Genomic DNA, 108979 nt, shown 5'->3' on the forward strand with positions numbered 1-108979 from the left:
ACGCCCGGTTACATTCCGAACCCGGAAGCTAAGCCTCACAGCGCCGATGGTACTGCAGGGGGGACCCTGTGGGAGAGTAGGACACCGCCGAACAAATTTTGAGAAGGAGCCCCAACTCCGGTTGAAAAACCGTGAGTTGGGGCTTTTTCGCGTTCACGCCACGGTCATGGCCACGTCACCTCGGTTCCACGGGGTTGTCAACGCTCCGTGTCACCGTCGTGACCCATGGTCCTCAGACGCAGAAACAGACGTCGAGTTGTCACTGTGCTGGCAGGTACCGCTGTGCTCGTCACCGGAGCCGCCGTCGCCCTCGCGGCCGGCGGCGGGCAGGGCACCGCAGGACCGAAGGGCGACGAGACCGCCGTGACTCCCGTCGGCTACAAGGTCACTCCGGCCGGGCGCCAGGCCCAGCTGGGCAATCTCCCCCTCAACGCCGTACTGTCCCCCGACAAGAGCATGCTCCTGGTGAGCAACGCCGGTCAGGGCACCCAGTCCCTGCAGGTGGTCGACCCCGAGGACTCGGAGGTCGTGCAGACCATCTCGTATCCGAGCCCTCAGGCGATCTTCACGGGCCTGGCCTTCAGCCCTGACGGCAAGCGCGCGTACGCCAGTGGAGGCGGGCGCGAGATCATCCACACGTATGACGTGAGTGGCGGACGGCTGACCGAGACCACTCCCATCAAACTGCCCACCAAGAACCCCGGCGGCCAGGCCGTGAACATGTATCCGGCCGGGATCGCCGTGACGCCCGACGGAAAGCGGCTCGTCGTCGCCGACCGGCTCGCGGATGCCGCCACCGTGGTGAATCTCGGGGACGGATCCATGTCCACCGTCGCCGTGGGGCACGCGCCGTACGCGGTCGCCCTCGCGGAGGACGGGAAGACCGCCTTCGTCACCAACCAGGGTGGCGACACCGTGAGCGTCCTCGACATCAGCGGGCCGGCTCCCATGGCCGGGACGGCCATCAAGGTCGGGACCCATCCCAATGCCGTCATCACCGATGAGGGCCAGGACCGGCTCTACGTCGCCAACGGGGACAGCGACCAGGTCAGTGTCGTCGACGTCGCCACCCGGAAGGTGACGAGGACGATCGGGCTCGCGCCGTACAGGGACGCGCCCGTGGGGAGCAATCCCGATGCGCTCGCGTTGTCGGAGGACGGCCGGCGGCTGTACGTCGCCAACTCCGGGAACAACGACATCGCTGTCATCGACCTGAAGAGCGGAAGGTCCGCCGGGCTCATTCCCACCGCCTGGTATCCGACCGCGGTCGTCGCGCACGACGACAAGCTGTACGTCACCAACGCCAAGGGGCTCGGGGCAGGGCCGAACAACGGGCCCGGGTATCCGAACCCGACGTCCACCGCTCCCACCTCGCCCGACCAGTACTCGGGCTCGATGATGAAGGGCACCCTGTCGACCGTCCCGCTGGACGGAGGGGCCAAGCAGCTGAGGCGGTGGACGCGGACCGTCATCGCCAACAACGGGTTCGGGGATGGGAACAGCCCGCGGGCCGTCGGGGCCGTCGTACCGCGGCGGGTCGGGGAGAGGACCCCGATCAAGCACGTCATTTACGTGGTCAAGGAGAACCGGACCTACGACCAGGAGTTCGGTTCGCTGGAGAAGGGCAACGGCGACGCGTCCCTCAATCTCTTCGGGGACGAGTCCGCGCCCAACGCCCGAGCGCTGCAGCGGCAGTTCGTGACCCTCGACAACTTCTACGCCGACGCCGAGGTCAGCGCCCAGGGCTGGAACTGGACGGTGGCCGCCAACTCCAACCCGTACAGCGAACAGGGCTGGCCGGGCAACTACTCCGGCCGCAATCACACCTATCCGTCGGAGAACGGCGACCCGGCGATCGCGCCCAACAAGGACCCCGAGCACGCCTATATCTGGCAGCGGCTGCACGACAAGGGCGTCGGCTTCCGGAACTACGGGTTCTATGTCGGCGCCGACGCGAGCGGGAAGGCCGTCGCCGAGGACCCCGTCCTCAACGCCGGTACCGACCACGACTTCGGGCCGTACAACCTCAGCTGCCCGGACTCGGCCGGCACCTTCCCCGCCCGCGGCTCGACCTGTGGCAGCCCGCGGATCGAGGAGTGGAAGAAGGAGTTCGCCCAGTACGAGGAGAGCGGGCAGCTGCCCGCCTTCGAGATGGTGCGGCTGCCCAACGACCACACCTCCGGGACCAAGGCCGGCATGCCGACCCCGAAGGTCTATGTCGCCGACAACGACTGGGCGCTCGGGCAGCTCGTCGACACCGTCTCGCACTCGAAGTTCTGGAAGTCGACCGCGATCTTCGTGACCGAGGACGACGCCCAGAACGGGCCCGACCATGTGGATGCGCACCGGACGATATCGCAGGTCATCAGCCCGTACACGCGGACCGGACGGGTCGACTCGACCTTCTACAGCACCGCCTCCATGGTGCGGACGATGGAGCTGCTGCTGGGGCTGTCCCCCATGACGCAGTTCGACGCGTACGCCACCCCGATGGTGAACTCCTTCACGGCCGAGCCGGACGCGGCGCCGTACGACGCCGTGAAGCCGACGACCGACCTCACGGCGGTGAACACGGTCAACTCGCCGATGGCCGGTGTGTCGGCGAAGCAGGATCTCACCAAGGAGGACCAGATCGACGAGCGGACCTTCAACGAGGCGATCTGGAAGAGCGTGCGCGGGGCGAAGTCGCAGATGCCGGAGCCCCGGCACGACCTCTACGGGGCTGTGCCCAATGATCAGGCCAAGGAGCTCGATGACGACGACTGACGGTGTCAGTCGGCCGCGGTGAAGGTCACCTCCGCGGTGTCGACGCTCCCGCCCCGGCGGCCGGGTGCGCTCTGCCACTTCCAGTAGAGGTTGGTGTGGGCGATCACCTGCTCCGGGGCGGGGGCGCCGTACGCGGAGAGGTCCTCCGTGGTGTGGGCGTCGGCGACCAGCGTCGCGTCGTACCCGCGGACCATGGCGCCGTGCAGGGTGGAGCGGATGCACACGTCCGTCTGGGCGCCGGTGACGACGAGCCGGCCGACGCCGCGCTCGGCCAGGACGGACTCCAGCTCGGTGTCCTCGAAGGAGTCCGGGTAGTTCTTGTGGACCAGGGGCTCGGTGTCGTGGCGCTTCAGCTCCGGGACGTACTTCCAGGGCTCGCTGCCGGACTTCAGCTGTTCGTCGGAGTGCTGGACCCAGATCACGGGGACGTTCTCGGCGCGGGCCTTGTCGACCAGGACGTTGATGTTCGCGATGACGTCGGCACGGTTGTGGGAGCTCTCCACCACCCCGTTCTGGACGTCCACGATGAGCAGTGCGGTGTTCGGCCGGTTCTGCAGAGTCGTCATGGCGACCACGGTAGACCGCGGCACTGACAACGAGCCCGGACTATTTCGGGTGAGCGGTCCGGTGGGCGGGTACTAGCGTGGCCGTATGAGCAGCTTGATCAGCGACGAATACGTGATCCGGGCGATACGGGCCGAGGAGTGGCAGGCCGTCAAGCGTCTGCGGCTCGACGCGCTGCGGGATCCCGTGGCACACCTCGCGTTCCTGGAGACGTACGAGAAGGCCGCGGCCGAGCCGGACGCCTTCTGGCAGGGGCGGGCCGAACGGTCCGGTGAGGGGGCGGCCGGCGCCCGGCAGTTCATCGCCGAGGGGCCGGACGGGGCGTGGGTCGGCACATTGACCGTGCTCGTGGAGGAGGCGGGGTCCACCGACTGGGCCGGCTTCGCGGTCGACCGGAAGCAGGGGCATGTCGTCGGGGTGTTCGTGCGGCCCGGGTACCGGGGGATCGGGCTGACGGAGGCGTTGTTCTCGGCTGGGCTGGAATGGGCCTGGGGGATCGGGGCCGAGCGGGTGCGGCTGATCGTCCATGAGGACAACGGGCGGGCCCAGGGCTTCTACCGCAAGGTGGGGTTCGTGCCGAGCGGGATCACCGTGCCGTTGGAGCAGGCGTCCGGGGAGTCCGAGTTGGAGTTCGTGCTCGAAAAGTCGTAACGACACATAGCAAGTCGTAACGAGTCGTAACGAGGCTTCTCAGACCGGCAGTTCGTGGTACGGCCAGCGGGCGCGGCCCTGTTCCCGGGAGCGGAGCAGGGCCAGGGTCGGCAGGCCGCGGTCCGCTCCGTTGGTCAGCAGCTCGGGGAGCTGGGGGAGCGGGGCGACGGCCGCGATGTCGTCGAGGACGAGGGCCAGTGGTGGGTCGAGCCGACCGGAGGATGACCGTTCGGCCATGCGCCGGCCGCGCTCGACCACGCTTGAGACAAGTGCCGTCAGAAGAGGCATCGCACCTGGGTTGGTCCTGGGGTCCTCGATGGATTCACCCACCAGATAAAGCGTGCCCCCTTCATTGACGAAGGAATCCAAGGCAAGCGCATCAGTTCGGTTCGGAGTGCATGCCTCGCGGATATTGACCGTGGAGAGGGCGGCCAGCGCACGGCTCGTCAACTCCTGGGCGATGTCGCGGCGTTCGGGGTGTGCGGTGAGCGCGGCTTCCAGTTCGCCCGCGGCTCCGGGGGCCGCCTTGGGGTTGGTACGGAGGGTTCGTACGGCGTCCTGGATCTGGGCGCCCTGGGTCCAGCGGTGGACGTGGCGGATGGTGCGGCCGTCTATGGCGGCGGCGTGCAGATAGCTGCGGAGCAGGGTTTCGGCGGTGTCCACGAGGGCCTGGTCGATCTTGGCCGTGGGTCTGACCGGGGCCAGCAGGGCAGTGGCGCGTTGCACTGCCGTCTGCTTGTCCTCGCAGCCCGCCGTGGGCGACCAGTGGAGGCGGGCCGGGGTGTCGCAGAGGTGGGTCGGGTCGTAGAGGAGGACGGGGCCGAGTTTGGCGCGCGCGTCCTTGGTCTCCGACCAGAGCACGGGGTTCGACGTGACGACCAGCGCGGGGCCTTCCGCGTCCCGGATCGCCTGGGTCGCGGTGCTGTGGCGGGTCTCGGGCGGGGCGTAGAGCACCGCGCCTTCGGTGCGGCCGGCTTCCCACGCGCCCACGCGTTCACCGTTGGCAGGGAAGCCGGGGAGGGCTTCCGTCGGCTCGGGCTCCGCTTCCCTGCGTGGTTCGGGCACCTCGAACTGCTGGGGCTGGGGTGCCTGCGGCTGAGCCGGCTGTGACTGAGCCGCCTGAGCAGGCTGAGCAGCCTGCGCGCGCCCCTTCGCCACCCCCTTCTCGAAGCTCCGTCTGACCTTCCCCGCCCGCCACCGCGCCAGCGTGCCCATCACGAACACGGTCAGTACGAACAGCACCATCAACTGGCCGATGAACAGACCCCAGAACAGCCCGTACCCGGAGAGCTGCCCGGCCGGTGTGCTGGGCCAGGCGCCGGTGATGTCGTGCGGTTCGCCGATGAGGTGCCGCATGGCCAGCGGGGTCCGGGTGAAGGTGACGCCGGACGGCCACGAGCCCCGGGCGAACCAGCCGGCCAGTCCCGTCGCCGTCCACACCAGCAGGGTCATGCCGAGGAGGAACGCGAGCAGGCCGATCAGCAGTCCGTCGGGAATGCCGCCCTGGTTCTCCCGCCGGGGGTCGCGGTGGTCGTCGGGTCTCACGGGGTTCCTCCCTACGCCACCGTCGATTCGGAGTCGCCCAGGTGCTGTTCCACGAAGGCCGCCGTGCGCTCCTCCGCCTCCAGCTCGGCCGCGCGCAACGCGTCGTCGGACTCCATCTCCCGGGACGACTCGGTCATCGCGCGGTCGGTGAAGACCAGCGGGCGTTCCGTCTCCGTCACCAGGTGCTTGACCACCTGGACATTGCCGTTGACGTCCCACACCGCGATGCCCGGGGTGAGGGTCGGGATGATCTCCACGGCCCACCTGGGCAGGCCCAGCACCCGTCCCGTCGCCCGCGCCTCGTCCGCCTTCTGGGCGTAGACGGTCCGTGTGGAGGCCATCTTCAGGATCGCTGCCGCCTCCTTCGCCGCCGCGCCGTCCACGACGTCGGACAGATGGTGGACGACCGCCACGAAGGACAGACCCAGCCGGCGCCCGAACTTCAGCAGCCGCTGGAACAGCTGCGCGACGAACGGGCTGGCGATGATGTGCCAGGCCTCCTCGACCAGGAAGATGCGCTTCTTCCGGTCGGGGCGGATCCAGGTGTGCTCCAGCCACACGCCGACGATCGCCATCAGGATCGGCATGGCGATGGAGTTCCGGTCGATGTGGGACAGGTCGAAGACGATCAGCGGGGCGTCGAGGTCGATGCCGACCGTGGTGGGGCCGTCGAACATGCCGCGCAGGTCACCGTCGACCAGTCGGTCGAGGACCAGCGCCACGTCCAGGCCCCAGGCCCGTACGTCGTCTATGGCGACGTTCATCGCCTCGGCCGACTCCGGCTCCGGGTGCCGTAGCTGCTCGACGATGTCGGACAGCACCGGCTGGCGCTCGACGATCGTCTCGTTGACGTACGCGTGCGCCACCTTCAGCGCGAAGCCGGACCGCTCGTCCAGGCCGTGCCCCATCGCGACCTCGATGATCGTGCGCAGCAGCGCCAGCTGGCCGGTCGTCGTGATCGAGGGATCGAGCGGGTTGAGCCGGATGCCGTGGTCCAGGGCCGCCATCGGGTCCAGCCGGATGGGAGTTATCCCCAGCTCCTCCGCGATGAGGTTCCATTCGCCGACCCCGTCCTCGCCCTGTGCGTCCAGGACGACGACCTGGCGGTCGCGGAAGCGCAGCTGGCGCAGGACGTACGTCTTCTCCAGGGCCGACTTGCCGTTGCCGGACTCGCCGAGGACCAGCCAGTGCGGGGCCGGGAGCTGCTGGCCGTAGAGCTGGAACGGGTCGTAGATGTAGCCCTTGCCGGAGTAGACCTCGCGGCCGATGATCACGCCGGAGTCGCCGAGGCCGGGGGCGGCGGTCGGGAGGTAGACCGCCTGGGCCTGGCCCGTGGACGTGCGCACCGGCAGCCGGGTCGTCTCGACCTTCCCGAAGAGGAAGGACGTGAAGGAGTCGGTGAGGACGGACAGCGGATCCCGCATGTATGGCCCCTACCTTCGAATACCGGTGGCGAACGGGAGTGTGTTCACGAAGGCCCGGTGGTGCTCGCGGTCGCACCACTCCAGTTTCAGATACGACTTTCCGGCCGAGGCCCTTATGGTCCGCTTGTCGCGGCCCAGTGCCTCCGGTGAGCGGGAGGACACGGTGATGTAGCCGACGAGGTTGACCCCGGCCGCGCCACTGGCCAGGTCCTCGCCGCGCTGGTCGAGACGGTTGTGGGCGGCGATGTCGCGCGGGTCGACGGTGCGGTTCATCTTGGCGGCGCGGCTGGCCTCGGCCTCGTCGTTCGTCTTCTCGGTCAGCATGCGCTCGATGGCGATCTCGGTGGGTTCGAGGTCCATCGTCACGGCGACCGTGCGGATGACGTCCGGGGTGTGGACCAGCAGAGGGGCGAGGAAGTTGACGCCGACCGGTGTCATCGGCCACTCCTTCACCCAGGCGGTGGCGTGGCACCAGGGCGCGCGGGTCGAGGACTCCCGGGTCTTGGCCTGGAGGTAGGTGGGCTCCATGGCGTCGAGCTCGGCCGGCCAGGCATTGCGTTTCGTCATCGCCTGGATGTGGTCGATCGGGTGGTCCGGGTCGTACATGGAGTGGATGAGGGAGGCGAGCCGGCCCTGGCCGAGCGGCTGGCGCACCCGGATGTCCGCCTCCTGGAGCCGCGAGCAGATGTCGGTCAGCTCGCGCGCCATGACGACGGCGAGCCCGGCGTCCCGGTCCAGTTTCCGCCCGGCCTGCGGTCGTGCCGCCCGGGCCATGGCCTGCGCCTCGGAGGCCAGCTCGCGCGTGTAGTGCATACAGGCGACGAGGTAGGCGCGGTGCTGCTCGCTGCTGGTGGACACCATCGACTGGAGCTGGTCGTACGAGCGGGCCAGCCAGTCGGGTGCCTTCTCGTCCCCGCGCTGCGCGACGTCCTTGGCGTGGGCGTCCGGGTCGGCGGGGAGGGTGCGGGCGAGCATCTGGAGCCGGGTGACGAAGCCGTCGCCGTTGGCCACGTGCTTGAGCAGCGTGCCGAAGCGGTCGACGAGGGCCTCCTGGTCCTCGGAGTCGCGCAGACCGACGCCGGGGCCCTCGATCTCGATGGCCGCGGTGACGGTACGGCGGTCGGCGTGCAGCAGGACGGCGATCTCGTCCGGCCCGAAGGGCGCGGCCAGCCAGCTGATGCGGCCGATCCCGGGCGGCGGCCCGATCTCCACCTCGCGCCCGTCGAACCGGGTGCCGGCTTCCATCACCCCGCTGCGGTAGACGGTGCCCTGCCGCAGGGTGCGCTTGTAGCTGCGGTTGATCTCGAACCACTTGTAGAACGTACGGCGCTTGTACGGCACGTACACCGCCATCAGCGCCAGCAGCGGGAAGCCCATCAGCAGCACGATGCGCAGCGAGAGGACGGGAACCAGGAGCCCGCACATCATGCCGAGGAACGCGCCCGCGATGATCAGCGCGATCTCGCCGGACTCACGGTTCCGTCCGACGATCGCGTTCGGCCGGGCGCGGCCGATGAGATACGTACGGCGGGGCGTGACCGGATGGGACATGTGGGACTCGGTCGTCAACGCCCTTCACCTCCCGAGCGATTGCTGCTGTTGCGTGTGTTGCTTGCGTGCGGGGTGTTCGCCGGGCTGGGGGCGCGCGGCGCGGGGGTGGCGGAGGGGGAGCCGCCGCCGCCTCCGTTCGAGCCGCGTGAGCTGTGCGCGGCGACGCCGCCTTGGGCCGGGTTGGCCGGGCGGGGGGTGTTGGAGCCGCCGGACTGGCCGCCGCCTCCGTTGTTGTCGGCGCGGGCGCTGTGGGTCTTGATGCCCTGCGCGACCAGGGTGGCCGGGGAGCTGATGACCGCGGCGGCCTTGCCCTCGGCGCCCTGCATGATGCGGTTGTTGCGGCCGTTGGCGATCTCGTCGCCGAAGCCCGGGACGAAGCGGTAGATCATCGCGCTGGCGAAGATGGCGAGCAGGATGATGGCGAGGCCGGAGACCACGGCGGAGAAGGCGTTGGGTCCGTTGTCGCTGGACAGGGCCCCCGCGAGGCCGAGCACGATGACGATCACCGGCTTGACCAGTATGACGGCGATCATGATGCCGGCCCAGCGGCGTACGTGGCCCCAGAGGTTCTTGTCGACGAGGCCCGCGTAGACGACGGTGCCGAGGAGGGCGCCGACGTAGAGGAGGGCGGCCCTGATGACCAGCTCCAGCCAGAGGATGCCGGCGGCGAGGATGCTGACCAGGGAGACGACGATCAGCATGATCGGGCCGCCGCCGATGTCGTTGCCCTTGCTGAGGGCGCCGGAGAAGGTACCGAAGAAGGTGTCTGTCTGGTTGCCGGTCGTCTTCGCGAGTATGTCGGTGACGCCGTCGGTCGCCGATACGACGGTGTAGAGGATCAGCGGGGTGAACGCCGACGCGAGCACCGTCAGCCAGAGGAAGCCGATCGCCTCGGAGAGGGCGGTGGTGAGCGGGACGCCGCGCACCGCGCGCTTGGCCACGGCCAGCAGCCACAGGAGGAGGGTCAGGATCGTCGACGCCGCGAAGACCACCGCGTACTGCTGGAGGAACTTGGCGTTGGTGAAGTCGACGTTCGCGGTCTCCTTGACGGCGTCACTGAGCTTGTTGATGGTCCAGGAGGCGGCGTCGGCACAGCCCTTGGCCAGGGAGGAGAGGGGGTCGAGGGTGGAGAGGGGGTCGTTGGGGGTGCTGGTGGATCCCTTGGAGCCGCTGTCGCGTTCGCAGTAGTCCTTGGCAGGGCCGTGGATCAGGTCGCAGGGGTCGTTGCTCTTCGACGGCGAGGGCGTGGGTGCCGCGAATGCCCGGGTGGCGGTGAGAACCGCTGCGGTCTGCACGGCCGTGAGAACGGCGGTCAGCTTGAGTACGCGGTGATTAGCGGGCATAGGTGAACCCTCCGTACTCCTCGACGGCCTTCGACATTTCGTCGGCGCTGGAGGCCTTGTCGTCGCCGGGAACGGGCGCCGGGCCTTCCTTCTGAGAGTGCGTGATGATCTTCCAGTCACCGGCAGCCCACTCAAGTTTCATGGTGATGGTGAACCAGCTGTTGGTGACTGGGTTCGTGGAGTTCTCGCCCGCCAAGCCGAGCAGACCGCTGCACCAGACCTCGACGGTTGCGGTGTCGCTGGAGGACTCGATGACCTTGGTGCCGATCGGGCTCGTACGGGAGACGAACGTGTAGCCCTTGGGAGTCGAGCCGTCCTGGTTCAGGCCGACACTTCTGTTGAACTCGGGCGTGTATGCCTGGTCGAGCGAAGCCTCGAAACTGGAGACCCGGGGGGACGTGATCACGGTCTGCAGGATCGCGTCGCGCTTGGTCTTGTCGAACATCTCGGCCGAGCCCAGCGCAACGGCGTAGTTGGCCGCCGCACTCTCCGCCCCCTGCCGGCTGTGTGCGAACCCCGTCGGAATCCCCCCCGCCTTCGACTCCACCGGCTTCGTCCCGCTTGCCGCTGTGGACGACGTGGCCGGCTTGTCGGTGGTGCCGTCGGAGGACGTCGCGTCGTCACCTCCACGGTTCGCAAAGGCGATCGCGGCGATCAGGAGGACCACCACCCCGACGACCGTGACCAGGCTCCGTGAGGACGAGCGGCCGCCGCGCCGGGCGCCGCCGTAGGGGTCGCCCTCGGGGAGTCGCGTGCGTGTCTGACCCGTGTCGGCGTACCCGCCGGAACCGTGCTCGTCTCCGAGACTCATGCCGCGTTAGCCCCCTCGTACCGGACCGCGTAGGAATACGACGGTAGCCGTGCTGGTTCCCGCGCGGGCGCGGTGTGGTGACTCGACATCAGGGAAACGCAACCTCAGCCGGTGGGCACGAAGGGCGGGTGGGGTGGAGGGAGACGACAGGGCCAGGCCGGGCGCGCCCGGGGCGCGGTTACACGGCCATTCCGTACACGATGGTGAACAGCGTGCCCAGCGAACCGATGATGAAGACACCCGTCAGACCGGCGATGATGAGGCCCTTGCCCTGTTCGGCGCTGAAGGTGTCCCGGAGGGCCGTCGCGCCGATGCGCTGCTTGGCCGCGCCCCAGACCGCGATGCCGAGGCAGAGCAGGATGGCTACGGCCATCACCACCTCGATCATCACCTTCGCCTCGTTGCCCAGGCTGCCGAAGGGCCCCCAGTCCGGAGCGATCCCGCCGATGATGGTGTTGATGTCTCCCTTGTCGGCCGCAAAGAGCATGTAAGTCACCGCCCCTGGTGGGTAGTTCCGAGATGCCCCTGCGGTGTGCAGAGGTCACGCCTCATTCTCGCCGAGATTGTCGCTGTCGTATGTCGACTTGACGTCATTGCTTGGCGGGTTTCGTACGAATGGCACGTACGGTGACTCTGTGTATCACGGCAGGTCACGCCGGGCAACGAGGCCTGAGCGGAACCTGTCGTGTGGTTCCGTCGTTGACCCCTCTTACGACCTGGCACGGTTTCTGACGGCCGGTCGGGTGAGTCGTCGAGACGATGTTCTCACGGTACGCATCACGAACGGGCCCCGGCTGCCGCCGAGGCCCGCGCCATCTGCCGTGTGCTGCCGGTCCGTTCACTCGCGCACGAAGAACGGGCCGCGGCCGGCTGCCGTGGCCCGTTCCCTTTCCGTGCCGCCGAGGGGACCCCACGTCCCCCTCATTGCGGCGGCTCCCCGTGACCCGACGGGGACGTCATGGCGTGGGGCTCACCCGGTGAAGGGAAGTCCGTAGGGGGAGCGGGTGCCTGGCGCAGGGGGGGTGGCCGTCCAAGTCGCCTCGGGAGAGGCGGACTTGGCGTCGGCGCTCACGCAACGACCCTCGCTTGTTGAGTGCGCGACAACAAGACAGGTGGCGGAATTCTGACTCCCGCGTTACCGAAACGGCCGCCGGGCTTACCGGTCATTGGGGGCCGGATGGTGCCGGGGTGGGGGCGGCTTGACCCGGCTGTGTTTCGCCGCGTCTCAGCGGGGTTTGAGGCCGTGCAGCAGGTGGTGCACGTGTTCGTCCAGGCCGGCCAGGGCCTGGTCCGCCGGGATCGAGCCGTTGGCGGCGAAGGAGGCGAGTCCGTGCATGCTCGCGGCCGCGACGAGGGTGATGCGCTCCGGGTCGCCCGCGACGATCTCGCCCCGTGCCTGCGCGTCCGCGACGAGCCGCATGAAGGAACCGACGGAGCGGTCCACCTCGGCGGCGAGTTGCGCGGAGGCCTCGGGGTCGTGCTTGCGCGTGAACATCAGCTCCAGCAGCGCGGCGTTCTCGGCGGCGAACCCGACGTACGCCTTGGCCAGCGCGCACAGCCGCGGCTCCAGCGCGAGCGCGGGATCGTCCGCGGACTCCAGGGCCTGGGCCAGCCGCTCGTACCCGGCCAGGGCCAGGGCGTCGAGCAGTGCCTGTTTGTCCTTGAAGTGGCGGCCGGGGGCGGCGTGGCTCACCCCGATCTCGCGCGCCAGCTCGCGCAGGGACAGCGCGGCGGCGCCCCGGTCGCGCAGGGTGCGCTCGGCGGCCTCGAGGAGGGCGGCGCGCAGGTCTCCGTGGTGATAGGGGCGGCTCTCGGACATGCGGACCATCGTATCGGCATGTAGACGGCGGCAGCATTGTTGGCGGCGTCACCATTGTTGTCATTGACAGCATTGTAGGCGACGCCTACATTGAAGTCATGGCTGACAAGAACGACGCGCTCAAGGCGCGCACATGGAACGCGACCCACCTCCCCGACCTCCGTGGCCGTACGGCCGTCATCACCGGCGCCAACAGCGGCATCGGTTTCGCCGCCGCCGACGCGCTGGCCCGTGCGGGAGCACGCGTGGTGTTCGCCGTACGGGATCTCGAGCGCGGCCGGGCCGCCGCCGCGAAGGTGACCGGCAGCACGGAGGTGCGCCGCCTGGACCTGGCGGATCTCTCCTCCGTACGGGAGTTCGCCGGGGCGTGGCAGGGCCCGATCGATCTGCTGATCAACAACGCGGGCGTGATGATGCTCCCGGAGCAGCGGACCAAGGACGGCTTCGAGACGCAGTTCGGCACGAACCACCTCGGCCACTTCGCCCTGACGAACCTGCTGCTGCCCCACGTCACGGGCAAGGTGGTGACGGTCTCCTCCGGTGCCCACCGCATGGGCGACCGCGCCATCTCCTTCGACGACCCCAACCTCACCGGCCGCTACACCCCCCAGCGCGCCTACTCCCAGTCCAAGCTGGCGAACCTCCTGTTCACCCTGGAACTGCAGCGCCGCCTGACGGAGTCCGGCTCGCCCGTCCGCGCCCTCGCCGCCCACCCCGGCTGGGCGGCCACCAATCTGCAGAGCCACACCGCGAACCCGGTCGCCCGCGGCCTCATGCTCGTCGGCAACCGGTTCCTGGCCCAGGACGACAGGGCGGGCGCGCTGCCTACCCTGTATGCCGCGACCCAGGACCTGCCCGGCGCCAGTTTCGTCGGCCCGGACGGCCTGGGCGAGATGCGCGGCGCGCCGACCCTGGTGGGCCGTATCGCGGCGGCGAGCGACCCGGCGGCCGCGCGGCGGCTGTGGACGCTGTCCGAGGACATGACCGGTATCAAGTGGGGCCTCAAGATCGCCGAGGCGGTGTGACAGGGGCTGTCGGAACGGCGTGAACGGGCGGCGGCTACGGTAAGCGGAATCAACCGCTCCAAGGAGGTGGCCGGATGGACGCAGACGCCGTGGACTTCACGCTCGGCGGCCGTACGGCCCTGGTCACCGGCTCGGTACGCGGGCTGGGCCTTGAGATGGCCCGAGGGCTGGCCGGGGCCGGCGCCCGGGTGATCCTCAACGGGCGCGACCCCGCCGCCCTCGACGCCGTGGCCGCGCGGCTCCGTGAGGACGGGCTGGACGTGCTGGCCGCCGCCTTCGACGTCACCGACCGGCGGGCCGCCGACGAGGCGGTGGCCGCCCTGGGCCACATCGACGTCCTGGTGAACAACGTGGGCCACCGCGAGCGGCGGAGCATCGAGGATCTCACCCCCGACGAACTGGCCCACACCCTCGACGTCCATCTGACCTCGGCGTACGCCCTGAGCCAGACCGTCGCCCGGGGCCTCGCCGAGCGCGGCACTCCCGGCCGCGTCATCAACGTCTGCTCGGCCGTCGGCCGGCTCGGCCGGACCGGGCACGTCTCCTACGCCACCGCCAAGGCGGGCCTGGACGGCCTCACCCGCGCCCTCGCCGCGGACCTCGGCCCCAGCGGTACGACCGTCAACTCGGTGGCACCGGGCACCTTCGCGACCGACGGGAACGCGAACCCGGCCGTGAACCCGGCCGTGAACCCGGCCGTGAACCCGGCCGAGGACCCGGACTCGGACCCGGACTCGGACCCGGACCGGGACCGCTGGCTGCGCACCCGTACGGCCCTCGGCCGCTGGGGCCGTCCGGCCGAGATAGCGGGCATCGTCGTCTTCCTGGCGAGCGATGCGGCGTCCTTCATCACCGGGCAGACGATCGCGGTGGACGGCGGGATGACGACGACGTTCTGACCGGGGCGGGCGGTCGTCGGCAAGCTGTCAGCACATTGGCCCAACGGGACGGTACGCACGAGGCGGGGGAGGAACCCGCACAGTACGGTGGTCTCGAACCGGACTTGAGCCGGCCGGGGTGCGGTGGTCCGGCGGCCGACAGGGCGGTTCACAGGAAAATCTCAGTGAAGTCGGGAACTGTTTCTCACCTTCGTGGGACAAAGTGGGGCCTGATGAAGCGCATCTCACGCATCTCAGGTACCTCGCGTCCCGTCCTGCTCGGTGGTGCGATGGTGTTGCTGGCCGTCACCTCGGCTTCCGTCGCGGCGGCCGACGACGGGCCGGGACCGTTCGGGGTCACCGCCGTGGCCGCCGTCACCGCGCGCGGCGCGCGGGTCGGGGCGCTGTTCGGCGCGGACAAGGCCGACGACCTTTCCGGGAACCACTTCTGCACCGCCTCCGTCGTGCACAGCGCCCAGCGGAACCTCATCGTCACCGCGGCGCACTGCGTGTACGGCGACGACTCCGACCTCGTGTTCGTGCCGGGGTACCGGGACGGCCAGGCGCCGTACGGGGTGTGGAAGGTCGGGAAGCGGTTCCTGCCCGACGGGTGGTCCCAAGGGCAGGACGAGGACAGCGACATCGCGTTCGCGTTCGTGGACGAGCTGGACGGGAAGCGGATCGAGGACGTCGTGGGCGGCAACCGCTTCGCGACGGGGATGGCGACCGGAGCGACGGCGGTGACCGTCACCGGTTACCCCGACTCCCACGAGGTGCCCATCAGCTGCACCAACAAGCCCTCCGCGCACAGCAGTACGCAGCAGCGCATCGACTGCCCCGGCTTCAGCGGAGGAACCAGCGGCAGTCCGTGGGTGAACGGGGACCACGAGGTCGTGGGCGTGCTCGGCGGGCACGAGCAGGGCGGGTCCACGGACGACACCTCCTACAGTGTGGTGCTGGGCGCGGAGGCGGCGGAGCTGTACCGGGACGCGGTGACCGATCCCTGAGCGTCGCGAACAGGCCGAAATGCCGGGTGGGCGGGCGGACGCGACGCAAAAGAGGTCTTGAACGGGCCTTGGATGGGGGAGGGTTGAGCCGTGCGGAAAGTATGGGTGGCCGGTGGCGTCGCGGTCGGGCTCGGCCTGAGCTTCGTGATGCTGCTCGTCGTCGGGGTGTACATCGTCGCCGGGAACCTCGTCAACGGCGTCGGCGGGGGCCGGGTCGGGCTGGCCAAGGGAGCGGTACCGGCCGCCTACCAGGCGCTGGTGCAGAAGTGGGGCAACCTGTGCCCCGCCCTCAACCCCGCCCTGCTGGCCGCCCAGTTGTACCAGGAGAGCGGCTTCAACCCGAACGCCAAGAGCCCGGCGGAGGCGCAGGGGATAGCACAGTTCATCCCGGGGACGTGGGCCACGCACGGTGTCGACGGCGACGGCGACGGCGACCGCGACGTCTGGGACCCGAATGACGCGATTCCGTCGGCCGCTTCGTACGACTGCGAACTCGCGAAGTACGTCAAGGACGTGCCCGGCGACACGTCTGCCAACATGCTCGCCGCCTACAACGCGGGGGCGTACGCGGTCATCAAGTACGGGGGTGTGCCGCCGTACAAGGAGACCCAGGGCTACGTGAAGACGATCACGACGCTGCAGGAGAGCTTCGCCGCCCCCGCCACCCGGGTCGATCCCTCCGAGCAGGCCGCCGGGGCCATCTACTACGCGCAGAAGAAGCTCGGCACCCCTTATCTCTGGGGTGGGAACGGCACCGCTGACCAGGGTGGGCGGTTCGACTGTTCGGGGTTGACCAAGGCCGCCTACGAGAGTGTGGGGGTCACGCTGCCGCGGGTCGCCAACGATCAGTACAACGCCGGGCCGCACCCGTCCCGGGACCAACTGCTCCCCGGTGATCTGGTGTTCTTCTCGGACGACCCCACCGACTCCCGGGCCATCCGGCACGTGGGAATGTACGTGGGGGGCGGTTACATGATCGACGCTCCGCGGCCGGGGGCCGTGATCAGGTTCGATCCGGTCGACACCCCGGATTATTTCGGCGCCACCCGCGTCACCGAAGATGGCGCGAAAGCGCTCCCGACAACTGTGTGAACCGACTGTGAACCCACCCCCTGAGCTGCGGCGATGAGTCTCTCTTCGATAACGTCTGCGTGATCATTCGGTGGAGGGTGGAACGTATCAACGGGGATCGTGCGTTCCTGTTGACGTAGTCGAGCGGACGCTCAGCGGAAGCGGACCTACAAGCCACGGGGGTGGGCAGGAGCGGCGCACGTGAGGTGCGTCCGGAACAACGACGAAGGGGCCGCAGCACCATGGCTGTACTCGCCGAATCCGGATCGAACCCCGACGTCGACCTGCTCTACGACATCAACGGCCTGGCCAAGAGCGCCCCGAACTGGTTCGACCGGGTCATGGAGTTCGTGGGCGAGTACGGGCTGCTGCTCGCCATGGTGCTGCTGGTGGTGTGCTGCTGGTGGTCCGTCCGCCGGCGGGCCGGCAGCGCGGACGAGGCGGCGTCCTCCGTGGCCGCGCTCGTGTGGGCGCCGCTCGCGGCCGCCATCGCCGTGCTCGTCAACGTGCCCATCCGCGGGTTCGTCGAGCGGCCCCGGCCCTTCCGTGATCACCAGGGTCTCGCGGTCCTCGTCTCCGGCAAGACCGACTATTCCTTCGTGAGCGACCACGCGACGATCACCATGGCCCTGGGCGTGGGGCTGTTCGTCGCCAACCGGCGGTTCGGGATCGCCGGGATCGGGCTCGCGCTGTTCGAGGGCTTCTGCCGGGTGTACATGGGCGTGCACTATCCGACGGACGTCGTCGGCGGCTTCGCCCTCGGCACGGCTGTCGTCCTGCTGCTGTCCCCGCCGGCCATGGCCCTGCTCACGCCGGTGACGAAGGCGGTCGCGCGGTCGCCCAGGGCGGGGCTGCTGATCCGGCGCCGCCCGTCGTCCGGCGACAGCGGCGAGACCGGCGAGGCGCTGGTCCCGGGGGCCCGGACGCAGGCTGCGTCCGAGGAGCGGGACCTGGCGGCCTAGCGGCGGCAAGCAGCTCAGAGGCTCTGCGGGTAGGTGAAGAAGCGGGTCGGGTCGTACTTCGTCTTGACCTGCTTCAGGCGTGCCGCCGCGTCCCCGTAGTACGCCTTGCGCCAGTCCCTCAGCGTCGGGTCCGTGTAGTTCTGGTACGCCGCTCCCGACGCGTACGGCTTCATCGCGTCGTGCGCCGTCGTCAGCCAGGACTGGGCCGTGCTGCCCGAGGTGCCGGTCCGCCAGGAGGCGATGTACTGGGCCAGCATGCGCGAGCGGCGGTGGACGAAGGCCGTCGCCGTGGGAGAGACGCGGTTGACCGCGCCGCCGAGGGCCGTCAGGGCGATGCTGCCCGAGCCGCCCCGCACCGTCTGCATCTGCTTGAGGAGCGTCTGGATGCCGGCCGCGGACAGGGAGCGGTCGAAGAAGTCCGAGCGGGCGGCGTACGTCTCCCTGCCCAGCGCGCCCTGCGGGGAGCGGCCGGGGGCGGAGCCGGGCAGATGGCACTGGGCCTGCGCGGAGAAGGAGGAGCAGCCCGCGTAGATCTCCATCGCTTCCTCGTAGCCGCGGCGGCGCAGCGACACGCTCCGCGCGTTCGCGCCGACCAGGTGTGCCAGGCGGTCCACCGCGTTCTGGAGCTCGCCGTAGGTGCCGAGGGAGAACGCGGCGACCGAGACGGTCGGGGTGCCGCCCGCCGAGTTCGCCAGGTGCAGGGAGGACCAGATCTCGTCCGGCTGGCTCGGGCCCCACTCCTGCCAGGCCTTGATCACCGCCGCGGCCTTCGCCCACGGCCAGGTCAGATAGCCGGTGACGGCCTGCGGCGCGGGGTGGGTCCTGAACTGAAGTTCCGTGACGACACCGAAGTTTCCGTTGCCGGCGCCGCGCAGGGCCCAGAACAGGTCCTTGTTCGTGGTGGCGTTCGCGACGAGCTGCTTGCCGTCCGCCGTGATCAGGGTGGCCTGGGTCAGGCTGTCGCAGGTCAGGCCGTAGGCACGGGAGACGACACCGTGGCCGCCGCCGAGGACCAGGCCGGAGACGCCGACCGTGGGGCAGGAGCCCGCCGGGATGGTCACGCCCTTCGCGGTGAGCGCGCGGTAGACGTCGATCAGCTTGGAGCCGGCGCCGACCACCGCCTGGCCGCCGCTCACGCGTATTCGGTTCAGCTTTGAGACGTCGACGATCAGGCGGCCGTTGCCGGAGGACCAGCCGGCATAGGAGTGGCCGCCGTTGCGTATCGCCACCTGGATGCCGTGGGCCTTGGCGTAGGCCAGCGTCGTGCGGATGTCGTCCGCGTGCGTGACATAGGCGACCGCCGCGGGCTTCAGACCGTCGAAGCGGGTGTTGTACAGCTGGTGGGCGGTCGTCCAGGAGGCGTCCCCGGGGCGGACCAGAGGGCCGTCGAGGTCACGGGCGAGGCCGGCCCAGTTGGCGGCGGCCGCCGCACGGGCGGTCTTGGCTTGCGTACCGGAGGATATGGACGTAGCGGACGAATCGGCTACATTGGCTGTGCCAGTCGAGGGGCCGGCAGACGACTTGCCCCCGCTGCACCCCGCTGTCGCGGCCGCAGTCAGTGCGGCCGCGCCGCCTGAGATGAACGTGCGCCGTTCCATACCCGTGCCTTTCGTCGGCTTTCGTGGAACGAGACGAAGCCGGGGGACCGAGGGTTCCACCGACTTCGAATACACGTGCGCGCCGCTCGGGCGGGGCGCCGCGCGGACAACTGTATGCAACCCGGCCGTCGGGACCTTGGCGTGCCCTCCCCGTGAGCATTCCGTGACCTTACCGGGCCGACGGCAGGGGTTCACCCGCCGTTCACTTATGGCCATCGGTGGCTTCACCTGATCTGCCTAATTTCGGCCGTACACGGTGCGGAGAGCGGCCCTGACAGGAACTCGCGCACTGACGACGACCTCGCACGCCGCCGACGGTGGCGGCTCCAGGAAGGAACTCCTGAAAGTGAAGCTTCAGCGCAAGAACCGGCTGCGCGCCATCTCCCTCGGTGCTGTCGCCGTCTCCGGAGCCCTGGCCCTGACGGCGTGCGGCTCCGACGACACCGGTAAGAAGACGACGGACAACTCCTCGTCCTCGACGAGCGCCAGCTCGATCAAGTGCGACAACGCCAAGGGTCAGCTGCTCGCCGACGGCTCCTCCGCGCAGAAGAACGCGATCGACGCCTGGGTGAAGGAGTTCTCCCAGGCCTGTGGCGTCCAGATCAACTACAAGGGTGGCGGCTCCGGCGCCGGTGTCACGGCGTTCACCCAGGGCCAGGTCGCCTTCGCCGGTTCCGACTCGGCGCTCAAGCCCGAAGAGGTCACCGCCTCCAAGAAGGTCTGCTCCGGCGGCCAGGGCATCGACCTCCCGATGGTCGGCGGCCCGATCGCCCTCGGTTACAACGTCCCGGGTGTCGACAACCTCGTTCTGGACGCGCCGACCCTCGCCAAGATCTTCGACAGCAAGATCAAGACCTGGAACGACCCGGCGATCAAGAAGCTGAACCCCGACGCGAAGCTTCCCAACCTGAAGATCCAGGCGTTCCACCGCTCGGACGAGTCCGGCACCACGGACAACTTCACCAAGTACCTGATCGCCACCACCCCGGACAACTGGAAGTACTCCGGCGGCAAGGCCTGGCAGGCCAAGGGCGGCCAGGCTGCCCCGCAGTCCGCGGGTGTGGCCCAGCAGGTGAAGCAGACCGCCGGTGCCATCGGTTACTTCGAGCTGTCCTACGTCACGGACGGCATGAAGGCCGTGTCCATCAGCACGGGTGCCAGCAAGCCGGTCGCCCCCAGCACCGAGAGCGCCACCGCCGACATCGCCGCCGCGAAGGTCATCGGCACCGGCAAGGACCTCTCGCTCCAGCTGGACTACAAGACCAAGGCCGAAGGCGCCTACCCGATCACCCTGGTCACCTACGAGATCATCTGTGACAAGGGCAACAAGGCCGACACCCTGCCGGCGACCAAGGCGTTCCTGCGCTACATCGCGAGCGAGGACGGCCAGAAGGTCCTCTCGGGCATCGACTACGCGCCGGTTCCCGACGAGATCATCGCGAAGGTCCGCACCACCATCGAGGGCCTGAGCTGACCTAGGAGTGCGGTCCGGCCCCGGACTACCGGGACCGGACCGCACCGTCCGGTGCACCGCCGCCAGGAGCCGTACAACCCATATGGCTCCGCAGACCGGAGAACCCGATGGACATAACTACACGGAACACTGAAGACGCACCTCCCCCCACCCCACAGCCGACCGCGGGCGCGCAGAAGCGTGTCTCCCGTGGCGCCACCCGACCCGGCGACCGGATCTTCCTCGGTCTCTCCCGTGGGTCGGGCATCTTCCTGTTGGTGATCATGGCCGCCATCGCGGTCTTCCTCACCTACCGTGCCTCCCTCGCCATCAGCAAGGACCACGGGAACTTCCTCACCACCTCCGAGTGGAACACCAACCTCCAGCCGCCGGTCTTCGGTATCGCCGTGCTGGCCTTCGGCACGATCGTCTCCTCGATCATCGCCATGCTCATCGCGGTGCCGGTCGCGGTCGCGATCGCGCTGTTCATCACGCACTACGCGCCGCGCAAGCTGGCCGGACCCGTCGCGTACGTGGTCGACCTGCTCGCCGCGGTGCCGTCCATCGTGTACGGCCTGTGGGGCGCGCTGATCCTCGTACCGCACATGACCGGCCTGTTCGGCTGGCTCAACGACTACTTCAGCTGGACCGGGCTCTTCACCTGGGACGAGGGCGCCCCGCGCTCGATGCTCACGGTCGGCATCCTGCTCGCGATCATGATCCTGCCGATCATCACCAACGTGAGCCGTGAGGTCTTCCGCCAGGTCCCGCAGATACACGAGGAAGCGGCCCTGGCCCTCGGCGCCACGCGCTGGGAGGTCATCCGTATGTCGGTGCTGCCCTTCGGCCGCTCCGGCGTGATCTCCGCCTCGATGCTCGGCCTCGGCCGCGCGCTCGGCGAGACGATGGCCGTCGCCACCGTGCTCTCCCCGGACTTCATCATCCACGCCAGCCTGCTCAACCCGGGCGGTGGCACCTTCGCCCAGAACATCGCCAGCAAGTTCAGCGAGGCGACACAGTTCGGCCGTGACGCGCTCATCGCCTCCGGTCTGGTCCTGTTCGTCATCACCCTGCTGGTCAACGGCGCGGCCCGCATCATCATCGCCCGCCGCGCGGAGTACTCGGGGGCCAACGCATGAGCCACGCAGCCGTCGTCAGCGACAAGCGCCCCAGCACGCTGCGTGGCGCCAGCCTCCCCAAGTGGTCGCCGTGGGCGATCGCGGGCGGCTCGATCGCCCTCGGGATCGGCATCGCCCTGGCCGCCGGCCTGGACAGCAAGATCCAGTGGGGCCTGATCGCCGCGCTCCTCTTCGTCTTCGGCACGTACGGCATCGCCGCCCGCGTGGAGGGCCGCCGCCAGGCCAAGGACCGCATCGCGACCAGCCTCGTCTGGGTCGCCTTCATCCTCGCCGTCGTCCCGCTGGTCTCCCTGATCTGGGTCACCATCGCGCGCGGCGTCAAGGTCCTGGACGTCTACTTCCTGACCCACTCCATGGGTGTGGTCGCCGACACCGAGCCGGGCGGTGGCATCTACCACGCCATCATCGGCAGCCTCGAACAGGTCGGCCTGGCCACCCTGATCGGTGCCCCGATCGGTGTGATGACCGCGATCTACCTCGTCGAGTACGGACGCGGGGGCCTCGCCAAGGCCGTCACCTTCTTCGTCGACGTGATGACCGGTATCCCGTCGATCGTCGCCGGTCTGTTCATCCTCAGCCTGATGCTGATGTGGGACATGCAGCCCTTCGGCTTCGCCGGCTCCCTCGCCCTGGCCATCCTGATGATGCCGGTCGTGGTCCGCTCCACCGAGGAGATGCTCAAGCTCGTCCCGAACGAGCTGCGCGAGGCCTCCCTGGCGCTCGGCGTCCCGAAGTGGCGCACCATCCTGAAGGTGGTCCTGCCGACCTCCATCGGCGGCATCACCACCGGCATCATGCTGGCGGTCGCCCGTATCGCCGGTGAGACCGCGCCCGTGCTGCTGCTGGTGTTCGGCAACCCGTTCATCAACACGAACCCCTTCGAGGGTGCGCAGGCGTCGCTGCCGCTGTACATCTATCAGCAGTTCGCGAACAGCGCGGGTTCCGGTGCGGCGTACGACCGGGCCTGGGCGGCCTCGCTGACGCTGATCGCCTTCGTGATGATCCTCAACCTGGCGGCCCGCGCGATCGCGCGCTGGAAGGCCCCGAAGACCGGTCGCTAAGGCGACGATTTCCGGCTCCGCCGGGCGGGGCCCCTCAGCGACTGATTTCTGGAAGTGAAGTAGACATGGCCAAGCGAATCGACGTAAGCGGACTCACCGCCTACTACGGCTCCCACAAGGCGATCGAAGACATCTCGATGACCGTCGAGCCTCGCTCGGTGACGGCCTTCATCGGCCCCTCCGGCTGCGGCAAGTCGACGTTCCTGCGCACGCTGAACCGTATGCACGAGGTCACCCCCGGTGGCCGGGTCGAGGGCAAGGTCCTGCTCGACGACGAGGACCTGTACGGCGTCGGCATCGACCCGGTGTCGGTCCGCCGCGAGGTGGGCATGGTGTTCCAGCGCCCGAACCCCTTCCCGACGATGTCGATCTTCGACAACGTGGCGGCGGGGCTGCGGCTGAACGGCAACTACAAGAAGAGCGCGCTCAGCGACATCGTCGAGAAGTCGCTCAGGGGCGCGAACCTCTGGAACGAGGTCAAGGACCGCCTGAACAAGCCCGGCTCGGGTCTGTCCGGCGGCCAGCAGCAGCGGCTGTGCATCGCGCGGGCGATCGCGGTGGAGCCGAAGGTTCTGCTCATGGACGAGCCCTGCTCGGCCCTGGACCCGATCTCCACGCTCGCCATCGAGGACCTCATCGGTGAGCTGAAGGAGCGCTTCACGATCGTCATCGTGACGCACAACATGCAGCAGGCGGCGCGTGTCTCCGACCGGACGGCGTTCTTCAACCTCGCCGCCGTTGGCCAGCCCGGCCGGCTGATCGAGATCGACGACACGGAGCGGATCTTCTCCAACCCGTCCGTCCAGGCCACGGAGGACTACATCTCCGGCCGCTTCGGCTAGGCCGATGCCGGTATAAATCCCCTCGCGGTGCTGCATGGCGGTGCCACCGCGAGGACGGAAAAGGGCCCGCCCCTGGCTCCCGGGGGCGGGCCCGTTCCTTACGTACGCACCCGGAGGGTCCTCACTGGGACTCCCCCCAGCCCCCACCAGGGGGCTCCGCCCCCTGGACCCCCGACCTATGCCCGCCCACCACCCGACTCGGTCGGCTGAAAAGGCAAGCGCTGCGGGCACTCGGTGCGCTGGACAGCGAGCCCTCCGGACCTCGCCCCCCGGGGGACTTTCCAGCCAACCGATACGGGTGGGCGGGTGGGAAACGGGGGTCGGGGGGCGGAGCCCCCGGGCATGGCGGACGAGGTGGGAAACGGGCGGCAGAGCCTCAGGCATGGCGGCGCGCTCGGCTGGTAAGCGGGCCCTGCGACCGCGCCCTGGGGGGGCGACTTTTCGGCCGACCGAGACGGGTCGGCGGGTGGGAAAGCGGGGGTCTGGGGGCGGAGCCCCCAGGTGCGGCGGCTCGGGACACCCGGCTCCTACAGGAACGCCAGCTTTACAACGGCGTAGGCCAGCGCAGCGACCAGCGCTGCTGCCGGCATCGTGATGAACCATCCCATGACGATGTTCTTGGCCACACCCCACCGCACCGCGTTCACCCGCTTCGTCGCCCCGACGCCCATGATCGCCGAGGTGATGACATGGGTAGTGGAGATCGGCGCCTTGAAGAGGAATGCCGTGGTGAACATGATCGACGCACCGGTCGTCTCCGCCGCGAACCCCTGCGGCGGATCCAGCTCGATGATCTTCCGCCCCAGCGTCCGCATGATGCGCCAGCCACCCGCATAGGTACCGAACGACAGCATCACCGCGCAGACGATCTTCACCCACACCGGGATCGGATCGCCGTAGGTCTCGTGGCCGGAAATGACCAGGGCCATCACCACGACACCCATGGTCTTCTGCGCGTCCTGCAGACCGTGTCCGAGCGCCATGCCGGCCGCGGACACCGTCTGCGCTATCCGGAAGCCGCGCTTGGCCTTGTGCGGGTTGGCCCGCCGGAAGATCCACATGATCGCTGTCATGACCAGATAGCCGACGATGAGACCCACGACCGGCGACAGGAACATCGGGATGACGACCTTGTCGAGCACCCCGTTCCACAGCACGGTCGTGCCGCCCGCGAGCGCCGCGCCCACCAGGCCGCCGAACAGCGCGTGCGAGGAGGAGGACGGCAGGCCGAAGTACCAGGTGATCAGGTTCCAGGTGATCGCACCGAGCAGCGCGGCGAAGAGGATGCCCATCCCCCTGCCGCCCTCGGGTGTCTCGATCAGCCCCTCGCTGACGGTCTTGGCGACGCCGGAGCCCAGGAATGCACCGGCGAGGTTCATGACCGCGGCCATCGCCAGCGCGGCCCGCGGCGTCAGCGCGCGCGTCGACACCGACGTGGCGATGGCGTTCGCCGAGTCGTGGAAGCCGTTGGTGTACGTGAAGAAGAGCGCGACCGCGATGGTCACGACCAGAGCGAAGGTGTCCATCGACGCCTCAGGACTCCTTGACGGCGATGGTCTCCACCGTGTTCGCCACGTGCTCGAAGGCGTCCGCCGCTTCCTCCAGCACATCCACGATCTGCTTGAGCTTCAGGACCTCGATCGCGTCGTACTTGCCGTTGAAGAGGTGTGCAAGAAGCTTTCTGTGGATCTGGTCCGCCTGGTTCTCCAGCCGGTTGACCTCGATCCAGTACTCGGTGAGGTTGTCCAGGGTGCGCAGATGCGGCATGGCCTCGGCGGTCAGCTCGGCCGCCCGTGCCAGCACCTCGATCTGCTGCTCGACACCCTTCGGCAGTTCCTCGATGTTGTAGAGGACGACGAGGTCGACGGCCTCCTCCATGAAGTCCATGATGTCGTCGAGGGAGGACGCCAGGGAGTAGATGTCCTCACGGTCGAACGGGGTGATGAACGAGGAGTTCAGCTGGTGGAAGATCGCGTGCGTGGCGTCGTCACCCGCGTGTTCCGCTGCCCGCATACGCTCTGCGATCTCGGCCCGGGCGGAAGCGTCCGCCCCGAGCAGTTCCATCAGGAGTTTCGAGCCGGTGACGATGTTGTCCGCGGAGGCGGCGAACATGTCGTAGAAGCTCGTCTCCCTGGGGGTCAGACGAAAGCGCACGTGGGGTCCTCGGGGTGCTTCGGTTTCGGTCAGGCTGATGCTAGAGGCAACATCCGGCCACGGCTATCGGGCCGTCCTCCAGTGTCGCCCATCGGACAGATCGATCATCACGGGGGCGTACCAAGGGCCCTATACCCAGCAAAGTTCGTTACCATATACCCACTAGGGGTATATGTCTGGAGGACGCGATGACGACCACCGAGGCCGGCGCCACGGCGCCCTCCGAGGGCGCGCACCAAGGCGCGACGCACGGGTACCACAAGCAGAAGGACGAGCACCTCAAGCGGCTGCGCCGGATCGAGGGGCAGATCCGCGGGCTGCAGCGCATGGTCGACGAGGACGTCTACTGCATCGACATACTCACGCAGGTATCCGCCTCCACCAAGGCCCTGCAGTCCTTCGCGCTGCAGCTCCTGGAGGAGCATCTGCGGCACTGCGTCGCGGACGCGGCCGTCAAGGGCGGAGACGAGATCGACGCGAAGGTGGACGAGGCGACCAAGGCGATCGGACGCCTGCTGCGCACCTGACCGCGTACAGGGCAAGTCGTACGGGACACGTCGTACGGGACGAGCAAGGGACAGGAGGAGTCACGGGACGGGCGGTCCCCCCACCCGCCCGTGGGACACCCGGCCTACTCGCCGGAGGTGTCACGCTCCTGGGCCACTTTCAGCACCTCGTCGATGCTCTCAAGGCTGAGCCGGTCCTCGTGGGCGGCCGAGGCCGCGATGATCAGGTCTCCGCACAGCTCGATCTCGGCGAGGGCCACGTGGTCCTGAACTGCCGTACCGCCGACCGGAGCCACGTGCATCACCTCTTCTCTGCCGTCACCGACTTCCTAGAGTAGGCAGTGGTCTACACACCGCGCATGGCACGGACGGGCTAGTTCGCGAGATGGTTACCGGCTAGTTCTCTGGCTGGTTTTCTGCGATGCGGCCCGCGTAGATGTCCTTCTCGCGCGGCAGCCGTACGTCCGCGGGGGCGCCGAAGTCGTACAGCAGCGTCGTCGAGGCGACCGCCACGGTGGCCTTCTGCTCCCCGTTGACAAAGCTGAAGTGCTGTCTGAGCTTGCGGATGCGGCCCTGGTCGTCGAGGTAGGCGTCGAACGGCACACGGGCCGTGGCGAACCCTTTCGCCGCCGCCGCCAGGGCGTCCCGGTTGCCCGCCGAGGCCGTCCTGGCCGCCGTGCCGAGATCGGCGGTGCCGCGGAAGTGCCGCACCTGAGTCCCGCCCACCTCGGTCCGCCCCACGAAGGTCGCCGTACGCGTCCCGCGCAGCAGCTCCGCGGCCGCGTACGGATCCGTCGCCCCGCCCGTCACCAGGTTGCCGTCGGAGAGCGTCGCGGTCTCGACCCGGACCCACTTGTCGGCGGGCACCCCGGCGCCCCGGTTCTTCATGAACAGCGCGCCCGGGGCGAGGAGCTCCGTGATGGGCCGGTGCTCCACCGTCCCCGCCGGGTCCTGCGGGAGCTGCACGGTGAGCCGGCCGAGCTGTCTGCGGTAGTCGTAGACACCCTTGCCGCGGATGGTGACCCGGGTGCCGCCGGTGGCCATCTCCATCGACGTGCTCGCCTTCGAGCTGCCCGCCTCGCGCAGCAGATCGGCGGCGCGGTGCAGCGCGACGACCGGATCCACCGCGCCGCGCACGTCCTCGGCGGCGGCTCCGCTCCCGGAGCATCCCGTTCCGCACACACCCAGCACGAGCGTGATCCCCACCGCGGCGACCGTGCCTCCCGAGCGCCTGTGCTGCCGCCGATCCATCGCCTGCCTACCCCCAGCCGGTACGTCCGTCACGGGCCCCCTGTCGCATCGGCTAACGACGAGCAGGGGCCCGCCGTCACGCGCTGTCGAGGGCATACCGCGGGCATGGGAGCGCTTTACCCTCAGGCCGGTAACGTTGTCGGCGTGACACAGCAGGACGGTCCGGATCGGGTCCGACAGGGGCAGGAACACCACACGACGACCTACGAACAGGGCCGCTTCTGCGTGGCACGCTGCACCTGCGGCTGGCGCGGCCCGGCCCGCCGGGCCAGAAGCCAGGCCCGGACGGACGCGGAAGGTCACGCGGCGGACCGCTGACCGCCACGCGCGTTCTACGCGTTTTCGAGCTCTATGTGTGTTCGAGCTGCCGCAGCAGCACATCGACCAGGTCCCGGTCGCGCGGCTGGGTCAGCCGGCCGCGGGCCGCGACGGGGGAGAGCCACAGGATGCGGTCCACCTCGTCGTTCGGGACGAAGCGCCCGGAGCCTGCCTCGGCCGCCCAGTAACGGACCTGTTTGGGGCGGCCGTTGGCCAGATAGCGCAGGGTGGGCAGCTCGGCTCCGAGCACGGCGCCGTAGCCGGTCTCCTCCGCGACCTCGCGCAGCGCACCCGCCCTCGGGTCCTCGCCGCGCTTGAGCTTGCCCTTGGGGTGGGACCAGTCGTCGTACTTGGGCCGGTGGACGAGACAGACCTCCAGGTCGCCGTCCACCGGAGAGCGGCGCCACAGAACGCAGCCCGCGGCCTGGACGATGGTTTCCTTCGCGTGCGTCACCGGTGCTCTCACCGCCTCCTCGGGAGGGTCAGGGTGCGCTGACCGCCTGTTTCTGCCACGACTGCTGGAACGCGAACCGCGCCGCCTCCACCTCGTGCCGCTGGTCGGCGTGCAGCACACCGAGGGCGTACGCCGTCGCCGGGGCGATGCGCGGGGTGCGCGCCGCCTGGGCCGCCGCCGCGGCCGCCTCCGAGGCGTCCCGGTGCCGGTTCAGGGCCTGGCCCGCCGCGAGGAGCCGTACGTCCACGGGGGCACCGGGCCCGAGGAGGACCTCGCGGGCGTAGCGGTGCAGCCGCAGCAGCAGGCGGACCTGGTGCCAGGGGCCGTCCTGGGGGTGCGGGGACGGGTCCGGGGACAGGCCGTGGATCAGGGCCTCCGCGTTGTACGGATGGCCGGCGGTGACCAGGGGCAGGCCGGCGATCGCGGCGGTGAGCCGCTCTTCGGCCGCGGCGGCCGCCGGGCGCAGATCGGTGGTGGCCGCCGCGGGGGTGAGCGGGACCTCGCTGGCGAGTACGGCGACCTTGTCGGCGACCGCGTGGAAGCGGGAGGAGCCGAGGGCCTGGAGGGCCGTGGAGTGGGCGCGGGTCCGGGCGAGGGTGAGCTGGCGTTCGAGCAGGGCACCGGCCTTCGCGGCGCCCACGGTGAGGTTGCCGCGTTCCGGGACGGCCGTGACCGTGACACCGCGGCCGCTCGCGCTCGCAGCGGTCGGGTCGACGGCCTGTGCGGGAAACGCGGTCGACCCCGACAGCCGGTGCAGCGCGAGCAGCAGCCGCTCCAGCCGGGCCTCGTAGGCGTGCTCCAGCCCCAACGTCCCCGAGAGCCAGGCAAGTTCGGGGCGCATCTCCTCGGACCAGTCGGAGTCGAGGAGCGGGCGGAAGGTGTGCAGGCTGCCGCTGATGCGGCGGGCCGAGCGGCGCAGGGCGCGTGCCGCGTCGACGGTCTCCTCCGCGGTCGTGGCCGCCCCGGTCTCCCGGTGCAGCCGCAGGGCACGGAGGAACTCCGTGGCCTGGGCGCGCAGATAACGCGCGAGCGCGTCCCCGATGGGGGCACCTCCCTGCTCGAGCGCAGTCGAGAGCTTGGGGGAGACCCCGGCCGTGGTCGGGTCCGTCGGGTCAAGGTGTTGCTGTGCCACGCCGGCGCCTCCGGGCGTCTATGAGCATCTCCTGGACGTTGCGCAGGGGCTGGCCGTCCGCGTCGGTCGCGTGCCGGGTCCAGTCGCCGTCCGGGCCGAGGTGCCAGGAGGACGTGGTGTCGGACATGCCGGTTTCGAGCAGTCGGTTCAGGGCCGCCCGGTGGGCCGGGTCGGTGACCCGTACCAGGGCCTCTATCCGGCGGTCGAGGTTGCGGTGCATCATGTCCGCGCTGCCGATCCACACTTCGGGCTCGCCGCCGTTGCCGAAGGCGAAGATCCGGGAGTGCTCCAGGAAGCGGCCGAGGATGGACCGTACGCGCATGTTCTCGGACAGGCCGGGGACGCCCGGGCGCACCGCGCAGATGCCGCGCACCCACACGTCGACCGGCACACCCGCCTGCGACGCGCGGTAGAGCGAGTCGATGAGCGCCTCGTCGACGATCGAGTTGACCTTGATGCGGATGAACGCCGGACGGCCCGCACGGTGGTGCTGGACCTCCTTGTTGATCCGCGAGATCAGGCCGTCGCGCAGGGACTTGGGCGCGACCAGCAGACGGCGGTACGTCTCCCGGCGCGAGTAGCCCGACAGCCGGTTGAACAGGTCGGAGAGGTCCGCGCCGACCTGCGGGTCCGCCGTCAGCACGCCCAGGTCCTCGTAGAGCCGGGCCGTCTTCGGGTGGTAGTTGCCGGTGCCGACGTGGCTGTACCGGCGCAGCGTGTCGCCCTCCTGACGGACCACCAGGGACAGCTTGCAGTGGGTCTTCAGACCGACCAGGCCGTACACGACGTGGCAGCCGGCCTCCTCCAGCTTGCGCGCCCACTTGATGTTGGCGTGCTCGTCGAAGCGGGCCTTGATCTCCACCAGGACGAGGACCTGCTTGCCGGACTCGGCGGCGTCGATGAGCGCGTCCACGATCGGGGAGTCGCCGGAGGTCCGGTACAGGGTCTGCTTGATCGCGAGGACGTCCGGGTCGCCGGCCGCCTGCTCCAGGAAGGCCTGCACGGACGTCGAGAAGGAGTCGTACGGGTGGTGCAGCAGGACGTCCCGGCTGCGCAGCGCCGCGAAGATGTCGGGCGCCGAGGCCGACTCGACCTCCGCCAGGTCGCGGTGGGTGCCCGCGACGAACTTCGGGTACTTCAGCTCGGGCCGGTCCAGGCCGTGGATGCGGAACAGACCCGTGAGGTCCAGCGGGCCGGGCAGCGGATAGACCTCGGCCTCGCCGATCTTCAGCTCGCGCACCAGCAGGTCGAGGACCTCGCGGTCGATGGACTCCTCGACCTCCAGGCGCACCGGCGGCCCGAAGCGGCGCCGCATGAGCTCCTTCTCCAGGGCCTGGAGCAGGTTCTCGGCGTCGTCCTCCTCCACCTCCAGGTCCTCGTTCCGGGTGAGCCGGAAGGCGTGGTGCTCCAGCACCTCCATGCCCGGGAAGAGCTCTTCCAGGTGCGCGGCGATGACGTCTTCGAGGGGGACGTACCGGCCGGGGGCGGCCTCCAGGAAGCGGGACAGCAGCGGCGGCACCTTCACCCGGGCGAAGTGCTTGTGGCCGCTGACCGGGTTCCGTACGACCACGGCCAGGTTCAGCGACAGACCGGAGATGTACGGGAAGGGATGCGCCGGGTCGACCGCGAGAGGAGTGAGGACCGGGAAGATCTGGTGCCGGAAGAGCGTGAAGAGGCGCGCCTGCTCCTTCTCGGTCAGCTCGTTCCAGCGGACCAGGTGGATGCCCTCCTCCGCGAGGGCGGGGGCGACGTCCTCGTGGTAGCAGGCGGCGTGCCGGGCCATGAGCTCGCGGGAGCGGGCCCAGATCATCTCCAGCACTTCACGGGGCTGGAGCCCGGAGGCGGAGCGGGTGGCGACGCCCGTCGCGATACGGCGCTTCAGACCGGCCACCCGGACCATGAAGAACTCGTCCAGGTTGCTGGCGAAGATCGCCAGGAAATTCGCCCGTTCGAGAAGGGGCGTGTTCGGGTCCTCGGCCAGTTCGAGGACCCGCTCGTTGAAGGCGAGCCAGCTGCGCTCCCGGTCGAGGAAACGACCCTGCGGCAACTGGGCCCCTTCAACCTTCGACTCCTCGTACGCGTCGAGGTCGGCATCGATGTCGGGTTCCAGGTCGGAGACCGCGCCAGCCACGGTGTGCGGGCGGTGCGCGGCTATGGAGCCCACGGAGGGCTGCGCGTGCTGGACCTGTGCCTGGGTGTCTGACTGGCTCATAAACCCATTGTTCCGCGCCACGAGCGAGACGGGCGCGTCGGAACGTGCGGGTGGGAGCGTCACGGCCCCGTTTTCCCCGGACCCCTCGGGAGGCGGGGAAGGCTCTGGCACGGCGGGCTTCATTGGCTGAGCGTCGCAAGTTCGTCTGAACCGATGGTTACGGAGACATGGCGTGCGGGATATGTGGGAGCGGCTCCCGGGCGTCTACGCCGACCGGGTTCCCGTACGAGCCCGAAGGTGGCGGCGCGTACGTCCCTCCCCCCGTGGAGGGACGTACGCGTCCGCCGGTCTCATACGGCCCTGCGGCGCAGTACGGCATAGGCCGCCGTGGTCGCGAGGGCCGCGAGGGCGAGGACGATGCCGGTCTCCGCCAGGTGGAGGGGCCAGTAGTGGGACTGGGGGTGGTACACGGCGAAGTAGCCGTCGGTGTTCCGTCCCTGGTTCACCTGCCAGACGTCATTGGGCAGCTCGAACCGCTTCGGGGAGGTCCGGGTGACCGTCGGCCACAGGTCCTCGCGGTGGAGCTCCAGCAGGAGGTTGAGCAGCCACATCGTGGCGAAGGCGGTGCCCAGCGCGGGCAGGGTGCGGCGCAGCAGCAGCGCGGTGAGCGTGCCCACCGCGAGGGCGCACAGGGCGTACGCCACCGTCAGCGGGCCGCGGGCCACGAACACGTCGGCGAAGGTCCAGTCGTCGCCCATCAGATCGCGGTGGGCGGCCCAGCCCCAGCGGAACGCCAGGACGAGGACCGTGCCGCCCGCGGTGAGCGCGAGCGCGGGCACCGCGAGCTTGGCGGTCAGCCAGCGGGCCGGGGTGACGCCCTGTGTCCAGGCCAGCCGTGCGGTGCCGGACTCCAGCTCGCGGCCGATCAGGGCGCCGCCCGCGAAGACGGCGACGGCGAGGAAGCTGTAACAGATCAGCGTGCCGATCCAGCCGACCGGTTTGCTGTAGTCGAGGCTTGCGAGGAAGTTGCTGCAGACCACGCGACGGTCGCACGTCCCCACGGCCGCCCGGACCCGGTCCACGGTCACCTCGTTCAGCCAGACCAGCCAGCCGATCAGGCCGGCGACGAACGCGGCCCAGACGAGCAGGGCCGGACGGTGCAGGCGCAGGACGGCCCGGGGCAGGCCGCGGAGCGCGGCGGAGGTCGGGACGGAGGTCATGCGGTGGCCTCCTTGCGGGCGGTCGCCGTGGCGGTCCGGCGTCTGAGCAGGAGGAACGCGGCCACGGTCAGCAGAGCGGTGACGGCGAGGAGGAGAGCGGTCGCGGTCAGTTGCAGGGGCCAGAAGTGGGCGGCGGGGTGGTAGTCGAGGTACGTGCCGACGGCGTGGAGCCGGGCGTACGCGGCGTCGCAGCTCGCCTCGTCGGCGCAGCCGGGGGCCTGGAGACGGGTGCCGTCGGCGGTGACGAGGCCGTTGCCGACGGTGAACTCCCCGAGCGGTGATCCCGAGTGTCCGAGGGGGACCACGCGGCTGACCGGCGGCCACAGGTGGGGCACGGCCAGGGCGAGGGCGATCCACAGCCCGGCCACGGCGGCCGCGGCCGTGACGAGCGCGGCGAGGGCCCGGCGCCAGAGCAGTCCCGTGAGGACGCCGACGGCGAGGCCGGCCAGGGCCATCGCCACGGCGGTCGGGCCGTTGGCGTGGAAGGTCGGCCCGTCCCACCAGCTGTCGTTGGTGTCCAGTCGGCCCCGGCCCGCCGACCAGGCCAGTCGGTGCAGCAGCACCAGAAGGCCGGTACCGGTGGTGACCAGCGCGGCGGGCAGGGCGAGCCGGGCGGCCAGCCAGCGGGTGGGGGAGACGGTCTGGGTCCAGGCGAGCCGGACTGTGCCGCTCTCCAGTTCGCGGCCGATCAGCGCGGCACCCGACCAGATGGCCACCAGGAACGGGACCAGGAGCACGGCGAGGGTCGTGTACAGGTACACGTCCTTGTAGAGCTGGACCGTGTCCAGGTCGTACGAGCAGTTCGCCCTGGGGCAGGCGTCGTACCGTCGCCAGGCCGCCGCGGCGGAGTCGATGAGCGGGCCGCGCAGCCACAGCAGGGCGCCGCCGACCGTGATCACCAGCGCGGCCCAGACGAGCAGGGCCGGCCGGTGCAGGCGCAGCAGCCAGCGGACCTGGTGCGGCCCGTCGGCCGGGCTCGGGGTGGCCGGCGTGCCGGGGACGGTGAGGGTGGTCATGCGTGGGTCTCCTCGGTCTCGGCCGGGGTCAGGGTCGCGGCCCGCGGGTTGCGCAGGTAGGCGAGGACGAGTTCCTCCAGCGAGGGGGCGGTGGTGCGCCAGTCGGTGGGCAGTGGGCTCGCGGGGCGGATCAGCGCGCTGAGCTGGCGGCCGGTGACCCGGGACTCGACGACCGTGTGCGGGGCGAGGGCGGTGTCGGCGGCCGTGCTCACGCGGGTGTGGGCGGCCAGCAGGTCGTCGATCTCGCCGGCCAGGCGGATCCGGCCGCTGCCTACCAGGAGCAGGTGGTCGCAGGAGTTCTCCAGCTCGGCCACCACGTGCGAGGACATGACAATCGTGGTGCCGTACTCGGCCGCCTGTGCCATCAGCGTGCCCATCAGCTCGTGCCGGGCCAGCGGGTCCAGGTCGGCCATCGGCTCGTCCATGAGCAGCAGTTCGGGCCGCTTGCCCAGTGCGAGGGCGAGTGCGACGCGGGTGCGCTGCCCGCCGGAGAGCGCACGGATGCGGGCCTTGGGGGCCAGGCCGCCGGCGGCCACGACGCGCTCGGCGGTGGTCGCGTCCCAGCGGTCGGGGTTGAGGTCGGCACCCATGCGGAGCGTCTCGGCGATCGTGAGCTGCGGGTACAGGGGCTTGTCCTGGGCGACATAGCCGACCCGCGCGCGGGCCCGCGCCGGATGCGTCCCGAGGACGGTGAGCGTGCCCTCGGTGGGCGCGAGCAGCCCGGCGGCGAGGGCGAGGAGCGTTGACTTGCCCGCCCCGTTGGGGCCGACGACGGCGCAGACCCGCCCGGCGGGCAGCCGGAAACCGCACGCACGCAGCGCCCATCGGCCCCGCCCGAAGCGCATGCCGAGCGCGCTCGCCTCCAGGGCCGCTCCGGTGTCGGTCATGACTGGTCTCCCTGGAAGTGCTTGTCGAGGACGGCGGTGAAGAGTGCGGCCACGTCGTCCCGGTCCAGCCCCGCTTCGCGGGCCTTCGCCGCCCACTGCTCCAGCTCCGCCCGCAGGGGGGAGTCGGCCGGGGCGGTGCTGAGCGTTCCCCGTACGAAGGTGCCGAGTCCGCGCCGGGCTTCGACCAGTCCCTCGCGTTCGAGCTCGCGATAGGCCTTGAGGACGGTGTTCGGGTTGATGGCGGTCGCCTCCACGACTTCGCGGGCCGTGGGCAGCTTGTCGCCGGGCGCCAACAGGCCCAGGCGGAGGGCCTGTTTGGTCTGCTGGACGATCTGCAGATAGGTGGCGACCCCGCTGTGCCGGTCGATGCGGTACTCGACCATCGGTGCACCACCCTTTCACTAATTGAGTAGTGAAAGGGTGGTGCAAGAAAAGGGACGGCGTCAAGCGGGCCGTCCCTTATCAGGGGTATGTCATGTATGAGTGATATGTCAGGTCTCGGTCCTGTACATCAGATCGGTCTCGTGCGTCACGAACCCGAGCCGCTCGTACACCGACACCGCCGACTTGTTGTCGGCGTCGACATACAGCATCGCCGTGGACAGCCCCCGCGCGGCCAGATGCCGCAGGCCGATCGTGGTGAGGGACTTGCCGAGCCCGCCGCCCTGCGCGCCCGGGGCCACCCCGAGGACGTACACCTCGCCGATGCCCTCCTCGGCGTGCACCTTGGTCCAGTGGAAGCCGACCAGCACGCCCTCCCGCTCGGCGAGGAAGAAGCCGGCCGGGTCGAACCACGGCTCGGACATGCGGTCGTCCAGATCCCGCTGGGTGAGGGAGCCCTGCTCCGGGTGGTGCGCGAAGGCGGCGGCGTTCACCGCGAGCCAGGCCGCGTCGTCCTGCCCCGGCACGAAGGTGCGCACGGTCACGCCGTCGGGCAGCTTCGGCTCGGGCAGCTCCAGATCGGTCAACGACCGCCGCATCTGGCGTAGTTCACGGAACAGGGTCAGCCCCAGGACCTGGGCGAGGTGCCGGGCCGCGGAGTGCCCGCCGTGCGCCCACACCCGCAGCCGTTTGCCGGACGCGGCCAGCAGGGCCGAGCCGAGCGCCCGCCCGTGTCCGTGCCCGCGGTGCGAGGGATGTACGACCAGTTCGGCGGCCGGCGCCTCCACCGGATCGGTGTCCTCCAGTTGGGCGTAGCCGACGAGTTCGCCGTCCACGGTCAGCAGCAGATGGGAGACGCCCTCGCGCGCGCCTCCGCGCAGTTGCAGCCGCCCCTGCTCGGACACCGGATGCTGACCGTCGGACCGGGCAGCCTCCGCGAGCAGTCCGACCACGGCCTCGGCCTGGTCCGGGGAGAGCTCGGAGAAGGTCTCGATGGAACGGGAGTGGAAGGGCCGTACGGTGTCGTCGTCGCTGGTCATGCGTATGAGGGTACGGCGCGGCCCCCGCAAAGTGGCGGCAAAGGAATAGGCAAAGGGAAACCTGGACGTAACCCTGAACCCCCTGTCGCGCTACGCGCGTTGACTCTAGGCTGCGCCCGATCGGACACTCACCACAGCAGACCCACAGGGGGGTCCCATGCCGGCCACGTCCCCATCGCCACGCCCCGCCGGACGACGTACGTATGCGTTGCTGGCGGCCGCGGCGAGCCTCGCCACCGCCGCCGCACTGGCCGCCGCGCTGCCCGCGGACGCGCACGACAACAAGGGCGGCGGACATCTGCCGAGCCGTTACCAGGACGTCCAGCTCCTCTCCTTCAACGACCTGCACGGCAACCTCGAACCGCCGGCCGGTTCCTCCGGCCGGGTCGCCGAACTCCAGGCGGACGGCACGACGAAGAACATCGACGCGGGCGGTGTCGAGTACCTCGCCACCCATCTGCGCCAGGCCCGCCAGGGCCGGCCGTACTCCATCACCGCGGCCGGCGGCGACATGGTCGGCGCCTCCCCGCTCATCTCCGGCCTGTTCCACGACGAGCCCACGATCGAGTCGCTCAACAAGCTGGACCTGGACGTCACATCCGTCGGCAACCACGAGTTCGACGAGGGCGCCAAGGAACTGGCCCGGCTGCAGAACGGCGGCTGCCACCCGACGGACGGCTGCTACTCGAACGAGGGGTTCTCGGGCGCGGACTTCCCCTACCTGGCCGCGAACGTCCTCGACGAGAAGACCGGCAAGCCGATCCTCAAGCCGTACTGGGTCTGGAAGAAGAAGGACGTCAAAATCGGCTTCATCGGCGTCACGCTGGAGGGCACCCCGAACATCGTCTCCGCCGACGGGGTGAAGGGGCTGCAGTTCAAGGACGAGGTCGAGACGATCAACAAGTACGCCAAGGTGCTCCAGAGCCAGGGCGTGAAGTCGATCGTGGCGCTGATCCACGAGGGCGGCTTCCCGGCCTCCTCCTCGTACAACTACAACTGCGACTCGCCGGGCGCCGGTGACGGCATCTCCGGCCCGATCGTCGACATCGCCAAGAACGTCACCCCGGCCGTGGACGCGCTCGTCACGGGCCACACCCACACGGCGTACGTGTGCACCATCAAGGACCCGTCGGGCAAGCCGCGCATGGTCACCTCGGCCGCGTCCTTCGGCCGCCTCTACACGGACACCACGCTGACGTACGACCGTTGGACGGGTGACATCGCCCGTACGGCCGTGAAGTCGGCGAATCACGTGGTCACCCGGGACGTTCCCAAGGCGCCCGACATGACCGCGCTGATCGGCAAGTGGAACACCCTGGCCGCCCCGATCGGCAACCGCGCCATCGGCTACATCTCCGCCGACATCAACAACACCGGCACCGAGTCCCCGATGGGCGACCTGATCGCGGACGCGCAGCTCGCGTACGGCAAGGAGCTGGACCCGGAGACCGACGTCGCGCTGATGAACCCGGGCGGTGTCCGGGCGGGCCTGACCTACGCGGCCAAGGGCGCCGAGGGCGACGGTGTCGTCACCTACGCCGAGGGCTTCACCGTCCAGCCCTTCTCCAACACGGTGAACCTGCAGAGCTTCACCGGGGCCCAGCTGATCCAGGTGCTCAAGGAGCAGGTGAGCGGCGCGAACGCGGCCGCCCCGAAGATCCTCCAGCCCTCCGCCGGCCTGACCTACACGCTGGACCTGACGAAGACGGGCGCGGACCGGGTGGTCACCGACTCGATCCGGCTGAACGGCGCCGCCATCGACCCCGCCGCCACCTACCGCGTCGCCACCAACAGCTTCCTCGCGGGCGGCGGCGACGGCTTCCCCACCCTCGGACAGGGCACGGGCGACCTCGTCGGCACGGACGACCTGACCGCCCTGGAGAAGTACCTGACGGCCAACTCCTCCGCCACCGCGCCGATCGCGCCTCCGGCCACCAACCGGATCACGATCGTGCAGTAACACCTGTGTGAATAGCGTTTCGGTTCCGAAATGACCCTGAGAATTGATCTCAGGGTCATTTCATTGAGGCGCCCGGTGGAGAAGTTCCAAGAACCCTCCCCCTTCTGGGGACCGGCGGGCGCCTGTCTGGGCGTCGCCGCGCAAGGCGGTCAGGAGGCCGTGGGCGTCCAGTCGCCCAGCCGCAGATCCTGGTGGTCGAGGTCTTCTGGCAATGACAGGGCCTGGCTGAGTCGGTCACGGTGTTTCCGGCGGAGCCGTAGCCGCCCCCGGCAGCCGCACCGTCGCCACCGCCCCGCCGCCCTCCGCCCGGGTCAGGGTGACCTCGCCGCCGGCCTGCTGGATCGTGCGGGCGACGATGGACAGGCCCAGGCCCGAGCCCGGCAGGGCCCTCGCGCTGGGGGAGCGCCAGAAGCGGTCGAAGACGTGGGGGAGTTCGTCCTCGGCGATACCGGGGCCGTGGTCGCGGACCGTGAGCACGCCCTTCTCCAGGACCACGTCGATCGTGCCGCCCTCGGGGCTGAACTTCACCGAGTTGTCGAGGATGTTGACCACGGCACGTTCCAGGGCCGACGGTTCCGCCCGTACGTACCAGGGCTGCACGTCCGCCGTGATCGTCAGCTCCGGGCCGCGCAGACGGGCGCGGACCATGGCCGCCTCCACCGTGTCGTGGAAGGCGACCACCTGGACGCGCTCGCCGCGCTGGCCCGCGGAGCGGGACAGCTCCTGCAGGTCGCCGATGAGCGAGGCCAGCTCCGTCATCTGCGCCTTCACCGAGGCGAGCAGCGCCTTGCGGTCGCCCGGCGGGAGGGGGCGGCCCGTCTCCTCGCTCCGGGTGAGGAGTTCGATGTTCGTACGCAGCGAGGTCAGGGGGGTGCGGAGTTCGTGGCCCGCGTCCGCGATCAGCTGTTGCTGCAGCTCGCGGGAGCTGGCCAGGGCCGTGGTCATCGAGTTGAACGAGCGGGACAGGCGGGCGATCTCGTCGTCGCTGTCCTCCTCGACCGGGATGCGGATGCCCAGGTCCTCCGTCCGGGCGACGTGTTCGACCGCCTCGGTGAGCTTGTCGACGGGGCGCAGGCCTGCCCGGGCGACGGCCAGACCGGCGGCTCCGGCGCCGATGACCCCGACACCGGAGACGAGGAGGAGGATCAGGGCCAGGTCGTTGAGCGTGGACTCGGTGCTCTTGAGAGGTACGGCCGCCATGATGGCGTAGCTGGTACTCGTGCCCGTGGTCGGGTCGTTGATGGTCAAGGGCACGGTCATCACGCGCACCGCGTTGCCGTCCTGGTCCGTACCGTTGCGGAAGATCCCCTGATGGCTGCTCGCGTTCTTGATCACGTCCTTGTCGGCCTGGGTGACCTTGATCCTGCCCACCGAGGTCAGGAAGAGGCAGGGCGTCCCGTCCGGCTGGACCACCTGGGAGTAGGTGTTCCGGTAGCCGCCGTTGAATATGTTCTGCGGAGTCTGCGTGCAGTTGTTGAGCGCGTCCGCGAACTGGTTGACCTGTTGTTGTTCGATGGGCCCCCGCGTGAACTGGGCCTTCCGCAGGTCGTTGTCGAGCTGGTCGTACAGCTTCCCCTGCACGATGAACCAGCAGGTGACCGCCACCGCCGCCACCGCGAACGCCACCGCCGCCGCCACGAGCATGGACAGCCGTGCCCTGATCGGCAGCGCCCGGAACCGGCGCGCGAGCATGTTCACTCCGCCGCACCCTGTCGCAGCACGTACCCCACGCCCCGCACCGTGTGCACCAGTCGCGGCTCGCCGCTCGCCTCGGTCTTGCGGCGCAGGTACATGACGTAGACGTCCAGAGAATTCGAGGACGGCTCGAAGTCGAAGCCCCACACCGCCTTCAGGATCTGCTCACGGGTGAGGACCTGGCGCGGGTGTGCCATGAACATCTCCAGCAGGGTGAACTCCGTGCGGGTCAGTTCCACCTGCCGCCCGCCCCGCGTGACCTCACGCGTCGCGAGGTCCATGCGCAGGTCGGCGAAGGTGAGTGCCTCGTCATCCTGGGCCGCGCCCACCACGGCCGCCGCGTACGAGCTGCGTCGCAGCAGCGCGCGGATACGGGCGAACAGCTCGTCCAGCTCGAACGGCTTGACCAGGTAGTCGTCGGCGCCCGCGTCGAGCCCGGTGACCCGGTCGCCGACCGTGTCGCGAGCCGTCAGCATCAGGATCGGTGTCGTCTCGCCCGCGCCGCGGATGCGGCGGGCTGCCGTCAGGCCGTCCATCCGGGGCATCTGGATGTCCAGGACCACCAGGTCGGGCTTGTACACGGTCGCCTTCTCCAGGGCGTCCGCACCGTCGACCGCGACCTCGGTGTCGTACCCCTCGAAGACAAGGCTGCGCTGGAGTGCTTCGCGCACGGCCGGCTCGTCGTCGACGATCAGGATGCGCTGGGGGTCACGGTCGCCATCGGCGGGACTCATCGCTCGCGGTTCCTCGGGGTGGGGTGGGGTGCGGTGGGGTGCGAATGGGGTGGTCGTCGGTGGGGCGTCGGTGGGGCGTCTCTCAGCGTCGCATGTTTCGGGGCCGTGGGGCACGCGCGACCGTGGGCGCGGGATGATCAGCCGCGCATCGTGGTCAGCCGCTTCAGCGGAACCTTGTGGCGGTGCGGGCGGGCCGCGGGCAGCCGCAGGCCCATCATCTGGGGGGCCGCGACCTCCGGGGGCCGGGGCGCCGCGGCCGGGGCGTGCAGCTCGTACGCCACCTGGAGGGCCAGGGCGATGCCGGCCGGGTCGTGGGAAACGGCCACGGGGTGCGAAACCTGCTTGATCATGACGTACTCCCTACTGCCCGCGCGGGGGCCTGTCAGCTGGTGGAGCCGGCCCGCAGCTTGGCCAGGTCGGACTTGACGGTGTTGATGGGGATCGCGAAGCCGAGGCCGACGCTGCCCGCGTCCGAGGACGAGGAGCTCGAACCGGACGAGTACATCGCGGAGTTGATGCCGATGATGTTGCCGGCGCCGTCGATCAGCGCGCCGCCCGAGTTGCCGGGGTTGAGGGACGCGTCGGTCTGGATCGCCTTGTAGGTCGTGGTGGCCGAGCCCGTGTCGCCGTTGAACTCCCGGCCGCCGAACTCGAACGGCCACTGGCCGCCTCCGCCCTGGCCCTGGCCCTGGTTCTCGCCGGTCGAGACGGTCACGTCACGGTTGAGCGCGGAGACGATGCCGCTGGTGACGGTGCCGGTCAGGCCCTCGGGGGAGCCGATCGCCACGACCGTGTCGCCGACCTGGACCCCGTCGGAGTTGCCGAGGGCCGCGGGCTTCAGACCGGAGGCGTCCTTCAGCTTGATGAGGGCGAGGTCCTTGGAGCTGTCCGTGCCGACGATCTCGGCCGTGTACTGCTTGCCGTCGCTGGTCCGCACCTTGATCGACGAGGCGCCGGAGACGACGTGGTTGTTGGTGACGACCTCGCCACCGGAGGTGATGATCACGCCGGCGCCGGTGGACGAGCCGTTGCTGAGGGTCGCGACGACCTCCACCACGCTCGGGCTGACCGCGGAGGCGATGGCGGCGACGTCGCCCTTCTTGCCGGCCGGCACCACATTGGTGCTGGTGCTGCTGGAGGCGACGGTGTCCTTGCCGGTCAGCTCCTGGAAGGCGTACGCCGTGCCGCCGCCCACGGCCGCCGCGACGATCGCCACCGCGGCGAGCAGCGCCATCGGGCCCCGGGAGCGCTTCTTCTTCGGCTCGGCGGCGACGGGGGCGGCGCCCGCCGGGACGGAGGACAGGAGAGCGGTGTCGCCACCGTGGCCGTCGACGGCGGCCGGCTGCACGGCCTGGTACGCCGGCGGGGGCGGCCACTCGGGGTTCACGGGGGCGGAGGCGTGCTGCTGCTGGGGGTACGCGCCCTGATGGGCGTCACCCTGGGGGTTCTCGTACTCGCCGCTGCGGCGGAAGCTCTCGGTCATGGATAGAGCTTTGCCCGCAACCATGAGAGCTTCCTGAGTGCTCCCTGAGAAGCCCGGCAGAACCTCGTTTGCCCGATATAAAGAAGCTTCTCGCAGCTCGGCGAGGGTTCTCAGAGATCCTTCATGGACGCCTGAGGAACACCACCCACGCCCGCGTCATCCACAGCCGCAGGAACTGCGGACCACCAGCCGCGACGGGAAGGTCTTCAGCCGCTCCCGCCGGGACCCCGCCACCCGCAGACCGTCGTCGAGCACGAGATCCACGGCGGCCCGGGCCATCGCGGACCGGTCCGAGGCGATCGTCGTCAGGGGCGGGTCGGCCAGCGCCGCTTCCTTGATGTCGTCGAAGCCGGCCACGGCCAGCTCCCCGGGGACGTCGATGCGCAGCTCACGCGCCGCCCGCAGCAGGCCGATCGCCTGGTCGTCGGTGGAGCAGAAGACCGCGGGAGGGCGGTCGGGGCCGGAGAGGAGCTCCAGGGCGACCTGGTACGCGTCGTAGCGGTTGTACGGCGCCTCGAAGAGCCGGCCCTCGGTCGGGATCCCCGCCTCGTCCATCGCGCGCCGCCAGCCCTCGACGTGGTCGGAGACCGGGTCGCCGACGGCCGGGGTCTCCGCGGTGCCGCCCACACAGGCGACGTACTCGTAGCCGTGCTCCAGCAGGTGGCGTACGGCGAGGTGGGCGCCCCCGAGGTCGTCCGTGACGACGGCGACGTCGTCGATGGCCTCGGGCCGCTCGTGCAGCAGGACCACCCGGGCGTCCCACGCCTCGATCTCGGCGGCGGCGAGGTCGTTGAGCGCGTGGCTGACCAGGATCAGACCCGCGACGCGCATACCGAGGAAGGCACGCAGATAGTGGACCTCGCGCTCGCCGACGTAGTCGGTGTTGCCGACGAGAACCATCTTTCCGCGCTCGGAGGCGGCCTGCTCGACCGCGTGCGCCATCTCCCCGAAGAAGGGCTGGCGGGCGTCGGGGATGATCAGGCCTATGAGATCGGTGCGCCGTGAGGCCATGGCCTGGGCGACCCGGTCGGGCCGGTACCCCAGTTCCTTGATCGCGGCGAGGACACGCTCGCGCGTGGCCGGGGCGACCGGCCGGGGTCCGTTGTTGATGACATAGCTGACCACGGCGGTGGAAGTTCCCGCCAGCCGCGCCACATCATCCCGAGTCACCTTGGCCACGCGCGGAGTCTACGCGGATGGACCCGCTCTGGGCAGGGCGTATCGAAGCTTCCCTGTGCGGAAGCAATGCCCTGCCCGAGCGCCGGCTAGGCGTCGGCCGGGACCTCTGTGGCACCCAGGACGGCCGATGAGTCCGCATTCTCGGGCTTTGACCGGTCCGCCTTGGCCTTCGCCTCGTCCGAGGAGCGGTCACCCTTCTCAGGAGTAACGAATCGATAACCGACGTTCCGGACGGTTCCGATCAGCGACTCGTGCTCCGGGCCCAGCTTGGCGCGCAGCCGTCGTACGTGGACGTCCACGGTCCGGGTGCCGCCGAAGTAGTCGTAGCCCCAGACCTCCTGCAGCAGCTGCGCGCGCGTGAAGACACGGCCCGGGTGCTGGGCGAGGTACTTCAGGAGCTCGAACTCCTTGAAGGTGAGGTCGAGGACCCGGCCCTTGAGCTTGGCGGAGTAGGTCGCCTCGTCCACGGACAGGTCGCCGTTGCGGATCTCCATGGGGGAGTCGTCGTTGACGATCTGCTGCCGGCCCATGGCCAGCCGCAGCCGTGCCTCGACCTCCGCCGGACCCGCGGTGTCGAGCAGCACGTCGTCGATGCCCCAGTCGGCGGTCACGGCGGCGAGACCGCCCTCCGTCACGACGAGGACGAGGGGGCAGCCGGGGCCCGTGGAGCGCAGCAGCTGGCACAGGCTGCGGACCTGGGGGAGGTCACGGCGGCCGTCGATCAGGATGACGTCGGCGCCCGGTGTGTCGACGAGTGCGGGTCCTTCCGCCGGGGCGACCCGCACGTTGTGCAGGAGCAGGCCGAGGGCCGGAAGCACCTCCGTCGACGGCTGGAGGGCGTTGGTCAGGAGTAGCAGAGAACTCATACGTCTTGTTCCTCCTCGGTCCCTGCGAGGACGTTTGCGGTACTGCTCTGCGGTCCCGGGGCCCCGTACACCCGCGGTTCCCCGCTTCGTATACAACGCTTCCGAAAGCACAAAAGGACCCGGGGGCTACGCTGCCCGAGTCCTCATGCCCAGCAGAATAGCCCACATGAGCAACGGTCCGGCAGGTCATACGGCACGTTCCACCGATCGTCCGAATCCCGAGACGGGTGGATGGGCCCCTATGCGGACGTTTCTGTACACGGCCGACGGGATTCCGATCGATTCCGTATACAACCCGGGCACGGTCGTATACGACGTCTCCGCGCCACCCTCCCGTGACCTGGTGTTCGTCGTGGCGCACGGCTTCACGGGCGACGTCGACCGCCCGCACGTACGCCGTGTGGCGGCCGCGCTCGCGCGCCACGGTGCCGTCGTCACCTTCTCCTTCCGCGGCCACGGAGCCTCCGGCGGACGCTCGACGGTGGGCGACCGGGAGGTGCTGGACCTCGCGGCCGCGGTGCGGTGGGCGCGGGAGCTGGGCCACACGCGCGTGGTCACCGTCGGCTTCTCCATGGGCGGCTCGGTGGTGCTGCGGCACGCGGCGCTGCACCGGGGTGTGGACGCGGTGGTTTCGGTGAGCTCGCCGGCCCGCTGGTACTACCGGGGTACGGCCCCCATGCGCCGGCTGCACTGGCTGGTGACGCGCCCCGAGGGCCGTCTGGTGAGCCGCTACGGGCTGCGCACCCGCATCCATCACAGGGAGTGGCAGCCCGTCCCGCTGTCCCCGGTGCAGGCGGTACCGAGGATCGCCCCCACCCCGCTGCTGATCGTGCACGGCGACCGCGACGGCTACTTCCCCCTGGACCACCCCCGGATGCTGGCCGCGGCCGCCGGTGACCACGGCGAACTCTGGGTGGAGCCGGGAATGGGCCACGCCGAGCACGCGGCGCCCGACGCCCTGCTGACCCGGATCGGGGACTGGGCGGCCGCCCGGGCGGGCTAGCCTGACGGTGTTGATGTGCGGGTGGTTGCTGTGCGGATGCCGATCCGCCGAAGGACTTGAGGGACGAGATGGCAAAGGTCACGGTGCGCTATTGGGCCGCCGCGAAGGCCGCGGCCGGGGTCGCCGAGGAGCCGTACGACGCGGCGACCCTCGCCGAGGCGCTGGACGCGGCGCGTGAGCGACACCCCGGCGAACTGGCGCGCGTGCTGCTGCGATGCTCGTTCCTCATCGACGGTGACCCCGTGGGCACCCGCGGACATGAGACGGTACGGCTGGCCGAGGGCGGCACGGTCGAGGTGCTCCCGCCGTTCGCAGGAGGGTGAGCGATGACCGATCAGCCGTATGAGGGCGGGCCCTACGAGGGGCAGCAGGGGTACCAGGGGTATCAGGGGTATCAGGGCTACGGGGGGCACGACCCGTATCAGCAGCAGGCACCGCAGGCGGCGGCTCCGCAGGCATGGCCGGAGCAGAACGGGTACGACCAGGCCGGTCATGGTCAGATGGGCCACGACCAGGCCGGATACGGTCAGCCGGGTTACGGCCAGGCCGGTTACGACCAGTCGGGTTACGGCCAGGCCGGTTACGACCAGTCGGGGTACGACCAGCAGCAGTACACGCAGCAGTGGCAGGGCCAGACCTGGGAGACGCAGACGCACGCGCCGGTCCAGCAGCCGGTTCAGCAGCCGCTCCAGCCGCAGGTGTCCGCCGCGGAGACGTCGTACCTGCCGCCGCAGAGCTACGAGCAGCCGCCTGTGGCTCCTGCGGCTCCCGCCACTGCTTCCGCTCCCGTCCGACCCGAGCCCACCGTCGGCCAGGCCGAGGCGGATCCCGCCTACGGTCCCGCCACCCTCGCCGGCAACTCCCGCGTCACGGACGCCCAGCGCGCCCGTATGGAGGGCCGCTCCCCGATCATCGAGCCCGGTATGCAGCCCGCCGCACTGACGGCGCTGCTCGGGCTGCTCCTCGCCGTCACGGCGGCCGTCGGCTCGTACGCGCTGGTCGTGCCGCTGGTGCTGCTCCAGGCGCTCACGGCCGCGGGCTGGTTCCGGCTGAACGGCATGTGGCCGGCGCGGCAGGGCATCGCCCTGGCGTTCGCGGGGGCGCTGACGGCGGACGTGGCGGTGCTGGCGGCGGGCCGCGACCACGCGCCGGCCGCGATCCTCGGCCCGCTCGGTGTGTGGGTCCTGCTCTCCCTCGTCCTCCAGCTCCGCTCGCACGCCTCGCCGGACGAGCGGATGTACGGCCTGATGGCGACGGTCGCCTCGTCGGCGCTGGCGATCATCGCCACCGGTTTTCTGGGAGCCGACGCGCACGCGGCCTCGGTGGGCGCCGCCGCGGTGGCGGTGGCCGTCCTGGCCCGGGCTCTCCCGCTGCCCACTCCCGCCTCCGTGACGGTCTCCGTCCTCGCGGCGGCGGGCGCGGGCATCGCGGTGGGCGGGATGACGGGCATGGGCGCGAAGGGCGCGCTGCTGGGAGCGGCCGCGGCGGCCTGTGCCCTGGTCGGCCACCGTGTCGCGAGCTACGACTACCCCTCCCGCTTCGTCCACTTCACCGCGGGCGTGGCCCTCCCGCTGTCGGCGGCGGCACCGGTGGTCTGGGTACTGGGCCGGGCCCTGACCTGATCCCACGTCACAGGTGATCGACAATTTCCCGGTGCCCGAGCCCCGCAGGGTTAGCGTTGAGGACCGTTGAAGTCCGTCGACCCGGGGGAACAACACCCATGCGAGCGCTGCGAATATTCCTGATCGTCGTCGTGATCATCGGCGGCCTCTTCGTGATCGCGGACCGCGTCGCCGTGCACTTCGCCGAGGGGGAGGCCGCGGACAAGCTGAAGGCGACGGAGAGCCTCGCCGCCACCCCGGACGTGTCCATCAAGGGCTTCCCGTTCCTCACCCAGGTCGCGGGCGGCTCCCTGGACGACGTCGAGGTCGGCATCAAGGACTACGAGGCGGCCACGGGCAACGGCGCCGAGAAGATCCGTATCGACGACCTGAAGGCCCATATGAAGGGCGTCGACTTCTCCGGCGACTACAGCTCCGCCACGGCGGCCGACGCGTCCGGCACCGCGACGATCGCCTACGACCAGCTGCTGAACGCGGTCAAGAACGACCCGGTCGACCTGCCCCTGGGCGCCACCGGCAAGGTGACCAGCCTCTCCTACGGTGGCAACGGCAAGGTCCGGGCCACGGTCGTGGTCGCGGGCGTGCCGCTCCCGGTGCTCGGCACGGTCACGGCCCAGGGCAACACGGTGAAGGTGCATGCCGACGGTCTGCCCAGGTTCGGCAACCAGGCGCTGGACGTCTCCGAGGTGAAGATCGACCAGCTGCCCGGCGGAATCAAGCTGGACAAGGTGCAGGCGGCGAAGGACGGCGTGGAGATCACGGTGAAGGGTTCGAACGTCAAGCTGGCCGGGTAGGACGGACACCGTCCCGGACTCCCGTCGGGTCCCCGTCGGACCCCCGTCGGCCCCTTCCGTCCGAAAGGCGAGACGGCGGCGTCCGTACCGCAGATGTGACGACCGATACAGGCGCCCGGAGGCCGTGCAATCATGGCCCGGGCGCCCAACTGTTCCCACATCGTGGACGATCGCGTCTCAAAATACGACACACCGGTGACACGCCCGGCTGTCCGTCCCTACGATCGAGCCCATGAAGCGACAGGCGGATCTCACGAAGCGGCGGGCAGTAGACCTGTGCCGCGTTGCCGCCATGCTCTGTCGCCCCTTCTGAAGCGGGAGCGGCCACTCGGCCCTCCGCATTCCCAGCCGCCCAGCTCAGGGCACCCGTGCGTCGCTCCGCCCTGGAGTGCGCACACCCCTCTCACTTGCACGCCCCGCCGCAACTGCCCCGGAGGAGAAAGAGCATGAGCCGCAGCGACGTCCTCGTCGACGCCGACTGGGTCCAGGACCACCTGGACGACCCGAGCGTCGCCATCGTCGAGGTGGACGAGGACACGTCCGCCTACGAGAAGAACCACATCAAGAACGCGATCCGCATCGACTGGACCAAGGATCTGCAGGACCCGGTCCGTCGTGACTTCATCGACCAGGAGGGCTTCGAGAAGCTCCTGTCGAAGAAGGGCATCGCCAACAACACCCTCGTGATCCTCTACGGCGGCAACAACAACTGGTTCGCGTCCTACGCCTACTGGTACTTCAAGCTGTACGGCCACGAGAACGTCAAGCTCCTCGACGGCGGCCGCAAGAAGTGGGAGCTGGACGCCCGCGAGCTGGTCGACGGCTCCGAGCTGCCCGAGCGCGCCACGACCGACTACAAGGCCAAGGCGCAGGACACCTCGATCCGCGCCTTCCGCGACGACGTGGTCGCCGCGATCGGCGCGCAGAACCTGGTCGACGTCCGCTCGCCCGACGAGTTCTCCGGCAAGCTGCTCGCCCCGGCGCACCTGCCGCAGGAGCAGTCGCAGCGCCCGGGTCACGTCCCGACCGCCCGCAACATCCCGTGGTCGAAGAACGCCAACGACGACGGCACCTTCAAGTCGGACGACGAGCTCAAGGAGCTCTACGCCGAGGAGAACGTCGACCTGGCCAAGGACACCATCGCCTACTGCCGCATCGGTGAGCGCTCCGCGCTGACCTGGTTCGTGCTGCACGAGCTGCTCGGCGTCCAGAACGTCAAGAACTACGACGGCTCCTGGACCGAGTACGGCTCCCTCGTCGGCGTGCCGATCGAGCTCGGCGCCAACAAGTAGTCGACCCCGACCGACCTCTCAAGACCTCTTCAGGAGAAAGACATGTGTGGAGCGAAGGCCGGCGGCCCGGACCCCTCGACGATCAAGCCCGGTGAGACCACGATCCAGGGGCAGGTGACCCGCGACGGCGAGCCGGTGGTGGGCTACGTCCGCCTCCTCGACTCGACCGGTGAGTTCACCGCGGAGGTCCCGACCTCCGCCACCGGACAGTTCCGCTTCTACGCGGCCGAGGGCACCTGGACCGTGCGCGCCCTCGTGCCCGGCGCCACCGCCGACCGCACGGTCGTCGCCCAGCAGGGCGGCCTGGCGGAGGTCGCGATCGCGGTCTGACGAAGACCCCGTACGGCCGAGGGCCGCACCCCACCGGGTTGGACGCCCGGGGTGCGGCCCTCCGGCATGTCCGGGCCCGCGACGGTCGTGCCGGGCGGTCGTCTCCGACAGTTTCGGCCCTGCGGTGGCCGTGCTGAGCGGTCGTCTCCGACCTACCCTTGACCTATGTACGCGCGGCGGCGCCACCTGTATTTCGCCATGATGGGGACCTGTGTCGGGCTTTTCGTCCTGGCGTGGGCCGTTGTGCGCCTCTGGTCGATTCCGGCGGCGGTGGGCATGTGCGTGGTGGCCATGGTCATCCCGCCGCTCGCCGCGATCGTCGCCAACCGCCGCGGGCCCGAGGACCGCTGGTGGGACGATCCGTCGGGCGACCCGCAGTCCGACGAGTGGTGGGACGAGCTGGACGGAAAGAAGCGCCACTAGAGACCAGTGGGGGCCACTGTGGTCTCCGGTCGTCTCATCCCGTCTCAGTAGACGAGCGCCTGCGTCTCGTCCCCGAGTGCCTCCTGCACGAAGACCTGGGCGCCCGCGATCCGTACGCCCTTGATGACGTCCTTCTCCGTGATCTCCCGGCGGGCCGCGCACTGCGTGCACAGGGTGACGGTCCCGCCCGCCAGGATCGCGTCGAGCAGATCGGGCAGCGGGGCCGCGTGCGGCAGTTCGAACTCGGCGGCCCGCCCCGGCAGCGCGAACCACGAGGACTCACCGGTCAGCCACAGGGAGACGTCGACCCCACTGGCCACGGCCACCGAGGCGACCGTGAAGGCCTGCGAGCAGCGTTCGGGTGCGTCGGCCCCGGCGGTCACCTTGATCACGAGCTTCTTCGCCATGGCTGAATCGTAATCAACTCCCGTGCAACCCCGGATGTTACCCATGGGTCTCCTGTGCGGCGCGGTGACGGAGGCCGCGATTCCTGTCCTCTGGGGGGACCCACTTGGAAGTGCCAGAAGTGCCAGAAGTATCCGAAACGGCAGTACCCGAACCTCCCGTTCGGCGGCGCGGCCGCACCGCGCTGCTGATCGCCGGTGCCGCCGCGCTCGGCCTGGTGGCCGGTACCTGCGCCGGCTATCTCGTCCAGGCCGACCGCGAGCCCACCAAACTGCCCCCGCTGTCGCAGCCGGCGCTCGCGCAGGCGAAGGGCAAGGGCCCCGAACCCCTGTCGGCGGCCCAGGACCACAAGGTCGTGACCGACGGAGACCTGCGCAAGCTGCTGCTGAAGCGGCCCGGCAACGCCCGCAAGGCCCTGTACACCGTGGGCAATGACGGCTGGATGAGCCTCGCGGACTACGCGGACACGTTCAAGAAGCCCCAGAACGCCTTCGGCAACCTCATCGGCGAGGAGTTCCGGCGCGCCGCCGTCACCAACTGGCGCGAGGGCAGCACGTACAACGTGGAGATCCGCCTGGTCCAGTACCGCCAGGAGGAGAAGCTCGCGGCCCACGACGCGGCCGACGACGCCTACTACTGGGCGGAGAAGCAGGGCGGCAGCGACAGCTGGCCGATCCCCGGCACCGGCGACGGCATGGCGTACGTCCACCACAAGCCCGACCGCGCGGCCGGGTACGTGGACGTGTACGAGGCCGAGGCGCACGCCTGGCGAGGTGACATCGCCATGGAGGTCTGGGTCTTCGACACGAAGCCGATCCCGAAGAAGAAGATCATGGACCTGGCGAAGCGCCAGTTGGAGCGGCTGTGAGCGACAACTCCGTGAACCCCGAGGTCACTGGTAACCCCCAGCCCGCCCAGGAACAGCCCGTCCAGGAGAAGCCCGCCCGTAACCGGCGTCGTATCGCCGCCGTCGCAGGAACCGCCGTCCTGCTCGCCGCGGTCGTCGCGGGGGCCGGCTACACCGTCGTGACCGTGAACGGCGCCGACCGGGATCCGGGAGCCCCCGGCTGGCGCTTCCCGAAGAGCGGCAAGGACAAGGAGAAGGCGGCCGAGGCCACCGGGCTGCAGGGCATGCTCCTGCCCTACGGCACGGAGGCCTTCGGCCGTGGCCCGGACATCGGTGAGTTCGGCTCCGACGCCGAGCTGTCCGGCGTCCAGGCCACTGCCATGCGCAAGGAGTCGATCAAGGACCTGCCCCGCTCCCAGCGCCAGCAGCTGGAGCGGTTGATCGACAAGCAGAAGATCAAGGGCATGGCGATGCGCAGCTACCTGAGCACCGAGCACCCCGCCGACTCCACCGCCTACTCGGACCACGCCTACACGGTCGACATCGTGCTGTCGCAGATGGAGAACCAGCGGACCGTGCGCTCCATCGCCACGATCCAGCAGGAGTTCTTCGACGCCATGAAGATCTTCCGCAAGGGCCCGGAGATCGAGGGCCACAAGAACGCCGCCTGCTTCCTTCCGCCGGCGGACAAGAGCGAGAAGCTCGACATGATGGTCTGCTCCGCGTACGTGGGTGACGTGCTGGTCAGCGCCACCGCGACCGGCGGCAAGCCACTGGACAAGAAGGGCGTGGCGCTGTTGCTGCGCGAGCAACTGGACCGCATCAAGGACCCGGGGGAGGCGGTATGACCGAGCAGCAGCAGGCCGAGCAGCAGCAGGCCGAGGTGCCGCCGCTTCCCGGGGAGCCGCCCCTCGTACCACCCCCGGTGGACGCCCCCCGGCCGCCGAAGGACCGTCGTGTCCTGCGCGCCGCCCTGCGCTGGACCGCCGCGGTCGTCGTGTTCGCCGCGGTCGGGGCGGGGACGGCGTACGGCATCACGCGCATGGAGCGTACGGACGTGCCCGGTCTCGCCACCGGGTCGGACGGCCGCTGGGACTACCCGGAACTGGTGAAGCCGCCGCTCCCGGCCGGCCGCCCGGGACCGGCCGCCGAAGCGAACAAGTCGGGCACCCACTACGCCGACCTGCGCAAACTGGTGCTGCCCGCGCCGAAGGGCGCGAAGGCCGACGGCACGCTGCGCGGCACGGACGGCTGGCTGGCGAGGAAGGACTTCCTGGCGCAGTACAGCAAGGAGGAGGAGCGCAAGGAGCTCGGGCAGACGCTGACCGACTATGGCCTGCGGCACATCACGGCCCGCGGCTGGACGACGGCCGACGGTACGCACACCGGCGTCTACCTCCTCCAGTTCGACACGGCGGAGGTCGCGGAGCACGTGCTCAGCGACGGGCTCACGGCGTACGAGGCGCCGAAGTACCAGGTGCGGGGCGGCGACACGTACGAGCGGGACCTGGACTACCCGGTGGCCGCCCACAGCAGCGACGTGCACACAGCCCCGATCCGCGAGACCAAGCCGTACGGCGCCGAGCAGGTCCGGATGGCCTACCTCTCCTCCGGCGACACCGTCGCCGTGATCATCCAGTCCCGCAAGGGCAGGGCGCTCGCCGTCCCCTTCCAGCAGACGGTGGCCCTGCAGGGCGAGCTGCTGAGCTGACCTCGCCAAGAGCCCGGGGGCCCGGCCGCGTAAGCTGGGCCCCGGCTCTGTGTATGTGTACGCCCACCCTCGCTCAAGGAGCACCCCGTGGAGATCTTCTTCGAAACCCTGTTGGTCCTGGTCTGTGTCGGCGTTCTCGCCTTCGCCGGGCTGACCGTGAAGAAGCTGTACCAGGGCCAGCGCTGACCCCCGTCCGGAAACTGGCTAGGAACCGCCCCTCATGATCGAGATTCCGTCCGACCTCCACAAGGACCTGGTCCCGCTCGCCTTCCTCCTGGGCAACTGGGCCGGCGCGGGCGTGCACGACTTCCCGGGCTCGGAGAAGTGCAACTTCGGGCAGGAGGTCACCTTCACCCACGACGGGCGGGACTTCCTGGAGTACCACTCCCACACCTGGGTGCTGGACAACGGCGGGAACAAGGTCCGCCCGCTGGAGTCCGAGTACGGCTTCTGGCGGATCGACGCCGACCGCAAGGTCGAGGTCACGATGACCCGCGACGACGGCGTCATCGAGATCTGGTACGGCGAGATGGCCGCCAAGAAGCCGCAGATCGACCTGGTCACGGACACGGTGGCACGCACGGCGGAGGCGCGGCCCTACAGCGGCGGCCAGCGCCTGTACGGCTACGTCAAGAGCGACCTCATGTGGGTCGGCGAGAAGCAGACCCCCGAGGTAGAGCTGCGCCCCTACATGTCGGCCCACCTGAAGAAGGTCGTCACCCCGGAGGACGTCGAGCGCTGGGCCAAGGCCCTGCCCGACGACATGCCGGACGACGGGATCGCTTTCTTCAAGTAGTCCTAGACTCTCTGGTGTGGTGAGCACCGACTGGAAGAGCGACCTCAGGCAGCGCGGCTACCGGCTGACGCCGCAGCGGCAACTCGTGCTCGAAGCCGTGGACACCCTTGAGCACGCGACCCCCGACGACATCCTCGTGGAAGTGAGGAAGACGGCGTCGGGGGTCAACATTTCCACGGTGTACCGCACGCTGGAGCTGCTGGAGGAGCTCGGTCTCGTCTCGCACGCCCACCTCGGCCACGGCGCCCCGACCTATCACCTCGCGGACCGCCACCACCACATCCACCTGGTCTGCCGGGACTGCCAGAACGTCATCGAGGCCGATGTCGACGTGGCGGCCGACTTCAGGGCCAAGCTCCGTGAGACCTTCGGCTTCGACACGGACATGAAGCACTTCGCGATCTTCGGTCGCTGCAAGGACTGCACGCTCAAGCGTTCAATTACCAAGTCGTAGGCTTACGGATATGAAGAGCCCCCTGCTGTCCCTGCCCGGCGCCGTCCCCGCCGAGGGCGTGGACGAAGGCGTCGCCGCCCACTACGGCGACCTGTTCCGTGAGCAGCGTGCCCTCGCCGACGGCACCGGCTTCGTCGACCTCTCCCACCGCGGTGTCGTCACCGTCACCGGCGAGGACCGGCTGAGCTGGCTGCACCTCCTGCTCACCCAGCACGTCAGCGAGCTACCCGTGGGCGAGGCCACCGAGGCGCTGATCCTGTCGGCGCACGGCCACATCGAGCACGCGCTGTACCTGGTGGACGACGGCACGACGGTCTGGGCCCATGTGGAGCCCGGCACCCAGGACGAGCTGATCGCGTACCTGGAGTCGATGAAGTTCTTCTACCGGGTCGAAGTGGCCGACCGGACCGACGACTTCGCGCTCGTCCATCTGCCGGCCGGTTCGATCGCCGAGGTCCCCGAGGGGGTCGTCGTACGCGAGACGGCGTACGGCCGTGACCTCTTCCTGCCCCGCGCGGATCTGGAGTCGTACGCCGAGGAGGCGGGTCCGGCGGCCGGGATCCTCGCCTACGAGGCGCTGCGCGTGGAGCACCACCGCCCGCGTGTCGGCTTCGAGACCGACCATCGCACGATCCCGCACGAGCTGGGCTGGATCGGCGTCGCGGTCCATCTGCAGAAGGGCTGCTACCGCGGCCAGGAGACGGTCGCCCGCGTCCAGAACCTGGGCAAGCCCCCGCGCCGGCTGGTCTTCCTCCACCTGGACGGCAGCGACGTCCATCTGCCGGTGCACGGCACCGAGCTCCGGCGCGCGGACGAGGGTCCCGAGGGCCGCAAGATCGGCTTCATCACCACGTCCGTACGCCACCACGAGCTGGGCCCGATCGCCCTGGCCCTGGTCAAGCGGAACGTGCCGGTGGACGCCCCGCTGGTGGCGGGGGACACGGCGGCCGCCCAGGAGACGGTCGTCGAGCCGTAGCGGCCCGGCCGCGAGCGGCCTAGACCTCGATCAGTACGGTGAACGGGCCGTCGTTCGTCAGCGAGACCCGCATCCGCGCGCCGAACCGGCCCGTCGCCACCGTCGCGCCCAGCGAGCGCAGCTGCGCGACCACCTCGTCGACGAGCGGTTCGGCGACATCGCCGGGGGCGGCCGCGTTCCAGGTGGGGCGGCGGCCCTTACGGGCGTCTCCGTACAGGGTGAACTGGCTGATCACGAGCAACGGCGCGTTGATGTCGCTGCACGACTTCTCCTCGTGCAGCATGCGGATCGACCAGAGCTTGCGGGCGAGCTGGGCCGCCTTCTCCTTGGTGTCCTCGTGGGTCACCCCGACCAGGACGCACAGCCCCTCGCCCTCGATCGCCCCGACCGTCTCGCCGTCCACGACGACGCTCGCGCCGTCCACCCTCTGCACCACTGCACGCATGCCGACCATCATGCCGGGTGCCGCATCCGCGTTCACGGGGGGTCGATTTTTGATCCTTAACCCCACATCTGGGGCCGTTCGGGGGCACTCGGTCACATAGCGGCCACTCGGGGTGGCACGATGCTTCCGTACGCCGGTCGAGGGGACGGTTGAGGCAGATGAGCACACCGAGTACCGGGCAGCCGCCCGGGGCGGTCGCGGCCGCCCACGCGGGCGACCCGGACACGCACCGGCCGCCCGCGCAGCGCAGCGACAGCACGCCGCTGCCCGCGGAGTCCTCCCCGAGTCCGTCGAGCGCGGGATACCCCCAGTCGCACGGCCTGACCCTGCTGAGCCTGCCGGAGCTGCGCGCCCTGCGCCGGGACGCCCAGCGCGACGAGGCGGATCTCAGCTATGTGCGGCGGCTGTTGCAGGGGCGCATCGACATCCTGCGCGCGGAACTGTCCCGCCGCGGGGCGGCCTCGCTGGTGGCCCCCGAGGACGCTTCCGTGGTGGCCCGGCTCCCCGAGATCCTCACCGACGCCCCGGCCCGGCACCGTTCCTCGGCCCGCCATGTGACCCTGGGCACGCCGCACAACGAGGAGTACCGGCAGCTGGCCGCCGAGATGCTCGCCGAGGTCGAGCTCTCCGATCTGCAGGCCCGCACCGACCTGGAACTGAACGCCGCGATGGGCCGCCTCGTCCGCTACGAGCAGCAGGTCTCCCGCCGCCGCCAGCACCTCCAGCGCACGACCGACGACTGCAGCGCGGAGATCGCACGGCGGTACCGGGACGGAGAGGCGCAGGTGGACGACCTGCTGACGTGAGGGGCGCGGCGGTGGTGAGGACCGGTGGGCGGGCGGTCGAAATCCCCGCGACACCCCGGCCGCCGTACACCTACCGTGACCCCATGAGCCGCCCCGCCGCAGACATCGACGTCCGTCCCGTCACCGAAGCCGATTTCGCCGACTGGCACCGCGCGCTGAACACCGGGTTCCTGCGGGAGCCGACCCTGACGCAGGAGCAACTGGAGGCCCGCCGACACCAGTTCGTCCCCGGCCGCCTCCTCGGCGCCTTCGACGGCGACCGGTGTGTCGCGACGTTCCGTTCCTTCGCCCAGGAACTCACGGCCGTGGGCGGCGCGGTCGTCCCCGCCGACGCCATCTCCAACGTCACCGTCAGCCCCACCCACCGTCGCCGGGGCCTGCTCACCCGCATGATGAGCCGGGACCTGGCCGCCGCGAAGGACCGCGGGGACGTGGTCGCCACCCTCATCGCCGCCGAGTACCCGATCTACGGCCGCTACGGCTTCGGCCCCGCCACCTGGACGACCGAGTGGACCGTGGACGTGTCCCGCGCCGGTCTGGACCCCCGCTGGTCGGGCCCGGAGGACGGCGGCCGTATCGACCTCGTCGACGGCGAGGAGGTGCGCAAGACCGGTCCGGAACTCCATGAGCGCATACGCCGCACCCAGCCCGGTGCCGTCAGCCGCGGCGAGTTGTGGTGGCGGGTGCAGACGGGTGCCGTGCGCTTCGGGGGCGAGTGGACCGAGCCCTTCTACGCCGCCTACCGCTCCCCGTCCGGCGAGGTCGAGGGCCTGGTGTCGTACAAGTCGGACGACAACTGGGTCGGCAAGCTGCCGAAGAACACGGCCGAGGTGAACTGGCTGCTCGCGACGACCCCGGCGGCCGAGCGCGCCCTGTGGCGCTACCTCTGCTCGATCGACTGGATCACCCGGGTCAAGAGCGGCTGGCGGGCCCCCGACGACCTGCTCCCCTTCTTCCTGCCCGATCCGCGCGCGGCCGAGGTCACCACGCAGGGCGACTGGCTGTGGGTACGGATCCTGGACGTCGTACGGGCCCTGGAGGCGCGGACGTACGAGGCGACGGGCACGCTGGTGCTGGAGGTCGTGGACCGGCAGGGCCTGGCCGGCGGCCGCTACCGGCTGACGGCGTCACCCACGGGCGCGTCCTGCGCTCCGGCCACCGAGGAGCCCGAACTGGTGCTGGACGTCGCCGACTTGGCCACGCTGTGGCTCGGCGACGAGTCGGCGGCGCGGCTGCTGGCGCTGGGCCGGGTCCGGGAAGTACGAGAGGGCGCCGCCCGGCTGGCCGACGCCCTGCTGCACACGTCCAGGCGACCGTGGTGCCCGGACCTCTTCTGACGCCCCCTTCCTCCCGGCGGTGGTGAACTCATCTCATCCGTAGCGAGCTGTTGAGTTGTGGCTGTGCTGTCGATGTGAAGTTTTCGGTGTTCGGTTGTCGGTGTTGAGTTGTGGCTGTGCGTTCAGTTGTGGCTGTGCCTGTGGTGCCGCTGTGGTTCGTCACCGGCCGGTTCGGTCTTCCGGGCTCCCGGCTCCCCTCCGGAAGGGAGCCCGGTCGGCCAACCACCGGGAAGTTTGACCATGTTGCTTAAGTTGGTGACCAACTCAACTGTACTTATCTCCGCTTGGATGCGACTCATAACCACCTTCGCGTGAACTGCCGAAAGATGGCGGGAAGTTGTAGGGTTTGTGCGTGGACCCGGAACACGCCTCCGCCAATGGGCGGAAGAGGTCACAGCGGCCACAGAAGTCACATCGCGAGGTGGCCGACGAGTTGCGCACCCGGATCAGGTCCGGCCTGCTGCAGCCGGGTCAGCGCATGCCCACTCAGGCCAAGCTGGCCGACGAGTTCGGCGTGGAGCGCGGAGCCGTACGCCTGGCGCTGCGCATCCTGCAGTCGGAGCACCTGCTCACCGACGTGACGAAGGGCAGCCCGGCCACGGTGGCCCCGGATCCGGGCCTGCCCCCGCTCACGGCCGGCCCCGGGGCTCCTCCGCAGCCCACCATGGTGGCCCTGGCCTCCCGGACGGCCGCCGCCTTCGCCGCCCCGCACGTCGAGATCGACGCCCTGTGCCTGACCTCCGTCTCGCTCACGCTGGCGATCGGCGAACCGCTGCGCCAGATCCACGCCGGGCGACTGAAACCGGCCAAGGTCGACGTCCGGGTCCTGCTGCCGAGCCGCTCCATCGACCTCGCTTTCCCGGCGCCGGTGGACGACGCCTCGGTCGCGGGTCTGCTGCACCGGCGCTGGCTGGCCCAGCGCAACGCCCAGGGCCAGGTCCTGAAGCACAACCTGCTGGCGCTGCGCGCCACGCACGGCATGGATGTGCACGTCTCCTTCCGCGCGCTGCCGTTCACGCCGCCGGTGAAGCTGTATCTGCTCAACGGCACGGAGGCGCTGTTCGCGTACTACACGCTGACCCGGCGCGAACGGGAGATCGAGCACGAGCACCTGGAGATGTACGACGCGGAGGGCACCCGGTCGATGCTGTTCGCCTTCGAACAGGGTGCCGGCCCGCGGGACACGACGTTCGTGGAGCAGTCCCACCTGTGGTTCAACGCACTGTGGGAGACGATCAGCACGGAACTCGTGCTGACGTCATAGGGCGGGCCCCGCGAGCAGGATCGCGAGGAGCACGGCCCCGGCGGAGCTGACGGCGGGGCTCTTGGCCTTGATGCCGATGCTGAACAGCAGCAGGCCGACAATGCCGGTGGCACCGTACTTCCACTGGACGAGCTGCTCGAAGCCGACGACGAAGACGGCGGAGATGAGAGCGAGGGCAGGCACGATGATTCCCCCTTCGGGCTGCCGGTGTGCGGAGACAAGGGAAGCAAAACTTCCGCCAACTCAACCAAGTTGGCAACCAACTCTGACTAAGTTGTCCCCACTTGGTGGCTACTCATAAACAACTTTCGGACAACTCCCCTTAGATGGATCAGAGTTGTAACGTTTGGTCGTGACTCAGGAGAACGTGGCAGTGAACGGCAGCAGAAGGCTCACTCCCGAGGAGATCGCCGACACCCTGCGGGAGCGCATCCGCGTCGGCGAACTCAAGGCGGGGGACCGCCTGCCCACCCAGGCCGAGCTCGCCGAGGAGTTCGGCGTGGAGCGCGGCGCCGTACGCCAGGCCCTGCGGTCGCTCCAGGCGGACGGCCTCCTCAGCAACGTCAGCAAGGGCAGCCCGCCGCGGATCGCGGAGCCGGCACCCGCCCTGGACGAGCCCCAGCCCACGATGGTCGGCCTCGGACCCCGTCTGGCGGAGGCCTTCTCGACATCGCGGGTCCGGGTCGACGCGGTCTGCCTCACGGCCGAGAGCCTGATCCCGGCACTCGGCGAACCCCTGCGTCAGATCCATGAGGGCCGCATCTGCCCGGAGACGATCGACGTCCGCATCCTGCTCCCGTCCCGGGACATCAATCTGGCCTTTCCGGTGCCCGTCGAGGGCCGCGGCGACGACGACCCCGTCCACCAGCGCTGGCTGGCGATGCGCAATGCCCAGGGCCAGGTCCTGCAGTACAACCTCCAGGCCCTGCGCTCCACGCACGACATCGACGTGCATGTCACCTTCCGCGCGCTGCCGTTCACCCCGCCGGCGAAGCTCTACCTGCTCAACGGCGCGGAGGCACTCTTCGCGTACTACATGGTCACCCGCCGCGCGGAGTCGACGGACGGCGGAACCCTCGACATGTACGACGTGCTGGGCTCCAAGTCCCTCCTCTTCTCCTTCGAGAAGCGCAGAGGCGCGCGGGACGAGGCGTTCGTGGAGCAATCCCAGAAGTGGTTCGACGCCCTCTGGGAAACCATCTCGACGGACCTGACACTCTCCTAGTGACTTCTGATACGCAGCAGACTGCACCGATGGTGGCGGGAACGGAGACCGAGGCGGAGATCGAGACGGCGGGGCTTCGGGAACTCGTGGTGCGCGCACGGGTGGTCCTGTGGGACTTCGACGGGCCGATCTGCCGGCTGTTCGCCGGTCACTCGGCGCACCGCGTGGCCCGCGAACTGGTGGAGTGGCTCGAAGGGCGCGGCATGCGCCGGCTGCTCACGGACGACGAACGGGCGGCCCCGGACCCCCATGTGGTCCTGCGCGCCGTGGACCGGCTGCATCCGCGCAGCGACCTGGTGATCGAGCTGGAGGAACGTCTCACCCAGGAGGAACTGCGCGCCGTTCCGTCCGCGATGCCCACCCCCTACGCGGACCCGTTGATCCGTACCTGGTCGGCCGTCGGTGTCCGGCTGGCCGTGGCGACGAACAACTCCCCGCGCACCGTCCGCACCTACCTCGGGAGCCGTGACCTGCTCGGCTGCTTCGCCCCGCACATCTACGGCCGGACCGCGGAGCTGCACCGTCTCAAGCCGCACCCGCACTCCCTCAACCGCGCGCTGAGGGCCGCGGGCGCCGACCCCGCCGCGGCCCTGATGATCGGCGACTCCCCCTCGGACCTCACCGCCGCCCAGGAGGCCGGGGTCTCGTTCCTGGGCTACGCACGCAACGAGCGCAAGGCGAAGCTTCTGGTGGATGCCGGAGCGGAGCACGTCGTCGGGTCGCTCCAGCCCGTACTGGACGCGCTCCGGCGATAACCTCACGCCCGCGCCATGACGCGCGCTCCGGGGTTCGCCCGCAGGCTCGGTCCTTCCCGCCGAATGAGCGGTTCTCCGCCACTGCTCGAGTCCCGTGGAGTAACGTGCCTCCACCCTTGCCCCACTGGTTCCACCGGAAATGGCCTGAATCCAGAGAATGACTCCGAGAACGGTCTCCGACGTTCGGCTGCGGGCCGACGAGTTGAGTGGCGACGCGACCGTGGTGATCGGCCCGCTGGAGGGCTACCACCACGAGACGTACGTCTTTCCGCTGCCGGACGGGACGCGGGTCGTCAAGTGCCGTGAGCCGCGGGCGCACATCCTGTGGTTCGACCGGCGCTGCTTCGTGTCGGAGGAGGAGCTGCTGTGCGCCCTGGCGGGGCGCATCGCGCGCGTGCCCGAGATCGTCGACATGGAGGGCGTGGGGCTGCAGCGGTTCATCGAGGGCCGGACCCTCGGCGCATCGCGCCGGCTGTCCCGGCGGGTGCCCGAAGCGTTCTTCGGCCAAATCGTCGGCCTGTTCCGGGAGATGGTGCGGATCACGCCGGCCGAGCTCGGCTCCGTGGAGCGCCGCTGCGCTCCCGAGGACCGTGCCGAGGACGGGGACAGCGACGGATTCCTGGAGCGTCTCGTCGTCTTCATCGAGGAGCACGTCTACGCGAGGAACGCCGCGGAGTTCGGACCGCTGTTCCATGCCCTCGGCGTCGGCGAGGAAGCGTTCACTCGCCTCAGGAAGCATGTCGCGGGGCTGAAGGAGCGGCCCTTCTGTCTGCTGCACGCGGATCTGCACCGCGAGAACTTCATCGTCGACCCGCAGGGCCTGCTGTGGACCATCGACTGGGAACTGGCCATGCTGGGCGACCCCCTCTACGACCTGGCGACCCATCTGCACCTCATGCGCTACCCGGCGGACCAGGAACTCCGTATGACACATGAGTGGTGCCGGGCCGTGGAGGGGGTCCGGCCGGGCAGTTCCTACGGATGGGCACAGGACCTGGGGCGGATCCTCGGCTTCAAACGGGCGCAGTCCGTCTTCACGGACGTCGTCCGGGTGTCGCTCTCGCTGTCCGAACGGGGTGAGCCCAGCTGGTTCGCGCTGCACGGAGCCGCGGGCAAACTCCAGCGGGTCCTGATCGCCGCGGCCGAGCCGCTCGGGCTGGAGGAGGTGCCGAGCCGCTCGGAGATCACGGCCGCGCTCGTCCGGCACCACCGGGACCGACGGTGACCGCTCCGGCTCGACGGTCCGACCTCGGGTGCGGCGGTGCGTAGGCTCGGCGCATGGGTGAGGAGATGGGCCTGCGTGAGCGCAAGAAGATGCGGATGTACCAGGAGGTGTCCGCGGTCGCCGTGCGGCTCTTCATGGAGAAGGGGTTCGACGCGGTGTCGGTCGCGGAGGTCGCCGCCGCGGCCGGGATCTCCAAGCCCACCCTCTTCCGGTACTTCCCGGCCAAGGAGGACCTCGTCCTGCAGCAGATCGCCGACCACGAGGGAGAGGCGGCGCGGGTGGTGACCGGGCAGGTGCGGCCGGTCGACGCGCTGCGGCGGCACTTTCTCGACGGGCTCGACCGGTGCGATCCGATCACCGGGCTCAACGACGACCCGGGCGTGCTCGCCTTCCACTCCCTTCTGTACGGGACTCCGGCGCTGGTCGCGCGGCTGTACGGGTACCTGGAGCGATCGGAGGACGCGCTGGCCGAGGCGCTCGGCGGGGGGCTGGACGCGCGGCTCGCCGCCGCGCAGATCATCGCCGTGCAGCGGATCCTTGCGCAGGAGAACTGGCGGCGGGTGGTGGCCGGGGAAGGGGTGGAGCGGATCCGGGAGGACGCGGTGGCGGCGGCCGAGCGGGCGTTCGGACGGCTGGAGACCTTGATCGAGATCGAGACACGGTAAAGAATTTAACTCGGTTACATAATTTCGCGTACGGTGGCTCGCATGACGTCACCCCACCCCGCCCCCGACGACTCCCGGCACGACCTCCTCCGCCACTCCCTCCGCGACGAACGCGACTACCACGACGCCTGCCGCACCGCCCTCGCCGCCATGGTCGACGGCGCGGCCGAACAGGTCGTCACCGGCGAGGACGTCTCCGCCTCCGGTGCCGACGCCGAAGTCCTCGGGTACCAGCTGCGCAGCCGGGCCAAGGCGCTCACCGAACTGCCCGAAGGACCGTTGTTCTTCGGGCGGCTGGACTTCGGCGCGGGCGGCGGCGAGCACGGCGGGCAGCACTATCACGTCGGCCGGCTGCGGATCTCCGAGCATCCGGCCGCCCCGCCCCTCGTCGTCGACTGGCGTGCCCCGGTCTCCCGCGCCTTCTACCAGGCGAGCGCCCGCGACCCGCAGGGCGTGGCCGTACGGCGCCGGTTCGGCTGGGCGCCGGGCAGCCGCGGCGACTCCGCCGACCTCACCGGGATGGAGGACGAGCACCTGGGCAGGGGTGAGTCGGGGACCGGCGACTTCCTCGCCCGCGAGATCGAGCGGCCCCGCGTCGGGCCCATGCGGGACATCGCCGCGACCATCCAGCCCGAGCAGGACGACCTCGTACGCGGCGACATCTCCGGGTCCGTGTGCGTGCAGGGCGCCCCGGGCACCGGCAAGACCGCCGTGGGCCTGCACCGTGCCGCGTATCTGCTGTACACCCACCCGCAGCGCATCCGGCGCGGCGGACTGCTGATCCTCGGCCCGAACCGGACCTTCCTCTCCTACATCGCCGAGGTGCTGCCCTCCCTCGGCGAGACGGGCGTACGACAGTCCACCCTCCACGACGAGATCGCCCGCCACCCGGTGACCGGCACCGACTCCGAGCGGGCCGCGGCCGTCAAGCACGACGCGCGCATGGCCGAGGTGCTGCGCCGGTCGTTGTACGCGCGCGTGTCGGCCGACGGAGGCGAGTCCCTCTCCGTGGCGGACGACACGTACACCTGGCGCCTCCCGGCCCACCGGCTGGCGGAGATCGTGGCGGGGGTGAGGGCCGAGGAGCCGCCGTACGCCGTCGGGCGCGAGCGGGTGCGGGCCCGGGTGGTGCGCTCCATCCAGGCGCGGGCCGAACGCCGGGCCGGGCCGCAGCCGGGTGCCTGGGTGCGGCGGATCGAACGGGCGCGGGCGCTGAGCGCGTACCTCGACGCCGTGTGGCCGAAGGTCCGCCCCGAGGAGGTCGTGGCCGGACTCCTCATGGATCCGGGGGCGCTGGCGGAGGCCGCCGACGGGCTGCTGGACGCCGACGAGCAGGCGGCGCTGCGCTGGGCGCGGCCGCCGCGCTCGTACAAGTCCGCGCGCTGGTCGGCCGCCGACCTGGTTCTGCTCGACGAGGTCGCCGGGCTGATCGAACACCCCGAGGGGTACGGCCACATCGTCGTCGACGAGGCGCAGGACCTGTCGCCGATGGAGTGCCGGGCCATCGCGCGGCGGGCCTCCTTCGGTTCGCTGACCGTGCTCGGCGACCTGGCACAGGGCACCACCGCGTGGTCCGCGCGCCGGTGGGACGCACTGCTGCGGCACCTGGGCAAGCCGGATGCGGCCGTGGTCCCGCTGACGACGGGCTTCCGGGTGCCCGCGGCGGTCGTGGAGCTCGCCAACCGGCTGCTCGGACGGCTGGACGTCGACGTACCGGCGGCCCGCTCGATGCGGCGCGACGGGGAACTGCGCATCCGGCACACCGACGACGTCCTCGCCGAGACCGTGGCCGCCGTACGGGACGCGCTCACCCGGGAGGGTTCCGTCGGGGTCGTCGCGGCGGACGCGGAGGCGGCCCGGGTGCGGGAGGCGCTCACGGCCGCCGGCATCGGGGCCGCGGACCCGGGCGAACTGGGCGCCCGGGTCGCGGTGGTGCCCGCGTCCCTGGCCAAGGGCCTGGAGTACGACCATGTCGTGGCCGTGGAACCGGCCGCCGTGGCGGAGGCCGAGGAACGGGGGCTGCACCGCCTGTACGTGGTACTGACCCGGGCGGTGTCACGCCTGGACGTGGTGCACGGGCGGCCGCTGCCCTTCTAGCCCATCCGGGACCACAGCGGCCGCCCGTGCGGATCAGACGGCGTCGAGGAGCGGGACCAACTGCTCCTCCTCGTAAGTGAGGTGGGCCTCCAGCTCGTTCGTCAGCCGTTCCACCTCGGCGCGGGCGGCTGCCGGATCGGTGCCCGCGGCGGACACCGCCTCGCGCAGCCGCTCGACGAGGTCGGCGATGTGTTCGTGCTCCGTGCGCAGACGTTCCAGGACCGGGGCGAGCCGCGGGTGGAGGCCGGCGAGGTGCGGGAACAGGACGGTGTCCTCGCCGGTGTGGTGGTTGTGCAGGCCCTGGCAGAGGGTCAGGCAGTTGACGCGGAGCTGCGCGCCGAGCGTGGACCCGTTGCCGTCCGCCATCTCCTTGCGGATCAGGGCGAGTTCATGCCGGAAGGCGTTGTGGACGGCCCGGATCGCCTCGCCCGGTGACCCGGCGGAGATGTTCCCCGGGCCGCCCTCGGCGATGTTGTACAGCGCCACGACGGGAATCACCCGGTCCGTCTTCTCCTGGTACGCGGCCCAGCCCGGGTCGGCCTCGACCGCCCGCGCGAAAGCACGGTCGCGCTCCTCGCCGTCGAGCACGACGGCCCTCGCCTCGTAGGTGAACACACCGCTCTCGACGGTCACCCGGGGATGGGCGCGGAGGTTGTGGAACCAGTCCGGGTGCCGGAAGGAGCCGCCCGCCGAGGCGATGACCAGGACCCGGTCGCCGCCGTCGGGGAGGTAGCCGACCGGGGTGATGTGCGGGGTGCCGGTACGGGCGCCGGTGGTGGTCAGCAGGAGCAGGCGGGCGCCCTCGAAATGGCCGCCGACACGGCCGTGGCGGGCGCGGAACTCGTCGATTATTTGCTGGTTGAAGTCGTTGGGCACTCTTTCTTCTTTCTTCTTCCTCTGCGGATGTTGTCCGTGTGTGCGGAGGAAGAAGCGGCGGGCTCCTGGCCCACCCCGGCCTCACTCGGAGGCCGGGTACCCAACTCGCTCGCGGCCCGTGGCCGACCCGGCAGTCATGGCGAGGACGCTACCGTCCCCTTCATGACTGACGCCACCGAGTTCGCCGCCGGCCCGGCGCGAACGGATTCGATGGCTGATCCTGACTGGTGATGCTTCTCTTCCTCGACGTCGACGGCCCGCTGATCCCGTTCGGAGCGACGGACCGCCCGTATCCGGTCTACGAGGCGGCGGCCGTCCCTCCGCGGGCCGTCGCCGATCACCCGCTGCTGTCCCGGATCGATCCCGCCCTCGGCCCGCGGCTGGCGGCGCTGGGCTGCGAACTGGTGTGGGCCACCACATGGATGGACGACGCGAACGACGTCGTCTCGCCCTGGCTCGGCCTGCCCCCGCTGCCGGTCGTGGAGTGGCCGGACGAGGACGAGCCACCGTCCCTGCTGCACTGGAAGACCCGGCCCCTGGTCGCCTGGGCGGCCGACCGCCCGTTCGTCTGGCTCGACGACGAGATCACCGAGGCCGACCGCGCCTGGGTCGCCGCCCACCACCACAGACCCGCGCTCCTGCACCGCGTCGAACACTCCTACGGCATCACGGACACCGACCTCACGACGGTCACGGAGTGGCTGCGGACGAACAGCCGGTCCGCATGACGCCGGGCGGAGTCAGCCCGGCCCCTGGCCGACGGCCGGCCGACGCCGGTGGGCAACGATCCAGTTACTCGGTCTCGGCCAAGGCGGCGAGAATCAAGTGGCTGACGGCCTTGGTGGACACCGGGTTCTGGCCCGTGATCAGGCGGCCGTCGCGCACGGCGTGCGGCGTCATCGGGACGGTGGAGCGCACGTTTGTGGCTCCCTTCGCGCGCAATTCGTCCTCCAGCAGGAACGGCACCCTGCTCTTCACGCCGGCCAGTTTTTCCTCGACCGTCGCGAAGCCGGTGACGGTGCGGTTCCGTACGAGCGGATTCCCGTCGGTATCACGGAGGTTGATGAGGGCGCAGGCGCCATGGCAGACCGAGGAGACGATGCCGCCCCCGGCGTGGATGGCCTCGGCTGTTCTCCGCAGGTCGGCATTGTCGGGAAAGTCCCACATGGTGCCGTGCCCACCCGTGAAGAAGATCGTGGAGTAGTCGTCCGGATCTGCGTCGGCCACGGAAGCAGTGGACTTCAGGGAGGTCAAACGGTGTGGCCGTCTGCCACCGCCTTGTCGTAGAAATGGACGAGTTCACCAAGCCACAGGCCGGTCAAATGCTTGTTCGCCCCGTAGGTGGCCTGATTTGTCACCACCGCCAGAATCCTTTTCCGTCTCACTTTTCCCACAGTTCCTTTCGGCCGGCACTCGTCTGGATCTGAGTGCGGTGGAGTGCGTCCAGACGATGACGATCGGGAGGACGAGTTCCAGGAGGGCGGAGGTGAGGAAGCCTCCCGCCGGGCTGGGCATGCCGTCCTGGTCGAAGGGGACCAGCCGGCCGACGCCTTCGAGGAAGATCGGGACGGCCAGGGAGTAGACGAGTACTACCTGCCGGCGGATCGTTGCCGCCGCCCAGGCAAACAGGGAAGCCCAGCCGATACAGACGCCTGCCATGAAGCGGCGCAGGTTGTCCGCCCGCGTCCGCCGCGCCCGCCGGGCTTCCCTGTGCCAGTTGCTGCAGGCCGTCTCCGAGCGCAATGGCAGCGGCCGGCAGCAGGCAGACACGGACGATGGTGTCGGCCGGGCGTGAGAGGGGTGTGGGCCGCCGTCACGCCTCCTTGCCTGCCTCGGGGTTGGCCACGGGGATGGTGTTCAGCCCTGCTCGGTGGGGCGTACGAGCATCTCGTTGACGGCGACGTGCCGGGGGCGGGTGGCGATGTAGCCGATGGCGTCGGCGATGTCCTGGCTCTGCAGCCGCTCGATGTCGCCCAGGCCGGCGACGATCAGCTGCTGGACGACTTCCGAGTTGTGGCTGCGCAGTTCGGTGTCGACGCTGCCCGGCTCGACGACGGACACGCGGACGTGCTGGCGTCCCAGTTCCTGGCGCAGTGCCTCGCTGAAGCCTCCGACGCCGAACTTGGTGGCGCTGTACACGGCGGACATGGCGAAGGCGGTGCGGCCGTTCAGCGAGCTGATGTTGATGATGTCGGCGACCTGGCGCGGCGCGTCGGCGGCGGCCTTGACCAGGTGGGGGACGGCCGCGTGGGTGGTGTACATCAGGCCCATGAGGTTGATGTCGACCATGCGCTGCCAGTCGTTCAGGTCCGCGCCGGGGGTGGGCCCGAGGAGCATGAGGCCGGCGTTGTTGACCAGGATGTCCAGGCGGCCAAGGCCCTCGACGGTCCGCTCGACCGCTTCCGCGGCGGCCTGGGCGGTGGTGATGTCGGCGGGTACGACCAGAGCCTTCCCGCCCTCCTCGGAGATTTCCGCGGCGAGGCCGGTGAGCCGGTCCTCGCGCCGTCCGACCAGGGCCACGGAGGCGCCCTCGCGGGCGAGCTCCAGCGCGGTGGCGTGGCCGATGCCGCTGGACGCTCCGGTGACCAGGGCGACGGTTCCTTCAAGAGGACGAGTCATGGTTCAAGCCTTTCGATGAACGGCCACGTTGCTCGGGGCCGTACGGGACAGGGGGAAGACAGCCCTGCTGGCGAGGGCCGTACAGGGGTGGAGGCCGCTCAAGGCCGGGCCGAGGGCACAATGGGGAGGTGAGCAGCACTGGGCAGAAGACCACCGACGCCAAGGATCAGGAGAGCACGATCGAGGGAGACCTGCCGCCTCGCGAGCGCCTGGTCAGGGCCGCGTCGCGGCTGTTCTACTACGAGGGCGTCCGCGCGATCGGTGTGGAGCGGCTGATCGCCGAGGCCGGGGTGACGAAGGCGACCTTCTACCGGCACTTCGCCGCCAAGGACGACCTGGTCGTGGCCTATCTGCGGACCAAGGACGCCTACTACAAGGACGTGGCCGAACCACTGGCTGCCGCGCACCCGCCCGCGGAAGCGATCGACCTGATCTTCGAGGCGATCGCCGAGCACGCCCGCGAGCGTGGCTTTCGAGGATCGCCGTTCCTGAACGCGGCCGCCGAGTACCCGGACGCCACCCATCCGGTCCGCGGCCTGGTGGCATCCCACCGGGACTGGATCCGCGCCCTCTTCCAGGAGCTGCTCACCCGGCTCGGCCACACCGACCCCGAGTCTGCCGCCGGCGCCCTGCTGATGCTGTACGACGGAGCGATGGCAGCCGGCTACCTGGACGACTCGACGGCCGCCCACAAGACCCTGCTGGACGCGGTCCGCCTGATCCGATCGGGAGGCTGACCCCATCGAGGCCGCGCGAAACACCGGCCCCCTGTTGGCCCCCGGGCAACCCAGGGCGCGGATTGGCTTCATGGAGCTTTCATCTCTGTTCGACGTACACCGGGACCCACTGGCAGTTGCTTGCCTGGTCGGCAGTCCCGCCCGGAAGGCCGAGACGCCCACCCCCAAGAGGTAGGAAGACCGGTCGTTCTACCTCTTGACGATAACCCCCCTGGCCTCCTCGCGCCAGCGGTCGGGCGACGTGTGGGATCCCTCACGGGCTGCTGCTGCCTCGGCCCCGGGCGGGCCTCGCGGACGTCATCGACGTTGATCCGCTGGGAGACCGGGTCGGCGCTGCCGCAGTTCCTGCTGCGGGCCGGCGCTACTGGGGCATGTCCGGTGGGTCGAGGGCGGTGCGGGCGCCCGCCACGAGGTATCGCCAACCGCCCGAAAATCCGTGGAACCGCACTCTCGTGTGCCGTTACCGTTCTCCCGCCCGCAGTCGCCCTGTCAAGGACGTGCCGTTGTACACCAAGTGAGACCCCCCGAGCGCTGATCCGTCGTGCGTCGCACATGTGCGCCGCGCTCCTTTTCGCTGCGGTCTTCTCACTGGAACCGGTGTATTTCTGTGTCCAAGAACTGGGTGGTCGTGCCCACCTGCCTGCCGATAGTTCTCCGCCGTTGCCACACGTGCGCCTCCGAGCGCTACCCGGCGAACGGCAAACTCCGCGCCAACGCGTTCCGGCCCGGGGCCTGTCCGGCAGTATCCGATCCGCCGGACATCACTTGAGACGGAGCGAGCTAGTTGTCGTCAACCCGGCACTCTGACCAGGGGGTTTCTGCACCGCTGAGCACGACAACTGTCGTCAGATTCGCATCGTTCTTGGCGTGTACCGCGCCTATTGCAGGCAAGTTGTCGACAACTCCGAAGATCACCGACTCCTGGGAAGGGCGCGACGCCGACCGCGCTCTCAGCACCTACCTGCGACGCCCCGCACGGATCTCGCAGCCATTGCGGGCCGCTGTCAAGGACAACTGGCCCGCTGGAGAGGAACTCGCCGCATGACCACTCTCATCCGAGCGTCAGCCCGGCCACGGCAGCACGGTGAGCTCCGGCCACTCGTCTCTCCAGCGCGCTGCCTTGGCTTCATAGACCTCCCGCGGGGCAAGCACCGGGTTCGGCCGGACCACGAGGTTGAACACGTCGGAAAGCCCGTGGGGCGCATAGACGCGCCACCCACCGCCGGGGTCCAGCCGCACCCCCAGACAGCACGTCGTCGCGGCGAACGAGTCGATCGCCGCCTCGGTGGACTCGTGAGGCGGGCAGGGCACGCCGAATTTCTGCTCGTACCAGAGGTGCACACGGGCCTCGTTGCGGATCTCCACCTTGGCCGGCAGCCCGGCGAACACCTCCTGCCCTGTCTTGATCGCGGCATCCTCCGCCTCCCAGGAGAGGTCGGTGCCGTCGAAGTAGAAGATGTCGTAGTCCTTGATGCCGCTGGTCGGGGGCCTGTCGGTGACCACGTTCCACACCGTCTGGAACAGGCAGCCCGCCGTCACATACCAGCCGGGCAGCTCCATCGTCGCTGCCCTGGTCATCACGTCGGTCAGGACCTCGTTCTGGGAGAGCACGGACCGCAAGCCGTCGAGTTGCTCAACGAGCGGGAGTCGACCAAGCATCCGTACTCCCTATCACGAACAGCCGCTCGCACAAGGCGCGTTGGCCTCAAGCAGGCGTCCCAGCCCGAGAGGCGGGCAAGGTCAGGACCGCGCGGTCCGGAACGCGAGATACCGGCTGAAGGCTTCGTGGCTGTCGGGGGTGAAGCGCCACTCCAGCAGGGCCGACCGCAGCTCCGGCTCGGTCAGCCAGCCATGCCAGGCGACCTCATCAGGATCGGCGGCCACCGTGTCCGGCACCACGGCTTCGTGCACGCCGAGCCAGTGAGGGCTCAAACCGCTGCGGTTGAGGAACGTGAACAGCAAGCGCGGCGGCACACGAATGCCCAGCTCTTCGGCCAGCTCCCGCGCGGCGGCCTGTTCATAGGACTCACCGACATCCACGGCGCCACCGACCACGACCTCGTAGAGCCCGGGGAAGCGCGACAGCTGCTCCGACCGCCGGTGAACGAGGATCCGCCCACGCTCATCACGACACACCGTCACGGCGACCCGGTGCAGCCAACCCTCCCTGATGGCCTGCCGGCGGCTGACCACCACCCCCAGCACACGATCTTGACCGTCGACACGCTCCACCAGTTCATCCACGACGGACACCCTGGCAGAGCCCACCGACAACGCCGCTTCCCGGCGACTCGCAGAACCGGACCAAGAGCACCTGCGCAAGGAGGCCGGACCCGGATGACGACAGTTGTCGTGCAAATACGACACCGATCGTGCTCAGGCTCATCACTCCTCAGGAGTGGCGTGACGCACTTTTGCAAGCAGGTGCTTGCAATTGTTAGCGAGGGTGGGGCAAGGTGGGGGCATGGCATCGCTCAACGTCGGCAATCTCGGTGAGTACCTGCGCGAGCAGCGTCGCAGTGCGCAGCTGTCGCTCAGGCAGCTCGCCGATGCCGCCGGGGTGTCCAATCCGTACCTGAGTCAGATCGAGCGCGGGCTGCGCAAGCCGAGCGCGGAGGTGTTGCAGCAGGTCGCCAAGGCCCTGCGGATCTCCGCCGAGACGCTGTACGTCCGCGCCGGCATCCTCGACGCCGAGCGGGACCTGGACGAGGTGGAGACGCGCGCCGTCATCCTCGCCGATCCCACGCTCAACGAGCGGCAGAAGCAGGTGCTGCTGCAGATCTACGAGTCCTTTCGCAAGGAGAACGGATTCGCAGGCGCCGCGGACGGCGACGGTACGGAGGAGACCCGGCCCCACGACGACACCACCGTGCGCGGCACCCGCACGGCCGACGCGAGCGAAGCCGATCCGCAGCAGACGGCCAGCTGAACCGGACCAGGGCGCCGGCCGCCCGACTGCGGACCACAAAACCCTCAGCCGAATGTGAATCCGGGAGGACCCTCACCATGGCCATCACCGACGATCTGCGCAAGACCTTGAGCGACCCGACCCCGCTCTACTTCGCGGCCGGCACCGCGGACCTGGCGTTCCAGCAGGCCAAGAAGGTGCCCGCGCTGGTCGAGCAGCTGCGCGCCGAGGCCCCGGCCCGTATCGAGGCCGTCCGCAACACCGACCCCAAGGCCGTGCAGGAGAAGGCCGCCGCGCGCGCCAAGGAGGCCGGTGCCAAGGCCAAGGAGGCCCAGGAGACCATCCAGGCCAGGGTCAACGAGTTCATCGGCACCCTCGACGGCGACCTGAAGAAGCTCGGCAGCACGATCGACGCGGACCTCAAGAAGCTCGGCGAGTCCGCCCAGGACCTCGCCCTGCGCGGTGTCGGCGTCGCCGCCGAGTACGCCGTGAAGGCCCGGGAGACCTACGAGAAGGTCGCCGAGCACGGCGAGCAGACCGTGCGGGCCTGGCGCGGTGAGGCCGCCGAGGAGATCGAGGAGCTCGCTGTCGCCGTCGAGCCCAAGGGCGAGCCGGACCAGGTCAAGTCCGAGCCGAAGCCGGCCGAGGCCGCCGCCGAGGCCACCCCGGCGAAGAAGCCGGTCGCCAAGAAGGCACCTGCCCCGCGCAAGGCCACGGCCAAGAAGAGCACGCCGCCCGCCAAGTAGTCAGTACAAGGGCGACTACGCGCATGGGCCGGGCACCCTTGGGGTGCCCGGCCCGTTGTACGGGTACGGTGGCCGCGTAGGAGTCGGGCGAGAACGGGCGGTGGGCGGCATGTTGATGTTGGGCTTCACGGGGTTCCTGGGACTGCTGAAGATCGTCCTGATGGCCCTTGCGGCGTTCGCGCTGGTCGACGCCGCGATCCGGCGCGAGGACGCCTTCCGCGCGGCGGACAAGCAGAACAAGATGTTCTGGCTGATCATCCTCGGCATCGCGCTCGTGGTGAGCTATCTCTTCTCGATCCTCTCGATCCTGCCCATCGCGGGCGTGATCGCGAGCATCGTCTACATCGTGGACGTGCGTCCCGCGCTCAAGCAGGTCTCCGGCGGCCGCGGCTGGGGCCGCCGCGGCGGAAGCAGCAGCGACGGTCCGTACGGGCCGTACAACGGCGGCCGCTGACCGGATCCCCTTGCACGGGGCACCCGGTCCGGTCCCTTGCGGCCTCGCGCTGCCTCCGGTCCGGCCGGTCCCTTACGGCACGCGGTCCAGCAGGACCACCGCCACGTCGTCCGTCAGCTCCCCGCCGTTGAGCTCGCGGACCTCATGGACCGCGGACCGCAGCAGATCCTCGCCACGCAGCCCGGCGGCGAGCTGCCGGCGCACCATCCGCACCATGCCCTCCTGGCCCAGACGCTCACCGCCCCCGCCGACGCGGCCCTCGATCAGGCCGTCGGTGTAGAGCATCAGGCTCCACTCCGCGCCCAGCTCCACCTGCATCCGCGGCCAGCGCGCGCCGCGGAGCAGGCCGAGGGCGGGGCCGTTGTTGTCGTACGGCAGCAGCTCCGCGGGCCGCCCGGGGCGGGCGATCAGCGGAGACGGGTGGCCGGCCAGGCACAGGCCCGCGCTGCGGCCGTCGGGGGAGATGTCCACCGTGCAGAGGGTCGCGAAGATCTCCTCGTCGCCCCGCTCGTGCTCCAGTACCTCCTGCAGCGTGCCCAGCAGCGCGTCGCCGCACAGCCCGGCCAGCGTCAGCGCCCGCCACGCGATGCGCAGCTCCACGCCGAGCGCGGCCTCGTCGGGGCCGTGGCCGCAGACGTCACCGATCATGGCGTGCACGGTGCCGTCGGGGGTGCGCACGGTGTCGTAGAAGTCGCCGCCGAGCAGCGCGCGCGAGCGGCCGGGGCGGTAGCGCGCGGCGAAGCGCAGCGAGGAGCCCTCCAGCAGGGGCGTGGGCAGGAGCCCGCGCTCCAGGCGGCGGTTCTCCTGTGCGCGCACCCGGCCCTCGGCGAGTCGTCGCTCGGCCGACTCGGACCGCTTGCGCTCCACGGCGTACCGGATGGCGCGGCTGAGCAGCCGTCCGTCCAGTTCGTCCCGGAAGAGGTAGTCCTGGGCACCCACGCGCACCGCCTCGGCGCCGCGCTCGGCGTCACCGGACGCGGTGAGCGCGAGGACGGCGTGCCGGGGCGCGAGCTCCAGCACATGCTTGAGCACGGCCAGCTCGTCGTCGCCCTCGCCGGCCCGCCCGGGCGCCGGGAGCGCGAGGTCGAGCAGGATGCAGTGGACGTCGTCGGTGAGCAGCCGCCCGGCCTCGGTGAGGTTGCGGGCGGTACGCACGCGGATGGGTTTACCGGCCGAGTCGAGCAGTTCGGGCACGATCGGCCAGCCCGCCGGATCGTCCTCGATCAGCAGCAGGGTGAGAGTGGTACCTGCCGCGGTGCTGTTGGCCGCGGCGGACTCGGTGCGGTTGGCCTCTTCCTTGAGGGGGCCGCCGACTGCGGACGCGGCCTGCGCCTGACCACTCTCCACGGCCGGGATCGCTCTCTGCCGCGGTACGGGTACGGGCATCTTGTTGGTTCCTTCCCTCCCCCCGAGGGCATGGTGGGGGCGAGGGACCTCGACCCACCGACGGGGACCATAGCGGTACTGGCCGCCGCAGCGGAATGGTGTGAGCCGCGTCGCTCCGCCGCAGACCCCTGTCATATGCCGCGTTCCGTACCGCAGTTGGACAGGCTTGTGGTCAAAAGAGAATGACGAAGGTCACGTCCTGTCAGGGTTTGGAAGGTTGTTGACCGTGGACTGGGTCACATGGCGCACATCACGCATCCGGCCGTACTATGCCCAGAATGGGCATTTCGCCCGCCCCGGCGAGCGTCACCGTCCGTCCGGGGCGCGGGGCGTGGATGATCGCGCCGTCGCCCACGTACATCGCCACATGGCTCGCGTCGTCGAAGTAGATGATGAGGTCGCCGGGGCGCATGTCCTTGATGTCCACGTGCTTGAGCTGCTTCCACTGCTCCTGCGAGGTGCGCGGGATGGGACGGCCGGCCTTCGCCCAGGCCTGTGAGGTCAGGCCCGAGCAGTCGTACGACTCAGGGCCCTCGGCGCCCCAGACGTACGGCTTTCCGATCTGGGCCGTCGCGAACTCCACCGCCTGCTTGCCCTGCTTGGACGCCTTGCCGTTGATCTCCTTGAGGATGCCGCTGTCCAGCCAGGCGGTCTGCGCCCGGTAGGCGGCCTCCCGCTCCAGCTCGGCGAGGCGCTCCTTCTCCTTCTTCTCCAGCTGGGACTGGAGCTTCTCGGCGGCCGCGATCTGCTGCTTGATCTTCTTCTTGGCGGCGGCCTTGGTCCTGCGGTTGGCCTCCAGCTCGTCCCAGCGGTCGGAGGCGTCCGCCGCGTACCGCTGCAAGTCCTGCTGGGTGCGGGTCATTTCCCCGATCAGGCCCTTGGTCGCCCGCTGGCCCTGGAGCACCCGCCCCGCGCCGTCCAGGAACTGCTGCGGGTCGTCGCTCAGCATCAACTGGGCCGTGGGCGGCAGTCCGCCCGTGCGGTACTGGGCGCGGGCCGCGGCGCCCGCGCGGTCCTTCAGCTCGTCCAGCTTCTTCTGGCCCTCGACGATCTTCTTCGCCAGCTCGACGATCGCGGCGGACTGCTTCTGGGCCTTCTCCTGGGCCGCGTTGTACTCGTCGGTGGCGACGGCCGCGTCGTGGTAGAGCTTGTCGAGCTTCTTGCGGACGGCCTCGAGGTCCTTGTTCGGCGGGAGCGTCGGCGAGTTGGTGGGGGTCGGCGAGGCGGCCGTGGGGTTCGCCGTGGCCGTCGGCTTCGGCGTCGGGGCCGCGAACGCCGTGCCGGGTGCCGCCAGCACGGTCACCGCGCAGACCACGGTCACGGCCGCCGTGATCAGGCCGCGCTTGCCCGTCCCCATACCTGTCCCCCAAACTGATTTACCGTCAGTAACTTACGGTCGCCCGGGGGATCGTGCCACGCCGCGGCGTAAAGCGACAGAGGTGGTACCCGGTGGATCCTCCCCACTTTCCCGCCCGGACATGACGATCCCCCGCCCTTGTGACGAACGCCGCATGAAGATCGTTCCCCGCAGGTCAGGGGCGGTGCGGGGTCAGTTCCGGGGTGCCAACGCCCCCCAGGCCACCGTCACTTCGCCCTGTCGCCAGCGCGCCGCCGAGTCCGTCACCGGCCAGTCGGCCGTCAGGTCCCGCACCGCGCGGATCCAGCGCTGGCGGGCGCCGTAGGAGGCGTAGGGCGCGGCGGACGCCCAGGCGCGGTCGAAGTTGCGCAGGAAGGCGTGCACCGGCTCACCGGGAACATTGCGGTGGATGAGCGCCTTGGGGAGGCGTTCCGCGAGGTCGGACGGCCGCTCCAGGGAGCCCAGACGGGTGGCGAAGGTGACCGTCCGCGGCCCCTCGGGACCGAGCGCGACCCAGACGTGCCGCCGCCCGATCTCGTCACAGGTTCCCTCCACGAGCAGCCCGCCCCGGGAGTCCGGGCCCGCCGGCGCGAGCCGCCCGCACAGCCGCTCCCACACGGCGGCGACCTCGGTCTCGTCGTACTGCCGCAGCACGTTGGCGGCGCGGATGAGGTGCGGCCGCTGGGGGACGGGGATCTCGAAGCCGCCGTGCCGGAAGACCAGGCCCTCGCGCTCGTACGGCTCGGCCGCCGCGACCCGGGCCGGTTCGATCTCGACGCCGACCACCCGCGCGCGGGGCGCGGCGGTGCGCAGCCTGCCGAGCAGTTCGACCGCAGTCCAGGGCGCGGCCCCGTACCCCAGGTCGATCGCCACGGGGTCGGCGGCGCGGCGCAGTTCGGCGCCGTGCGTGGCCGCGATCCAGCGGTCCATGCGCCGCAGGCGGTTGGGGTTGGTCGTCCCGCGTGTCACCGTGCCGATGGGGAGGGTGGCTGCGCGGGCTGTCATACGTACGAGGGTATGCGGGCCCCGGCCGGTGAACGCACGCCTGTATCGAACGGTTGAGCGACCAAGGGTAATGATTCGGTAAAGCTCCGTAATCGGGAAATGGAGCCGACCCCTCCGATGTTGCACCCCCTTGGAGGGCCCGAGGTCCTCCCACCGGCATGCCCGCAGCAAGGAGGAACGCCACGTGAGCCAGTACGTCAGCAGGCTCGGGCGTCGCTCTCCGGCGGCACCCTCGCGGCTCAGGCTGCACCGCAGGCCCCGCCGTGTCGCCATGCTCTCCGTGCACACCTCACCGCTCCACCAGCCCGGCACCGGCGACGCCGGCGGCATGAACGTCTACATCGTGGAGCTCGCGCAGCGCCTCGCCGCGATCAACATCGAGGTCGAGATCTTCACCCGGGCCACCTCCGGCGGCCTCCCGCACACCGTCGAGCTCGCCCCCGGCGTCCTCGTCCGGCATGTCGACGCCGGCCCCTACGAGGGCCTGGCCAAGGAGGACCTCCCGGCCCAGCTGTGCGCCTTCACCCACGGCGTGATGCAGGCCTGGGCCGGCCACCGCCCCGGCCACTACGACCTCGTGCACTCCCACTACTGGCTCTCCGGCCACGTCGGCTGGCTCGCCGCCCAGCGCTGGGGCGTCCCCCTGGTGCACGCCATGCACACCATGGCCAAGGTCAAGAACGCCAACCTGGCCGACGGCGACACCCCCGAGCCCGCCGCCCGGGTCATCGGCGAGACCCAGATCGTCGCGGCCGCCGACCGGCTGATCGCGAACACCGCCGAGGAGGCCGACGAGCTCGTACGGCACTACGCCGCCGACCCGGCCAAGGTCGCCGTCGTCCACCCCGGCGTCAACCTCGACCGCTTCCGCCCCTTCCCCAAGGGCTCCGACACGCTTCGCCCCGGGGGCCCCACCACCGCCCGCGCCGCAGCCCGCGCCCGGCTCGGCCTCCCGCAGGACGCCCTGATCCCGCTCTTCGCGGGCCGCATCCAGCCCCTCAAGGCACCCGACGTGCTCCTGCGCGCCGTGGCCGTCCTCCTGGACGAGCGCCCCGAACTGCGGTCGAGGTTGCTCGTGCCGGTCGTCGGCGGCCCCAGCGGCAGCGGCCTCGCCAAGCCCGAGGGCCTGCAGAAGCTCGCCGCCCGGCTCGGCATCGCCGACGTCGTACGCTTCCGCCCGCCCGTCGGGCAGGAGCAGCTCGCGGACTGGTTCCGGGCCGCGTCCGTGCTCGTCATGCCCTCCTACAGCGAGTCGTTCGGCCTGGTCGCCATAGAGGCGCAGGCGGCCGGCACGCCGGTGCTCGCCGCCTCGGTCGGCGGACTCCCGGTGGCCGTGCGGGACGGCGAGACCGGGTTCCTGGTCCGGGGCCACGATCCGGCCGACTACGCGCGCGTGCTGCGCGGTTTCGCCGACGACCCCTCGCTGCCGGACCGTATGGGCGCGGCCGCCGCCCGGCACGCCCAGTCCTTCGGCTGGGACACCGCGGCCGCCGCCACCGCCGACGTCTACACGGCCGCGACCCAGGCCCATCGCCGTCGCGTACGCTCCCACCATGGGTGAGGCTTCACAGCAGCAGCAACGCGCGGCGCAGGTCATCGAGGGTGTCCTCAAGGACGCCGAACTCGACTGGGAGAGCCCCGAGCCCGGCAATTACGTCGCCAAGCTCCCCGGCACCCGCAAGCTCTCGACGACGGTCTCGCTCCTCGTCGGCCGCCACTCCCTCTCCCTGAACGCCTTCGTCATCCGCCACCCCGACGAGAACGAGGCGGGCGTCCACCGCTGGCTCCTGGAGCGCAACCTCAAGCTGTACGGCGTCGGTTACGCCGTCGACGGGCTCGGCGACATCTACGTCACCGCCCGCCTGCCCCTGGCCTCCGTCACCGAGGACGAGATCGACCGGCTCCTCGGCCAGGTCCTGGAGGCTGCGGACGGCAGCTTCAACACCCTCCTGGAGCTCGGCTTCGCCTCCGCGATCCGCAAGGAGTACGCGTGGCGGGTGGCGCGCGGCGAATCGACGCGGAATCTGGACGCGTTCACGAATCTGATTCAGCGTCCGGCTGACTGAGCAAATGACTCACGGTACAGCCCCTTCCCTGTGAAGGGGCTCTGGTGGCATGCTCACCGCCAACGCACATCTGAACGTCGTTCACATCCGTGAAAATCTCCATGGGAGGGCGGACGGACATGGGCAAGGCGCACCTCACCAGACGGGCTCTGCTCGGCGGAGCCACCGCAGTGGCGCTCGGCGCGACCACGGGTACCGCGGCGGCCACGGGCACCGCCGCGGCCGCGACGGCCGCGGAAGTCCCCTCCCTCTGGCGGGAGTTCACCCGCACTCCGTTCACGCACCCGCAGATCCCGTACATCGGCCGGGCCGGCTGCCACGGAGGCGCGGCGCGCTTCCCCCGCCGCCCCGTCGTGGCCGATGTGACGGACTTCGGCGCCGTGGCGGACGGCACCACCGACTGCGCCCCCGCGATCAACCGTGCCATCGCCGCCGCCGGAAGGGCCGGCGGTGGCACGGTCACCATCCCGCCCGGCACGTTCCGCATCGACGGCCTGATCCGGGTCGCCGACTCGAACGTGGTCCTCAGGGGCGCCGGCAGCGACCGTACGAAGCTGTACGCGACCAAGAACCTCACCGAGCTGATCGGCGTCTACGGCTCCCGTTACGGCGGCGACAAGTCGTCCTGGTCCTGGGCCGGAGGGCTCATCTGGCTGGCCCCGCGCGCCCGTTGGGACTCCCTGGTCGCCGCGATCGGGGCCAGGGCCTGGCCGTTCGAGGGCTGGACCGGCAACCGGCGCGACGAGTGGACGACCCTGACGACGATCGAACCGGCCCGCCAGGGCTCCTGGACCCTGACGGTCGCGGACTCCCGGCAGCTGAGGCCGGGGCAACTGGTCCTCCTCCGTCTAGCGGACGACCCCGACCACACCCTCCTGGAGCACATGTCGGGCGGCGGGCCCGGCCCGCAGGCCTACTACTGGGCCGACAAGACCAAGCTGACCTCGTACGTCCCCTACGAGTGGCCCGTACGCATCACCCGCGTCCACGGCCGCCGCGTCACCCTCGAACGCCCGCTCCCGCTCGACGTACGCCCCGAGTGGGACCCCCGGCTGACCACCCACGTACCGGAGTTGACCGGCGCGGGCGTCGAAGGCCTGACCCTGGAGGCCGTGCAGACCCCGCAGTCCCCGCACCTCCTCGACAAGGGCTACAACGGGGTCGTCCTGCAGTGCGCCTACGACTGCTGGCTGGACGACGTCACCGTCCGGCACGTCGACAACGGCTTCGGCCTGGTCGCCGCCTCCGCCTGCACCCTGCGCGGCACCCGGGTGTCCGGCCGCGGCTCGCACCACCCGTACTTCTGCCGCGAGGGCTCGCACGACAACCTCATCGAGGACTTCACGATCGAGGAGCGGACCGTTCCCGCGCCGCCCAACACCCAGCTGCACGGCATCAACGTCGAGGGCCTGTCCTCCTACAACGTGTGGTCGCGCGGCGACATGCGCATGGGTACCTTCGACAGCCACCGCGGACTGCCCTTCGCGAACGTCCGCACCGACATCACGGTGAACAACAACGGCCGCCACGGCGGCGACGCCAGCGCCGGCCCGCTGTTCGGCGCCCGCTTCACCCACTGGAACATCCGGGTCACCAACGGCCGCGCGGGCCTGATGAAGATAGACGGCCTGGCACCGTACTCCGCCACCGTCGGCCTCAACACGGTCACCGAGTTCGACCAGATCGACGTCCCCGACTTCACGGGCGAACCGCACTCCCGGCTGGAGCTGTACGGCACGACGGACGAGGTGCGCCCGCGCAATCTGTACGAGGCGCAGCGGGGCCTGTAGCGGGCCTGTGAGGCACGGGGACCTCGGGGGGCCGAACGCCGTTCGTCGACGGGCTGTTAACCTGCGGCGATCCGAATTCTTACCGGTCCCTTACCGGTCTCTCACCAGCAAGAGGTTGTGCATGCGCGCAGGCAGATCCGGCTCCGCGGTCGTGCTCGCGGGAGCGCTCGCCCTGGGGGCGTTCGCCGTGCCGTCCGCGGAGGCGGCGGACACCGGCGTCACGGTGTCGAACCTGGTCGTGAACAAAGGCAAGCCCATCGTCGTGGGCACCACCGCGGAAGTGAGGCCTGGCTTCACCTTCCACATGTCCCTGCCGTCCGGCGTCGGTGTCGGCGACGTGACCCCGTTCCCGTACCTGTACCACGACACCACGGCCGCCAAGGGCGCCGAATCCGGCGGCATCTACACGGGCTTCACCACCTGCAACGAGGCCGGCCCGCGCGCCGCCGACTGCGAGGGCGAGCTGTACATCGATCCACGCTGGACGCTGGACTCCAACAACGACGCGACGACCTGGAAGACGGCTGTCTGGGTGCGCCTGTGGGACTCGAACGAGAAGTTCAAGGGCGAGGAGTACCTGACCGGCTTCAGCTCCGTGCAGGTCAAGCGCGCGGCGAAGGTGACCGTCAACGCCGCGCCCGAGCCCGTCACGAAGGGCAAGACGCTCACCGTGACCGGCAGGATCACCCGCGCGGACTGGGTGAAGCACGCCTACACCGGCTTCGGCGGCAAGGCGGCCAAGCTGCAGTTCCGCAAGGCGGGCACCAGCACCTACTCGACGGTCAAGACCGTGTCGGCGGACTCCGCGGGCTACCTGAAGACCACGGTCACCGCGTCCACGGACGGCTACTGGCGCTGGACCTTCGGCCAGACGACCACGACGGGCGGCGCGACCGCTGCGGGCGACTACGTCGACGTGAAGTGACCCGGTGCCGCCTCAGCGGCCGCTGACCCGGTGCTGCCTCACTGGCCACTGGCCCGGTAGCGCCCGGGAGTCACGCCCACCAGTTTCCTGAAGTGCCGGGTGAGATGGGCCTGGTCGTAGAACCCGGTCGCCGACGCCACCTCGCCCGGCGCGCGCCCGTCGAGCAGCAGCCGGCGGGCGCGCTCGACGCGGCGGGACATCAGGTACTGGTGCGGCGCGATGCCGTACGCCCCGCTGAACGCCCGTACCAGATGGGCGGGATGGGCGTACAGCAGCCCGGCCGCCTCCTCCAGGGAGAGCCCCTGCGTGACGCGCTCGTCGAGCAGTTCGCGCAGCGCGCGGGCGACGGCGGGATCGCGCCGGCCCTCCGCCTGGGCCACCCGGGGCCTGAGGTGCTCACGCAGCCGCTCCCCGATCAGCGTGAGCCGGCTCTCGGCCTCCAGCTCGTCGCCGGGGTGCGCGAGCGCGCCGTGCAACTGCCCCACGCGCAGCCGCAGTACGGGGTCCCGGAGGTCCGGCCCGTCGACCGCCGGCCCGATCAGCTCCTCCCCGAGACGGGTGGCGTCGAGATAGAGGACGCGCTTGCGGAAGCCGTGCGGGGTGGCCGGGGAGCCGTTGTGCGGGACGTGCGGCGGCAGCAGCGAGACCGTGTCGTGCGGGGTGCCGTGCTCGTGCCGGTCGAGGTCGTACCGTACGGCCCCGTCGTCCACGATGAGCAGCGTCCACGCCTCGTGCACGTGCATCGGGTAGGCGTACTCGGTGAAGTGCGCGTGGAACACCTCCACGACACCCGGGACACGCGGGCGCCAGGCGGAGACGTCCGGCTGGGCGGCGGCCATGCAAAGAACGTACAAGACGGTGCGGGGGCCGGCCTGGCAGTCTCACCCCATGAACACCGAGCCGACCCCCGATCCGATCCGCTTCGAGACGAAGATCGCCGTCCTGCTGCGCGAGGACCTGGAGACGTGGCAGCGCCTCAATGTCACCGCCTTCCTGGTCAGCGGCCTGGGCACACAGCTTCCCGAGGTGATCGGGGAGCCGTACGAGGACGCGGACGGCGTGCCCTACCTGGCGATGTTCCGGCAGCCGGTACTGGTCTTCGAGGGCACCAAGGAGACGCTGACCGCGGCGCACACCCGGTCGCTCTCCCGAGCCCTGCCCCGCGCGGTCTTCACCTCGGACCTCTTCGGCACCGGCAACGACCGGGACAACCGCGCGGCCGTACGGGCGGTGGGGACAGGGGAGCTGGACCTGGTGGGCCTCGCGGTGTACGGCCCGCGCAACGCGGTGGACAAGGTGCTGAAGGGGGCGCGGATGCACCCGTGAGGGGGGCGGCCGTCGCCGAACTGCCGGCCCTACGCCGTACGGACCTCGGGCTCGGCGTCAGCCGGAGTCGCCGTGCCCGCCACCCCGACCGCCGGAAGGCGCCGCATGACCACGCCGTACCCGATAGCCGCCGCCGTACCGACCACGGCGCACATGCCCCACAGCCACTCCGCGCCGAACCGGTCGATGACGACGCCGGACATGAGGGGCGCGACCAGGGCGGCGACCGACCAGGACAGGGTGTACATGCCCTGGTAGCGCCCGCGCCCGTGGACCGGCGACAGCCGGACGACCAGGCTGGTCTGGGTCGGGGCGTTGACGATCTCGGCGAGTGTCCACACGCACACGGTGAGCGCGAAGACGCCGACCGATCCGGCGAAGGCGGTGAGCCCGAAGCCGTACCCGGCGAGGACGGAGGAGATGACGAGGAGGCGTCGCGGATCGCGGTGCTCGATGAAGCGGGTGACGGGGATCTGCAGGGCGACGATCAGGATGCCGTTGACGGCGATGGCCATGCCGTAGTCGGCGGGCGAGAACCCTGCCGTGCCCATCGCCACCGGCAGTCCGACCGAGCCCTGCTGGAAGACGACCGCGACGAGGAAGGACAGCCCGACGACGGCCATGTACCGGCCGTCCCGCAGCACGGTGCCGAGACTGACCTCGTCCCGCGCCTCCTTGGCGGTCTTCACGGGCCGTGACTCGGGCAGCTTGGCGAAGACGACGACCGCGCAGACCGCCGTCATCCCCGCCTCGATCAGGAAGCCGGCGAGATAGCTGACCTCGGCGATGAAGCCGGCGGCCATGGAGGAGACGGCGAAGCCGAGGTTGATCGCCCAGTAGTTGAGCGAGAAGGCCCGCACCCGGTCCTCGGGCCGGACGATGTCGGCCATCATCGCCTGCACGGCGGGCCGGGAGGCGTTGGAGGCCATGCCGACCAGGAAGGCGACGGCGGCGATGGCGACGGGATCGGTCATGAAGCCGAGCAGCGCCACGGACGCGGCGGTGGCGGACTGGGCGACGAGCAGCGTCGGCCGCCGCCCGAGCCGGTCGGCCATCACGCCACCGCCGAGGGAGGACACGACCCCGCCGAGCCCGTGCAGCGAGGCGACGAGACCGGCGTACGACGCGCTGTATCCCCGGTCCAGGGTCAGATACAGCGCCATGTACGTCGCGACGAAGGCGCCGAGCCGGTTGACGAGGGTGCTGGTCCACAGCCACCAGAACTCGCGGGGGAGACCGGAGACGGTTTCCCGGGCGGCGCGTCTCAGGGCGGCGAGTGGCATGGGTCCCCCAGGGTCGGACGGTCGGCGAAGCAGTGCCGGAAGCAATGAGCCGGAAGCAATGGCCCGGAAGTAAGTGCCCCTACGGCTCAGTGCAACTTACCGGCGGCGGTCTCCGCCCGGCCACTCGATTAACAGATGCCGTCAACCGTCCGGCCTTCGGGCACTCGAGCGGGGGTCCGAATGCGTGGATTACGCTCTGAGGCATGGCCGACGCACCGTACAAGCTGATCCTCCTCCGCCACGGCGAGAGCGAGTGGAACGCGAAGAACCTGTTCACCGGCTGGGTGGACGTCAACCTCAACGAGAAGGGCGAGAAGGAGGCAGTCCGCGGTGGCGAGCTCCTGAAGGACGCCGATCTCCTCCCCGACGTGGTCCACACGTCCCTCCAGAAGCGAGCGATCCGCACGGCACAGCTTGCGCTGGAGTCCGCCGACCGCCACTGGATCCCGGTCCACCGCTCGTGGCGCCTGAACGAGCGCCACTACGGCGCCCTCCAGGGCAAGGACAAGGCGGCGACGCTGGCCGAGTTCGGCGAGGAGCAGTTCATGCTCTGGCGCCGCTCGTACGACACCCCGCCGCCCCCGCTCGCGGACGACTCGGAGTTCTCCCAGTCCTCCGACCCCCGCTACGCCTCCATCCCGCCGGAGCTGCGCCCGCGCACGGAGTGCCTGAAGGACGTCGTCGTCCGCATGCTCCCGTACTGGTACGACGGCATCGTCCCCGACCTCCTGGCCGGCCGCACGGTCCTGGTCGCGGCCCACGGCAACAGCCTCCGCGCCCTGGTCAAGCACCTGGACGGCATCTCCGACGCCGACATCGCGGGCCTGAACATCCCGACGGGCATCCCCCTTTACTACGAACTCGACGCTGACTTCAACCCGGTCACCCCCGGCGGCCGCTACCTCGACCCGGAGGCAGCGGCGGCAGCCATCGAGGCGGTCAAGAACCAGGGCAAGAAGAAGTAGGCCCGCACGATCAAGCCCCCTGCCTGCGGGTTCGCCGCTGGTAGGGGGCTTTTCGGTGGCCAGGGGCCGTCTCTGGGCCGTGTATGACGCTTGGGCCGCCAGGGGTCACTCTGAAGCTGACGATGGCCGCGGCGGGCTGCTTTGGAGACCCAGCTCGGCGTGAACGCTGCTTTGTGGCCTTACGCGAGCTCGATGGGCAAGATCCTCGAAATAGATCATCGCTTTAGTCGTCAGCTCGCGTTCTCGATAGATGTAGGGCGCCAGCACGTCCCACATGTTCAGGATGTTCGGCCCGTAGGAACCAATGATCAGCCGCTCGTCCACGACGCCGTGAGCGACCAGCTTGCCCACGTCGTCGTAGAAGAGGCTCACTCGACGGATGTGCCGCAGGGGTTCTTCTGGCAACCGCCGGTATCCAAGCTCCGGCGAGTACTGCCGGGCCAGGTCCGAACTGATGTACTCAATGGCGCGGGAGAAGTCGGGCTGTCTCGTCTCGCGGAAGAGCTCCACCACCACGGGTAGTAAGTTCGAGTTGTGCGCAAGTTGCAGTTGCCGCGCAGACACAGCCGAGGACGCCACGAGCGATATCACGGATATAACCAGTGCTAACACGGTCGATGCCGTAGAGAGGCCCATGGCCGGAGGCTAGCCCCGGTTAGACGGTGATCTCGGCGTTTTTGCTTCTAGAAAGACTGATGTGAGGGCGTTCTGCGTCCGCTCACGGCTGGACGCCATGAGGTGCGCGTAGACCCGGAGGGTCAGGCCCGGGTCCGAGTGGCCGAGGTACTCGGCGAGGGCTTTGATGTTCTCCCCGGCGTCCAGGAGCACCGAGGCATAGAAGTGCCTCAGAGCGTGCATGCCGTTCTCGCGGGATTCGGCGTACGGCTCGCCCGGCTTCCGTTCGGGGATCACCCCGGCGCTCGCCAACGCCCGCTTCCAGATCTCCTCGTTGAGGGATGTGCGCCACACGTGCCCGCCACGCGGCCCGGTGAAGATCAGCTGCTTCGTCACCGGAGGCCCATCAGTCACCTTCCACGGCAAGGTGATCTCGACTGGCGGGAATCGCTTCATATGCTCGCGAAGCGCGTCGGCGACCGGCCCAGGGAGCGGCACATCGCGGAGTCGGCCGCCCTTGGGCGGTGCGAACACGGCCTTGCTCCGGCTCAGCTTCAGCTGCTGAACCACGTGGAGTGTGTCCGACTCGAAGTCGATCGCGTCGACCGCAACCCCGAGGATCTCGCCCTGTCGGAGACCGCAGCCGCCACCCAAGTCGACCATGGTTTGGAAGCGCTCGGGGATGCCGGCCCGGACAGCGAAGAGCCGTTCTGGCGTCCAAGGGACTATGCGCTTGCTGTCCACCGTCGGCGGCCGGACCGAGCGAGCCGCGCAGGGGTTTCGCGGCAGGTGGCCGTCATCCACGGCCGCGCTCAGAGCGGCGCGCACATTGGAGTAGATCGTCCGCGCGTACGACCCACGCACGCCGTTCTCCTGGAGCTTCCGCACCCAGTCGCGGATGTGAGCAGGCTGGAAGGAACCGAGCGGACGCGAGCCGAGGTACGGGAAGGCATGCAGCCGCAGCTGTGACTCCATCGAGGCCTGGGTGTTCGGGTCGGCGCCCTGGGACGCCACCCACCGCTCGGCGTACTGCTGGAAGGTAATCCGAGCGGCACGCGGGTCGATGTACTGCCCGCGCGCCATGTCCGCCTCGATGTGGGCGAGCCACTGATCAGCGAGCCGCTTCTGTCTGTCGGGGAAGCTCTTGGACTTCTCCGTACCGTCGGGCCCGACATAGCGAGCGCGGTAGCGCGCGCCAGAGCCGTAGCGCTCGGTCTTCACCTTCCGGGTCTTGCCGTCCGGCCCGACCTCGGTCTTGTACCAGCGGTCTTGAATGTGCCCGGCCATCAGGCGGCCGCCGCTTCACGTCGAGAGTCCACCCAGGCCCGCACGTCAGCAGGGTCGAAGCGCAGGTGCCGGCCGACACGGAAGCCACGGGGCCCAGTGCGCTTCCGGCGCCACTGGTAGACCGTCTCGACGCTGGGGCAGCTCGAACATCTCCACCAGGTCCTCGGGAGTGAGATAACGAGAGGGCAAGGCCCGCAGTTCGGTAGCCACGTCGGCCAGGGCGAGGCGTTGCTTACCCACGGGTGGGTTCTCCTTCGGTTCCTGGGGCGGGTTCGAGGGATTCGGTGAGCCAGGCTTCGGCGTCTGAGAGGCCGATGCCGGCGAAGACCCAGTGGGCGAGGACGAAAGTCGTGTCGTGCGCTGCCTCGGTCGCCGCTACGGCTTGGGCTCGGCGCCATTCGGCGCGGGCGTCGCGGAGGGCGCCGAGGGTGGTGGAGTAGCGGCGGGACTTGGTGGAGAAGTGGCCGCGGAAGCCGAGCATGTGGGCTCAGGCGCGGAGGCGAAGGTGTTCGAGGTCCTTGCGTGCGCCGAGGGTCCACGCGGTCCGGATGAGGCGGCGGGCGTGGTCGCTGATGTCGAGCTGGGCGAGTTCGGCAGCGAACTTCAGCGGCCGGTCGAGAGCTCCCGTCGCGGTCTCGGCGCCCTTGGTGGCGTACTTGGCGATGTAGGCGGCGACGGCCCGTTCGGTCAGCTCCTGGCCGTCGTTGAAGTCGGCGGATCGGATCGTGCGGACGTCGAGTTGGCGACCAAAGGTGAAGGCGTGAGCACGGCCGTCGAGGACCGGGCCGTCCACGCGGGTCTTCGCAGCGGCAGCGCCGATGGCGTCGGTCAGCAGCTCGGCAGTGGCCCAGGCCGGGGGCGGGGTGTCCCCGCCGTCGGGACCGTCGAGGCGGATGACCGCGTGGAAGTGGACGGCGCCGCGCTTCTGGTACTCGGCGACCTTGGCGAAGGACACGCGTGCGTGGTCGCGGAGTCGGCGTTGGGACAGGCCCGCGCGCTTGGCGACCTCTCGGCGGAGGTAGATCGAGAAGCGCCGCCAGAGGTCACCGGCGTGGGCGTTCCAGAGGACGGCGGCTTCGTAGTCGTAGGTGTCCGGGTCGAGCGGGGTGCCGAGAAAGTTGTCGTCCTGGTCGTGGAGGGTGCCGCAGCGGCAGGGCCGGACCGTTCCGGCCGGTCCGGTGGGGCGGTTGTGGACCGGGCCGAAGCTGGGGGCGGTGAAGGTGGCGAAGACGCGGGGGTGCGTGGCGACGCGCTCCGGGGTGCCCTTGCCGCCGCGCAGTCCGGCGGTGATCAGGTGGAAGGTGTCGCGGCGGTAGACCTCCGCGCAGGCCTCGCAACGGGTCGTGCGGCGTTTGTTGCAGCGGACGAGGAGTTGGCCGGCCGGGAGGTCGGTCGAGTCGAGGTGGTGAAGGATGCGGCCGATCTCGCCGGTCGCGGTGTTGACGTCGTACTCGGTGCGGTGGCCGTCGAGGCGGATCGGGTGGGTACAGCCTCCGAGGCCGGAGAGCTGCCGGAGGATACCCGGGAGGGTGCCGTCCGCGGCGAGGTTGGCGAGTTCCGGGAGTGGGGGCGCACAAGGATGACTGTCTCCTTCTGACTGGCTCGGTCAGGGGTGATGGCTTCCAGGGCGGCGGATGCTTGGCCGTGTCCCGCCGCCCCGGAGGTGTGAAGTCGTTGATTAGCGGCGGTTGTGTTCGCGGAGCAGGGAGCGCAGGACCACGGCGGCGATGGCCACGGAGACGGCCGAGACGGCGACGGCGGCCAGGAGCGCGGTCAGGACCACTCCGCCCGTGAGGACGGGGGCCACGGCTGCGGTGCTGATGGAGACCGGGGGCAGGCCACGGCGGACGGGCGCCGGGTCGGTGGGGGAGTGGGTGTGGGCGGGCGGCGGGGTGGGGTTGTCGGGGTACTTCGGCAGGAACACGGCGATCTCCTTATCTACTCGTCTAGGTATGTGAGCCGTTTACGACGGTCACGCCGGTGCGCGTGCCGGACTCGATGGCGGGGGCGAAGAAGGTGTGCGAGAGCCAGAAGCCGAACAGGGCGATCAGGACGACGATCCAGGGCCGCACGCCGAGGAACTTGATCGCTCCCCAGACGAAGAAGCCGAGGACGAAGACGAGCGGCAGGCTGACGGTCACGGCGTTCGGGGTCCTTTCAGCAGACGGGGCAGCGGTGGGTGCGGGCGGCGAGTTCGGCGGCGGCGCGGCTGTCGTAGTCGGCGGAGAAGCCGCAGCGCGGGGCGGTGCAGGCGGCGGTGTGCTTCTCGCGGCCCCGGTTGTCGTACGAGGTGGCGACCTGGACGGGGCCGATGCGGGTGACGTCGCGGAAGCGGCGGTTGGCGGTCACGGGTGGTCTCCTTTTCGTTGATCGCTCGCCAGAGGAGTGCGAGGGCGTGTAGACAGGCGGCATGTCACGAGGAACACGGGGGCTGATCGCCTTTGGCGGGATCGCATTGATACTTGGGCTCGCGTCCGCAGCGGGCCGGTGGTGGGCGGGCGCCTCCTGGGCCAACGTGATCGCCATGTGCTGCTTTTCGGTGCTGCTCCTTTTGGCCACCGCAGGCATTCAGCGAGTGCGGCGGAAGAGATAGCGCCTCCCGCCGAACAACCTTCAGAGCTGCGCGGCGACGGCTTCCGCCATGGGTGCCGGGACACCGAGGCGGGCGCGCAGAGTCGGGATGTCGATGGGGGCGCCAGTGCGGCTGTGGTGTTCGGCGGCGACTTTGCGGGCGTGGTCGATGAGGGCGGCCGGGACCGGCACGGCGGGGCGCTTTGGTGCTGGCAGGATGGCCGGTTGAGGAGGCATCTCAGGTGAGGCTTCGGGCGCGTCCTTCTGGTCCTCGCTGACCTCAACGTCGGTGTCCTCTGTCGTCGTCGGGGCGGTGTGGGCGAGGAGTGTTCCGCCGAGGAAGGCGACCGCGGGCCAACCGGCGACGAGGATGCGCAACCAGGCCGGAACCTGGTGCATGTCGAGCAGTCCAGCGGTGGCGACGTTCGCGCCGAGGGATGCGGCGAGCGCGATGACGAACCAGCACCAGGCAGCGGCTTTCGTGTTGCCGGTGCGCAGTCGGCGCCAGGCGGCGACGAGGAGCAGGTCGACCGAGATGGGATAGGCCCAGGCTTTCCATCCGTCCTGTCCGGCCGCCGAGGCGACGTCGTGCAGGTGAGCGAAGGACAGCGCGGCGGCGATGAGCGCCTGGACGAGCACCGCGTCGACGCGGGCCAGTTGGGCGCGCATGGTGCGGCTCCTTCCGGGTTCAGGCATGGGAGGGGTAGGGACGCGGCGTGAGACGGTCACGCCGACCGTGAGGGGGAGGGTCAGCCGGTCACGGGCTTCGGTTCAACAGCGCCACCCAGCGGTTTGGCCAGTTGGACGGGGATGTGCGGCCGGAACGGCTTGAGCGTGGGGATGTCGGGCACCAGGTCGGCCGACTTCCGGCAGATGTCGGCGGCGTCGCCGAGGGAGAGGTAGGGGGTGCGGATGCGGGACCAGCCGCCGGAGGTGTCCCCGGCGACGGCGAGGCCGGGGCGTTCGGGGGCGATGGCACAGGCGGCGGCCATGGCTTCGGGTGCGATGTCGCCCAGGGCCATCTTGGCGGAGGCTTCGTCGTTGACGCGGTGGCAGACACGGCCGGTCAACTGGGCGCGGAGCATGGTGGCGCCCTTGCCGAGTTCGGCGCCGAAGCGCTGCCCGCAGACCTCCAGGTAGATGCCGGCGGCGCGGCCGAGTTGGGCGAGGCGGATGAGCTGGGTGACCATCTCGTCCCGCCGTTCCTCGTCCTTCTTGGTTGCAATGAGGAAGAGTTCGGCCACCTCGTCCACGAACAGCACGACGGGAACGGGGCGTTCGTCTTCGGGCAGGCCCCAGATGTCGGAGGTGATCTCCTCGTCCGGGGTGCCGCGCGATTCCTTGCCGGGCCTTGACCAGGTCGTACCTGTCCTCCATTTCCTTGACCAGCGCGGGCAGAAGCTCGGCCGCTTCGTCCGGGTCGGTCGCCAGTGCCGACAGGCGCGAAGCGAAGGGCGCAAGCTCCACACCCCTCTTGCAGTCGATGCCCACCAGGGCGACGGGCTGACGGGCGAGCCCGGAGATGAGGTGGCGTAGGTACATGGACTTGCCGGACAGCGTTGCGCCGAGGACGAGTCCGTGTGGCACGGTCCGGTAGTCGCGTACGAAGGGCGTCGCGTCCTCCCGCAGCGCGACCGGCACCTTCAGGAACCCGCCACCGACCTTGCGGGGCATCCGCACGCGCCGCAGCACGTCGTATCCGACGAGCCGCAGTTCGACGACGCCGGGCTTGACGGTCGTGACGTACACGGCGTGAACGCCCCAGGCGTGCCGCAGCCGTTCTTCATGCCTCCACACCGGCCAACTCACCCGATCCAGCACGCTGTTCGAGACAGACCGATCACGCGCACGGATAGAGAACAGCCAGTTAGCCAGCCACTTTGGCGCGAGCCTCGAAGATCATGGCCCCAACGTCCTGCTTTAACGGGCAGGTCCACAGACTGCCCGACGCGCCGGAAGCTTACGGGGCCATGATCACTCGCGCCAAAGCAGCTCCAGCCCAAAGCCGCTCCGCCGACCTTCGTTACCCGGCAGCAGGCCGACTAGACAGTGACCTCGTCGTACGTGCCCCCACCACCTAGCCCCAGTGGAACAAATCGCATATGACCGACCACAAGCTTGCGCACCCATTATATCTCGACGTCCAGATGATGAGTTTCCTTGCATACCTGGAAGATAGAGTCCATGTCTCCACCGAGGAGACTATGCGGCGAGAGAAGGAGAAAGGGAAGGACGCAGACGGAGCCAAATTGAAGCCACCTTCCCTCCAGGCACCCCTGGGAATGGAAGCTCATGCCGCGGTTGCACACTGCCCTTCAAAACGAAAAACCCTCACGCAAGACTTCATCCGCCTCATACATCAAACGCTCCGCAGTCCCGTCACCGAAAGCGGAATTAATAGCAACGGCCAAGTAATAGATTGCATGAATCCAAGTCATCAATTCATTGGTATCGACGGGCGAAGCCAAAGAGTTCCTCCACTCCCTGGGGCTTTGCCCTAACTGCAGCGCCCAAAGCGCGCCAGAGACGACTGGAATAGTAGCCCCATCAAATAATTCGCCACCGCCGATAGAACCAACAACCTTCGGAATGATTAACTCCGAAAGTGAGATGCAGGTTCCACTTTCATCCCCCCCATCTCTTGAAAGGGAGGAGTAGATATTCTCTAATTTCTCCGGCAGGCTGTGATAAAGGAACAGCGCAAGAACGGCCAGTTCACCAACCACCTCACCTTTATATTTCCACAGTACGCGGGAAGGGTCCGGCAGAAGCTCTACATCATCCGTCAGCATGCTCTCGATTAACTGAGTAGCCCTCCTGACACTGCCGGGACTCTTTGCAGGTTCGACCGAATCACCTGTGCGATTCTCGAACGACGGACCGACCAGCGCGGCGACTCGCTCGCCTCGCCGCGTCAGGTACACGACAGTGCCATCCTTCGTGACTTCATTGATCAAACTGGCTAGCTTGCCTCGGAACTCGCGGATCTTGACTTCTCGATCAGGCTTCTCGCTCTGCTCCAACTCGTCCATGTAGGCAGTTTAAGAGCCCGACCCTCCGAAACGTGCGTGAATTACCTAAGCCTGCCCGTGTGTACACGCAACTTACAGATGTGTACACATAGATTTTTGCCTCGCCATTGGCGCTTCGACATCCTGTAGCTCAGACCTCGAGATCGAGGTTGACGAGTCAGGGCTTAAGGGGTGGATTTATGCGTAGGTTCACGTCGAGATCTCCACTGAAACGCGGTTGGTGTACTAGCTGCATTGTCACGCTTCTATTGGCAGCAACCCAGGGCGCCCTCAATTGGTCTCACCCTGCCGCAGGGAACGCGATTTCGTCAGGCGTCGCCGCCTACCTTGCGTTGGCAGATATCTCCAGCTGTCGGAAGAAGCATTACGGCAAGCACCTAGATGGATCCGTACCATCCAATTGTGATTGCGGTGACGGATGAAGGGAATCGATACCTACGTTTGTGGCGCTGTCGCACAGCGTCACTGCGCGGCACCCGCAGCGTTCGGTCCCGACCAGTAGAGTCACCAGAACCTAGGGTGATGCGACCTGACCTCTTATAGGTCGCACCATCCTGGGTTGAATTCCCGACGACGGCCCCTGACCATCTCACCTGGTCAGGGGCCGTCACTCACACGCGGTGGGCGTAGAACTGGAACCCGCAGTGACTGGCGCCACGGCGGTTTTCAAGACCGCTCACAAGCTTGACTCCGTGACGTCATGCCTGACGCCGCAAGTGCGGTAAGTGCCACGATGGCCGCGGTAAGGAGCGAGCCGCTCACCAGAGCAGCTCACCGCAGGAGACCGCCATGACGCAGACATCCACTCGAACTGGCAACGGCCCAGAGCGAAGAGCCAGCAGTCTCTGGGCCGTCCAAGGTCAGCCGACGCCAACCGACGCTCCGCCCTGTCCCGAGTGCAACCAGCCCCTGAGGTCGGGCGGCCTGGTGCTTGCCGGACGGGAAGATGAGGGCCGACGGCCCTGCCGGGCGTTGTGGCGGTGCGCGGACCTGCACACGTGGTGGCAGTGGGCTGACCGACCGGAGGAACCGTTGGAGGTCTGCCCAGCTCCGGGGCTGTTTCGGTGACATCCAACGCTGACATCCACGAGCCCGGACGGCGACATACGCCAGCGCCCCCGCACAACCGCCGGACCTGGCGACGTCGGCACCAGGGGCGAGTGTCGATCGAACTCCTAAAGCGGTGGTCAGCGGCAACCTCTTCGAGGCAGACAGTGCAGCTACTCGAAGGACGGAGCAACTGCGACCAGCAGCCTGCCCGCACTCGTGACGGCTGTGGTGGGGTTGATGCTGCATTCCTCCGCGACCGTCGTGGCCCAGCAATCCCCCCAGGTCGCCGCCCAGTCGCCGGCCAGGTCACTGTTGGGGTCGAGATCCTCGGGCTTTCCCGTGATGCCATAGGCGTCGAGGAGCCGCCGCTCGACCCCGAACGGTTCGCCCAGGGCGAGCTCCGGGTACTCACTGTTCCAACGCCGGAGGATCCGTCCTCCTTCGGCGATCAGCCACGCTTCCCCGTCGTTCTGCTCGCTGTGGAAGAAGAGTTGGGCCTTGCCGAAGTGGGCGCTCAGCTCTCGGCACAGGTCGGTGATATGCACAGTCTGCCGTGGATAGGGCAGCCCGAAGTACGGCCCGACGACGAGAGTCCACCCCTGCATGGGTGGAGTGACGACGACGGTGGAGAACGGCTCCTCCTCGTCGTGCGCCACCTCGTCGATGAGTTCCACGCCATCGGCCCAGGTGGTTTCCCGTACGTCCGTCAGGCCGAGTTCCTTCACCACTTCCGCCTGATCGGCGGACTCGACCGCGAGCCATGAGAGCCAACAAGCGCGTATGAGTGGTGCGGAATCAGTAGTCCCCATAGCCTGCATCGTAGAGACGAGTAGAAGTCGCGCTCCTGGCCGGCAGAGGGCTAGCCACTGCGCCTCTCTGGCAAAAGACCTCGGGCTCGCTGATAGCGCAAGAAGGCAAGAGTGTCGGCGTCGTCAGGCTGGGCGCCGTTCTGATCGGCGTGGGTGGCTACTTCTTCTTCGGTACGGTGTGTCCAGTACTCGGTGCGACGGGTGTTTTGGGTCCCGCATGACCAATGAAGCCCTCGAACTCCTGAGCGCTGCTCCCTGTCTGCGCCGCTCAGGGCGAAAGCGTGAAGCCGGCGGACTGGTCGAGGTGGAACGGGACGCCCGGAGTCGTCGGGATCCAACCCTCACGAAGGGCAAGCTGAATGGCCCGGGCAACGCCGGATGGCTGGACAGGCTTGGCCTCACGCCCGAACCAATTGCTCGGATGCGGCTGGTTGGTCGTGACCACGAGTGTTGCCCCCGGGGCGTCCGCGTGCTCGACCGCGAACTTGCACGGCGTCCACGACAGCGCTTGGAAGTACGTCGGCCTGCGTCGCAGCCGCCAGCGGTAGGCCGTACCGTCGACAACGATGCGTCGTGATCCCTTGCGGCCCACTGCCATGGCTCCTCCTCAGCACGACGGTTGTCAAGATCGCTCAGTCGCCGACGAACCAGAGATACCGGTGCGGTCCGCTCTGAACGACCGTGCACAGCTCTCGGACCTGGTCCACCCAGATACCACCGCAGGCTTCGGGAAGCCGGTCAAGTTCGGCGAGCAGCAACGGCACCTGGCGCTCGTTGAAGACGGCATCGCCGTAAGGAGTCAAGGCCCACAACATCGGGAAGTTCAACGGGTCCAGCGCGGGGAAGAGGGCTGCCCATTCCAGTCCGACCTGGGCACGAGCTATGGGCTTTCCCAGGTCCCCGCGCACCTGCATGTTGATCATCCGCTGACCTTAAGGGCGGACGGGGGCCAGGCGGCAAGGCATTTGCCTGCACCGGGCCGGTCGAGGCCAGCCGGCAGCAGCGAACGACGGCCGACAAGACCCAGGCTCGGGGGATCAGGGCTTCACCAGATCGACAGTGGTACCGGGTGGATTTCGTCCGCCCGGTGGCCCGTGCGTTCGTGGATGCGTTGGATCGCTTCGGGCGAGGGAGCCTCGGACAGGCAGTAGACCGTGCCGGACTCGGGGTCTGCCCAGGCGCGTTCGAAGTGCACGCCCTCGTCCTCTTCTATCGCCTGGTCGGCATCGTGGGCCTGCTGCAGTTGTTCGGCGGTGATGCCCTTCCACCCGTGGTGGACGTCCATGAACTGGGTCATGGCCTCGCACCTCTTTTCTGCTTCCTGCCCCCTGGCTGTACTCCCTGCTCTACTCCCTTTCCCCCTTCATGCTGCGCCTCAGTGGTGTGTACGGCGAAGGCCCCCGGTGCTGGTGATCACCGGGGGCCTTCGTCGTCGTATCGGATGTGAGGCGTCAGCCGCACTGGCAGGGGTTGCCGGACTGGCACCCGCAACCACAGCCCGAGCCGCAGCCGCACGCGGCGACGAGCGGGAGGCTCCTGGTCTCGGCGGGCTGGTCGGTCTCGCGCTGCTGGGTGGGGTCGGGCGTGGTGCTGGGCGGTTCGGCCATGGGTCCCCTCCTGGAGGCTAGGGCCTGGTGCCTTTGCCCATTTCATGCCCGGTCTGCCGGGCGCATCAACGGCGCACAGTGGCGTTCATGCGCCCGGGGTGGGCAACGCGCGCGGCATTGAGCAACCCGCGCGCGACACCTGGGCAGTCCCCGAGCGCCCGTGGATGCCGCCGGCCGCCCCGCCCGGCAGGGCTACGCCCCCTCTACCCCCGTCACCGGCTGGATGTCGGCCTGGATGTCGTCCGCGTGCTCGCCCGTCACCAGGAACACCACGCGCTTGGCGACCGCCACCGCGTGGTCGGCGTAGCGCTCGTAGTAGCGGCCGAGCAGGGTGACGTCCACGGCGGTCTCGATGCCGTGCTTCCAGCGCTCGTCGATCAGGTGCTGGAAGAGGGTGCGGTGCAGCAGGTCCATCTCGTCGTCGTCCTGCTCCAGCTGGAGCGCGAGGTCGACGTCCTTGGTGATGATGACCTCGGCCGCCTTCGCCATCAGGCGCTGGGCGAGCTGGCCCATCTCCAGGATCGTGGCGTGCAGGTCCTGCGGGACCGCGCGCTCCGGGAAGCGGAGGCGGGCGAGCTTCGCCACGTGCTGGGCGAGGTCGCCGGAGCGCTCCAGGTCGGCGGACATACGGAGCGACGTGACGACGATCCGGAGATCCGTGGCCACCGGCTGCTGACGGGCGAGCAGGGCTATCGCCCGGCCCTCGAGGTCGTGCTGGAGCTCGTCGACCTTCTTGTCCGCCTCGATCACGCTCTCGGCCAGCTTGAGGTCGGAGTCCAGGATGGCCGTCGTGGCGCGCCCGATCGCCGACCCGACCAGCCGGGCCATCTCCACCAGTCCGTCGCCGATCGAGTCCAGTTCCTCGTGGTACGCGTCCCGCATCAGGGTTCCCTCTCGTACGTGTTCTTCGGGGGTTCCGGGGGCCGGGGCCCGTGGCGAAACCACCGGTACGAACCCCACGCTCCCACGTTCCGGCCCCCACGCGTCCGTTTCTGCCACCTCAAATGAACCATCACTGGCTCCAAGGTGAACTCTGGGCGACGAGTGTTCGAGCTCGCACCTCGACGGCTGTGGGGATGTCGTACGTCATGCCTAACCTGGATGCATGGACGTGAACGCGGCGGTCGCCGCAGCGGCAGCGATCGCCGGGGTGCTTACCGGCGTCATCGCCATGCTGGCGTTCCGCTGGAGCGAACGCGACCAGAAGCGACCGACCAGGACTTCTCTGCATACCGACCCCGTGCTGCCGCCGGGCGTGGACACCGTGCTGTCCGTGCTCCGGTCGTCGGCGGTCGTCCTCGACGAGGGCGACGCCGTCGTCAAGGCGAGCTCCGCGGCATATGCCCTGGGCCTGGTGCGCGGCGGCAAGCTCGCCGTCGAGCCCATGCTCCAGATGGCCCGGGACACCCGGCGGGACGGCGAGATACGCCAGGTAGAGCTGGATCTGCCGAGGCGGGGCACCGGGCGGGGCGAGGCCCTCGCCGTGTCCGCCCGCGTGGCGCCGCTCGGCTCCCGGCTCGTGCTGCTCCTGGTCGAGGACCTCACCGAGGCTCGCCGGATCGAGGCCGTGCGGCGTGACTTCGTCGCCAATGTCAGCCATGAGCTGAAGACACCGGTCGGCGCGCTCTCCCTGCTGTCCGAGGCCGTCATGGACGCCTCGGACGACCCGGAGGCCGTGCAGCGCTTCGCCGGTCGCATGCAGATCGAGGCCACCCGGCTGACCAACCTGGTGCAGGAGCTCATCGACCTCTCCCGGGTCCAGAACGACGACCCGCTGGAGGACGCCGAGCCCGTCCGGGTGGACGAGCTGGTCGCCGAGGCCATCGACCGCTGCCGCCACCAGGCCGGTACGAAGCAGATCACCATGGCCGCCGGCGGCACCGCCGACCTGCATGTGTGGGGCAACCGCGGGCAGCTCGCCGCCGCCCTCGGCAACCTCGTCGAGAACGCCGTCAACTACTCCCCGGCCCGTACCCGCGTCGGCATAGCCGCCCGCCGGGTCAGCGCATCCGGCGGCGACATGATCGAGCTCGCCGTCACGGACCAGGGCATCGGCATCACCGACAAGGACAAGGAGCGCATCTTCGAGCGCTTCTACCGCGTCGACCCGGCCCGCTCCCGGGCCACCGGTGGCACCGGTCTGGGTCTCGCGATCGTCAAGCACGTGGTCGCCTCGCACGGCGGGGAGGTCACGGTGTGGAGCGCCGAAGGCCAGGGCTCCACTTTCACCCTGCGGCTGCCGGAGGCGGGCGTGGCCCGTGACCGCGCCCTGCAACACCCCGACCTCGACGATGAGGCCGGACCCACCGCACCGCCGTCCCCCGCGTCCTCCCACTCAGCCGCATCCCACGAATCCCCCGACTCAACCGCGTACGAAACGCTTCCCGCCCCGGAGGTCCTTCCGTGACCCGAGTGCTCGTCGTCGAGGACGAGGAGTCCTTCTCCGACGCCCTGTCGTACATGCTCCGCAAGGAGGGCTTCGAGGTCGCCGTGGCGGCCACGGGCCCCGACGGCCTCGACGAGTTCGAGCGCAACGGCGCCGACCTCGTCCTCCTCGACCTGATGCTGCCGGGGCTGCCCGGCACGGAGGTGTGCCGCCAGCTGCGCGGCCGCTCCAACGTCCCGGTGATCATGGTGACCGCCAAGGACAGCGAGATCGACAAGGTCGTCGGCCTGGAGATAGGAGCCGACGACTACGTCACCAAGCCGTTCTCCTCGCGGGAGCTGGTCGCCCGCATCCGCGCCGTGCTGCGCCGCCGCGGTGAGCCGGAGGAGGTCACCCCGGCCGCCCTGGAGGCGGGCCCGGTCCGTATGGACGTCGACCGGCACGTGGTGACGGTCTCCGGCTCGAAGGTGGACCTCCCGCTCAAGGAGTTCGACCTCCTGGAGATGCTGCTGCGCAACGCCGGTCGCGTCCTGACCCGCATGCAGCTCATCGACCGCGTCTGGGGCGCCGACTACGTCGGCGACACCAAGACCCTCGACGTCCACGTCAAGCGCCTGCGCGCGAAGATCGAGCCGGACCCGGGCGCGCCGCGGTACCTGGTGACGGTGCGTGGTCTGGGCTACAAGTTCGAGCCGTAAATCGTCCACGTGGACTGACACGAGTGAAGGGCGGCACCCCTCGGGGGTGCCGCCCTTCACTCGTGCGGATGGGCCGTACGGCCGATCAGTGGCCGGACGGCGTGGCCGACGCCGACGCGGAGTCGCTCGGGGTGGACCCGGTGGCGGACTCCGTCGCGGTCGCGGTGGCCGACGGGTGCTTGCCCGGCTTGGCGCTCGTGGACGCCGAGGCGCCCGCGGCGGCCGTGGGCGTGGCCGAGGACGTCGGGATCTCGCTCGGGCCCCAGTCGGTGAAGTAGTGCGTGGCCGGGACGACGAAGGCGCGCAGGCTCACGTCACCGGTCTTGCTGAAGGTGAAGGTGATCTTCTGGGCGTTGCCGTCCTGGACCGACTCGCGGCTGCTCGCCAGCACGGCGGAGGCGTTGTTCTTGCCGCCGATGACGAGCCGGCCGCCGGCCGGGATGGTGAGCGATCCGCCCTTGGCGGGGGAGAGCTGCGCGGTCTTGCCGGTGCCGGGCAGGACGAGCGACTGCAGGGTCTGCGGGGTGGTGCCGGTGTTGAAGATGGTCGCGGAGATCACGGCCGGACCGGTGGACTGCAGATCGGGCTGCGTGATGACGGTCGCGTTCTGCACCTTGATGGTGCCGACGCTGGTCGCCGCGTTGTCCGGCTTGACCTGCAGCGTCTGAGAGTCGTTGCCAGCAGCGCAGGCGGCGAGCGAGGCGATCGAGAAGGCGATGGCGGAGGCGGCGAGGGCGCCGCGTCGAAGGCTGCTGCTCACGGCGGCGGCAACTCCTTGAACGCGCGGGCGGCCTTCCTTATAAAGCCACCCTAAGTGTCTGTCAGCGGCCATAGGTTACCGAGCCGTTCCGGAGCGCTCGCACCCGACCCTCCCCCAACCTCACACGCTTCGCTCGTGCAGGGGGTACCCGGGGGCCACAAGTGACTCCCGAGTCACTTTGACTCCGGGCTCGTACGGCATTCACATAAGGCGTCCCGCAAAATTTCCGTGAAGGAATGCGCGACCGCCCCGGAATTGATCACGCACCGCTCAGTCGGCCGCCCGTGATCAATTCCGGAAACGTCTCGTACCCGACTCGGGCCAACCGAACGGAGTAGCGGAAGTCGCACGCTTGGGACCGGACAAATCTGGACGTTCGACCACTTGGAGGGGCCTCCGGATGTGTGTAACGTGCGCGTTTCACCTCGCCCGAAGAGCCGCTCCGACCTGCGAATACCTGCTTCCGCCGACCTTCCGAAGCACGTTCCTGTCGCTGTTGTCAAGCCCCGAGATATGCCCTGACCTGCGAAAACGCCATTCAGAAGACGCCGTATCCGTGTTACCCTGGATAGCCACGGAAGGGGTACCTGTCACATGACGTTCAAGGTTGGCGACACCGTGGTCTATCCCCATCACGGGGCCGCGCTGATCGAGGCCATCGAAACTCGCCAGATCAAAGGCGTGGACAAGACCTACTTGGTGCTGAAGGTCGCCCAGGGTGACCTGACGGTGCGTGTGCCAGCGGACAATGCTGAGTTCGTGGGCGTGCGTGATGTGGTCGGTCAGGACGGGCTGGACCGGGTCTTCGAGGTGCTGCGCGCGCCGTACGCCGAGGAGCCCACGAACTGGTCTCGTCGTTACAAGGCAAATCTGGAGAAGCTCGCCTCCGGCGATGTCATCAAGGTCGCGGAAGTCGTGCGTGACCTGTGGCGTCGTGAGCGCGAGCGCGGACTCTCCGCCGGTGAGAAGCGCATGCTCGCCAAGGCCCGCCAGATCCTGGTGAGCGAACTCGCTCTTGCGGAGAACACGAACGAGGACAAGGCCGAGGCCCTGCTCGACGAGGTCCTCGCGTCCTGACGCGAAGCCGGCTGCGCTCGCTCTGCTCAGCACAGTGAAATGCCGCGGTGCCCGATGACGTGACTTCTGTCGCCGGGCGCTGCGGCATGTTCGTACCCGGATGCCGGATGCCGTACGCCTGTCACGTACTCGGATCCCCATACTCGGACCGCCCAGTCGAAATCGAGTATCGGATCGATCGAGTATCAAGTCGAAGGGATTTCCCCCCGATACATGGCGTGCCGGGCCCGGGCAGCTGGCTCGACCGGTGTCACGGAAGGGTCCGGTCGGGGCGTCGCGCCCGGCACTTCCCAGGCCATACCCACGTAGGCCGAGCACACAAACCTGACAGGAACCGATGTCTGACGATTCGCGCCCTTCGCCCGCGGAGTTGCGTACGGCCGCGGTGATTCCGGCAGCCGGCCGGGGCGTACGCCTCGGCCCGGGCGCCCCCAAGGCGCTCCGCACGCTGAACGGCACTCCCATGCTCATCCACGCGGTACGCGCGCTCGCAGCCTCCCGTGCCGTCTCCCTGGTCGTCGTCGTGGCCCCGCCGGACGGCACCGCCGAGGTCAAGTCGCTGCTCGACGCGCACGCGCTGCCCGAGCGGACGGACTTCCTGGTCGTGCCGGGCGGCGACTCCCGCCAGGAGTCGGTGAAGCTGGGGCTCGACGCGCTCCCGCCCGACTACGGCATCGTCCTGGTGCATGACGCGGCCCGTCCGCTCGTGCCCGTGGACACCGTGGACGCGGTGATCGAGGCCGTACGTGACGGAGCTCACGCCGTCGTCCCCGCGCTGCCGCTCGCCGACACCGTCAAGGAGGTCGAGCCCGCGGCGGTGCCGGGCGAACCCGAGCCGGTGCTGGCCACACCCGAGCGCGCCCGGCTGCGCGCCGTACAGACACCGCAGGGCTTCGACCGGGCGACGCTCGTACGGGCCCACGAGACCGTCACCGACGACGTCACCGACTGCGCCGGCATGGTCGAGCGGCTCGGGGAGCCGGTCGTGGTGGTCCCCGGCCACGAGGAGGCCTTCAAGGTCACCCGTCCGCTGGACCTGGTCCTCGCGGAGGCGGTCCTGGCCCGCCGGAGGCTGAACGATGGCTTCTGACACGGTGCTGCCCCAGGTCGGCATCGGCACCGACATCCACGCCTTCGAAGAGGGCCGCGAGCTGTGGTGCGCCGGCCTGAAGTGGGAGGGCGAGGGGCCGGGCCTGGCCGGTCACTCCGACGCGGACGTCGTCGCGCACGCCGCGTGCAACGCGCTCTTCTCGGCGGCCGGCCTCGGCGACCTGGGCCAGCACTTCGGCACCGGGCGCCCGGAGTGGTCGGGCGCGTCCGGCGTCACCCTGCTCACGGAGGCGGCCCGGATCGTCCGTGCGGCGGGTTTCCGCATCGGCAACATCGCGGTCCAGGTCGTCGGCCCCCGCCCCAAGATCGGAAAACGCCGGGACGAGGCCCAGAAGCTCCTCTCGGAGGCGGCCGGCGCCCCGGTCTCGGTGTCCGGGGCCACGACGGACGGCCTGGGCTTCCCGGGCCGGGACGAGGGCCTGATGGCGGTGGCCACGGCGCTGGTCGTCCGCGTATCCAGCCCGTCCGGTGTCTGAGGGCGCGAGCCACAGCGCACCGGCACGACCACGCACCTGCACCTGCACGAAATGACCGCCGAGCCGCCGGAGGCAACGTCACGAAATCGTGGCCCTTCGGCGGTAGGTCGCAAGGCACTCCCCGGCGCCCACTACCCTGGAGTGGTGACTATTCGGCTGTACGACACCAACGCCCGGCAGATCCGTGACTTCACCCCGCTCACGCCGGGTTGTGTCTCGATCTACCTGTGTGGTGCCACCGTGCAGTCGGCGCCGCACATCGGGCACATCCGCTCGGGCCTCAACTTCGACATCATGCGCCGGTGGTTCGCCCACCGGGGCTACGAGGTGACGTTCATCAGGAACGTCACCGACATCGACGACAAGATCATCGCCAAGGCCCACGAGCAGAACCGGCCCTGGTGGTCCATCGGGTACGAGAACGAGCGCGCGTTCGACGACGGCTACACGGCACTCGGCTGCCTGCCGCCGACGTACGAGCCCCGCGCCACCGGCCACATCACCGAGATGATCGAGATGATGCAGGGCCTGATCGAGCGCGGCCACGCCTACGCGGCGGACGGCAACGTCTACTTCGACGTGCGCTCCTTCCCGCGGTACCTGGAGCTGTCCCGGCAGGAGCTCGACAACCTGCTCCAGCCCTCCGGCGAGGGCGAGACCGGCAAGCGGGACCCGCGCGACTTCGCCATGTGGAAGTCCGCCAAGCCCGGCGAGCCGACCTGGCCGACCCCGTGGGGAGACGGGCGCCCCGGCTGGCACCTGGAGTGCTCGGCCATGGCGCACAAGTACCTGGGCAGCGCCTTCGACATCCACGGCGGCGGCCTCGACCTGATCTTCCCGCACCACGAGAACGAGATCGCCCAGGCCAAGGCCTACGGCGACGACTTCGCCCGGTACTGGGTGCACAACGCCTGGGTCACCATGGCCGGCGACAAGATGTCCAAGTCGCTGGGCAACAGCGTCCTGGTCTCCGAGATGGTCAAGCAGTGGCGTCCCATCGTGCTGCGCTACTACCTCGGCACCCCGCACTACCGCTCGATGATCGAGTACAGCGAGGAGGCCCTGCGCGAGGCCGAGTCCGCGTTCGCGCGGATCGAGGGCTTCGTGCAGCGCGTCGTCGAGCTGGCCGGGGGCGTCGTCGAACCGTCCGCCGAGGTGCCGCCCGCGTTCGCCGAGGCGATGGACGACGACCTCGGTGTCCCGCAGGCACTGGCCGTCGTGCACACCACCGTCCGGCAGGGCAACTCCGCACTCGCCGCCGACGACAAGGAAGCCGCCGTCGCCCGCCTCGCCGAGGTGCGCGCCATGCTCGGCGTCCTGGGCCTCGACCCGCTCGACCCGCAGTGGGCCGGCGGCGGCGCCGACCGCAAGGAAGACCTGCACGGCGTGGTCGACAGCCTCGTACGACTGGTCCTCGACCAGCGCGAGGCGGCCCGCTCCCGCAAGGACTGGGCCACCGCGGACGCCATCCGCGACCAGCTCAACCAGTCCGGTCTGGTCATCGAGGACAGCCCGCAGGGGCCGCGCTGGAGCCTCGGCCCGCGCTGAGGCCACTCACGGTCCGATGATCGATTGTGCCGCCCGGGTGTCCGGGCGGCACACTGCATATACACGTACGCACGCTTCCGTAGAGAACAGGTAGGTCATGGCCGCGAACAACCGCCGCATGTCCGGCAAGAAGGGCGCGCAGGTCGGCAGTGGCGGCCAGCGGCGCCGGGGCCTGGAGGGCAAGGGCCCCACCCCGCCCGCCGAGATGCGCAAGGGACACGCCAAGCAGCGCGCCGCGAACGCGAAGGTGCGCCGCGCCCAGGGGCGTCCGCAGCAGCGCCGGGGCGGCAAGTCGTCCTCCGAGCTGGTCGTCGGCCGCAACCCCGTCGTCGAGGCGCTGCGCGAGGGAGTGCCCGCGAGCACCCTCTACGTCCAGCAGTTCATCGACAACGACGAGCGCGTCCGCGAGGCCCTGCAGCTTGCCGCCGAGCGCGGGGGCATCAACCTCATGGAGGCCCCGCGCCCCGAGCTCGACCGTATGACCAACGGGCTCAACCATCAGGGCCTGGTCCTCCAGGTCCCGCCGTACGAGTACGCACACCCCGAGGACCTCGCCGACGCCGCCTACGACGAGGGCGAGGACCCGCTGATCGTCGCCCTCGACGGGGTGACCGACCCGCGCAACCTCGGCGCCGTCGTCCGCTCCGTCTCCGCCTTCGGCGGTCACGGCGTCGTCGTGCCCGAGCGGCGCGCGGCCGGCATGACCGCCGGTGCCTGGAAGACCTCCGCCGGTACGGCGGCCCGTACGCCCGTCGCCCGCGCCACCAATCTGAGGCGCGCTCTGGAGTCGTACAAGAAGGCCGGGATCGTGGTCGTCGGCCTCGCCGCCGACGGAGAGGCCGAACTCGGTGACCTGGAGGCCCTGGAGGGCCCGGTCGTCATCGTCGTCGGCAGCGAGGGCAAGGGCCTGTCCCGACTGGTCGGCGAGACCTGCGACTTCCGGGTGCGGATCCCGATGCCGGGTGGCGCGGAGTCGCTCAACGCCGGTGTGGCGGCGGGGATCGTGCTGTACGAGGCCGCTCGGCGCCGGAGCTGACGACGGGTCGGCGAAGAGCCGACGACGGGTCGGCGAGCAGCCGACGACGACTGCGGGCGCGCTTGAACGCGCGTCCGCAAGTTCATCCGTACGGGCTAAATCCGGCGTCCAGGACAACCTTGACGCGGTCCGGACAGATCCGACCGGTCAAAGCAGTGTCCTAACACCACGTCACTCGGTTAGATGAGTGTGGACACCAGAACACCCCGCACACCCACGGGGGACCGCTCGTCGGGATTCGACGACGGTCCCGCGCTGAGCATGGTGAAGGTGCCGAGCGATCCGGCGCAGGTCATCGTCAATCACGCGAGCTTCCGCGTGCAACTGGGCGTATCGACGCGGCGTACCCAATCCCCGCGGGTCGCACGGCACTTGAGCGCCACCGAGCACACCGCCCGCATCCCGGTCGTCGGCACGGCGGGCACAGCGGCCCAGGCCCCGCGCCGGCGCCGCCCCGTCGTCTGGAGCGGCAGGTCCGCCCCCGACGACACCGGCGCCCACCGGCTGCTCCAGGCCGTGCGGGGCGGCAGCGTCCGCTACACCGACGACCCGTCCGTCGACGCCGGGGCCACCCGGGTCATCCCACGCGTCGGTCTCGGGGGCGGTTACGGCGACGTCGGTTACGACGACTTCGACCGCACCGCCGAGACCCCCGTCGTCGGCCCCCAGCGCGCGCCCGCCGCCGGCGAGAACCGGCTGCTGCCCCCCATGCGGACCGTGGGCAGCGCCTACGACGAACCCGGCTACGACGAACCCGGGTACGACGAACACCCCTACGCCGACGACGAGTTCGAGGACTACGGGGAGCCGTCCGAGGAGCCCCCCGCCCCCCGGACCAGGCGGCACGCCGAGGACCCGGCCCGGCACGCCTACTACCCCGGCCGCCGGCTGAACCTCGGCGTGGTCCTGCTCCCGCTCCGGATCTTCCTCGGCTTCATCTCCATCTACGCCGGCATGGGCAAGCTCTGCGACCCCGTCTACTTCGACGGCGGCAAGCGCGGCTCCATGGTGAAGTGGCTCAACACCCTGCACCCCTGGGAAGTCGCCGAGCCGCTGCGGCAGTTCGCGCTCCAGCACCCGGTCGGCTCGGGGCTCGTCATCGCCTTCCTCCAGGTCGTCGTGGGCGTCCTCACGATCCTGGGCTGCTGGCAGCGGGTGGCCGCCGTCTTCGGCGCGCTGCTGTCCGCCGCGCTCATCGTCACCGTCAGCTGGAAGACCGTCCCGGCCTACGACGCCCCCGACATCATCTACCTGGCCGCCTGGTCCCCGCTGATCATCGCCGGCGCCCCCGTCTACTCCGTCGACGGCCGCCTCGCGGGCCGCGCCTGGCGCACCCTCGGACCGCGCTCGGACATCTGGGACCTGCGCCGCTACGTCCTGCGCCGCGGCGCCCTGATCACGGCCGTCACCGTCGGCCTCACCCTGCTCGTCGGCTCCCTGCTGGGCGGCGCCGTCCGCGACTCCAGCCGCGTGGTCGTGCCGGGTCCCGGCGAGGCCCCGCGCAACAACCTGCCGGGCTCCCCGCTCCCGGACGGGCCCGCCGAGCAGCGCCAGAAGGCTCCGGCGGCCTCCACCCCGCCGTCCGGTGGCGCCACGGCGTCCACCTCGCCGTCCAGCGCGGCGACGACCCCGGGCGCGGCCCACTCGTCCGGCGCCGCCACCGGTGGCGCCCCCAGCCAGACCCAGGGCACCGTGGGCCAGGCCCCGCCGCAGCACACCTCCCCGGCCGGCCGGGCCCCCAGCACCACCTCGGGCCCCACCTCCGGCGGCGCGACGACGGGCGGCACCGGCTCGACCGGCGGCACGGGCACCGGCGGCGGCAGCACGTCCTCGGGCCAGCCGGGCCTGGTGGGCGGACTGCTGGGCTAGCAGCAGGAGCGGCTCCGAAAAGGGCCCCGCACCACGAGGTGCGGGGCCCTTTTCGGCTTACGGCACGACAGCGCGCCCCTCAGGACGAACGTGCCCCTCAGGACGAACGGGCCCTCACGATGCATACGACCGAACGGTCACCGCCCCAGAGCGGCCAGCTCCTTCGCCGCCTCCGTCAGATCCTTCGCCGTGTCGATGGCCCGCCAGTACGCCCCCTGCGGGATCGGGAAGCCCGCCAGCCGCCGCTCGCGCGCCAGATGAGGGAACGTGGTCCGCTCGTGGTCGCCCCGCTCGGGAAGCAGCCCGGCGAACTCGGGCGAGAACACATAGACGCCCGCGTTGATCTCGAAGGTCGACGGCGGGGCCTCGATGAAGTCCGTGATGTGCCCGAAGCCGTCCGTCTGCACGGCGCCCCAGGGAATGCGCGGCCGTGCCAGCGCAAGGGTCGCGACGGCGTCGCGCTCGGTGTGGAAGTCCGCCATCTCGCGCAGCGAGAAACGGGTCCAGATGTCGCCGTTGGTGGCGTACCAGGGCCGGTCCGGGCGGGGCAGATGGGCGGCCGCGTACTTCAGGCCGCCGCCGCGGCCGAGGGGTTCCGTCTCCACGACGGTGGTGACCTTGACCGACAGGTCGGCCGAGTCCAGCCACTTCTGCAGGACCTCGGCGAGATGGCCGCAGGAGACCACCACGTCCGTCACGCCCTCCTCGGCGAGCCAGGACAGCTGGTGGCCGATGATCGGGGTGCCGGTGCCGGGGATCTCGACCATCGGCTTGGGCCGGTCGTCGGTGTAGGGACGCAGCCGTGAGCCCTGGCCACCGGCCAGGATGACAGCTTGAGTGGGGCGCGACGCGGCGTTCGGATGGGTCATGACCGAACTGTACGTGGCGCCCCGCTCGTAACTTTCGCCTGCAACCGTTCCTTAATCAGCCATTACCGAGCTCCCGACCGCGGCTGTCAGCTGTGCGCGGCCAGGACGCCGGAGGCGAAGGAGGTGTCGCAGACCGGGCGGGCGTACGCCTGGGCGCGCGAGGCGCCGTACATGCGGACCGCGGCGCGGCCGAGGGCGCGGGCGATGGAGGTGCAGTGCTTCGCGAGCGACGGGTGGCCGTTGACCGCCTGCTGGAGGTGGGTGAGGACCTCGCCCGGGTTCTTCTCCTGCAGCTCGGTCATCAGCTGGTCGCGCAGCATGTCCTGCGGGGCGTGGGAGACGGCTCCGGCCCGGGCGGACGACACCTCCGCCGAGGAGACGTCCGAGGCGGTGAGCACCGAGTTCCGGGGGCTCCCCGTCCAGTTGACTCGGGTGACCGCGAGGGTCCCGGAGAGCACCAGGACGACGGGCAGGACAAGGGCGAGGGTGCGGCCGATCCGGCGGGCAGGACCCCGGTGGCCGCGTCGCGTCTGTTGGGTGGTGGAGTGCTTCACGCGTGTGAGGGTAGCGCCCAGTGATGATTTGGCGACATTTGGTCACCGTTTCGAGGGACGAAGTCGTGCCCCCTCAAGGGTGACGGGTTGACGTACGCCGATCGAAATGAACTGTCTTGCCGGGGTATCCGGCGGCGACGGAAAGGGCCCCGCAGCGGTCTGCGGGGCCCTCATCGTCAACCTGGGTGAATTGTCCGAGGTCAGTCGGACAGACGCTCGCCCGTGGAGGTCGAGAACACGTGGGTCTCGCCCGGCCGCGGCACGACGTGCAGCTGCGCGCCCTTCTCCGGGACCTGACGGCCGTTGACGCGGACCACCAGGTCCTTCGTCTGGCCGCCGACCTCGGCGGTGCCGTAGACGTAGCCGTCGGCGCCCAGCTCCTCGACGACGTTCACGGAGACCGCGAGACCCGCCGGGGCGTCCTCGGTGTCCTTGGACAGGGCGGAGGCGACGCCGCCGTTGTGCTCGACCACGTCGAAGTGCTCGGGGCGGACGCCGACCGTGACGGTGCGGTCACCCTTGTCGGAGGCGGCCTTGAGGGCCTCGCGGTTGACCGGGACGACGCTGTTGCCGAACTTCACGCCGCCGTCGGTGATCGGGACCTCGACCAGGTTCATGGCGGGGGAGCCGATGAAGCCGGCGACGAAGAGGTTGGCCGGGCGGTCGTACATGTTGCGCGGCGAGTCGACCTGCTGGAGCAGACCGTCCTTGAGGACCGCCACGCGGTCGCCCATCGTCATGGCCTCGACCTGGTCGTGGGTGACGTAGACGG

The 108979-nt window shown here is 69.8% G+C and carries 113 protein-coding genes, 1 rRNA gene and 4 pseudogenes (1 of these 118 cut by a window edge); 57 read left to right on the forward strand and 61 right to left on the reverse strand.

Going from position 1 to position 108979, the window contains the following annotated elements:
• Positions 1–93, forward strand: a 5S ribosomal RNA gene (gene rrf / locus ACFY1J_RS39980); the annotation flags it as partial.
• Positions 94–264: 171 nt separating this feature from the next.
• A complete protein-coding gene (locus tag ACFY1J_RS39985) occupies positions 265–2766 on the forward strand; it encodes a beta-propeller fold lactonase family protein (protein ID WP_390712160.1) in 2502 nt (833 codons plus the stop codon).
• Positions 2767–2771: 5 nt separating this feature from the next.
• Here ACFY1J_RS39985 and ACFY1J_RS39990 read toward each other — a convergent pair whose 3' ends face one another.
• Complete coding sequence (locus tag ACFY1J_RS39990) at positions 2772–3332, reverse strand: cysteine hydrolase family protein (protein WP_390712159.1); 561 nt, start codon at positions 3330–3332, stop codon at positions 2772–2774.
• A gap of 85 nt (positions 3333–3417) precedes the next feature.
• Between ACFY1J_RS39990 and ACFY1J_RS39995 the strand changes: the two genes are divergently transcribed.
• Positions 3418–3981 carry a GNAT family N-acetyltransferase gene (locus ACFY1J_RS39995; RefSeq protein ID WP_390712158.1) on the forward strand — a complete coding sequence of 188 codons (564 nt, stop codon included), beginning with the start codon at positions 3418–3420 and terminating at the stop codon, positions 3979–3981.
• A 39-nt stretch (positions 3982–4020) separates the two neighbouring features.
• Here the strand turns inward: ACFY1J_RS39995 and ACFY1J_RS40000 are convergent, their stop codons facing one another.
• From ACFY1J_RS40000 to ACFY1J_RS40030, 7 genes are all read right to left on the reverse strand, one after another.
• Entirely contained in the window at positions 4021–5526 is a 1506-nt protein-coding gene (locus tag ACFY1J_RS40000; protein ID WP_390712157.1) for a type IV secretory system conjugative DNA transfer family protein, read from the reverse strand.
• An 11-nt stretch (positions 5527–5537) separates the two neighbouring features.
• The gene (locus tag ACFY1J_RS40005; RefSeq protein WP_390712156.1) at positions 5538–6950 is read right to left on the reverse strand and encodes an ATP-binding protein; all 1413 of its coding nucleotides are present in this window, start codon (positions 6948–6950) and stop codon (positions 5538–5540) included.
• A gap of 9 nt (positions 6951–6959) precedes the next feature.
• On the reverse strand, positions 6960–8501 hold the full coding sequence (locus tag ACFY1J_RS40010; protein WP_390712165.1) for an SCO6880 family protein: 1542 nt from the start codon (positions 8499–8501) through the stop codon (positions 6960–6962).
• A 14-nt stretch (positions 8502–8515) separates the two neighbouring features.
• Positions 8516–9844 (reverse strand): hypothetical protein, encoded by a 1329-nt coding sequence (locus tag ACFY1J_RS40015; RefSeq protein ID WP_390712155.1) that lies wholly within the window; start codon positions 9842–9844, stop codon positions 8516–8518.
• The gene (locus tag ACFY1J_RS40020) at positions 9834–10655 is read right to left on the reverse strand and encodes a hypothetical protein (RefSeq protein WP_390712154.1); all 822 of its coding nucleotides are present in this window, start codon (positions 10653–10655) and stop codon (positions 9834–9836) included. The genes ACFY1J_RS40015 and ACFY1J_RS40020 overlap by 11 nt, the downstream gene beginning before the upstream one ends.
• A 178-nt stretch (positions 10656–10833) precedes the next feature.
• The gene (locus ACFY1J_RS40025; RefSeq protein ID WP_014673544.1) at positions 10834–11142 is read right to left on the reverse strand and encodes a hypothetical protein; all 309 of its coding nucleotides are present in this window, start codon (positions 11140–11142) and stop codon (positions 10834–10836) included.
• Between the two features lie 738 nt (positions 11143–11880).
• A complete protein-coding gene (locus ACFY1J_RS40030) occupies positions 11881–12483 on the reverse strand; it encodes a TetR/AcrR family transcriptional regulator (protein ID WP_390712153.1) in 603 nt (200 codons plus the stop codon).
• Positions 12484–12572: 89 nt separating this feature from the next.
• On the opposite strand from ACFY1J_RS40030, the gene ACFY1J_RS40035 reads away from it, so the two are divergent.
• The 5 genes from ACFY1J_RS40035 to ACFY1J_RS40055 all read left to right on the forward strand — a co-directional run bounded on the left by ACFY1J_RS40035 (position 12573) and on the right by ACFY1J_RS40055 (position 17417).
• Complete coding sequence (locus ACFY1J_RS40035; protein ID WP_390732945.1) at positions 12573–13499, forward strand: oxidoreductase; 927 nt, start codon at positions 12573–12575, stop codon at positions 13497–13499.
• Positions 13500–13573: 74 nt separating this feature from the next.
• The gene (locus tag ACFY1J_RS40040; RefSeq protein ID WP_390732946.1) at positions 13574–14398 is read left to right on the forward strand and encodes an SDR family oxidoreductase; all 825 of its coding nucleotides are present in this window, start codon (positions 13574–13576) and stop codon (positions 14396–14398) included.
• A 212-nt stretch (positions 14399–14610) separates the two neighbouring features.
• Positions 14611–15384: a trypsin-like serine peptidase gene (locus ACFY1J_RS40045; RefSeq protein ID WP_390712150.1), complete on the forward strand. Its 774-nt coding sequence runs from the start codon at positions 14611–14613 to the stop codon at positions 15382–15384.
• Between the two features lie 147 nt (positions 15385–15531).
• Positions 15532–16476 (forward strand): NlpC/P60 family protein, encoded by a 945-nt coding sequence (locus ACFY1J_RS40050; RefSeq protein WP_390712164.1) that lies wholly within the window; start codon positions 15532–15534, stop codon positions 16474–16476.
• Between the two features lie 221 nt (positions 16477–16697).
• The gene (locus ACFY1J_RS40055; RefSeq protein WP_390712149.1) at positions 16698–17417 is read left to right on the forward strand and encodes a phosphatase PAP2 family protein; all 720 of its coding nucleotides are present in this window, start codon (positions 16698–16700) and stop codon (positions 17415–17417) included.
• A gap of 14 nt (positions 17418–17431) precedes the next feature.
• Here the strand turns inward: ACFY1J_RS40055 and ACFY1J_RS40060 are convergent, their stop codons facing one another.
• Positions 17432–19015, reverse strand: coding sequence for an FAD-binding oxidoreductase (locus ACFY1J_RS40060; RefSeq protein ID WP_390732947.1), 1584 nt, complete (start codon positions 19013–19015; stop codon positions 17432–17434).
• Between the two features lie 346 nt (positions 19016–19361).
• On the opposite strand from ACFY1J_RS40060, the gene pstS reads away from it, so the two are divergent.
• The 4 genes from pstS to pstB all read left to right on the forward strand — a co-directional run bounded on the left by pstS (position 19362) and on the right by pstB (position 23510).
• Complete coding sequence (gene pstS / locus ACFY1J_RS40065; protein WP_390732948.1) at positions 19362–20489, forward strand: phosphate ABC transporter substrate-binding protein PstS; 1128 nt, start codon at positions 19362–19364, stop codon at positions 20487–20489.
• Between the two features lie 107 nt (positions 20490–20596).
• Positions 20597–21607 carry a phosphate ABC transporter permease subunit PstC gene (gene pstC / locus ACFY1J_RS40070; protein ID WP_390732949.1) on the forward strand — a complete coding sequence of 337 codons (1011 nt, stop codon included), beginning with the start codon at positions 20597–20599 and terminating at the stop codon, positions 21605–21607.
• Positions 21604–22668 (forward strand): phosphate ABC transporter permease PstA, encoded by a 1065-nt coding sequence (gene pstA / locus ACFY1J_RS40075; protein ID WP_390712145.1) that lies wholly within the window; start codon positions 21604–21606, stop codon positions 22666–22668. The genes pstC and pstA overlap by 4 nt, the downstream gene beginning before the upstream one ends.
• 65 nt (positions 22669–22733) lie before the next feature.
• A complete protein-coding gene (gene pstB / locus ACFY1J_RS40080; RefSeq protein ID WP_390712144.1) occupies positions 22734–23510 on the forward strand; it encodes a phosphate ABC transporter ATP-binding protein PstB in 777 nt (258 codons plus the stop codon).
• A gap of 527 nt (positions 23511–24037) precedes the next feature.
• Here pstB and ACFY1J_RS40085 read toward each other — a convergent pair.
• Both ACFY1J_RS40085 and ACFY1J_RS40090 read right to left on the reverse strand, forming a co-directional pair.
• Positions 24038–25036: an anion permease gene (locus ACFY1J_RS40085; RefSeq protein WP_390712143.1), complete on the reverse strand. Its 999-nt coding sequence runs from the start codon at positions 25034–25036 to the stop codon at positions 24038–24040.
• A gap of 7 nt (positions 25037–25043) precedes the next feature.
• Positions 25044–25664 carry a DUF47 domain-containing protein gene (locus ACFY1J_RS40090; protein WP_171110497.1) on the reverse strand — a complete coding sequence of 207 codons (621 nt, stop codon included), beginning with the start codon at positions 25662–25664 and terminating at the stop codon, positions 25044–25046.
• Between the two features lie 188 nt (positions 25665–25852).
• Between ACFY1J_RS40090 and ACFY1J_RS40095 the strand changes: the two genes are divergently transcribed.
• Entirely contained in the window at positions 25853–26191 is a 339-nt protein-coding gene (locus ACFY1J_RS40095; RefSeq protein WP_390712142.1) for a metal-sensitive transcriptional regulator, read from the forward strand.
• A 104-nt stretch (positions 26192–26295) separates the two neighbouring features.
• Here the strand turns inward: ACFY1J_RS40095 and ACFY1J_RS40100 are convergent, their stop codons facing one another.
• Together ACFY1J_RS40100 and ACFY1J_RS40105 are read right to left on the reverse strand one after the other, a co-directional pair.
• A complete protein-coding gene (locus ACFY1J_RS40100; protein WP_263210300.1) occupies positions 26296–26472 on the reverse strand; it encodes a hypothetical protein in 177 nt (58 codons plus the stop codon).
• Between the two features lie 94 nt (positions 26473–26566).
• Entirely contained in the window at positions 26567–27421 is an 855-nt protein-coding gene (locus ACFY1J_RS40105; RefSeq protein WP_390712141.1) for a hypothetical protein, read from the reverse strand.
• Positions 27422–27565: 144 nt separating this feature from the next.
• On the opposite strand from ACFY1J_RS40105, the gene ACFY1J_RS40110 reads away from it, so the two are divergent.
• Positions 27566–27739 (forward strand): hypothetical protein, encoded by a 174-nt coding sequence (locus ACFY1J_RS40110; protein ID WP_363300763.1) that lies wholly within the window; start codon positions 27566–27568, stop codon positions 27737–27739.
• 31 nt (positions 27740–27770) lie between these two features.
• On the opposite strand, the gene ACFY1J_RS40115 is transcribed toward ACFY1J_RS40110, so the two are convergent.
• The 8 genes from ACFY1J_RS40115 to mshD form a co-directional block, all read right to left on the reverse strand.
• Positions 27771–28193, reverse strand: coding sequence for an NUDIX hydrolase (locus tag ACFY1J_RS40115; protein ID WP_390732950.1), 423 nt, complete (start codon positions 28191–28193; stop codon positions 27771–27773).
• A 28-nt stretch (positions 28194–28221) separates the two neighbouring features.
• Positions 28222–29325, reverse strand: coding sequence for a CHAD domain-containing protein (locus ACFY1J_RS40120; RefSeq protein ID WP_390712139.1), 1104 nt, complete (start codon positions 29323–29325; stop codon positions 28222–28224).
• Positions 29306–31660, reverse strand: a complete 2355-nt coding sequence (locus tag ACFY1J_RS40125; protein ID WP_390732951.1) for an RNA degradosome polyphosphate kinase — start codon at positions 31658–31660, stop codon at positions 29306–29308. Before ACFY1J_RS40125 ends, ACFY1J_RS40120 begins: the two co-directional genes overlap by 20 nt.
• Before the next feature lie 167 nt (positions 31661–31827).
• Positions 31828–32697 carry a hypothetical protein gene (locus ACFY1J_RS40130; protein WP_390712137.1) on the reverse strand — a complete coding sequence of 290 codons (870 nt, stop codon included), beginning with the start codon at positions 32695–32697 and terminating at the stop codon, positions 31828–31830.
• Positions 32694–33713 (reverse strand): ABC transporter permease, encoded by a 1020-nt coding sequence (locus tag ACFY1J_RS40135; RefSeq protein WP_390732952.1) that lies wholly within the window; start codon positions 33711–33713, stop codon positions 32694–32696. Before ACFY1J_RS40135 ends, ACFY1J_RS40130 begins: the two co-directional genes overlap by 4 nt.
• Positions 33710–34600: an ABC transporter ATP-binding protein gene (locus ACFY1J_RS40140; protein ID WP_390732953.1), complete on the reverse strand. Its 891-nt coding sequence runs from the start codon at positions 34598–34600 to the stop codon at positions 33710–33712. Before ACFY1J_RS40140 ends, ACFY1J_RS40135 begins: the two co-directional genes overlap by 4 nt.
• The gene (locus ACFY1J_RS40145; protein ID WP_390712133.1) at positions 34597–34983 is read right to left on the reverse strand and encodes a GntR family transcriptional regulator; all 387 of its coding nucleotides are present in this window, start codon (positions 34981–34983) and stop codon (positions 34597–34599) included. Before ACFY1J_RS40145 ends, ACFY1J_RS40140 begins: the two co-directional genes overlap by 4 nt.
• Before the next feature lie 108 nt (positions 34984–35091).
• Positions 35092–36021: a mycothiol synthase gene (mshD, locus tag ACFY1J_RS40150; RefSeq protein ID WP_390712132.1), complete on the reverse strand. Its 930-nt coding sequence runs from the start codon at positions 36019–36021 to the stop codon at positions 35092–35094.
• 157 nt (positions 36022–36178) lie between these two features.
• On the opposite strand from mshD, the gene ACFY1J_RS40155 reads away from it, so the two are divergent.
• Positions 36179–37981 carry a bifunctional metallophosphatase/5'-nucleotidase gene (locus ACFY1J_RS40155; RefSeq protein ID WP_390712131.1) on the forward strand — a complete coding sequence of 601 codons (1803 nt, stop codon included), beginning with the start codon at positions 36179–36181 and terminating at the stop codon, positions 37979–37981.
• Positions 37982–38215: 234 nt separating this feature from the next.
• Here the strand turns inward: ACFY1J_RS40155 and ACFY1J_RS40160 are convergent, their stop codons facing one another.
• The 6 genes from ACFY1J_RS40160 to ACFY1J_RS40185 form a co-directional block, all read right to left on the reverse strand.
• Positions 38216–39673 (reverse strand): sensor histidine kinase, encoded by a 1458-nt coding sequence (locus ACFY1J_RS40160; RefSeq protein WP_390712163.1) that lies wholly within the window; start codon positions 39671–39673, stop codon positions 38216–38218.
• Positions 39674–39675: 2 nt separating this feature from the next.
• On the reverse strand, positions 39676–40410 hold the full coding sequence (locus ACFY1J_RS40165; protein ID WP_390712130.1) for a response regulator transcription factor: 735 nt from the start codon (positions 40408–40410) through the stop codon (positions 39676–39678).
• Between the two features lie 137 nt (positions 40411–40547).
• Positions 40548–40760, reverse strand: a complete 213-nt coding sequence (locus ACFY1J_RS40170) for a hypothetical protein (RefSeq protein WP_390712129.1) — start codon at positions 40758–40760, stop codon at positions 40548–40550.
• A 32-nt stretch (positions 40761–40792) separates the two neighbouring features.
• Positions 40793–41893, reverse strand: a complete 1101-nt coding sequence (locus ACFY1J_RS40175) for a S1C family serine protease (protein ID WP_390732954.1) — start codon at positions 41891–41893, stop codon at positions 40793–40795.
• Between the two features lie 156 nt (positions 41894–42049).
• A complete protein-coding gene (locus ACFY1J_RS40180) occupies positions 42050–43072 on the reverse strand; it encodes a LacI family DNA-binding transcriptional regulator (protein WP_390732955.1) in 1023 nt (340 codons plus the stop codon).
• An 86-nt stretch (positions 43073–43158) separates the two neighbouring features.
• Positions 43159–43938: a response regulator transcription factor gene (locus tag ACFY1J_RS40185; protein ID WP_316749867.1), complete on the reverse strand. Its 780-nt coding sequence runs from the start codon at positions 43936–43938 to the stop codon at positions 43159–43161.
• Positions 43939–44104: 166 nt separating this feature from the next.
• Between ACFY1J_RS40185 and ACFY1J_RS40190 the strand changes: the two genes are divergently transcribed.
• The 8 genes from ACFY1J_RS40190 to ACFY1J_RS40225 all read left to right on the forward strand — a co-directional run bounded on the left by ACFY1J_RS40190 (position 44105) and on the right by ACFY1J_RS40225 (position 49402).
• Entirely contained in the window at positions 44105–44941 is an 837-nt protein-coding gene (locus ACFY1J_RS40190; protein WP_390732956.1) for an alpha/beta hydrolase, read from the forward strand.
• 68 nt (positions 44942–45009) lie between these two features.
• A complete protein-coding gene (locus ACFY1J_RS40195) occupies positions 45010–45264 on the forward strand; it encodes a MoaD/ThiS family protein (RefSeq protein ID WP_263210273.1) in 255 nt (84 codons plus the stop codon).
• A gap of 3 nt (positions 45265–45267) precedes the next feature.
• Positions 45268–46563, forward strand: coding sequence for a hypothetical protein (locus tag ACFY1J_RS40200; RefSeq protein WP_390732957.1), 1296 nt, complete (start codon positions 45268–45270; stop codon positions 46561–46563).
• A 98-nt stretch (positions 46564–46661) separates the two neighbouring features.
• Positions 46662–47357 (forward strand): DUF2993 domain-containing protein, encoded by a 696-nt coding sequence (locus ACFY1J_RS40205; protein WP_390732958.1) that lies wholly within the window; start codon positions 46662–46664, stop codon positions 47355–47357.
• A 232-nt stretch (positions 47358–47589) separates the two neighbouring features.
• Entirely contained in the window at positions 47590–47670 is an 81-nt protein-coding gene (locus ACFY1J_RS40210; RefSeq protein WP_350751515.1) for an Ms5788A family Cys-rich leader peptide, read from the forward strand.
• 133 nt (positions 47671–47803) lie between these two features.
• Complete coding sequence (locus ACFY1J_RS40215; protein ID WP_390712123.1) at positions 47804–48649, forward strand: sulfurtransferase; 846 nt, start codon at positions 47804–47806, stop codon at positions 48647–48649.
• A gap of 42 nt (positions 48650–48691) precedes the next feature.
• Complete coding sequence (locus tag ACFY1J_RS40220; protein ID WP_150956794.1) at positions 48692–48979, forward strand: DUF1416 domain-containing protein; 288 nt, start codon at positions 48692–48694, stop codon at positions 48977–48979.
• A gap of 165 nt (positions 48980–49144) precedes the next feature.
• Positions 49145–49402, forward strand: a complete 258-nt coding sequence (locus tag ACFY1J_RS40225) for a DUF3099 domain-containing protein (protein WP_263210269.1) — start codon at positions 49145–49147, stop codon at positions 49400–49402.
• 44 nt (positions 49403–49446) lie between these two features.
• On the opposite strand, the gene ACFY1J_RS40230 is transcribed toward ACFY1J_RS40225, so the two are convergent.
• Positions 49447–49809 (reverse strand): DsrE family protein, encoded by a 363-nt coding sequence (locus ACFY1J_RS40230; RefSeq protein ID WP_390712122.1) that lies wholly within the window; start codon positions 49807–49809, stop codon positions 49447–49449.
• 119 nt (positions 49810–49928) lie between these two features.
• Between ACFY1J_RS40230 and ACFY1J_RS40235 the strand changes: the two genes are divergently transcribed.
• The 6 genes from ACFY1J_RS40235 (at position 49929) to ACFY1J_RS40260 (ending at position 54591) form a co-directional block, all read left to right on the forward strand.
• Positions 49929–50675, forward strand: coding sequence for a hypothetical protein (locus tag ACFY1J_RS40235; protein ID WP_390732959.1), 747 nt, complete (start codon positions 49929–49931; stop codon positions 50673–50675).
• Positions 50672–51502, forward strand: coding sequence for a hypothetical protein (locus tag ACFY1J_RS40240; RefSeq protein ID WP_390732960.1), 831 nt, complete (start codon positions 50672–50674; stop codon positions 51500–51502). The genes ACFY1J_RS40235 and ACFY1J_RS40240 overlap by 4 nt, the downstream gene beginning before the upstream one ends.
• The gene (locus tag ACFY1J_RS40245) at positions 51499–52365 is read left to right on the forward strand and encodes a hypothetical protein (RefSeq protein ID WP_390712119.1); all 867 of its coding nucleotides are present in this window, start codon (positions 51499–51501) and stop codon (positions 52363–52365) included. The genes ACFY1J_RS40240 and ACFY1J_RS40245 overlap by 4 nt, the downstream gene beginning before the upstream one ends.
• A gap of 220 nt (positions 52366–52585) precedes the next feature.
• On the forward strand, positions 52586–53161 hold the full coding sequence (locus tag ACFY1J_RS40250) for an FABP family protein (protein WP_390712118.1): 576 nt from the start codon (positions 52586–52588) through the stop codon (positions 53159–53161).
• 16 nt (positions 53162–53177) lie between these two features.
• Positions 53178–53615 (forward strand): transcriptional repressor, encoded by a 438-nt coding sequence (locus ACFY1J_RS40255; protein ID WP_363300740.1) that lies wholly within the window; start codon positions 53178–53180, stop codon positions 53613–53615.
• A gap of 10 nt (positions 53616–53625) precedes the next feature.
• The gene (locus tag ACFY1J_RS40260; protein WP_390732961.1) at positions 53626–54591 is read left to right on the forward strand and encodes a YgfZ/GcvT domain-containing protein; all 966 of its coding nucleotides are present in this window, start codon (positions 53626–53628) and stop codon (positions 54589–54591) included.
• Between the two features lie 19 nt (positions 54592–54610).
• On the opposite strand, the gene dtd is transcribed toward ACFY1J_RS40260, so the two are convergent.
• The gene (gene dtd / locus ACFY1J_RS40265; RefSeq protein ID WP_363300737.1) at positions 54611–55036 is read right to left on the reverse strand and encodes a D-aminoacyl-tRNA deacylase; all 426 of its coding nucleotides are present in this window, start codon (positions 55034–55036) and stop codon (positions 54611–54613) included.
• A gap of 158 nt (positions 55037–55194) precedes the next feature.
• Between dtd and ACFY1J_RS40270 the strand changes: the two genes are divergently transcribed.
• The 3 genes from ACFY1J_RS40270 to ACFY1J_RS40280 all read left to right on the forward strand — a co-directional run bounded on the left by ACFY1J_RS40270 (position 55195) and on the right by ACFY1J_RS40280 (position 58443).
• Positions 55195–55842 (forward strand): aerial mycelium formation protein, encoded by a 648-nt coding sequence (locus ACFY1J_RS40270; RefSeq protein WP_390712116.1) that lies wholly within the window; start codon positions 55195–55197, stop codon positions 55840–55842.
• An 83-nt stretch (positions 55843–55925) separates the two neighbouring features.
• On the forward strand, positions 55926–57179 hold the full coding sequence (locus tag ACFY1J_RS40275) for a GNAT family N-acetyltransferase (protein ID WP_390732962.1): 1254 nt from the start codon (positions 55926–55928) through the stop codon (positions 57177–57179).
• Positions 57180–57525: 346 nt separating this feature from the next.
• Positions 57526–58443: a winged helix-turn-helix domain-containing protein gene (locus ACFY1J_RS40280; protein ID WP_390732963.1), complete on the forward strand. Its 918-nt coding sequence runs from the start codon at positions 57526–57528 to the stop codon at positions 58441–58443.
• Here ACFY1J_RS40280 and ACFY1J_RS40285 read toward each other — a convergent pair.
• On the reverse strand, positions 58438–58626 hold the full coding sequence (locus tag ACFY1J_RS40285; protein ID WP_363300733.1) for a hypothetical protein: 189 nt from the start codon (positions 58624–58626) through the stop codon (positions 58438–58440). The genes ACFY1J_RS40280 and ACFY1J_RS40285 overlap by 6 nt on opposite strands.
• A 163-nt stretch (positions 58627–58789) precedes the next feature.
• Between ACFY1J_RS40285 and ACFY1J_RS40290 the strand changes: the two genes are divergently transcribed.
• The 5 genes from ACFY1J_RS40290 (at position 58790) to ACFY1J_RS40310 (ending at position 64410) form a co-directional block, all read left to right on the forward strand.
• Positions 58790–59668 carry a FadR/GntR family transcriptional regulator gene (locus ACFY1J_RS40290; protein ID WP_390732964.1) on the forward strand — a complete coding sequence of 293 codons (879 nt, stop codon included), beginning with the start codon at positions 58790–58792 and terminating at the stop codon, positions 59666–59668.
• A gap of 29 nt (positions 59669–59697) precedes the next feature.
• Positions 59698–60423: an HAD family hydrolase gene (locus ACFY1J_RS40295; protein ID WP_390732965.1), complete on the forward strand. Its 726-nt coding sequence runs from the start codon at positions 59698–59700 to the stop codon at positions 60421–60423.
• Positions 60424–60580: 157 nt separating this feature from the next.
• Positions 60581–61648: a phosphotransferase gene (locus ACFY1J_RS40300; protein WP_390732966.1), complete on the forward strand. Its 1068-nt coding sequence runs from the start codon at positions 60581–60583 to the stop codon at positions 61646–61648.
• Between the two features lie 53 nt (positions 61649–61701).
• Positions 61702–62313 (forward strand): TetR/AcrR family transcriptional regulator, encoded by a 612-nt coding sequence (locus ACFY1J_RS40305; protein WP_390732967.1) that lies wholly within the window; start codon positions 61702–61704, stop codon positions 62311–62313.
• Between the two features lie 42 nt (positions 62314–62355).
• Entirely contained in the window at positions 62356–64410 is a 2055-nt protein-coding gene (locus tag ACFY1J_RS40310; RefSeq protein WP_390732968.1) for a HelD family protein, read from the forward strand.
• A gap of 33 nt (positions 64411–64443) precedes the next feature.
• Here the strand turns inward: ACFY1J_RS40310 and ACFY1J_RS40315 are convergent, their stop codons facing one another.
• Positions 64444–65286, reverse strand: a complete 843-nt coding sequence (locus tag ACFY1J_RS40315) for a nitroreductase/quinone reductase family protein (RefSeq protein WP_390732969.1) — start codon at positions 65284–65286, stop codon at positions 64444–64446.
• A gap of 230 nt (positions 65287–65516) precedes the next feature.
• Here ACFY1J_RS40315 and ACFY1J_RS40320 point away from each other — a divergent pair, with 230 nt between their 5' ends.
• Positions 65517–66014, forward strand: coding sequence for an HAD domain-containing protein (locus ACFY1J_RS40320; RefSeq protein ID WP_390712107.1), 498 nt, complete (start codon positions 65517–65519; stop codon positions 66012–66014).
• A 64-nt stretch (positions 66015–66078) separates the two neighbouring features.
• Here ACFY1J_RS40320 and ACFY1J_RS40325 read toward each other — a convergent pair whose 3' ends face one another.
• The 3 genes and pseudogenes from ACFY1J_RS40325 to ACFY1J_RS40335 form a co-directional block, all read right to left on the reverse strand.
• A complete protein-coding gene (locus ACFY1J_RS40325) occupies positions 66079–66540 on the reverse strand; it encodes a type 1 glutamine amidotransferase domain-containing protein (protein WP_390712106.1) in 462 nt (153 codons plus the stop codon).
• Between the two features lie 198 nt (positions 66541–66738).
• Positions 66739–67056: pseudogene (locus ACFY1J_RS40330) on the reverse strand (DUF4345 family protein); the annotation flags it as partial.
• Between the two features lie 87 nt (positions 67057–67143).
• Positions 67144–67905, reverse strand: coding sequence for an SDR family NAD(P)-dependent oxidoreductase (locus ACFY1J_RS40335; protein WP_390732970.1), 762 nt, complete (start codon positions 67903–67905; stop codon positions 67144–67146).
• Positions 67906–68033: 128 nt separating this feature from the next.
• Between ACFY1J_RS40335 and ACFY1J_RS40340 the strand changes: the two genes are divergently transcribed.
• Both ACFY1J_RS40340 and ACFY1J_RS40345 read left to right on the forward strand, forming a co-directional pair.
• Entirely contained in the window at positions 68034–68642 is a 609-nt protein-coding gene (locus ACFY1J_RS40340) for a TetR/AcrR family transcriptional regulator (protein WP_390732971.1), read from the forward strand.
• A gap of 892 nt (positions 68643–69534) precedes the next feature.
• The gene (locus tag ACFY1J_RS40345) at positions 69535–69687 is read left to right on the forward strand and encodes a hypothetical protein (RefSeq protein WP_390732972.1); all 153 of its coding nucleotides are present in this window, start codon (positions 69535–69537) and stop codon (positions 69685–69687) included.
• 17 nt (positions 69688–69704) lie between these two features.
• Here ACFY1J_RS40345 and ACFY1J_RS40350 read toward each other — a convergent pair whose 3' ends face one another.
• Positions 69705–70301, reverse strand: a complete 597-nt coding sequence (locus ACFY1J_RS40350; protein WP_390712102.1) for a nucleotidyltransferase family protein — start codon at positions 70299–70301, stop codon at positions 69705–69707.
• An 81-nt stretch (positions 70302–70382) separates the two neighbouring features.
• Positions 70383–70895, reverse strand: coding sequence for an NUDIX domain-containing protein (locus ACFY1J_RS40355; protein ID WP_390712101.1), 513 nt, complete (start codon positions 70893–70895; stop codon positions 70383–70385).
• Between the two features lie 211 nt (positions 70896–71106).
• On the opposite strand from ACFY1J_RS40355, the gene ACFY1J_RS40360 reads away from it, so the two are divergent.
• From ACFY1J_RS40360 to ACFY1J_RS40370, 3 genes are all read left to right on the forward strand, one after another.
• Positions 71107–71571: a helix-turn-helix domain-containing protein gene (locus tag ACFY1J_RS40360; RefSeq protein ID WP_390712100.1), complete on the forward strand. Its 465-nt coding sequence runs from the start codon at positions 71107–71109 to the stop codon at positions 71569–71571.
• Between the two features lie 77 nt (positions 71572–71648).
• Complete coding sequence (locus ACFY1J_RS40365) at positions 71649–72296, forward strand: hypothetical protein (protein WP_390732973.1); 648 nt, start codon at positions 71649–71651, stop codon at positions 72294–72296.
• Between the two features lie 109 nt (positions 72297–72405).
• On the forward strand, positions 72406–72750 hold the full coding sequence (locus ACFY1J_RS40370; RefSeq protein ID WP_390732974.1) for a DUF2516 family protein: 345 nt from the start codon (positions 72406–72408) through the stop codon (positions 72748–72750).
• 72 nt (positions 72751–72822) lie between these two features.
• Here ACFY1J_RS40370 and ACFY1J_RS40375 read toward each other — a convergent pair whose 3' ends face one another.
• The 3 genes from ACFY1J_RS40375 to ACFY1J_RS40385 all read right to left on the reverse strand — a co-directional run bounded on the left by ACFY1J_RS40375 (position 72823) and on the right by ACFY1J_RS40385 (position 76498).
• Positions 72823–74136 (reverse strand): PP2C family protein-serine/threonine phosphatase, encoded by a 1314-nt coding sequence (locus ACFY1J_RS40375; protein WP_390732975.1) that lies wholly within the window; start codon positions 74134–74136, stop codon positions 72823–72825.
• Positions 74137–74386: 250 nt separating this feature from the next.
• Positions 74387–75493 carry an NlpC/P60 family protein gene (locus ACFY1J_RS40380; RefSeq protein WP_390732976.1) on the reverse strand — a complete coding sequence of 369 codons (1107 nt, stop codon included), beginning with the start codon at positions 75491–75493 and terminating at the stop codon, positions 74387–74389.
• 192 nt (positions 75494–75685) lie between these two features.
• On the reverse strand, positions 75686–76498 hold the full coding sequence (locus ACFY1J_RS40385; protein ID WP_390732977.1) for a class I SAM-dependent methyltransferase: 813 nt from the start codon (positions 76496–76498) through the stop codon (positions 75686–75688).
• A gap of 184 nt (positions 76499–76682) precedes the next feature.
• Between ACFY1J_RS40385 and mshA the strand changes: the two genes are divergently transcribed.
• From mshA to ACFY1J_RS40405, 4 genes are all read left to right on the forward strand, one after another.
• Positions 76683–78059: a D-inositol-3-phosphate glycosyltransferase gene (gene mshA / locus ACFY1J_RS40390; RefSeq protein ID WP_390712094.1), complete on the forward strand. Its 1377-nt coding sequence runs from the start codon at positions 76683–76685 to the stop codon at positions 78057–78059.
• Positions 78052–78564, forward strand: a complete 513-nt coding sequence (locus tag ACFY1J_RS40395; RefSeq protein WP_390712093.1) for a YbjN domain-containing protein — start codon at positions 78052–78054, stop codon at positions 78562–78564. The genes mshA and ACFY1J_RS40395 overlap by 8 nt, the downstream gene beginning before the upstream one ends.
• Positions 78565–78683: 119 nt before the next feature.
• Complete coding sequence (locus ACFY1J_RS40400; protein ID WP_390712092.1) at positions 78684–80354, forward strand: glycosyl hydrolase family 28-related protein; 1671 nt, start codon at positions 78684–78686, stop codon at positions 80352–80354.
• A gap of 121 nt (positions 80355–80475) precedes the next feature.
• Entirely contained in the window at positions 80476–81279 is an 804-nt protein-coding gene (locus ACFY1J_RS40405; protein WP_390712091.1) for a hypothetical protein, read from the forward strand.
• Positions 81280–81317: 38 nt separating this feature from the next.
• Here the strand turns inward: ACFY1J_RS40405 and ACFY1J_RS40410 are convergent, their stop codons facing one another.
• On the reverse strand, positions 81318–82118 hold the full coding sequence (locus ACFY1J_RS40410; RefSeq protein WP_390712090.1) for an AraC family transcriptional regulator: 801 nt from the start codon (positions 82116–82118) through the stop codon (positions 81318–81320).
• 49 nt (positions 82119–82167) lie between these two features.
• Here ACFY1J_RS40410 and ACFY1J_RS40415 point away from each other — a divergent pair, with 49 nt between their 5' ends.
• Positions 82168–82605, forward strand: coding sequence for a DUF2000 family protein (locus ACFY1J_RS40415; RefSeq protein ID WP_390712089.1), 438 nt, complete (start codon positions 82168–82170; stop codon positions 82603–82605).
• A gap of 29 nt (positions 82606–82634) precedes the next feature.
• Here ACFY1J_RS40415 and ACFY1J_RS40420 read toward each other — a convergent pair whose 3' ends face one another.
• Positions 82635–83888 carry an MDR family MFS transporter gene (locus tag ACFY1J_RS40420; protein WP_390712088.1) on the reverse strand — a complete coding sequence of 418 codons (1254 nt, stop codon included), beginning with the start codon at positions 83886–83888 and terminating at the stop codon, positions 82635–82637.
• A 203-nt stretch (positions 83889–84091) separates the two neighbouring features.
• On the opposite strand from ACFY1J_RS40420, the gene ACFY1J_RS40425 reads away from it, so the two are divergent.
• Positions 84092–84853: a phosphoglyceromutase gene (locus ACFY1J_RS40425; RefSeq protein WP_390712087.1), complete on the forward strand. Its 762-nt coding sequence runs from the start codon at positions 84092–84094 to the stop codon at positions 84851–84853.
• A 105-nt stretch (positions 84854–84958) separates the two neighbouring features.
• Here ACFY1J_RS40425 and ACFY1J_RS40430 read toward each other — a convergent pair whose 3' ends face one another.
• From ACFY1J_RS40430 to phoU, 16 genes and pseudogenes are all read right to left on the reverse strand, one after another.
• Entirely contained in the window at positions 84959–85369 is a 411-nt protein-coding gene (locus ACFY1J_RS40430) for a hypothetical protein (RefSeq protein WP_390712086.1), read from the reverse strand.
• 129 nt (positions 85370–85498) lie between these two features.
• Complete coding sequence (locus ACFY1J_RS40435) at positions 85499–86755, reverse strand: tyrosine-type recombinase/integrase (protein WP_390712085.1); 1257 nt, start codon at positions 86753–86755, stop codon at positions 85499–85501.
• A pseudogene (locus tag ACFY1J_RS40440) lies at positions 86755–86995 on the reverse strand (helix-turn-helix transcriptional regulator). The gene ACFY1J_RS40435 and the pseudogene ACFY1J_RS40440 overlap by 1 nt, the downstream one beginning before the upstream one ends.
• A pseudogene (locus tag ACFY1J_RS40445) lies at positions 86988–88274 on the reverse strand (replication initiator). Before ACFY1J_RS40445 ends, ACFY1J_RS40440 begins: the two co-directional pseudogenes overlap by 8 nt.
• A gap of 159 nt (positions 88275–88433) precedes the next feature.
• A complete protein-coding gene (locus ACFY1J_RS40450) occupies positions 88434–88679 on the reverse strand; it encodes a SpdD protein (RefSeq protein ID WP_390712084.1) in 246 nt (81 codons plus the stop codon).
• A 22-nt stretch (positions 88680–88701) separates the two neighbouring features.
• Positions 88702–88896 (reverse strand): hypothetical protein, encoded by a 195-nt coding sequence (locus tag ACFY1J_RS40455; RefSeq protein WP_390712083.1) that lies wholly within the window; start codon positions 88894–88896, stop codon positions 88702–88704.
• Between the two features lie 16 nt (positions 88897–88912).
• Positions 88913–89104 carry a mobile element transfer protein gene (locus tag ACFY1J_RS40460; protein WP_390712082.1) on the reverse strand — a complete coding sequence of 64 codons (192 nt, stop codon included), beginning with the start codon at positions 89102–89104 and terminating at the stop codon, positions 88913–88915.
• A 264-nt stretch (positions 89105–89368) separates the two neighbouring features.
• Positions 89369–89995, reverse strand: a complete 627-nt coding sequence (locus ACFY1J_RS40465) for a DUF2637 domain-containing protein (protein ID WP_390712081.1) — start codon at positions 89993–89995, stop codon at positions 89369–89371.
• Between the two features lie 80 nt (positions 89996–90075).
• A pseudogene (locus ACFY1J_RS40470) lies at positions 90076–91108 on the reverse strand (FtsK/SpoIIIE domain-containing protein); the annotation flags it as partial.
• A gap of 533 nt (positions 91109–91641) precedes the next feature.
• Positions 91642–92358: a type II toxin-antitoxin system Phd/YefM family antitoxin gene (locus tag ACFY1J_RS40475; protein ID WP_390712080.1), complete on the reverse strand. Its 717-nt coding sequence runs from the start codon at positions 92356–92358 to the stop codon at positions 91642–91644.
• Between the two features lie 1220 nt (positions 92359–93578).
• Positions 93579–94217, reverse strand: coding sequence for a hypothetical protein (locus ACFY1J_RS40480; protein WP_390732978.1), 639 nt, complete (start codon positions 94215–94217; stop codon positions 93579–93581).
• A gap of 268 nt (positions 94218–94485) precedes the next feature.
• Positions 94486–94815 (reverse strand): hypothetical protein, encoded by a 330-nt coding sequence (locus ACFY1J_RS40485; protein WP_390732979.1) that lies wholly within the window; start codon positions 94813–94815, stop codon positions 94486–94488.
• A gap of 34 nt (positions 94816–94849) precedes the next feature.
• The gene (locus tag ACFY1J_RS40490; protein ID WP_390712077.1) at positions 94850–95140 is read right to left on the reverse strand and encodes a hypothetical protein; all 291 of its coding nucleotides are present in this window, start codon (positions 95138–95140) and stop codon (positions 94850–94852) included.
• 122 nt (positions 95141–95262) lie between these two features.
• The gene (locus ACFY1J_RS40495) at positions 95263–95514 is read right to left on the reverse strand and encodes an SCO4226 family nickel-binding protein (RefSeq protein WP_390712076.1); all 252 of its coding nucleotides are present in this window, start codon (positions 95512–95514) and stop codon (positions 95263–95265) included.
• Between the two features lie 154 nt (positions 95515–95668).
• On the reverse strand, positions 95669–95824 hold the full coding sequence (locus ACFY1J_RS40500; protein ID WP_390712075.1) for a hypothetical protein: 156 nt from the start codon (positions 95822–95824) through the stop codon (positions 95669–95671).
• Positions 95825–96016: 192 nt separating this feature from the next.
• Positions 96017–96706, reverse strand: a complete 690-nt coding sequence (phoU, locus tag ACFY1J_RS40505; protein WP_361616779.1) for a phosphate signaling complex protein PhoU — start codon at positions 96704–96706, stop codon at positions 96017–96019.
• Between the two features lie 223 nt (positions 96707–96929).
• On the opposite strand from phoU, the gene ACFY1J_RS40510 reads away from it, so the two are divergent.
• Positions 96930–98231 carry a sensor histidine kinase gene (locus ACFY1J_RS40510; RefSeq protein WP_390712074.1) on the forward strand — a complete coding sequence of 434 codons (1302 nt, stop codon included), beginning with the start codon at positions 96930–96932 and terminating at the stop codon, positions 98229–98231.
• Entirely contained in the window at positions 98228–98908 is a 681-nt protein-coding gene (locus ACFY1J_RS40515) for a response regulator transcription factor (RefSeq protein WP_010358452.1), read from the forward strand. Before ACFY1J_RS40510 ends, ACFY1J_RS40515 begins: the two co-directional genes overlap by 4 nt.
• 85 nt (positions 98909–98993) lie before the next feature.
• Here the strand turns inward: ACFY1J_RS40515 and ACFY1J_RS40520 are convergent, their stop codons facing one another.
• A complete protein-coding gene (locus ACFY1J_RS40520) occupies positions 98994–99668 on the reverse strand; it encodes a DUF461 domain-containing protein (RefSeq protein ID WP_390732980.1) in 675 nt (224 codons plus the stop codon).
• Positions 99669–100262: 594 nt separating this feature from the next.
• Between ACFY1J_RS40520 and ACFY1J_RS40525 the strand changes: the two genes are divergently transcribed.
• From ACFY1J_RS40525 to ACFY1J_RS40550, 6 genes are all read left to right on the forward strand, one after another.
• Complete coding sequence (locus tag ACFY1J_RS40525) at positions 100263–100745, forward strand: CarD family transcriptional regulator (RefSeq protein WP_003953493.1); 483 nt, start codon at positions 100263–100265, stop codon at positions 100743–100745.
• A 337-nt stretch (positions 100746–101082) separates the two neighbouring features.
• Positions 101083–101835 (forward strand): 2-C-methyl-D-erythritol 4-phosphate cytidylyltransferase, encoded by a 753-nt coding sequence (gene ispD, locus ACFY1J_RS40530; protein WP_390712072.1) that lies wholly within the window; start codon positions 101083–101085, stop codon positions 101833–101835.
• The gene (gene ispF, locus ACFY1J_RS40535; protein WP_390712071.1) at positions 101825–102331 is read left to right on the forward strand and encodes a 2-C-methyl-D-erythritol 2,4-cyclodiphosphate synthase; all 507 of its coding nucleotides are present in this window, start codon (positions 101825–101827) and stop codon (positions 102329–102331) included. The genes ispD and ispF overlap by 11 nt, the downstream gene beginning before the upstream one ends.
• A gap of 144 nt (positions 102332–102475) precedes the next feature.
• Positions 102476–103879 carry a cysteine--tRNA ligase gene (gene cysS, locus ACFY1J_RS40540; protein WP_390712070.1) on the forward strand — a complete coding sequence of 468 codons (1404 nt, stop codon included), beginning with the start codon at positions 102476–102478 and terminating at the stop codon, positions 103877–103879.
• A gap of 97 nt (positions 103880–103976) precedes the next feature.
• Entirely contained in the window at positions 103977–104915 is a 939-nt protein-coding gene (gene rlmB / locus ACFY1J_RS40545) for a 23S rRNA (guanosine(2251)-2'-O)-methyltransferase RlmB (RefSeq protein ID WP_390712069.1), read from the forward strand.
• A gap of 183 nt (positions 104916–105098) precedes the next feature.
• Entirely contained in the window at positions 105099–106784 is a 1686-nt protein-coding gene (locus ACFY1J_RS40550; RefSeq protein ID WP_390712068.1) for a DoxX family membrane protein, read from the forward strand.
• 137 nt (positions 106785–106921) lie between these two features.
• Here ACFY1J_RS40550 and ACFY1J_RS40555 read toward each other — a convergent pair whose 3' ends face one another.
• The 3 genes from ACFY1J_RS40555 to ACFY1J_RS40565 all read right to left on the reverse strand — a co-directional run.
• Positions 106922–107653, reverse strand: coding sequence for an NDP-sugar synthase (locus ACFY1J_RS40555; RefSeq protein ID WP_390712067.1), 732 nt, complete (start codon positions 107651–107653; stop codon positions 106922–106924).
• Between the two features lie 86 nt (positions 107654–107739).
• Positions 107740–108207: a hypothetical protein gene (locus ACFY1J_RS40560; protein ID WP_390712066.1), complete on the reverse strand. Its 468-nt coding sequence runs from the start codon at positions 108205–108207 to the stop codon at positions 107740–107742.
• Between the two features lie 200 nt (positions 108208–108407).
• Positions 108408–108979, reverse strand: the 3' portion of a protein-coding gene (locus ACFY1J_RS40565; RefSeq protein WP_390712065.1) for an ABC transporter ATP-binding protein. Its footprint extends 565 nt past the window's final position; only the last 572 of its 1137 coding nucleotides appear in the window; its start codon lies beyond the right edge, outside the window — the gene reads right to left on this strand; the stop codon is at positions 108408–108410.

It is taken from the genome of Streptomyces sp. NPDC001406, assembly GCF_042895285.1.
Lineage (GTDB): Bacteria > Actinomycetota > Actinomycetes > Streptomycetales > Streptomycetaceae > Streptomyces.

What these genes read in the sequence shown, in the direction of transcription:
- ACFY1J_RS39990 (WP_390712159.1), bottom strand. Translation starts at nt 3,332, where the DNA reads ATGACGACTCTGCAGAACCGGCCGAACACCGCACTGCTCATCGTGGAC.
- ACFY1J_RS39995 (WP_390712158.1), top strand. Translation starts at nt 3,418, where the DNA reads ATGAGCAGCTTGATCAGCGACGAATACGTGATCCGGGCGATACGGGCC.
- ACFY1J_RS40005 (WP_390712156.1), bottom strand. Translation starts at nt 6,950, where the DNA reads ATGCGGGATCCGCTGTCCGTCCTCACCGACTCCTTCACGTCCTTCCTC.
- ACFY1J_RS40010 (WP_390712165.1), bottom strand. Translation starts at nt 8,501, where the DNA reads ATGTCCCATCCGGTCACGCCCCGCCGTACGTATCTCATCGGCCGCGCC.
- ACFY1J_RS40015 (WP_390712155.1), bottom strand. Translation starts at nt 9,844, where the DNA reads ATGCCCGCTAATCACCGCGTACTCAAGCTGACCGCCGTTCTCACGGCC.
- ACFY1J_RS40020 (WP_390712154.1), bottom strand. Translation starts at nt 10,655, where the DNA reads ATGAGTCTCGGAGACGAGCACGGTTCCGGCGGGTACGCCGACACGGGT.
- ACFY1J_RS40025 (WP_014673544.1), bottom strand. Translation starts at nt 11,142, where the DNA reads ATGCTCTTTGCGGCCGACAAGGGAGACATCAACACCATCATCGGCGGG.
- ACFY1J_RS40030 (WP_390712153.1), bottom strand. Translation starts at nt 12,483, where the DNA reads ATGGTCCGCATGTCCGAGAGCCGCCCCTATCACCACGGAGACCTGCGC.
- ACFY1J_RS40035 (WP_390732945.1), top strand. Translation starts at nt 12,573, where the DNA reads ATGGCTGACAAGAACGACGCGCTCAAGGCGCGCACATGGAACGCGACC.
- ACFY1J_RS40040 (WP_390732946.1), top strand. Translation starts at nt 13,574, where the DNA reads ATGGACGCAGACGCCGTGGACTTCACGCTCGGCGGCCGTACGGCCCTG.
- ACFY1J_RS40045 (WP_390712150.1), top strand. Translation starts at nt 14,611, where the DNA reads ATGAAGCGCATCTCACGCATCTCAGGTACCTCGCGTCCCGTCCTGCTC.
- ACFY1J_RS40050 (WP_390712164.1), top strand. Translation starts at nt 15,532, where the DNA reads ATGCTGCTCGTCGTCGGGGTGTACATCGTCGCCGGGAACCTCGTCAAC.
- ACFY1J_RS40055 (WP_390712149.1), top strand. Translation starts at nt 16,698, where the DNA reads ATGGCTGTACTCGCCGAATCCGGATCGAACCCCGACGTCGACCTGCTC.
- ACFY1J_RS40060 (WP_390732947.1), bottom strand. Translation starts at nt 19,015, where the DNA reads ATGGAACGGCGCACGTTCATCTCAGGCGGCGCGGCCGCACTGACTGCG.
- pstC (WP_390732949.1), top strand. Translation starts at nt 20,597, where the DNA reads ATGGACATAACTACACGGAACACTGAAGACGCACCTCCCCCCACCCCA.
- pstA (WP_390712145.1), top strand. Translation starts at nt 21,604, where the DNA reads ATGAGCCACGCAGCCGTCGTCAGCGACAAGCGCCCCAGCACGCTGCGT.
- pstB (WP_390712144.1), top strand. Translation starts at nt 22,734, where the DNA reads ATGGCCAAGCGAATCGACGTAAGCGGACTCACCGCCTACTACGGCTCC.
- ACFY1J_RS40085 (WP_390712143.1), bottom strand. Translation starts at nt 25,036, where the DNA reads ATGGACACCTTCGCTCTGGTCGTGACCATCGCGGTCGCGCTCTTCTTC.
- ACFY1J_RS40095 (WP_390712142.1), top strand. Translation starts at nt 25,853, where the DNA reads ATGACGACCACCGAGGCCGGCGCCACGGCGCCCTCCGAGGGCGCGCAC.
- ACFY1J_RS40100 (WP_263210300.1), bottom strand. Translation starts at nt 26,472, where the DNA reads ATGCACGTGGCTCCGGTCGGCGGTACGGCAGTTCAGGACCACGTGGCC.
- ACFY1J_RS40105 (WP_390712141.1), bottom strand. Translation starts at nt 27,421, where the DNA reads ATGGATCGGCGGCAGCACAGGCGCTCGGGAGGCACGGTCGCCGCGGTG.
- ACFY1J_RS40125 (WP_390732951.1), bottom strand. Translation starts at nt 31,660, where the DNA reads ATGAAGCCCGCCGTGCCAGAGCCTTCCCCGCCTCCCGAGGGGTCCGGG.
- ACFY1J_RS40130 (WP_390712137.1), bottom strand. Translation starts at nt 32,697, where the DNA reads ATGACCTCCGTCCCGACCTCCGCCGCGCTCCGCGGCCTGCCCCGGGCC.
- ACFY1J_RS40135 (WP_390732952.1), bottom strand. Translation starts at nt 33,713, where the DNA reads ATGACCACCCTCACCGTCCCCGGCACGCCGGCCACCCCGAGCCCGGCC.
- ACFY1J_RS40140 (WP_390732953.1), bottom strand. Translation starts at nt 34,600, where the DNA reads ATGACCGACACCGGAGCGGCCCTGGAGGCGAGCGCGCTCGGCATGCGC.
- ACFY1J_RS40145 (WP_390712133.1), bottom strand. Translation starts at nt 34,983, where the DNA reads ATGGTCGAGTACCGCATCGACCGGCACAGCGGGGTCGCCACCTATCTG.
- mshD (WP_390712132.1), bottom strand. Translation starts at nt 36,021, where the DNA reads ATGACCAGCGACGACGACACCGTACGGCCCTTCCACTCCCGTTCCATC.
- ACFY1J_RS40155 (WP_390712131.1), top strand. Translation starts at nt 36,179, where the DNA reads ATGCCGGCCACGTCCCCATCGCCACGCCCCGCCGGACGACGTACGTAT.
- ACFY1J_RS40160 (WP_390712163.1), bottom strand. Translation starts at nt 39,673, where the DNA reads ATGCTCGCGCGCCGGTTCCGGGCGCTGCCGATCAGGGCACGGCTGTCC.
- ACFY1J_RS40165 (WP_390712130.1), bottom strand. Translation starts at nt 40,410, where the DNA reads ATGAGTCCCGCCGATGGCGACCGTGACCCCCAGCGCATCCTGATCGTC.
- ACFY1J_RS40170 (WP_390712129.1), bottom strand. Translation starts at nt 40,760, where the DNA reads ATGATCAAGCAGGTTTCGCACCCCGTGGCCGTTTCCCACGACCCGGCC.
- ACFY1J_RS40175 (WP_390732954.1), bottom strand. Translation starts at nt 41,893, where the DNA reads ATGACCGAGAGCTTCCGCCGCAGCGGCGAGTACGAGAACCCCCAGGGT.
- ACFY1J_RS40185 (WP_316749867.1), bottom strand. Translation starts at nt 43,938, where the DNA reads ATGAGTTCTCTGCTACTCCTGACCAACGCCCTCCAGCCGTCGACGGAG.
- ACFY1J_RS40190 (WP_390732956.1), top strand. Translation starts at nt 44,105, where the DNA reads ATGAGCAACGGTCCGGCAGGTCATACGGCACGTTCCACCGATCGTCCG.
- ACFY1J_RS40195 (WP_263210273.1), top strand. Translation starts at nt 45,010, where the DNA reads ATGGCAAAGGTCACGGTGCGCTATTGGGCCGCCGCGAAGGCCGCGGCC.
- ACFY1J_RS40200 (WP_390732957.1), top strand. Translation starts at nt 45,268, where the DNA reads ATGACCGATCAGCCGTATGAGGGCGGGCCCTACGAGGGGCAGCAGGGG.
- ACFY1J_RS40205 (WP_390732958.1), top strand. Translation starts at nt 46,662, where the DNA reads ATGCGAGCGCTGCGAATATTCCTGATCGTCGTCGTGATCATCGGCGGC.
- ACFY1J_RS40210 (WP_350751515.1), top strand. Translation starts at nt 47,590, where the DNA reads ATGAAGCGACAGGCGGATCTCACGAAGCGGCGGGCAGTAGACCTGTGC.
- ACFY1J_RS40215 (WP_390712123.1), top strand. Translation starts at nt 47,804, where the DNA reads ATGAGCCGCAGCGACGTCCTCGTCGACGCCGACTGGGTCCAGGACCAC.
- ACFY1J_RS40220 (WP_150956794.1), top strand. Translation starts at nt 48,692, where the DNA reads ATGTGTGGAGCGAAGGCCGGCGGCCCGGACCCCTCGACGATCAAGCCC.
- ACFY1J_RS40225 (WP_263210269.1), top strand. Translation starts at nt 49,145, where the DNA reads ATGTACGCGCGGCGGCGCCACCTGTATTTCGCCATGATGGGGACCTGT.
- ACFY1J_RS40230 (WP_390712122.1), bottom strand. Translation starts at nt 49,809, where the DNA reads ATGGCGAAGAAGCTCGTGATCAAGGTGACCGCCGGGGCCGACGCACCC.
- ACFY1J_RS40245 (WP_390712119.1), top strand. Translation starts at nt 51,499, where the DNA reads ATGACCGAGCAGCAGCAGGCCGAGCAGCAGCAGGCCGAGGTGCCGCCG.
- ACFY1J_RS40250 (WP_390712118.1), top strand. Translation starts at nt 52,586, where the DNA reads ATGATCGAGATTCCGTCCGACCTCCACAAGGACCTGGTCCCGCTCGCC.
- ACFY1J_RS40260 (WP_390732961.1), top strand. Translation starts at nt 53,626, where the DNA reads ATGAAGAGCCCCCTGCTGTCCCTGCCCGGCGCCGTCCCCGCCGAGGGC.
- dtd (WP_363300737.1), bottom strand. Translation starts at nt 55,036, where the DNA reads ATGCGTGCAGTGGTGCAGAGGGTGGACGGCGCGAGCGTCGTCGTGGAC.
- ACFY1J_RS40270 (WP_390712116.1), top strand. Translation starts at nt 55,195, where the DNA reads ATGAGCACACCGAGTACCGGGCAGCCGCCCGGGGCGGTCGCGGCCGCC.
- ACFY1J_RS40275 (WP_390732962.1), top strand. Translation starts at nt 55,926, where the DNA reads ATGAGCCGCCCCGCCGCAGACATCGACGTCCGTCCCGTCACCGAAGCC.
- ACFY1J_RS40295 (WP_390732965.1), top strand. Translation starts at nt 59,698, where the DNA reads ATGGTGGCGGGAACGGAGACCGAGGCGGAGATCGAGACGGCGGGGCTT.
- ACFY1J_RS40300 (WP_390732966.1), top strand. Translation starts at nt 60,581, where the DNA reads ATGACTCCGAGAACGGTCTCCGACGTTCGGCTGCGGGCCGACGAGTTG.
- ACFY1J_RS40305 (WP_390732967.1), top strand. Translation starts at nt 61,702, where the DNA reads ATGGGTGAGGAGATGGGCCTGCGTGAGCGCAAGAAGATGCGGATGTAC.
- ACFY1J_RS40310 (WP_390732968.1), top strand. Translation starts at nt 62,356, where the DNA reads ATGACGTCACCCCACCCCGCCCCCGACGACTCCCGGCACGACCTCCTC.
- ACFY1J_RS40320 (WP_390712107.1), top strand. Translation starts at nt 65,517, where the DNA reads ATGCTTCTCTTCCTCGACGTCGACGGCCCGCTGATCCCGTTCGGAGCG.
- ACFY1J_RS40335 (WP_390732970.1), bottom strand. Translation starts at nt 67,905, where the DNA reads ATGACTCGTCCTCTTGAAGGAACCGTCGCCCTGGTCACCGGAGCGTCC.
- ACFY1J_RS40350 (WP_390712102.1), bottom strand. Translation starts at nt 70,301, where the DNA reads ATGCTTGGTCGACTCCCGCTCGTTGAGCAACTCGACGGCTTGCGGTCC.
- ACFY1J_RS40360 (WP_390712100.1), top strand. Translation starts at nt 71,107, where the DNA reads ATGGCATCGCTCAACGTCGGCAATCTCGGTGAGTACCTGCGCGAGCAG.
- ACFY1J_RS40365 (WP_390732973.1), top strand. Translation starts at nt 71,649, where the DNA reads ATGGCCATCACCGACGATCTGCGCAAGACCTTGAGCGACCCGACCCCG.
- ACFY1J_RS40370 (WP_390732974.1), top strand. Translation starts at nt 72,406, where the DNA reads ATGTTGATGTTGGGCTTCACGGGGTTCCTGGGACTGCTGAAGATCGTC.
- ACFY1J_RS40375 (WP_390732975.1), bottom strand. Translation starts at nt 74,136, where the DNA reads ATGCCCGTACCCGTACCGCGGCAGAGAGCGATCCCGGCCGTGGAGAGT.
- ACFY1J_RS40380 (WP_390732976.1), bottom strand. Translation starts at nt 75,493, where the DNA reads ATGGGGACGGGCAAGCGCGGCCTGATCACGGCGGCCGTGACCGTGGTC.
- ACFY1J_RS40385 (WP_390732977.1), bottom strand. Translation starts at nt 76,498, where the DNA reads ATGACAGCCCGCGCAGCCACCCTCCCCATCGGCACGGTGACACGCGGG.
- ACFY1J_RS40395 (WP_390712093.1), top strand. Translation starts at nt 78,052, where the DNA reads ATGGGTGAGGCTTCACAGCAGCAGCAACGCGCGGCGCAGGTCATCGAG.
- ACFY1J_RS40400 (WP_390712092.1), top strand. Translation starts at nt 78,684, where the DNA reads ATGGGCAAGGCGCACCTCACCAGACGGGCTCTGCTCGGCGGAGCCACC.
- ACFY1J_RS40405 (WP_390712091.1), top strand. Translation starts at nt 80,476, where the DNA reads ATGCGCGCAGGCAGATCCGGCTCCGCGGTCGTGCTCGCGGGAGCGCTC.
- ACFY1J_RS40410 (WP_390712090.1), bottom strand. Translation starts at nt 82,118, where the DNA reads ATGGCCGCCGCCCAGCCGGACGTCTCCGCCTGGCGCCCGCGTGTCCCG.
- ACFY1J_RS40415 (WP_390712089.1), top strand. Translation starts at nt 82,168, where the DNA reads ATGAACACCGAGCCGACCCCCGATCCGATCCGCTTCGAGACGAAGATC.
- ACFY1J_RS40420 (WP_390712088.1), bottom strand. Translation starts at nt 83,888, where the DNA reads ATGCCACTCGCCGCCCTGAGACGCGCCGCCCGGGAAACCGTCTCCGGT.
- ACFY1J_RS40425 (WP_390712087.1), top strand. Translation starts at nt 84,092, where the DNA reads ATGGCCGACGCACCGTACAAGCTGATCCTCCTCCGCCACGGCGAGAGC.
- ACFY1J_RS40435 (WP_390712085.1), bottom strand. Translation starts at nt 86,755, where the DNA reads ATGGCCGGGCACATTCAAGACCGCTGGTACAAGACCGAGGTCGGGCCG.
- ACFY1J_RS40465 (WP_390712081.1), bottom strand. Translation starts at nt 89,995, where the DNA reads ATGCGCGCCCAACTGGCCCGCGTCGACGCGGTGCTCGTCCAGGCGCTC.
- ACFY1J_RS40475 (WP_390712080.1), bottom strand. Translation starts at nt 92,358, where the DNA reads ATGGACGAGTTGGAGCAGAGCGAGAAGCCTGATCGAGAAGTCAAGATC.
- ACFY1J_RS40480 (WP_390732978.1), bottom strand. Translation starts at nt 94,217, where the DNA reads ATGGGGACTACTGATTCCGCACCACTCATACGCGCTTGTTGGCTCTCA.
- ACFY1J_RS40485 (WP_390732979.1), bottom strand. Translation starts at nt 94,815, where the DNA reads ATGGCAGTGGGCCGCAAGGGATCACGACGCATCGTTGTCGACGGTACG.
- ACFY1J_RS40490 (WP_390712077.1), bottom strand. Translation starts at nt 95,140, where the DNA reads ATGATCAACATGCAGGTGCGCGGGGACCTGGGAAAGCCCATAGCTCGT.
- ACFY1J_RS40495 (WP_390712076.1), bottom strand. Translation starts at nt 95,514, where the DNA reads ATGACCCAGTTCATGGACGTCCACCACGGGTGGAAGGGCATCACCGCC.
- ACFY1J_RS40500 (WP_390712075.1), bottom strand. Translation starts at nt 95,824, where the DNA reads ATGGCCGAACCGCCCAGCACCACGCCCGACCCCACCCAGCAGCGCGAG.
- phoU (WP_361616779.1), bottom strand. Translation starts at nt 96,706, where the DNA reads ATGCGGGACGCGTACCACGAGGAACTGGACTCGATCGGCGACGGACTG.
- ACFY1J_RS40510 (WP_390712074.1), top strand. Translation starts at nt 96,930, where the DNA reads ATGGACGTGAACGCGGCGGTCGCCGCAGCGGCAGCGATCGCCGGGGTG.
- ACFY1J_RS40525 (WP_003953493.1), top strand. Translation starts at nt 100,263, where the DNA reads ATGACGTTCAAGGTTGGCGACACCGTGGTCTATCCCCATCACGGGGCC.
- ispD (WP_390712072.1), top strand. Translation starts at nt 101,083, where the DNA reads ATGTCTGACGATTCGCGCCCTTCGCCCGCGGAGTTGCGTACGGCCGCG.
- ispF (WP_390712071.1), top strand. Translation starts at nt 101,825, where the DNA reads ATGGCTTCTGACACGGTGCTGCCCCAGGTCGGCATCGGCACCGACATC.
- rlmB (WP_390712069.1), top strand. Translation starts at nt 103,977, where the DNA reads ATGGCCGCGAACAACCGCCGCATGTCCGGCAAGAAGGGCGCGCAGGTC.
- ACFY1J_RS40550 (WP_390712068.1), top strand. Translation starts at nt 105,099, where the DNA reads ATGAGTGTGGACACCAGAACACCCCGCACACCCACGGGGGACCGCTCG.
- ACFY1J_RS40555 (WP_390712067.1), bottom strand. Translation starts at nt 107,653, where the DNA reads ATGACCCATCCGAACGCCGCGTCGCGCCCCACTCAAGCTGTCATCCTG.